The 115,343-nt window shown below is 66.6% G+C and carries 85 protein-coding genes and 2 pseudogenes (2 of these 87 running past the window's edge); 29 read left to right on the top strand and 58 right to left on the bottom strand.

What is annotated here, in order from left to right; genetic code table 11:
• From WJ542_RS20230 to WJ542_RS20255, 6 genes and pseudogenes are all read right to left on the bottom strand, one after another.
• Window positions 1–16, bottom strand: partial view of a LamG domain-containing protein gene (locus tag WJ542_RS20230; protein WP_411191229.1) — the start only. Its footprint begins 740 nt before the window's first position; the window shows 16 of its 756 coding nt (coding positions 1–16); its start codon is at window positions 14–16; its stop codon lies off the left edge, out of view.
• A gap of 24 nt (window positions 17–40) precedes the next feature.
• A complete protein-coding gene (locus WJ542_RS20235) occupies window positions 41–790 on the bottom strand; it encodes a hypothetical protein (RefSeq protein ID WP_411191230.1) in 750 nt (249 codons plus the stop codon).
• 172 nt (window positions 791–962) lie between these two features.
• On the bottom strand, window positions 963–1,169 hold the full coding sequence (locus tag WJ542_RS20240) for a hypothetical protein (protein WP_411191231.1): 207 nt from the start codon (window positions 1,167–1,169) through the stop codon (window positions 963–965).
• Window positions 1,166–1,624: an MCP four helix bundle domain-containing protein gene (locus WJ542_RS20245; RefSeq protein WP_411191232.1), complete on the bottom strand. Its 459-nt coding sequence runs from the start codon at window positions 1,622–1,624 to the stop codon at window positions 1,166–1,168. Before WJ542_RS20245 ends, WJ542_RS20240 begins: the two co-directional genes overlap by 4 nt.
• Window positions 1,625–1,852: 228 nt before the next feature.
• A complete protein-coding gene (locus tag WJ542_RS20250) occupies window positions 1,853–2,320 on the bottom strand; it encodes a hypothetical protein (protein ID WP_411192556.1) in 468 nt (155 codons plus the stop codon).
• A pseudogene (locus WJ542_RS20255) lies at window positions 2,287–2,790 on the bottom strand (fatty acid desaturase); the annotation flags it as partial. The pseudogene WJ542_RS20255 and the gene WJ542_RS20250, both read right to left, overlap by 34 nt.
• Before the next feature lie 210 nt (window positions 2,791–3,000).
• Between WJ542_RS20255 and WJ542_RS20260 the strand changes: the two are divergent.
• The 5 genes from WJ542_RS20260 to WJ542_RS20280 all read left to right on the top strand — a co-directional run bounded on the left by WJ542_RS20260 (window position 3,001) and on the right by WJ542_RS20280 (window position 6,152).
• A complete protein-coding gene (locus WJ542_RS20260) occupies window positions 3,001–3,828 on the top strand; it encodes a phosphate/phosphite/phosphonate ABC transporter substrate-binding protein (RefSeq protein WP_411191234.1) in 828 nt (275 codons plus the stop codon).
• 118 nt (window positions 3,829–3,946) lie between these two features.
• A complete protein-coding gene (locus WJ542_RS20265; protein ID WP_411191235.1) occupies window positions 3,947–4,156 on the top strand; it encodes a hypothetical protein in 210 nt (69 codons plus the stop codon).
• 254 nt (window positions 4,157–4,410) lie between these two features.
• Window positions 4,411–4,836 (top strand): organic hydroperoxide resistance protein, encoded by a 426-nt coding sequence (locus tag WJ542_RS20270; RefSeq protein ID WP_411191236.1) that lies wholly within the window; start codon window positions 4,411–4,413, stop codon window positions 4,834–4,836.
• 30 nt (window positions 4,837–4,866) lie between these two features.
• A complete protein-coding gene (locus WJ542_RS20275) occupies window positions 4,867–5,895 on the top strand; it encodes an alpha/beta hydrolase (protein WP_411191237.1) in 1,029 nt (342 codons plus the stop codon).
• Between the two features lie 113 nt (window positions 5,896–6,008).
• Window positions 6,009–6,152, top strand: a complete 144-nt coding sequence (locus WJ542_RS20280; RefSeq protein ID WP_411191238.1) for a hypothetical protein — start codon at window positions 6,009–6,011, stop codon at window positions 6,150–6,152.
• On the opposite strand, the gene WJ542_RS20285 is transcribed toward WJ542_RS20280, so the two are convergent.
• The 6 genes from WJ542_RS20285 to WJ542_RS20310 all read right to left on the bottom strand — a co-directional run bounded on the left by WJ542_RS20285 (window position 6,146) and on the right by WJ542_RS20310 (window position 12,512).
• Window positions 6,146–6,757 (bottom strand): thioredoxin fold domain-containing protein, encoded by a 612-nt coding sequence (locus WJ542_RS20285; protein WP_411191239.1) that lies wholly within the window; start codon window positions 6,755–6,757, stop codon window positions 6,146–6,148. The two genes, WJ542_RS20280 and WJ542_RS20285, sit on opposite strands and share 7 nt — an antisense overlap.
• Before the next feature lie 188 nt (window positions 6,758–6,945).
• Window positions 6,946–7,686, bottom strand: a complete 741-nt coding sequence (locus WJ542_RS20290) for an acetoacetate decarboxylase (protein WP_411191240.1) — start codon at window positions 7,684–7,686, stop codon at window positions 6,946–6,948.
• Between the two features lie 166 nt (window positions 7,687–7,852).
• Window positions 7,853–8,785, bottom strand: a complete 933-nt coding sequence (gene rbsK / locus WJ542_RS20295; RefSeq protein ID WP_411191241.1) for a ribokinase — start codon at window positions 8,783–8,785, stop codon at window positions 7,853–7,855.
• Between the two features lie 51 nt (window positions 8,786–8,836).
• The gene (locus WJ542_RS20300) at window positions 8,837–9,838 is read right to left on the bottom strand and encodes an ABC transporter permease (RefSeq protein WP_411191242.1); all 1,002 of its coding nucleotides are present in this window, start codon (window positions 9,836–9,838) and stop codon (window positions 8,837–8,839) included.
• A 2-nt stretch (window positions 9,839–9,840) separates the two neighbouring features.
• A complete protein-coding gene (locus WJ542_RS20305; RefSeq protein ID WP_411191243.1) occupies window positions 9,841–11,460 on the bottom strand; it encodes a sugar ABC transporter ATP-binding protein in 1,620 nt (539 codons plus the stop codon).
• 86 nt (window positions 11,461–11,546) lie between these two features.
• Window positions 11,547–12,512 (bottom strand): sugar ABC transporter substrate-binding protein, encoded by a 966-nt coding sequence (locus WJ542_RS20310; protein ID WP_411191244.1) that lies wholly within the window; start codon window positions 12,510–12,512, stop codon window positions 11,547–11,549.
• Window positions 12,513–12,743: 231 nt separating this feature from the next.
• Here WJ542_RS20310 and WJ542_RS20315 point away from each other — a divergent pair, with 231 nt between their 5' ends.
• Window positions 12,744–13,616 (top strand): LysR family transcriptional regulator, encoded by an 873-nt coding sequence (locus WJ542_RS20315; RefSeq protein ID WP_411191245.1) that lies wholly within the window; start codon window positions 12,744–12,746, stop codon window positions 13,614–13,616.
• A gap of 37 nt (window positions 13,617–13,653) precedes the next feature.
• On the opposite strand, the gene WJ542_RS20320 is transcribed toward WJ542_RS20315, so the two are convergent.
• From WJ542_RS20320 to WJ542_RS20330, 3 genes are all read right to left on the bottom strand, one after another.
• Window positions 13,654–15,036 (bottom strand): tripartite tricarboxylate transporter permease, encoded by a 1,383-nt coding sequence (locus WJ542_RS20320; protein WP_411191246.1) that lies wholly within the window; start codon window positions 15,034–15,036, stop codon window positions 13,654–13,656.
• Window positions 15,033–15,551, bottom strand: coding sequence for a hypothetical protein (locus WJ542_RS20325; protein ID WP_411191247.1), 519 nt, complete (start codon window positions 15,549–15,551; stop codon window positions 15,033–15,035). The genes WJ542_RS20320 and WJ542_RS20325 overlap by 4 nt, the downstream gene beginning before the upstream one ends.
• 75 nt (window positions 15,552–15,626) lie before the next feature.
• Window positions 15,627–16,913, bottom strand: a complete 1,287-nt coding sequence (locus WJ542_RS20330) for a hydroxymethylglutaryl-CoA reductase, degradative (RefSeq protein ID WP_411191248.1) — start codon at window positions 16,911–16,913, stop codon at window positions 15,627–15,629.
• Between the two features lie 181 nt (window positions 16,914–17,094).
• On the opposite strand from WJ542_RS20330, the gene WJ542_RS20335 reads away from it, so the two are divergent.
• Window positions 17,095–18,483 carry an aminotransferase-like domain-containing protein gene (locus tag WJ542_RS20335; RefSeq protein WP_411191250.1) on the top strand — a complete coding sequence of 463 codons (1,389 nt, stop codon included), beginning with the start codon at window positions 17,095–17,097 and terminating at the stop codon, window positions 18,481–18,483.
• A 239-nt stretch (window positions 18,484–18,722) separates the two neighbouring features.
• Window positions 18,723–19,934, top strand: coding sequence for a hypothetical protein (locus tag WJ542_RS20340; RefSeq protein WP_411191251.1), 1,212 nt, complete (start codon window positions 18,723–18,725; stop codon window positions 19,932–19,934).
• Between the two features lie 216 nt (window positions 19,935–20,150).
• On the opposite strand, the gene dld is transcribed toward WJ542_RS20340, so the two are convergent.
• Window positions 20,151–21,914, bottom strand: coding sequence for a D-lactate dehydrogenase (dld, locus tag WJ542_RS20345; protein ID WP_411191252.1), 1,764 nt, complete (start codon window positions 21,912–21,914; stop codon window positions 20,151–20,153).
• A gap of 153 nt (window positions 21,915–22,067) precedes the next feature.
• Here dld and WJ542_RS20350 point away from each other — a divergent pair.
• Window positions 22,068–22,966 (top strand): annotated as a pseudogene (locus tag WJ542_RS20350) (LysR family transcriptional regulator).
• A gap of 271 nt (window positions 22,967–23,237) precedes the next feature.
• Here WJ542_RS20350 and WJ542_RS20355 read toward each other — a convergent pair.
• Entirely contained in the window at window positions 23,238–24,374 is a 1,137-nt protein-coding gene (locus WJ542_RS20355) for a DUF1176 domain-containing protein (protein WP_411191253.1), read from the bottom strand.
• Window positions 24,375–24,387: 13 nt separating this feature from the next.
• Window positions 24,388–25,164 carry a substrate-binding domain-containing protein gene (locus WJ542_RS20360; protein ID WP_411191254.1) on the bottom strand — a complete coding sequence of 259 codons (777 nt, stop codon included), beginning with the start codon at window positions 25,162–25,164 and terminating at the stop codon, window positions 24,388–24,390.
• A gap of 367 nt (window positions 25,165–25,531) precedes the next feature.
• On the opposite strand from WJ542_RS20360, the gene WJ542_RS20365 reads away from it, so the two are divergent.
• From WJ542_RS20365 to WJ542_RS20385, 5 genes are read left to right on the top strand one after another with little or no spacing between them, the layout of a single operon-like run.
• Window positions 25,532–26,440: an NAD(P)-dependent oxidoreductase gene (locus WJ542_RS20365; protein ID WP_411191255.1), complete on the top strand. Its 909-nt coding sequence runs from the start codon at window positions 25,532–25,534 to the stop codon at window positions 26,438–26,440.
• A complete protein-coding gene (locus tag WJ542_RS20370; protein ID WP_411191256.1) occupies window positions 26,437–27,804 on the top strand; it encodes an MmgE/PrpD family protein in 1,368 nt (455 codons plus the stop codon). Before WJ542_RS20365 ends, WJ542_RS20370 begins: the two co-directional genes overlap by 4 nt.
• Window positions 27,805–27,853: 49 nt before the next feature.
• Window positions 27,854–29,245: an MFS transporter gene (locus WJ542_RS20375; protein WP_411191257.1), complete on the top strand. Its 1,392-nt coding sequence runs from the start codon at window positions 27,854–27,856 to the stop codon at window positions 29,243–29,245.
• A 55-nt stretch (window positions 29,246–29,300) separates the two neighbouring features.
• The gene (locus tag WJ542_RS20380; protein ID WP_411191258.1) at window positions 29,301–29,717 is read left to right on the top strand and encodes a carboxymuconolactone decarboxylase family protein; all 417 of its coding nucleotides are present in this window, start codon (window positions 29,301–29,303) and stop codon (window positions 29,715–29,717) included.
• A gap of 31 nt (window positions 29,718–29,748) precedes the next feature.
• Complete coding sequence (locus WJ542_RS20385) at window positions 29,749–30,546, top strand: N-acyl homoserine lactonase family protein (protein ID WP_411191259.1); 798 nt, start codon at window positions 29,749–29,751, stop codon at window positions 30,544–30,546.
• Window positions 30,547–30,548: 2 nt separating this feature from the next.
• Here WJ542_RS20385 and WJ542_RS20390 read toward each other — a convergent pair whose 3' ends face one another.
• The 5 genes from WJ542_RS20390 to WJ542_RS20410 form a co-directional block, all read right to left on the bottom strand.
• Window positions 30,549–31,475 (bottom strand): LysR family transcriptional regulator, encoded by a 927-nt coding sequence (locus WJ542_RS20390; protein WP_411191260.1) that lies wholly within the window; start codon window positions 31,473–31,475, stop codon window positions 30,549–30,551.
• A 49-nt stretch (window positions 31,476–31,524) separates the two neighbouring features.
• Window positions 31,525–31,926 carry a RidA family protein gene (locus WJ542_RS20395; RefSeq protein ID WP_411191261.1) on the bottom strand — a complete coding sequence of 134 codons (402 nt, stop codon included), beginning with the start codon at window positions 31,924–31,926 and terminating at the stop codon, window positions 31,525–31,527.
• Window positions 31,916–33,058, bottom strand: a complete 1,143-nt coding sequence (locus tag WJ542_RS20400) for a DSD1 family PLP-dependent enzyme (protein WP_411191262.1) — start codon at window positions 33,056–33,058, stop codon at window positions 31,916–31,918. The genes WJ542_RS20395 and WJ542_RS20400 overlap by 11 nt, the downstream gene beginning before the upstream one ends.
• 14 nt (window positions 33,059–33,072) lie before the next feature.
• Window positions 33,073–33,744 (bottom strand): HAD-IA family hydrolase, encoded by a 672-nt coding sequence (locus tag WJ542_RS20405; protein ID WP_411191264.1) that lies wholly within the window; start codon window positions 33,742–33,744, stop codon window positions 33,073–33,075.
• A 168-nt stretch (window positions 33,745–33,912) separates the two neighbouring features.
• Window positions 33,913–34,818: a LysR family transcriptional regulator gene (locus WJ542_RS20410; protein WP_411191265.1), complete on the bottom strand. Its 906-nt coding sequence runs from the start codon at window positions 34,816–34,818 to the stop codon at window positions 33,913–33,915.
• Between the two features lie 326 nt (window positions 34,819–35,144).
• Between WJ542_RS20410 and WJ542_RS20415 the strand changes: the two genes are divergently transcribed.
• Entirely contained in the window at window positions 35,145–35,315 is a 171-nt protein-coding gene (locus WJ542_RS20415; protein WP_411191266.1) for a hypothetical protein, read from the top strand.
• Window positions 35,316–35,388: 73 nt separating this feature from the next.
• Here the strand turns inward: WJ542_RS20415 and WJ542_RS20420 are convergent, their stop codons facing one another.
• Genes WJ542_RS20420 through WJ542_RS20455 form a run of 8 tightly spaced genes read right to left on the bottom strand, consistent with a single transcriptional unit; the run spans window position 35,389 to window position 42,023 of the window.
• Window positions 35,389–36,270, bottom strand: coding sequence for a Pnap_2097 family protein (locus WJ542_RS20420; protein ID WP_411191267.1), 882 nt, complete (start codon window positions 36,268–36,270; stop codon window positions 35,389–35,391).
• Window positions 36,254–37,522 carry an MSMEG_0569 family flavin-dependent oxidoreductase gene (locus WJ542_RS20425; RefSeq protein WP_411191268.1) on the bottom strand — a complete coding sequence of 423 codons (1,269 nt, stop codon included), beginning with the start codon at window positions 37,520–37,522 and terminating at the stop codon, window positions 36,254–36,256. Before WJ542_RS20425 ends, WJ542_RS20420 begins: the two co-directional genes overlap by 17 nt.
• 53 nt (window positions 37,523–37,575) lie before the next feature.
• Window positions 37,576–37,857: an MSMEG_0570 family nitrogen starvation response protein gene (locus tag WJ542_RS20430; protein WP_411191269.1), complete on the bottom strand. Its 282-nt coding sequence runs from the start codon at window positions 37,855–37,857 to the stop codon at window positions 37,576–37,578.
• 16 nt (window positions 37,858–37,873) lie between these two features.
• Complete coding sequence (locus tag WJ542_RS20435; RefSeq protein ID WP_411191270.1) at window positions 37,874–38,884, bottom strand: sll0787 family AIR synthase-like protein; 1,011 nt, start codon at window positions 38,882–38,884, stop codon at window positions 37,874–37,876.
• Entirely contained in the window at window positions 38,881–39,429 is a 549-nt protein-coding gene (locus WJ542_RS20440) for an MSMEG_0567/Sll0786 family nitrogen starvation N-acetyltransferase (protein ID WP_411191271.1), read from the bottom strand. The genes WJ542_RS20435 and WJ542_RS20440 overlap by 4 nt, the downstream gene beginning before the upstream one ends.
• Window positions 39,426–40,547, bottom strand: a complete 1,122-nt coding sequence (locus WJ542_RS20445; RefSeq protein ID WP_411191272.1) for an MSMEG_0568 family radical SAM protein — start codon at window positions 40,545–40,547, stop codon at window positions 39,426–39,428. The genes WJ542_RS20440 and WJ542_RS20445 overlap by 4 nt, the downstream gene beginning before the upstream one ends.
• Window positions 40,498–41,523 carry a Nit6803 family nitrilase gene (locus WJ542_RS20450; RefSeq protein ID WP_411191273.1) on the bottom strand — a complete coding sequence of 342 codons (1,026 nt, stop codon included), beginning with the start codon at window positions 41,521–41,523 and terminating at the stop codon, window positions 40,498–40,500. The genes WJ542_RS20445 and WJ542_RS20450 overlap by 50 nt, the downstream gene beginning before the upstream one ends.
• A 17-nt stretch (window positions 41,524–41,540) precedes the next feature.
• Window positions 41,541–42,023 (bottom strand): MSMEG_0572/Sll0783 family nitrogen starvation response protein, encoded by a 483-nt coding sequence (locus WJ542_RS20455; protein ID WP_322013731.1) that lies wholly within the window; start codon window positions 42,021–42,023, stop codon window positions 41,541–41,543.
• 357 nt (window positions 42,024–42,380) lie between these two features.
• Between WJ542_RS20455 and WJ542_RS20460 the strand changes: the two genes are divergently transcribed.
• The 6 genes from WJ542_RS20460 to WJ542_RS20485 all read left to right on the top strand — a co-directional run bounded on the left by WJ542_RS20460 (window position 42,381) and on the right by WJ542_RS20485 (window position 51,493).
• A complete protein-coding gene (locus WJ542_RS20460; RefSeq protein WP_411191274.1) occupies window positions 42,381–43,772 on the top strand; it encodes an aminotransferase-like domain-containing protein in 1,392 nt (463 codons plus the stop codon).
• 270 nt (window positions 43,773–44,042) lie between these two features.
• On the top strand, window positions 44,043–46,187 hold the full coding sequence (locus WJ542_RS20465; RefSeq protein WP_411191275.1) for a hydantoinase/oxoprolinase family protein: 2,145 nt from the start codon (window positions 44,043–44,045) through the stop codon (window positions 46,185–46,187).
• An 11-nt stretch (window positions 46,188–46,198) separates the two neighbouring features.
• Window positions 46,199–48,523 carry a hydantoinase B/oxoprolinase family protein gene (locus tag WJ542_RS20470; protein ID WP_411191276.1) on the top strand — a complete coding sequence of 775 codons (2,325 nt, stop codon included), beginning with the start codon at window positions 46,199–46,201 and terminating at the stop codon, window positions 48,521–48,523.
• Window positions 48,524–48,570: 47 nt separating this feature from the next.
• Complete coding sequence (locus WJ542_RS20475) at window positions 48,571–49,077, top strand: acetone carboxylase subunit gamma (RefSeq protein WP_411191277.1); 507 nt, start codon at window positions 48,571–48,573, stop codon at window positions 49,075–49,077.
• 4 nt (window positions 49,078–49,081) lie between these two features.
• Window positions 49,082–49,351 (top strand): hypothetical protein, encoded by a 270-nt coding sequence (locus WJ542_RS20480; protein ID WP_411191278.1) that lies wholly within the window; start codon window positions 49,082–49,084, stop codon window positions 49,349–49,351.
• A 108-nt stretch (window positions 49,352–49,459) separates the two neighbouring features.
• Window positions 49,460–51,493, top strand: coding sequence for a sigma-54-dependent Fis family transcriptional regulator (locus WJ542_RS20485; protein ID WP_411191279.1), 2,034 nt, complete (start codon window positions 49,460–49,462; stop codon window positions 51,491–51,493).
• A gap of 213 nt (window positions 51,494–51,706) precedes the next feature.
• Here WJ542_RS20485 and WJ542_RS20490 read toward each other — a convergent pair whose 3' ends face one another.
• The 14 genes from WJ542_RS20490 to WJ542_RS20555 all read right to left on the bottom strand — a co-directional run bounded on the left by WJ542_RS20490 (window position 51,707) and on the right by WJ542_RS20555 (window position 65,179).
• Window positions 51,707–52,387, bottom strand: a complete 681-nt coding sequence (locus WJ542_RS20490) for a GntR family transcriptional regulator (RefSeq protein ID WP_411191280.1) — start codon at window positions 52,385–52,387, stop codon at window positions 51,707–51,709.
• A 107-nt stretch (window positions 52,388–52,494) separates the two neighbouring features.
• The gene (locus WJ542_RS20495; RefSeq protein WP_411191281.1) at window positions 52,495–53,256 is read right to left on the bottom strand and encodes a carboxymuconolactone decarboxylase family protein; all 762 of its coding nucleotides are present in this window, start codon (window positions 53,254–53,256) and stop codon (window positions 52,495–52,497) included.
• 52 nt (window positions 53,257–53,308) lie between these two features.
• A complete protein-coding gene (locus WJ542_RS20500; RefSeq protein ID WP_411191282.1) occupies window positions 53,309–53,707 on the bottom strand; it encodes a cupin domain-containing protein in 399 nt (132 codons plus the stop codon).
• Window positions 53,708–53,746: 39 nt separating this feature from the next.
• Window positions 53,747–54,667 carry an NAD(P)-dependent oxidoreductase gene (locus tag WJ542_RS20505; RefSeq protein ID WP_411191283.1) on the bottom strand — a complete coding sequence of 307 codons (921 nt, stop codon included), beginning with the start codon at window positions 54,665–54,667 and terminating at the stop codon, window positions 53,747–53,749.
• A gap of 13 nt (window positions 54,668–54,680) precedes the next feature.
• Window positions 54,681–56,027, bottom strand: a complete 1,347-nt coding sequence (locus WJ542_RS20510) for an MFS transporter (RefSeq protein ID WP_411191285.1) — start codon at window positions 56,025–56,027, stop codon at window positions 54,681–54,683.
• Window positions 56,028–56,141: 114 nt separating this feature from the next.
• Complete coding sequence (locus tag WJ542_RS20515) at window positions 56,142–56,543, bottom strand: carboxymuconolactone decarboxylase family protein (protein WP_411191286.1); 402 nt, start codon at window positions 56,541–56,543, stop codon at window positions 56,142–56,144.
• A gap of 108 nt (window positions 56,544–56,651) precedes the next feature.
• Complete coding sequence (locus WJ542_RS20520; RefSeq protein WP_411191287.1) at window positions 56,652–58,118, bottom strand: aldehyde dehydrogenase family protein; 1,467 nt, start codon at window positions 58,116–58,118, stop codon at window positions 56,652–56,654.
• Window positions 58,119–58,150: 32 nt separating this feature from the next.
• On the bottom strand, window positions 58,151–58,477 hold the full coding sequence (locus tag WJ542_RS20525; RefSeq protein WP_411191288.1) for an NIPSNAP family protein: 327 nt from the start codon (window positions 58,475–58,477) through the stop codon (window positions 58,151–58,153).
• Window positions 58,474–59,376 (bottom strand): NAD(P)-dependent oxidoreductase, encoded by a 903-nt coding sequence (locus WJ542_RS20530; RefSeq protein WP_411191289.1) that lies wholly within the window; start codon window positions 59,374–59,376, stop codon window positions 58,474–58,476. The genes WJ542_RS20525 and WJ542_RS20530 overlap by 4 nt, the downstream gene beginning before the upstream one ends.
• A 29-nt stretch (window positions 59,377–59,405) precedes the next feature.
• Window positions 59,406–60,812 (bottom strand): MmgE/PrpD family protein, encoded by a 1,407-nt coding sequence (locus WJ542_RS20535; protein ID WP_411191290.1) that lies wholly within the window; start codon window positions 60,810–60,812, stop codon window positions 59,406–59,408.
• Complete coding sequence (locus tag WJ542_RS20540) at window positions 60,802–61,587, bottom strand: SDR family NAD(P)-dependent oxidoreductase (RefSeq protein WP_411191291.1); 786 nt, start codon at window positions 61,585–61,587, stop codon at window positions 60,802–60,804. The genes WJ542_RS20535 and WJ542_RS20540 overlap by 11 nt, the downstream gene beginning before the upstream one ends.
• A 12-nt stretch (window positions 61,588–61,599) precedes the next feature.
• Window positions 61,600–62,400: an N-acyl homoserine lactonase family protein gene (locus tag WJ542_RS20545; RefSeq protein WP_411191292.1), complete on the bottom strand. Its 801-nt coding sequence runs from the start codon at window positions 62,398–62,400 to the stop codon at window positions 61,600–61,602.
• A 63-nt stretch (window positions 62,401–62,463) separates the two neighbouring features.
• Window positions 62,464–63,903: an MFS transporter gene (locus WJ542_RS20550; protein WP_411191293.1), complete on the bottom strand. Its 1,440-nt coding sequence runs from the start codon at window positions 63,901–63,903 to the stop codon at window positions 62,464–62,466.
• A 328-nt stretch (window positions 63,904–64,231) separates the two neighbouring features.
• Window positions 64,232–65,179, bottom strand: a complete 948-nt coding sequence (locus WJ542_RS20555) for a LysR family transcriptional regulator (RefSeq protein WP_411191295.1) — start codon at window positions 65,177–65,179, stop codon at window positions 64,232–64,234.
• Window positions 65,180–65,426: 247 nt separating this feature from the next.
• On the opposite strand from WJ542_RS20555, the gene WJ542_RS20560 reads away from it, so the two are divergent.
• The 6 genes from WJ542_RS20560 (at window position 65,427) to WJ542_RS20585 (ending at window position 73,674) form a co-directional block, all read left to right on the top strand.
• Window positions 65,427–67,472: a hydantoinase/oxoprolinase family protein gene (locus WJ542_RS20560; RefSeq protein WP_411191296.1), complete on the top strand. Its 2,046-nt coding sequence runs from the start codon at window positions 65,427–65,429 to the stop codon at window positions 67,470–67,472.
• Between the two features lie 3 nt (window positions 67,473–67,475).
• A complete protein-coding gene (locus WJ542_RS20565; protein WP_411191297.1) occupies window positions 67,476–69,230 on the top strand; it encodes a hydantoinase B/oxoprolinase family protein in 1,755 nt (584 codons plus the stop codon).
• A gap of 14 nt (window positions 69,231–69,244) precedes the next feature.
• A complete protein-coding gene (locus WJ542_RS20570; protein WP_411186714.1) occupies window positions 69,245–70,396 on the top strand; it encodes a CaiB/BaiF CoA transferase family protein in 1,152 nt (383 codons plus the stop codon).
• Entirely contained in the window at window positions 70,393–71,208 is an 816-nt protein-coding gene (locus WJ542_RS20575) for an enoyl-CoA hydratase-related protein (protein ID WP_027796644.1), read from the top strand. The genes WJ542_RS20570 and WJ542_RS20575 overlap by 4 nt, the downstream gene beginning before the upstream one ends.
• Before the next feature lie 87 nt (window positions 71,209–71,295).
• Window positions 71,296–72,669, top strand: coding sequence for an MFS transporter (locus tag WJ542_RS20580; protein ID WP_411186718.1), 1,374 nt, complete (start codon window positions 71,296–71,298; stop codon window positions 72,667–72,669).
• A gap of 54 nt (window positions 72,670–72,723) precedes the next feature.
• Window positions 72,724–73,674, top strand: a complete 951-nt coding sequence (locus tag WJ542_RS20585; protein ID WP_411186720.1) for a hydroxymethylglutaryl-CoA lyase — start codon at window positions 72,724–72,726, stop codon at window positions 73,672–73,674.
• Between the two features lie 212 nt (window positions 73,675–73,886).
• On the opposite strand, the gene WJ542_RS20590 is transcribed toward WJ542_RS20585, so the two are convergent.
• On the bottom strand, window positions 73,887–74,666 hold the full coding sequence (locus tag WJ542_RS20590; RefSeq protein WP_411191298.1) for an alpha/beta fold hydrolase: 780 nt from the start codon (window positions 74,664–74,666) through the stop codon (window positions 73,887–73,889).
• Between the two features lie 528 nt (window positions 74,667–75,194).
• Here WJ542_RS20590 and WJ542_RS20595 point away from each other — a divergent pair.
• Window positions 75,195–75,863 carry a cation efflux transmembrane domain-containing protein gene (locus WJ542_RS20595; RefSeq protein WP_411191299.1) on the top strand — a complete coding sequence of 223 codons (669 nt, stop codon included), beginning with the start codon at window positions 75,195–75,197 and terminating at the stop codon, window positions 75,861–75,863.
• A gap of 14 nt (window positions 75,864–75,877) precedes the next feature.
• Here the strand turns inward: WJ542_RS20595 and WJ542_RS20600 are convergent, their stop codons facing one another.
• The 7 genes from WJ542_RS20600 to WJ542_RS20630 are packed head-to-tail and all read right to left on the bottom strand — an operon-like array spanning window position 75,878 to window position 94,036.
• Window positions 75,878–78,340, bottom strand: coding sequence for a penicillin acylase family protein (locus tag WJ542_RS20600; RefSeq protein ID WP_411191301.1), 2,463 nt, complete (start codon window positions 78,338–78,340; stop codon window positions 75,878–75,880).
• Between the two features lie 41 nt (window positions 78,341–78,381).
• Window positions 78,382–79,269 carry an ATP-binding cassette domain-containing protein gene (locus WJ542_RS20605; RefSeq protein ID WP_411191302.1) on the bottom strand — a complete coding sequence of 296 codons (888 nt, stop codon included), beginning with the start codon at window positions 79,267–79,269 and terminating at the stop codon, window positions 78,382–78,384.
• Between the two features lie 8 nt (window positions 79,270–79,277).
• Window positions 79,278–80,942 (bottom strand): cyclic peptide export ABC transporter, encoded by a 1,665-nt coding sequence (locus tag WJ542_RS20610; protein ID WP_411191303.1) that lies wholly within the window; start codon window positions 80,940–80,942, stop codon window positions 79,278–79,280.
• A gap of 21 nt (window positions 80,943–80,963) precedes the next feature.
• Window positions 80,964–82,994, bottom strand: a complete 2,031-nt coding sequence (gene fhuB / locus WJ542_RS20615) for a Fe(3+)-hydroxamate ABC transporter permease FhuB (protein ID WP_411191304.1) — start codon at window positions 82,992–82,994, stop codon at window positions 80,964–80,966.
• Complete coding sequence (locus WJ542_RS20620; protein ID WP_411191305.1) at window positions 82,991–83,902, bottom strand: iron-siderophore ABC transporter substrate-binding protein; 912 nt, start codon at window positions 83,900–83,902, stop codon at window positions 82,991–82,993. Before WJ542_RS20620 ends, fhuB begins: the two co-directional genes overlap by 4 nt.
• Window positions 83,899–91,824 carry an amino acid adenylation domain-containing protein gene (locus WJ542_RS20625; protein WP_411191306.1) on the bottom strand — a complete coding sequence of 2,642 codons (7,926 nt, stop codon included), beginning with the start codon at window positions 91,822–91,824 and terminating at the stop codon, window positions 83,899–83,901. Before WJ542_RS20625 ends, WJ542_RS20620 begins: the two co-directional genes overlap by 4 nt.
• 22 nt (window positions 91,825–91,846) lie before the next feature.
• Complete coding sequence (locus WJ542_RS20630) at window positions 91,847–94,036, bottom strand: TonB-dependent siderophore receptor (protein WP_411191307.1); 2,190 nt, start codon at window positions 94,034–94,036, stop codon at window positions 91,847–91,849.
• 226 nt (window positions 94,037–94,262) lie between these two features.
• On the opposite strand from WJ542_RS20630, the gene WJ542_RS20635 reads away from it, so the two are divergent.
• Window positions 94,263–95,075, top strand: a complete 813-nt coding sequence (locus WJ542_RS20635) for an AraC family transcriptional regulator (protein ID WP_411191308.1) — start codon at window positions 94,263–94,265, stop codon at window positions 95,073–95,075.
• A 57-nt stretch (window positions 95,076–95,132) separates the two neighbouring features.
• Here WJ542_RS20635 and WJ542_RS20640 read toward each other — a convergent pair whose 3' ends face one another.
• The 5 genes from WJ542_RS20640 to WJ542_RS20660 form a co-directional block, all read right to left on the bottom strand.
• The gene (locus tag WJ542_RS20640) at window positions 95,133–95,432 is read right to left on the bottom strand and encodes an acyl carrier protein (protein WP_411191309.1); all 300 of its coding nucleotides are present in this window, start codon (window positions 95,430–95,432) and stop codon (window positions 95,133–95,135) included.
• Window positions 95,433–95,469: 37 nt separating this feature from the next.
• Window positions 95,470–96,504, bottom strand: a complete 1,035-nt coding sequence (locus WJ542_RS20645; RefSeq protein WP_411191310.1) for a TauD/TfdA family dioxygenase — start codon at window positions 96,502–96,504, stop codon at window positions 95,470–95,472.
• A 17-nt stretch (window positions 96,505–96,521) separates the two neighbouring features.
• A complete protein-coding gene (locus WJ542_RS20650; RefSeq protein WP_411191311.1) occupies window positions 96,522–103,343 on the bottom strand; it encodes an amino acid adenylation domain-containing protein in 6,822 nt (2,273 codons plus the stop codon).
• Window positions 103,340–114,712, bottom strand: coding sequence for an amino acid adenylation domain-containing protein (locus WJ542_RS20655; protein WP_411191312.1), 11,373 nt, complete (start codon window positions 114,710–114,712; stop codon window positions 103,340–103,342). Before WJ542_RS20655 ends, WJ542_RS20650 begins: the two co-directional genes overlap by 4 nt.
• A gap of 197 nt (window positions 114,713–114,909) precedes the next feature.
• On the bottom strand, window positions 114,910–115,343 hold the 3' end of the coding sequence (locus tag WJ542_RS20660) for a cupin domain-containing protein (RefSeq protein ID WP_411191313.1). It continues 1,009 nt past the right edge of the window; the window shows 434 of its 1,443 coding nt (coding positions 1,010–1,443); the start codon falls outside the window, past its right edge; it ends in the stop codon at window positions 114,910–114,912.

Genomic DNA, 115,343 nt, shown 5'->3' on the forward strand with positions numbered 1-115,343 from the left:
TGGCAAGCCGGCTCATTGATTGAGTCCCGCGACAAAGCCCTCATACGTCACACCACCGTCCTGGGTGTACAGAACGAACGTATCGAGTTTCCCCTCGATAGCCGTGAGCGTGGGCGCGGCGCCCTGCGGCCAGCGGGTCGACGAAGGCCACGTCATGGAGGAACTGACGGCGTTCGTTACGATCAGCACAAATTCCGCCAGCACCCCGGCCGGGGGGCGGGTTCGTAATGCTCAGAGCCGCATCGACGCTCGCCGCGGCGAGATTGAAAACGATTTCTGGCGCACCCTGCGCGAGCGGCGTCAGGTCGAGCACTACGTTCGCCGAGCCCGCGAGATTGACAATCGCGGACCCCTGCACGCCCAGCGTGCCATCGTCGGCAATGGTCGTACCGGCCCCCGCGATGATGCCGCCCAGCGTCGTCGGGGTGGCCGGCGGCAATGTATAGCCAGGCGGTATCGGCGGCGTGTCTTTCAGGTCGTTATAGCTGCCGCTCGTGGCGACTTTCGCGAGATCCGGGCGGTTGAGGATCGCACCGGGACCGCTTGCCGCATTCCAGTCGGGGCTCATTGACGCCCACCCCTGCGCGCTGCCGTCCGTCGCGTCGGGGTCGGTGACGTTGTTCTCGACGGTGCTGATCCAGAAGCCGGTGAGCGCCGCGTTGACGAGCACCGCCCCCTGCGGATAACCGCCGACATTCGGGTCGTTCGCGAATGCGGCGTCATACGCGAACGAGCCACCGGCCTGCACCCAGAGCAGTGTCTGCGCAAAGAGGAACAGCACGCCGTTCATATCCTTGCCGAATGGCGGAGTGCCACCCTGCAGCGGGTTCGTCATCGTTGCGGGCGGAAAGCCGTCGTTCAGCGACGCAGCTCCCGGCGTCACGTCAATCTGCGATGCTTCCAGGATAACGTTGCGCAACCCGTTCGTTGCGAACGGCAACGGCACCAGCGTCGGGGGCTGGTCAGCCTGCATTCAGGACCTCGCTGGAAAACACGCCCTGGTTGAACGGCTGGAAATCCTCCTGCGGGTTGGAGAACCCGAATACATCATCTGTTGCGACGACGAGATTGCACAGGACGCCCGTCGGTCGCGGCAGTACGCCCGATTGCGTGAGGAACGCGACTTCGAGGATTGTCAGGTCGAACTCGAAGGTGTACTGCATTGTCATGGCGCCGGTATCGAGTACATAGCAGCGCCCGCGTCCTGATCGTTCGCGAGCGCCCAGTTCACCGCTTCTTTTTCGACGAGCGGCAAGGTATCGGCCTCTTCCTGGCGTAGTGCGGCGTAAAGCCGCCGCTCCTCGTCGGTCGTGAGCGGCGAGTCGTCGAAGAGGCGGCCCAGCTCGCGATAGTTCCCGGCATAGGCCGCTTCCTGCGCGCCGATCGTCGCCTTTTCGGCGCTCACGTCGCCGTCGTTGGTCATCACCGCCATGTTGCGGATCGCGATGGCAATGCCGCTCACGGCGTCGCGCAGATTGGTGGCGCGCATCGTTTCGGCGTTGTGGACGTTGACGATTTCGTCGAGCTTGTCGCGAATCCGGGTCATGCCGCTCATGCCCACCACGGAGAGCGCCACGAGCATCGCGAGCACGATGCCGAAGCCTAGCGCGAGCCGGGTCGTCACGCGGGTTTGCGTTCTGGTGGTCTTCGGTGTCGCGAATGGCCTGCTTGCTGCGCCGGTTCTCATCATTGCCCCGAGGTCGAAGGCGGCACGTCCTGGCGATGCCGCACCTGTGATTGTGCGGGCTATGCTAGAGCAGGCACGACAGTGAAAACTACTGTTTTTTTCAAGTTTTCAGTCATTAAATCGGGTTTCCCAGTTTCCTTTAGTAGTCGAAAGGAACCGATGAGGTCAGCGGCGCGCGAGCATGGCCAGCGCGCGGCGCGTGGCGAGTTCGGTCTCGTAGCCGCGAAGCACGCCGTCGAGGCGGCGAGTGACGGCGGGCGTCGCGACCTCGCCGGAAACCGCTTGCGACTGTGCGGGCGCAGGGTTTGACCCGGCGAGGCAGTAGCCCGGCAGCTTGCGCGAATTCAAACACTCGCGCAGCACTCCCTTGCCGACGAGTTCCGCCAGCGCGTGCGCCACGGCGTCGGCCTCGACACGATGGATGCGCGTGAGATTCGCGCTCGTATAGACGCGTCCTCGACGCATGTTGGCCAGCAGTCGGGTAGATAAAGGAGTCATGGTTCGTCGGTAAGCGGGTGGAACGAAAGGATGCCCGGGCGCATCGGTCGGCCGCCACGCGTAACGCCGGAGCAGCGCGCCGTAGCCGCCGATCACGAAGCCGCCGCACTTGCGCCGGTAGGCTTCGCGGCGCATCCGATAAGCGTGCGTCCGATGAAGCTCTTGCGCGCATACCACAATGCACGCTGCCAGCCCGGCAAATCCTCCCACTGCCGAGGCAGGACATAGTTGGTCTCGGGATCGACGCCCGGCACGGTCAGGTCTTCGTCGCGGTGATGTTCGAGATGACTCTCGCGGTACAGCGTATAGGGATACCAGACGGCCAGCGGCGGCCAGCCCAGCAGTGTGTTCAGCCACGCGTGACGCGTGGGATGGCCGTGCAGCAGTTCGTGCTGCAGCGACATGTGCCATGCGCACAGCAAGACGAGGAGCGGCGTGGCGAGCGCAAGCGGCAGACGGCCCTTCCCTACCAGCGAAAGCACGGCGACCCATCCGCCATAGATCGCGACGATCACGAGCCAGGTCGGCCATTCGGTACGCGCGGTGAAACGCGCCGCTAGCGAGGCGATTTCGCGGACATGATCGACGTCGAAATACTCAGCCATGTTCCTGTTGGTGGATGGACGGACGGGCGCATAAAACGGAGGACCGGGAAAACGCAGGAATACTGCGGATCTACCACGCGCAACCTGGGCCACTCACCATAACCAAAACAGGCCACCCGGCCAAACAATGGATTTGCATTTGCTTATCGTGCTGATCGAACTGATTGCGCCCCCTTCCGACCCGCTTTCCCGCCGTCGTAGAATGGCCGCATGAGCCCATGGATCGCTGCCTTGCCGATGTACAACGTGACGCCGCGACACGCGCAGTCGTGGCGCGCGCTGCTGCGCGATGCGCTCGACGCGTTCGCGCGCACCGGCGGCGATGCGGCGAACGCGACGATCCTCGACGAACCTTTCGGTGACCTGATGGTGCTCTGGCGTCGCGACAACCTGCTGCTCTCGCAGACCTGCGGCTTTCCGTATCGCGTGCTCGGCCTCGCCGATGCGGTCCATCTGATCGCGACCCCCATGTTCGACGCAAAAGGCTGCGAAGGGCCGCGCTATTGCAGCGCCATCGTGGTCGCCGCCACGGCGCGGGCGCGCGGCGCGACGAGCCTCGCCGCCTGCCGTGGGCTGCGCGCCGCCTGCAATGGCGAGGACTCGCAGAGCGGCATGAATGCACTGCGTCACGCCGTGGCGCCGCACGCGCGCGAAGGCCGCTTCTTCGCTTCGGTTGCGTGGACCGGCTCGCACCTCGCTTCGCTGCGGGCAATCGCCAGCGGCCAGGCGGACGTCGCCGCCATCGACTGCGTCACGCTCGCACTGCTGCGCGATGCAAGCCCCGACTTGCTCGCCGAGGTCGAGGTCATCGGCATGACGACATCCGCTCCCGGCCTGCCGTTCATTGCATCGCGCACGCTCGACGAACGGCAGGCCGCTCTGCTGCGCGACGCGCTCGACGCGGCCCACGCGGCCGACCCCGAGCGCGCCCGCCTCCTGCGCTTGCGCGGCTTCGCGCGGCTCGCGCGCAACGACTACGACGACATCGAAGCAATGGCGAAGGCGGCCCTATCGCTCGGTTATCCCAGGTTAAATTAATGGGTCGCTCTAACGCCCCGCTGGCACGCCTGGCCCACGCTATAATCGCGTCCGCCGCAGAGCACCGGCCCCTGGCTGGACTGAATGATCAACGCTCCTGACCGAAGAGCCGAATTCGATGGATTCACACAAGCAGGCCTTTATCGCCGCCTATGAAGCCTGGATGCTCGCAGGAGAAAAGCTGAACCGCGAGGTGCAGCCGTTGCTTTTCGACATGCCGGACGACGGTCGGATCATGGCGTTGATCCGCGAGCACAACGACGCCCACCGCTGCTACATGGCGGCGCTGGCGCGATATCGCGTGCAAGGTGGCGAGGTGCTGAGCTAAGCGTTCGCTTCGTGCCGGCCGGGTCGGGTGGCGGTTCGGCGATCCTTCAAAAAAGTGCTTGACATTCTATCTACCGATAGATAAAGTTCGAGCCATGGAAACGAGCACCGAAGGCAAGTTTCCGGATCACAATCTATCTATTGATAGATAAATAAACCAAAGCCGGGCGAAAGCCCGTTTTTTAGGCCCGCAAATCTATCACTTAGTAGATAGATTTGCGTAACCAACCCAGTCACCGAAGAAGGAGCCTCATCATGTCGATCGAAAACGTTCTCTACCGCGCTCATGCCCGTGCCACCGGCGGTCGCGACGGCCGCGCCGTCGTGCCCGAGAGCAACCTGGACGTCAAGCTGACCACCCCGCGCGAGCTGGGCGGTGCGGGCGGCGCCGGCGCCAATCCCGAGCAGTTGTTTGCTGCCGGCTACAGCGCCTGCTTCATCGGCGCGATGAAGTTCGTCGCTGCGCGCGACAAGATCGCGCTTCCCGCCGACGTGTCGATCGACGGCAGCGTGGGAATCGGCGCGATTCCGAACGGCTTCGGCATCGAAGTCGAGCTGAAGATCGCGCTGCCCGGCATGGCGCGCGACGCCGCGCAGGCCTTGATCGACAAGGCGCATGTCGTCTGCCCGTACTCGAACGCTACGCGCGGCAACATCGATGTGACGCTCACGCTCGCCTGACACTACGGACTACTTATCGAGGAACCGATCATGAAATCGCTCAAGCCCTTCACCCTCGCCGCATTGCTCGCCGTGCACACCGCGTTCGCCACGGCCGCTGCGCCCGCCGCCCCCGCTACCCCCGACAAGGTCACCTCGGCCTTCCTGCACGCGCTGAACAGCGGCACCGGACCCGCAATCAATACGCTGCCGCCCGTCAAGGCGCGCCAGGTGCTGACCGACGCGCAGAACGGCGTCAAGGTCGATCTCTCGGGTATCGACGTCTCGAACCGCACCATCGAGCAGGACGGCATCAGTGTGCCGATCACCATCGTTCGCCCGCAGGGCGCGAGCGGCACGCTGCCCGTGTTCATGTTCTTCCATGGCGGCGGCTGGATACTCGGCGACTTCCCGACCCACGAGCGTCTCGTGCGCGACCTCGTCGTGCAATCGGGTGCTGTCGCCGTGTTCGTGAACTACACGCCCTCGCCCGAGGCGCATTATCCGGTGGCCATCAACCAGGCCTACGCCGCGACGAAATGGGTCGCGCAGCATGGTGGAGAAATTGGCGTGGACGGCAGCCGGCTCGCCGTGGTCGGCAACAGCGTGGGCGGCAACATGGCGGCCGTCGTCAGCCTGATGGCGAAGGACAAGCAAGGGCCGGACATCCGCTTCCAGGGCCTGATGTGGCCCGTCACGGACGCGAACTTCAACGACGGCTCCTACCTCGCCTACCAGAACGGCCACTTCCTCACGCGCGACATGATGAAGTGGTTCTGGGACGCCTATACGAAGGATCCGGCGCAGCGCAGCCAGATTTATGCATCGCCGCTGCGCGCGTCGCAGGAAGAGCTCAAAGGCTTGCCGCCCGCGTTGATCCAGGTCGCCGACTTCGACGTGCTGCGCGACGAGGGCGAAGCCTACGGCAGAAAGCTCGATGCAGCCGGCGACGAGGTCACGACGACGCGCTACAACGGCACGATCCACGACTTCGGCCTGCTCAACGCGCTGGCCGACGACGCACCGACGAAGACCGCAATCAAGCAGCTCGCCGACCAGTTGAAGGCGCGCCTGCAGTAAGTCCCGGCGGACACTACCTGCCGTGCGGTGCAGCGACAAGCATCACACGGCAGGAGTCCGCTTTGCAATCCTTATTTTTTTGCCAGCCCCTGGCAACCGACGGAGCTCCAATCATGAAATCGAGAGCCTTGCCCCCGCTGCTCATCCTCGGCGCCAACCTGTTTGCCGTGGCGCTGGTGGCGGCCACGGCCGCGCTCAGTGCACCGGCCGTCGCAAGCAGCAACGGTCCGGCCGCCTCATACCGCGCGCATCACTGATACTGCTTCAGCTCCGGGTCCGTAACGGGCTGAGCCGGCAGGTTCAGCATGCCGGGCAGCGTGGCGAGCTTGGGCATGCCGCCATAGTCCGCCCAGCGGCCGCCCGAGCCCTGATAGATGATCGTCGGCGTGCCCTGGAACCCGAGGTCCTGGAAGAGTTTGGCGTTGCCGTCGAGCTTCGCCTGGGTCGCGCCGGGAACGGTCGGCAGCGGGGCAATGCCGCCGGACTCGTCCTTCTCGTTGTAGCCGAGTTCGAGCTTCTTGAGCAGTGCGGCGCTGTCCGGCGCCTGCAGCAGCGCGGCGGCCTTGCCCGCCGAGTCGGGCTTGAGAAATGCCAGCGGAATCCAGTGCACCTGAAGTCCCGCCGCCTCGTACGGCCGCAGGGCTTTCCAGACGAGATGGCAATAAATGCAGTTCGGGTCCATGAAGACGTAAATCGTCGACTTGACGTCGTTGCCCTGCGCACCCTCGACGATCGCCGGGGCGCTCTCGAACCCGGTTGCCGCCGTGGCCGGCAGCCATGCCGGTTCGGGGTTATCTCCGCGGCTCGATGCCGAAAACGCAATCAGGCCCGCCGCAAGCAGGGCACCTGCAATCTTGTTCATGCTCCACCTTGAATTCATTCCGTTGTCGCGCGCCTGGCCGGTCCACCCACATGGCAGACTGCGGCGGCAAGCGGATTATCCTACGAGGGTCCGCCGGACGGACAAATGGCGCGAAACTGGCAGGATCGACAGGGGCTGCGGCCAACCCCCGCCCGCACGAAGCGAGCGGGGCGCGTGCCCGCCAACCGTTATTGGGCGAGGTAATCGTGAACCACTTCGCCGAGGCCAAGCGTGAGGTCGGCCATCAGGTGGCGCGCCTCCACGATCTCGAGCACCGGCAGATCGGCGACGGGAGCGAGCGCATGCGGCGCAAGCTGAAGCGAGGCCGGTCCGGTCCAGGCCCCCTTCATCGTGATGTCTTCGAGGTAGTAGCGCACGAGTTCGCAAACGCGCGCGGTGCCATCGACGTGCGGAATGATCTTCAGCAGAAAATTCGCGCCGGCCAGGCGCCTGGCCTGGTCGACGATGTCGAGTTCCTTGTGCTTGTAGCCCATCGTTCCCGTCGCAACGCGCACGGGACCGTAGTCGAGCGTGCCGAGCAGCGTGTCGATATGCGTTTCGAGCGTAGGCGTCGCGAGCTTCTTGGGGAAGCCCCACAGCTCGCGGCCGCCCGCGATAGGCGGGTGATCGTTCAGATACATGGCGAGCGTGTAGCCGCCCTTCTCGCCGTTGAATTCCACCGGGATCACCTGGCCGCTCTCGGTATAGTCGCCGAAGCCGGTCGAGTCCGGCATGCGGATGAACTCGTAATGCACGTAAGGATCGGTCACCTTGAGCGGCTCGGGCACGATCTCGCGCAACCGGTCGATATCGGTGCGATACGTGATGATGAGGAATTCGCGATTGACGAAGCGGTAGGGTCCCATGGGGAACGCCGGGCTCGTCAACGGCATGGCAAACGCTTTCGATCTGACTTCACTGGACTTCATCCGTATTCCCCTTTTGCCTGGGTTGCATGCGACGCGGTTACAAGGATCGCCGTGCCGGCATAACCGGTACGGCGATCTGCGTTGACTTTACCTCATCGATAAAGTTGCATGCCCGCAGCACGGCAATTGACGGATGCCAGGAACGAGGGGCATATCGCCAGCCCGCTCAGGAGAAGCTGTCGACCTCGTCGCGCGTTGGAATGGACGGCTGGGCACCCGCGCGCGTGACCGAAATCGCCGCCGCCCGTTGCGCGAGCCCGATCGCCGCGTCGAGCGGCTGACGCGCCGCCAGTTGCGAAGCAAACACGCCGATGAAGGTATCGCCCGCGGCCGTCGTGTCGACGGCGCGCACTTCCGGCGCGGCGAAGTGCGCGCCCTCGCCGCCCTCGCGCAGCAGATACGCGCCCTGCGCTCCGAGTGTGACGATTACGTTACGCGCGCCGGCGCGCTGCAGTTCCGCCGCCGCGCGCCGCGCCCCGCTTTCGGACTCCACCGGTAAGCCGGCCAGAATCGCGGCCTCCACCTCGTTCGGCACGAGATAGTCGATGAGCGGCATCCACTCGGCCGGCAAGGGTTCGGTCGCCGGCGCCGGGTTCAGCACCGTGGTCTTGCCCAGACGCCGCGCGAGCGCAAGCGTTGCGTACACGGCATCCCACGGCGATTCGAGCTGACACACCACCACGTCGGCCGCGCGCAGCATCGCCTCATGGCGCTGCACCTGCGCGGGCGTGAGCTCGCCATTGCTGCCCGCCACGACGACGATCGTGTTCTGCCCTTCGTCGGAAACCGTGATCAGCGCAACGCCGGTGGGCTGCGTCTGGCTCACCTCGACGCCGGCGCAGTCGATGCCTTCGACCTCCAGGTCGTGCAGCCGCTGGCCGCCGTTCGCGTCGCTGCCGATACACCCCACCATCGAAACCTGCGCGCCGATGCGCGCGGCCGCGACCGCCTGGTTGGCGCCCTTGCCGCCCGCCACTTGCGAAAATTCATGCCCGCCGATGGTCTCGCCGGGGCGCGGCAGATGCGGCGCGCGCGCGACGAGATCGGTGTTGATGCTGCCGACGACTACGACCCGGCCCGCTTTTTCTGCTTTAGACACAATGAGGCTCCTGTCGATCCGGAGTTAGCGCCTTCGCGCCACACGATCCGATTATGCGGCACGACGCCGGCTGCGATAGGTATCCACCACCACCGCGATCACGATCACGGCGCCGGTGATGATGCGCTTGGTCGGCTCGCTCGCACCGATCTGCGCGAGACCCGCGGCCAGCACGGAAATGATCAGCACGCCGAAGAAGGTGCTCGTGACCGAACCGCGTCCACCCATCAGGCTGGTGCCGCCGATCACCACGGCGGCGATCACCTGCAGTTCGAGACCGTCGCCCGCGTTCGGGTCGGCGGCTTCGAGGCGCGAGATCTGGAACAGCGCGGCCAGCCCCGAAAGGAGGCCCATCAGCGCGAACACCGCGATCTTGTACGGACGCGTATCGACACCCGCCAGCCGCACCGCTTCTTCGTTGGTGCCGATGCCCACGAGATAGCGGCCGAACACGGTGCGCGTGAGCACCCACTGCGCGACGAGCATCACGGCGATGGCGATCAGGAAAGCCGGCGAAATGCCGAACGCGATCGGGTTCGAGAGAAAGTCGAGCGAATCGCCGATATAGGCCGTGCGCGAGTTCGTCAACTGGTACGCAAGCCCGCGCGCCGCTTCGAGCACGCCGAGCGAGACGATGAACGACGGAATGCGCCAGCCCACCGTGATCGTGCCCGTCACGCAGCCCGTGAGCGTCGCGCCCGCCATGCCGAACAGCGCGGCCGGAATCGCGGGCCAATGCCACTGCAGGGAAGCGACGCTCGTCACGGCAGCGCCAAGCGCGAGCACCGAGCCGACCGAGAGATCGATGCCCGCGATGATCAGCACGAACGTCATGCCCACCGACATCACGACGAGGTCGGGAATCTGGTTCGCAATCGTGCTGAACGTGTCGTAGGTGAGGAAGTGCGAGCTCAGCAGCGAGAACAGGATGATCATGCCCACCAGCGCGCCGATCAGGCCGAGGTAGTTCGAAAAACCGCTGCGCTCGCGCGCCGGCTTCGTTTTGCCGGGGGGCTCCGGCTGCGCGGTCGGCAGGCTCGTTTGCGTTGTCATGCTCAATGCTCCGTCAGGTTCTCGTCGGACGCCGCCGCGTTGGCCGCGCCCGCTTGCGTCGGGGATTCGTTGCTCGCGTAGCCCGCGAAAGCCGCGGCGAGCAGCGAGTCCTGGGTCCAGCCGCCGCGCTCGAAGATGCCGGTCAATCGTCCCGCCGACATCACGCCGATGCGGTCGCAGATCGCCATCAGCTCCCGCAGGTCGCTCGACACGACCACGAGCGCGCGGCCCTCGCGCGCAAGCGCGCCCAGCAGCGTATAGATGTCGAAACGCGCGCCGACGTCGATGCCGCGCGTGGGCTCGTCGAACAGCAGCACCGTGCAGTCGCGCGCGAGCCAGCGGCCGATCACGACCTTCTGCTGGTTGCCGCCCGACAGTTCCGCCACGGTTTGCGCGGGGCCCGACGTGCGGATGCGCATGGCGTCGATCATCTTTTGCGCGAGCGCCGCCTCGCGGCCGCTGTCGATCACACCGCGCTTCGCCACGGCGCCCACGTTGCCGAGCGACACGTTGGCCGCAATCGACTGCGGCAGCAGCAGCCCTTCGCCCTTGCGGTCCTCGGTGATCAACGCGATGCCGTGCTTCACCGCATCGACCGGCGAATTCAGCGTGACCGGCGCGAGCGGCGCACCGCCGTGCGCGATCGACACGGTGCCTGCGTCCGCGCGGTCCGCGCCGAAGATAAGACGCAGGAGTTCGGTACGACCGGCGCCGATCAGGCCGCTGATGCCGAAAATCTCGCCGGCCCGCACCTCGAACGACACGTCGCGCACCGCGTGGCCGCGCGTCATGTGCTCGACCTTGAGCGCGGCGCCGCCGAGGCGCCGCTCGCCCAGGTCGATCTCTTCGCCCACGTCGCGCCCCACCATCAGCGTGACGAGACGCTCGCTCGTAAGATCGCGCATCGCGCCCACATGCACGAGCCGCCCGTCGCGCAGCACCGCCGCACGCTCCGCAATGCGCTGCAGTTCTTCGAGACGGTGCGAGATATAGACCATCGCCACGCCGCGCGCCTTCAACTGCGCGATCTGCGCGAACAGCAGGTCGACCTCGCGCGCGGTCAGCATGGCCGTGGGCTCGTCGAGGATCAGCACGCGGCAGTCGCCGATCAGGTTGCGCGCGATCTCGACCATCTGCTGATGGCCAATGCCGAGCTCGCCGACGAGCGTGTCCGGATGGATCGCATCGAGCCCGACCTGCGCCATCGCGCGGCGCGCGTCCTCGCGCAGCTTCACGCGGTCGATGCGGCCGCCGAGGGAGCCCAGCAGGCCGCGGCGCGGCAGGCGGTTCAGAAACAGGTTTTCGGCAATCGTCAGCGTGGGCAGCAGGTTCAGCTCCTGCATCACCATGCGCACGCCGAGCGCCTCCGCTTCGCTGCGGCTGGCCGGCGCGTAGGCCTCACCGCCCAGCGTCATGGCGCCTTCGGTGGGCGTCACGAGGCCGCCGACGATCTTCGAAAGCGTGCTCTTGCCGGCGCCGTTCTCGCCGGTCAGCGCGAGCACTTCGCCCGCATGGAGTTGCAGCGATACGCCGGCCAGCACCGGCGCGGCATAGGTCTTGCCGACACCCTGCACGTTCAGCACGGGCACGGCATCCTGGGAAGGCTGGAGAGGAAGGGACATCGCGTAACCGCCGCGCAAGCATCGCGCTCAGACAGGGTCCGGACGGCGGCCACGGCGTGGCGGCGCGGCCCGGACCCAGGGGGATCTTACTTCGTCACGAGATCGACCGGCGTTTCCACCACGCCGGCGAGCTCCGACTGCTTCTTGTGATCGGCCAGCGCCTTGAGCGCCGTATCGATGCCGAACACGGCCTGCTTCGCCGCGTACTGGTCGGCCGTGGCGAGCACGCGGCCGTCCTTGAGCATGGGCTTGATGGCGTCGATGTCGTCATAGCCCACCACGTACACCTTGCCCTGCTTGCCTGCCGCGCGCACCGCCGACACGGCGCCGATCGCCATGTTGTCGTTGCCGCACAGGAGCGCCTTGATGTTCGGATACTCGTTGAGCATGGCGGACGCCACCGCATTGCCCTTGTCGATTTCCCACTCGCCCGACTGCACCGAGTCGATCTTCGCGCCTACCTTCTGCATGGCCGCCTTGAAGCCGGCCGTGCGCTGCTGCGCGTTGGTGGTGGTCGACACGCCTTCGACGATGCCCACTTCGTCGCCGGCCTTGAGCTTCTGCGCCAGGTAGTCGCCCACCTTCTCGGCGCCCTTGGCGTTGTCCGGGCCCACGAACGGCACGTTCAGGTCCTTCGACTTGAGCACGTCGGGATCGAGCCGGTTGTCGATGTTCACGACGATGATGCCGGCGTCCACCGCCTTCTTCACCACCGGCACGAGCGCCTTCGAATCCGCCGGCGCCAGCACGATCGCGTCCACCTTCGAGACGATCATCTGCTCGACGATCTGGATCTGCGCGGCCGTATCGGTCTCGTTCTTGATGCCGTTCGTCACGAGGTCGAACTTGCCGCTGTTGTGCGCCTGGTAGTCCTTCGCGCCGGTTTCCATCGTCAGGAAGAACTCGTTGGCGAGCGACTTCATGACGAGCGCGACTTTGGGCTTGTGGGGCGTCTGTGCGAGAGCCGGGGCCGCCGGCAGGACCGCGCAGGCGACGAGCGTTGCGGTGGCCACGATGGCGCGGCGGCGTGAGGCTTTGAAGGGTTGAGTCATGGTTGTCTCCGTGTCGCCCGTACGTCTCTACCCGAGGGTAGCCGACGAGTCGTCTGGCGGTTTTCGGTTTGTTGGCATCTGTTTCCGTTCACGGGCTTATCGCCTGCTGCCGGTGCGCCAACCCGCTCGAAAGCACGTGCGGCGGCAACGGCAAGAGGGCGCCCCGGACTGAATCCTATCGCCGCGGATCGGGTTATGCTATGCCAAATTTCAAAACTTGCCGTTACAAAAATGGAACACATCGACTGGGACGATCTGCGGCTGCTGGTGGCAATCGCCCGCGAAGGCACGATGCGCGCCGCCGCCCAGGCCTGCGACCTGAGCGCGCCCACCCTCTCGCGCCGCCTCACCGAACTCGAGCGGCGCCTGGGGGAACCCCTGATCGACCGCGTGCCCTCAGGGTGTACCCCTACGGCCTTCGGCGCGAAGGTGCTGGCCGCGGCCGAGCAGATGGAAGACCTCGCGAACCAGATTGCGCGCGCGGGCGACGTGACGGGCCACGCCGGGCCGCGCGGGACGGTGCGCATCAACGCGTCCGAATGGCCGTCGTACATGCTGCTCAAGCTGCTGGGCTCATTCCAGGACCGCCTGCCCGGCCTCGCGATCGAGGTGCTGACCTCGCGCCGTCGCTACAGCCTCGCGCGGCGCGAAGCGGACATCGCGCTGTGGACGGAATGCCCCGACGAAGGCGACCTCTACGTGCGGCGCATCGGCCGGATCCGTTTCGGGCTCTATGCGTCGCGCGACTACTACCTGCGGCACAAGCAGGCGATCGCGCGGCGGGAATGGGACAAGCTCTCGTTCGTCGGGCCCGACGACCGCCAGTCCGACCACCCGGTCGCGCAATGGCTGGGCAGCCTGCCGGGGGCGAGCGCGCCGTCGCTGCGCACGAGCTACGGGATGGGCGTGCTGGACGGCGTGCTGGGCGGCTCCGGGCTCGGCGTGCTCGCGCAACTCGCGGGCAGCACGACGAACGATCTCGTCTGCGTGGAGAAGCACATCCGGACGCTCGACCAGGACGTGTGGCTCGTGCAGCACCCGGCGCTGCGCGACAGCGACCGGATGCGCACGGTGGCGAACCTGCTCGCGGAGATTTTCCGCTAGCGGCGGGAAACGCACCGCCGGGCCGTGGCGCCCAGGCTCAGGTAAAGAGCTTTGTGAGAGCCGGCACGCTCAGCACGGCCGTGTAATAGCCCATGAACTGCACGCCCGTATTGAGCCCGAAGGCCCGCGACAGCAGGCCGCCCACGAGCCCGACCGTCACCACGACGAGCAGCCCGGCCAGTTGACCCTCCCAGAAGCCGATCACGACGATCAGACCGACGAAGGTCGCGATGATGGCCTCGTGGCTCAGGCGCCGCGCGACGAACGAAGCGGCCCGATGCGCGAAGTTCATCGAGAGCGGATAGGCGATCACCGCCGCCAGCACGATCGCCAGCAGGCCATAGCCGAGGAACGCGCCCGGCGTGAGCAGCGTGTGGAGGTTGTGGATCTGCCCGTCCGCGCCGCTCACGGTGAAGCGCGGCGGCGCATTGAACAGCGGCGCCGCCGGGCCCGCCGCCACCGGGCTCAGCGGCAGACCGAAGGCAATGAGCGGAATCAGCGCTTCGGCGATATAGGTGGCTTCGGTCACGCCATTGCGCACCGCGATGACCGTCGTGAGCCGGTGGTAGGCCTGGTGAATGCGCGAGGCCACCGCTTCGCCCAGCACGACCGTCATGGCGACGGGACTGAAGACGAAGGTCGCGCTCGAAACCGCGGCGGCGCCTACGGTCAAGCGAGCCTGGCGCGGGTCGAGCACCTTCAGCGGATTCGGGAAGTACCCGCTCCAGCCTTTGATGTCCGGCGCGAGCGAGAACGTGCGCGGCCCGTCGCGCCGCATCGCCGGGCGGCTCATGGGCGAGAGCAGTGCGAACAGGTCGGCGACGAGCGGCCCCACCGCGATGCCGAGGAAGTAGCTCACGCCAAGCTTCACGTGATAGTGCGCCGTGACGGCCTGCAGCCCCATGATGACGAACACGAACGGCACGAGCGCCGCCACCGCGGCCCAGCGCCCCGCCGAGAGATATGCGATAGCGACGGCGGCGATCAGGAACACCCACGGCACGATGGGCGTGATCTTCGCGCCGAACGGCGCGAGCAGCCACGCGAACGCGACGGCGAGCGGCACGGCGACGAAGGCCGCGACGATCGCGCCCGAGACCATCTTGCGCAGCGCGATATGCGGCACGCCGAGATTGCGCAAGGCGATGGCCTCGTCCATCAGCGGCACGGCCATCGTGTCGCCGGGAATGCCGAGCAGCGCGGTCGGAATGGCATGGGTCATGTGCTTCGACACGGCGCCCGCCATGAAGAACGTGAAAACGCCGGCGGGCGGCACGCCCAGCAGCGCGACGAGCAGCGTGAGCGGCGCGATCGTGGTGGTCTCGTCCGTGCCGGAAACGAGGCCGATCGCCGCGAACACGATGGCGCCGGTCACGCCCATCGCCACGGCGACCCAGATGTCCTGAATGAGCGGCGTCATCGTGCCACCTCGCCGGCGCGATTGGGTGCGGCTTCACGGGAAACCTGCGGGGACGCCTGCGGCCAGGCCGCCGCGCGGCGCGCCTCGACGCCGGCAAAGAGATCGTAGAGGCCCACTTCCTTCATCTCGGCCACCACGTAGGACGGCAAGGTCTCGATGGCGCCCTGCGGGCCCGATTCGGCGACGAGCCTCTCGATCAGCTCCGCGCGCCGGCCTTCGTCCGAGACCTGCTCGACCACGATGCGCTTCGGCTTGAAGAGCTTCGCGCAGACCGCTCCGGCCACGAGGCAGCCGCCGAGACCCGCGAGCATCGCATACGCCCGCGCCATCGCCGCCTCGGCGACCACCGGCTGCAGCAGCCGCAGCGCCAGCTCGAAGGCCCCGAAGCTGATGACGATGCCCAGCACCACCGACCAGCCGAGCTGCGCCGCATCGACCGTATCGCCCCATACCTCCACATAGCGCGGGCGCGCGCCCGCGGCGGCCTCGTGGCCGCGATCCCTTGCTGCTGTCATGTCTCCTCCATCGAGGGCGTTATTGTCTTCCCGGCGCGGGCCGGGGGTACTTCCTGTGCTGCCTGTCTTTCCTTTTTACGCGTCGCGCTGCTCCGCGAGCAGCCGTGCCGCAAAGTCGACGCGCACGTCTTTCGCCTCGACCATCCGGCGCACGATCCAGTCGACATCGGCACCCGTGGCGCCCACGGCAAGCGCGATATTGCGCGCATGCAGCGCCATGTGGCCGCGCTGGATGCCCTCGGTCGCCAGTGCGCGCAAGGCGCCGAGATTCTGTGCGAGCCCGACCGCGACGGCGATTTCGGCGAGGTCCTGGGCCGACTTCACGTCCATGATCTTCAACGCCAGCCGCGCGAGCGGATGCGTCTTCGTCGCGCCGCCGACGAGCCCCACGGGCATTGGCATCTCGATGGTGCCGACGAGGTCGCCGTTGGCCGCCGTCTCCCACGTGGTCAGCGACGTATAGCGGCCGCCGCGGCTCGCATAGGCATGAGCGCCCGCTTCCACGGCGCGCCAGTCGTTGCCGGTCGCCACGATGATCGGATCGATGCCGTTCATGATGCCCTTGTTATGGGTCGCGGCCCGGTACGGATCGATCGCCGCGAGGAGGTACGCGTCCATCACCCCGGCAATCACCTCTGCGCCGGAGTACTCGGCCGTGGCCAGGGTCGCGGGCGCGTAGCGCACCTGCGCGCGGGCGAGGCGCAGATCGGCGAGATTCGACAGGATGCGCAGGCGAACCTTGCCGCGCGTGATCTGTTCGATGCGTCCCGCGAGGGATTCGGCCATCGTGTTGACGGTGTTCGCGCCCATCGCGTCGCGCACGTCGACGATCAGATGCGCGATCACCATCGCGCCGCGCGGCGTGTCCGGAAACACATGCACCTCGATGTCCCGGCAGCCGCCGCCCAGATCGATCAGCACCTTGTCGCGGCTGTTCGCGAGCTCGATCAGCTCCTGCCGGTGGGCGAGAATGGACAGGCGCACGCCGTAGGGGTCGCTCACGTCGACGATCTGGATCTGCGCGCGCATCAACGGCCCGGTGCTCGACGTGCGGAAGCCGCCGCTCACGCGGGCGAGCTTCGCCATGAACGATGCGGCCGCAACGATCGACGGCTCTTCCACGGCCATCGGCACCAGCACGTCGCGGCCGTTGACCTGGAAATAGCCCGCCACGGCAAGCGGCAGTTCGAACGTGCCGATCACGTTCTCGATCATGCCGTCCGCCGTCTCGGACGGCAGCGCACCGGGGCGGGACAAAAGCAACCGGTCCGCTTCGGACAAGCCGGAGATGCCGGCAATGTGCTGCAGTCGCTGCGCGGGGGTGAGCTTGCGGAAATTGGGTAGCTTCGAATCGATGCCCATCGGGATCCTCTGACTGGATTGGCCGTCACCCTCGCGGCAGCGCTGCCAAAGGCCGCTTGCGGATGACATTGGAATGGGCGAATAATAGGCCGACTGTACCCATACGAAAGGTACACTTTCGACAAACAGTCGGGCAGGTGTACCCAGGACACCTGCCCCTTTGCGTAGCGAGGACACAGACATGGCACGCTCGGGACCGAGCCTCGTGCATTCGATCGCGGACAATCTGGCCAGACAGATCGAAGACGGACTTCTGAAGCCCGGCGACAAGCTGCCCTCAATCAGGGAATACGCTGAGGGAAACGGTTGCTCGAAGAACACGGTCATCAGCGCGTTCGACCTGCTGACGGCGAACGGCCTGATCGAGCCGCGGCGCGGCGCCGGCTTCTTCGTCGCCCGCGCGGCGCGCCCGCAGGCCGAGGACGTCGAATCGTCGACGCTCGATCACGCCATGGACATCGTGTGGCTCATGCGCGAGCAGTTGCAGAGCAAGACCGAGTACCTGAATCTCGGCGAAGGCTTTCCGCCCATCAAGTGGCTGGAGGAAACGCGGCTGGACCAGTTCCACCAGCGCGTGGTGCGGACCGGCGTGGGGTCGCTGTTCCGCTACGGCAGCCGCTACGGCTACCTGCCGCTGCGCCAGCATCTGCAGCACAAGCTGGCGGGCTACGAAATCCACGCCACGCCGCAGCAGATCGTCCTCACGCACGGCGCGAACCAGGCGATGGACCTCGTGCTGCGCTACTTCGTGCGGCCCGGCGATACCGTGCTGGTGGACGATCCCGGTTATTACCCGCTGTTCGGCAAGCTGAAGCTGAGCGGCGCCGTCATGCTGGGCGTACCGCGCATGATGGACGGCCCCGACATCGACACGCTCGCGGCGCTCGTCAGGCAACATCGGCCGAAGCTCTTTTTCACGCAGTCGGTGGGACACAACCCCACCGCGACCGACACGAGCGCTGCCAAAGCCCACCGCATCCTGCAACTGGCCGAGGCGCACGACCTCATCATCGTCGAGAACGACGCGCTCGCCGACTTCAAGCCGCGCCCCATGACGCGCATCGCCACGCTGGACCAGTTGCGCCGCACGATCTACATCGGGAGCTTTTCGAAGTCCGTCTCCGCCGCGCTCAGGGTGGGCTTTCTCGCCTGCGACGCGGAACTGGCCAGCGACCTGGCCGACGTGAAGATGCTCACGCACGTCAGCAGTTCGGAGTACTGCGAACGCACGCTGGAGGTGATTCTCAGCGAAGGGCATTTCCTGCGGCACACCAACCGCATGCAGGAGAAGCTGCGCCGCGCCACGGCGGCCGGCATCAAGGCGCTAGAAGACGTGGGCGCGGCCATCTATCGGCCGACCGAGCAAAGCCTGTATCTATGGGCGCGGCTGCCGGGGCACGACGATTCGATCGAACTCGCGCGCGCGATGCTCGACCGCAGCGTCATCCTCGCGCCGGGCACCGTGTTCTCCCCGCAGAGCGATCACCCCTCGCCGTGGTTTCGATTCAACGTCGCGTATCTGAACGACCCGCGCTTTGCCGCTGCGCTGAGAGCGATCGAATCGGCTTGAGCGTGCCGGATGCATGCCATTGCCGCGCCCGGGCAGGCAAAAATTTCCGGACCGACAACGTCGGGACTGCCAGGGTTGTTGGGCCTGGCCTCTTTCGCCTGGGTTATACCCGGAAATACTATGCCAAGCCCTTCAGGACGTGCTAGAAATAGTCGATATCGCGGAAGCACGACTGAAAGTCCGATCCGGCGATTGGAGAATCCTGGGCGAACGGTCGCACGGAATCCCGAGGTGAAAGTATGGAAAAGAAAAGGCTCGTCGCGGTAATCGCCGTGCTGATGTCTTCTTTCGGCGCCCTGCATCTCGAATCCGTCCGTGCCGCCGATGCTGGAGACTCAGCCTATGAGGACTCGAGCGTGGACGCGTCTCTCGATCCCGGCGAAGAACGCATCTCCGCCGATGTCGACAATCAGGCGCGCCTGAAAGAGCTGCGCTACGCGTATTTCATCGGCTACAACGCCCGCGCCAGAGAAGACTCGAAGTCCTATGCAAACCTGGCTGACGAGGTGAAGCATCCGCAGAAGCAGCTTGCCGCGGCGCCCTTGCCGGTATCGCCAAAGCCGGTTGCCGCGCGGGCTGCGCCGGCAAAGCGGGTCGCCGTGCAAGCGGCTGCGCCGAGACAAGTTTCCGCGCCGGTCGCACCGCCGAAGCGGGTTGCCGCGGCGCGGGCCACGCCGTCGAGGCAAGTCCTGGCACGGGCCGAACCTGTGCCGCTGAAGCGCGTTTCCATGCAAGTCGAAGCTGTGCCACCGAAACACGTCCTGGCGCCGGTTGCGTCGTCGAAGCCGGCTTCACCGCCTAAGCGGGCCGAGGTGCAACCTGTGCCTCTGAAGCAGGCTTCGACGCGGGCCAGGCCGTCGAAGCTGTTTGCCCCCGAATCCGAGCCGCCGATACTGGTTCCGACACAAGCCGTGGCGGCATTGCCGGAGTCCAGATCCGACCAGGACGATGCGCAGGTGACGCAGAACCACGATTTGCAGAATGCTCAGCGGGAGGTGCCGCAGTATCGGCAGGCCGATGAGGCACCGCAATATGGAGCGGAGCAGGAAACTCAACCGGCTCCAGCGGCGCAGAGCGGGCAACTTCGGCAATATCAGAATCGGCAGCCCCAGCAATATGTGGGGGCGCCCGCCTACAACCCGACGTCGGCAGAGTCCCGGGAGTCGGCGGAGGAGTCGGGGCAGGAATACGCGCCGCCGCCTCGAACCGTTCAGGCCAACCAGGACGTACCTGCGCAGTATCCGCCCGCCCGGTACCAACCGGCTTACGCGCAGCCCGCCTACATACCCAGGCCGCCCACACAAGCCGTAGCTCAGCGGGTTGTCGTCGTGGGCCCTCCGCCTGCCTGGCAGGAATATAACCAGATGTACACGCCGCCTGAACTGCGGCGGCCGTACCCCGCCGGTTACGGTAATTCGGCGCCGCCGGCCGGGTATCAGGAATGGGAGTAGGTGTGCGATGACCATGCCGTGGATCCGGGATGGTTGACGGGATGATGTGGTCGGCCGTAGACCGTAGACGACCCACAGGAGACTCGTGACCCATTTCAAGGTGTGTCCCTTAACCGACCAGGAGCAGCCCCTGACAGCATGTGTGCATGTACCTTGTCAACACGTTACTGTTTTCGTTGCGGTGGACCACAGGACAGACGTGGGTCGCGGGGAACTCTACCCGCCGGCAATGGACGTCACCTGGACTACGGTTTCCCGATACTTCGCGAACTTCGACGTCTGTCCAATCCCCGGATTGAAGCAGTTGCAAGGATCGAGCTGCTGATAGAACGCTGCGAGCTGGGGCTTCGCATGGTACAGATGGCCGACGTTGTGTTCCGCCGGATATTCGGCGCCGCGGCGGTCCAGCAACTTCCACATCTTATGTTCGACTTCAAGACAGTCGTTACCCTTCTTGACGATGTAATCCTGGTGGAACACGTGGCATAGGAAGTGGCCGTAGTACAACGTGATAGCGATGGTTTCTCCGATGTCGGGCGGCAGCGTCTCGATCCAGTCGCGGTCGTTGCGTCGCAATGCGATGTCCAGCGCGACGATATTCTCCACTTCCCGAGTATGTACCGCGCGATAGCGAACGGCCGCGCCGGCGGCAGCGAAACGATGCAGGAATGCTTTCCTGCCTTCTTCGTCCGTACATTCAAAATAACCACCGGTCGCATGGTCGAAATAGCGTGAAAGGAAGGCACGCGTTTCTTCCACACTTTCGGCCGAGACCTTCAGCATCAGATGGTGCTCGTACTTATCACGGTACTGTTTCATTCGGGCCGGCAGATGGCTCGGGAACAGTCGGCTCGCAGCTTGCATGACACGGTCGGTAAGATGCGAGGGGAGAAAACCGAAACGGTCGAACAGCGCATCGAAACGGCTCTTTAGTCCGAACAGCGCGGGCAGCCGGGAGGTGCCAAGATAATTGATTGCAAGGAAAGTGTCCTTGCCGTACTCCTCAGCAATGTCGAAAGCGTCGCGATGCAGATATTCGCCGGAGATCGGCAGATGTTTGAAGTCATGCAGCGCGTGACGGCGGATTTCAGTAAGCTCGTCGGGGCGATTCGTGCCGATATAGAACACCTTTGCATTCTGCTCGATCGGAAACGTATCGAGCCGTACCGCGAACACCATTACCTTGCCAGCCGAACCTGACGCTTCATGCAAGCGCTGCGGGTCTGCGTTGAAACGCGCGGGCGTATCGGCATCGATCTCACGAACATGCGTCGCGTAGCCGTGATCGGATCCGGCACCCGCATTGAGGCGAATATCGGTATCGCTGAACTGCCGGCGCTCCAGCCGGCCGAGGATATCCTCAGGCGAGTCGCCGAGTTCGATTCCCAGATGGTTGACGAGGTTGAGTTTTCCCGCTGCATCCACCTGCCCGAATACCGCCATTTCCGTATAGGCCGGGCCGCGCTGCACCAGCGCACCGCCCGAGTTATTGCACACCCCGCCGAATACCGACGCGCCGATGCAACTCGAGCCGATCACCGAATGCGGCTCGCGGCCAAGCGGCTTCAACGTCTTTTCCAGTTGATCGAGTGTTGCGCCCGGAAGGCAAACGACCTGCTTGCCACCGTCGATCACGTAGACCTTCCTCATGCGGCTCGTGCTGACGATCACAATGTCGCGATCGTAGTCGTTACCGTCCGGCGTCGATCCGCCGGTGAGGCCGGTGTTCGATGCCTGCGTGATGACAATCACATTCGCTGCAATGCACGCCTGCAGCACTTTCCATTGTTCGACGATCGTGCCGGGGCAAACCACCGCGAGCGCCTTGCCGGCACCAAACCGGAAGCCGGTGCGATAGCGGCGGGTCGCGCCATCGTCAGTCATGGTGTACTTGTTGCCCACGATGTTGCGTAGTTCCGCAATCAACGCGGAGGCCTTGCTGTCCAGCCCTTCTGCCGACGGTGCGCGCGTCACTGACATCGAATTCTCCTGAAGAAACGTTGAGTTTGACGCGCATCGGCTTCAACCAACCGGTGGGGTGTGATCGTTGGGCGCGTCGGGTTGACACAAGGTTAAAATCAGGCCACCCATTAGTCCAATATCTCGAAGTCACTTTTTGGAGACGAAAAAGATATGGAATTTCGTCAGTTACGCTACTTCCTCGCGGTGGCCGAGCATCTGCATTTCACGGACGCTGCGACGCACCTGGGCATCGCCCAGCCGCCCTTAAGCCAGCAGATCCTCAAGCTCGAGCGGGAAATCGGCACGCCCTTGTTCGTCCGGCATCCGCGCCGCGTCGAATTGACCGAAGCAGGACGGCTCTTTCGCGAGAGCGCGCGACGCATCGTCGAGGACGCGCAACAGGCTTTCGTCGAAGTACGGAACGCGGGACGTGGGGAGACAGGCCGGCTTTCGCTGGGTTTTGCAGGTTCGACGGTGTTTCATCCGATGGTGGCGACGACGATGCAGCAGTACCGGCATGCGTATGAGCGCGTGTCGATCAGTTGCGAGGAGAGCAACAGTTCGGCGCTGCTGGACAAGGTCGCGGAGCGCCAGCTCGATGCGGCGCTGGTGCGCATGCCGCTAAATTGCAGGGATCTGATCGTCGAGCCGCTCGTCGACGAAAGCATGTTGGCGGTGCTGCCGGCAAACCATCGCCTGAGCCGGCGACGACGAATCGATCTGGCAGATCTTGAGGACGATCCGTTCATCCTCTTTCCGCGGCCGATCGGCCCGGATCTGCATGATTCGATCATCGCCGCGTGCCGCGAGGCCGGCTTCGCACCCTCGATCGGCATGAATCGCCGCAGATCTCGTCGGCGGCGAACCTCGTAGCGGCCGGATTCGGCGTCGCGATGGTTCCGGCATCGATCCGGCAGGTTCAGGTCGAAAGCGTGTCTTATCACGAACTGAAGGGTAGCCCACTTTCGACAGGCATCGCGCTAGTCCATCGGCAACGCGAAAAATCGCCTACTGTGCTGAATTTTGTACGGATTTTGCGGCTGCAGCGAGGCGCCGCCCGTTCGGCATGATGTTTCGTGAGTTAGCCATGACGAAGTGGGTCCAGGCGTCGGCTGTCAACACGGACCTGTGATTTTTTGGCCTGGCACTGCCCTGCGGGATCGAAGATCGCCAGTTGGCTATGGCGTGTCTGGATCCCGTTGCGACCGTGGTCTGTCGCAAACGAACGGCAGCAATAGACCGGGTACCAGCCGTTCTGCGCAACCATATGGACGTCTGCAATTGGCTAAACTCCGCCCACGCATTCAAACTGCATGCGAACGCAAGCAGCAATCGGCAGCCTCACTGCCTCTTTGTGCGATACACCCACGGCCAGTCATCCATCAGAAGACCAACACACGCGCCCTCGAAGCGGTCTCCCGCCAGCACGAAATTCGCGCCGTCGAAAACCCATGTCATCGAATCGCCGCAATCGCCCACGCTGCGAGCCCGATCGAAGCTGATGAGGCCGCCCTCGTCCGTGTTGTAGAACGCGCCCGTCAACTGGTTTCGCGGCACGGAATCGCCGTCGTCGCCGGTCCCTGTGTTGCCGGGCAAGGCCAGCGGCTTCACGGCAAACGGCGCCGTGCGGTGCACGCGGTACCAGAGGCTCGCATTGTTATAGGCCGAGCCGTCCCCGCAGGCGAGCGAGACCAGGGCTTCGTTCGCCGAAAGGGCGACGGCACGGCTGCCATCATGGGGGCCCTTCGTGTCGTCCGTTGCGCCGTTGTCCGCGTCGCACTGCTCGACCTCGGCATGCACGCTCGCGAACGTGACATCGATCAGCCGGCGTTGCTCGGCCGCGGAGAGATCCGGCACGGGCGGCGCCCCCTTGACGACGGGCAGCGGCTTCGCGGCCGGCACCGACGAAGCGGGCGCAGCACCCGCGCGACGCCACGCGGTCACGGTCCCCACACGGCCTTGCATGTCATCGACGGCCAGCAGCGCCGCGCTCAAGCCGGCCAGCGAAATGCCCGGCGTGACCGACGCAGCCGGATCGCCAAAGCTCATCGTGTGCGCGTCGCGAGCCGCCTCGATCCAGGCCGAGACGGTGGCAGTGTCTTCCGTGGCGAACCGGTAGGCATACGTCTGAGCCGTCTTGTCCTGCCATGCCTTCGTTTTCGACGCGTCGATACGGAATGCGCGACCGTCGAAGCGCAGTTGATCCGCACGCAGCGGCTTGTCGGCCGCGAGCTGCAGTTTCATCGCCCCATCCGGGCCCGCATCGCGCCACAGCCACACGACAAGACTGGGGTTGTCCTCATCGGCCCCCACGGCCGCACAGCGTTTCACGTTGTCGCAAACAACCTCCCAGCCCTTGAAATCGCGGACGGATGCAGTGCTTTTAGCGGTGGTGGCGGCAGCCGCCGCCGTTGTCGCCAAGGCACACGATGCCCCTGCCAACACGATAAGAACGAGCCACCGGCGAAAGACGCTCATGTCGGCGCCCCGGTTAATGGACGACAGGGTCGAGGCCCGTCGACTTGACCACGGTCTGGGCGTCAGCCGAAGAAAGAAAGTCGAGCAGCTTTTTGGCCTCGGCCGGATGCGGCGCGTTGACGGGAATGCCCGCCGCGAAGCGCGTCACCGACTGTACCGACTCGGGAATCCGTCCGACGAAGGTCACGCCGGGAATGGGCAGCAACTCGCTCACCTGTTGCAGACCCAACTGATACTCTCCTTTCGCAACCACGCTGGCGACGGGAATCCGCGGGATCATCGTGGCCTTCCCTTTCATCTGGTCTGCAATGCCGAGCTTGCTGAAAAGCTGCTGCTGGACGTAGACGCCGCTCGCGCTGTCCGAATACGCAACGGATTGCGCGTCGAGCAACACCTTCTTGAGGCCCTCGACCGTACTGATGTCGGGCACGGGCGCCCCGCTCTTGACCACCATTCCGATGCGCGAATCCGCCAGTTCCACGCGCGACGACGGAACGACCTTGCCGCGCTTGACGAGATCGTCGAGCGCATAGCCCACCATGATCACCACGTCGGCCGACTCGCCCCGGTCGAGCCGGTTCGGAATGGCCTGGGGCGTCTTGCCCATCGAGGGACCGCGGATCGTATCGAGCGTGTCGCCGGTGGCCGCCGTGAATTTCGGACCCAGCAGTTCGTAAGCCGCCGTGAAGCCGCCGGACGTCATGACGCGCAATTCCTCCGCATGAGCGGCATGAGACAGCAAAGCGGCAGCGTAGAGCAGCGCGGCAAAACTCTTTAGCAAAGTTTTCATGTTCGAGGCAAATGAAGAAATGGAAAGGCGGTTCCTGCAAGACGCTCCGCAAAGCCAACCGGATCACGTCTGTTTCGCGGCAATTCTAGCGCCAAGCCGGATCGACGGGTGCGGCATCCGCCCGGCCCGAGCTATGCCCTAACTGGCGAGTCTGATATGCCGAAAATGATCATCCTCGCGATGAGGGCGAAGACTATGATTGTTTCCGAACACCAGCTCGATGACCGTCGGGCCGATGCCCCCAGGAGACCGCGAGGTGCAACTCACGGAGTGCCGTCGCGACGGGCCGGTCATGGAGCGGTGAAGTGCGGAATCTGGAACCTCCGCTGTTTTTATGAAGCAATGCTAAGTAAAAAGGGATTACTCCATGAATGAGCAGACCCGGCCGTTGATCGGATTCATCGGACTCGGCGCCATGGGCTGGCCCATGGCCTCGTGCCTGATCAAAGCAGGCTACCAGGTGGTGCCGTACGACGTGCGCGCCCCGCATCGCGCGAAATTTCTCGACGAAGTCGGCGGCGTGGAGCTCGCGTCGCTCGCGCAGATCGGCGAACGTTGCGACGTCGTGATCGATATTCTGCCGAACAGCTCGGTCGTCGAGCAGGTGCTGTTCGCCGACGATGGCGTGGCCGCGACGATGCGGCCCGGCACGACGGTCATCGACATGACCTCGGGCCGTCCCGACGCGACGATCGCGTTCGCCAGGCGCCTTGCGGAAAACGACATCCGCCTTTTCGACGCGCCGGTGTCCGGCGGCGTGCCGCGCGCAACGAGCGGCGAGCTGACGATCATGGCCGGCGGCGAGCGCGCGGTGATCGACGACATGATGCCCATTCTCGGTGCGATGGGATCGGTGATGCGCACCGGGCCGATCGGCTCGGGCCATGCGATGAAGTCGCTGAACAATCTCGTTTCGGCGGGCGGCTTCCTGATCGGCATCGAGGCGCTGCTGATCGGCACGAAGTTCGGCATCGACCCGGAAAATATGGTCGATATCCTCAATGCCTCCACCGGCGTCAATAACAGCACGCAGAAGAAGTTCAAGCAGTACGTGATCTCGCGCGGCTTCAACTCCGGCTTCTCTATCGAGCTGATGGTGAAGGATCTCGTGATCGCGCTCGATATCGCGCAGCAGCGCGGCATCAACGTTCCGTTCGCTTCGCTGTGCCGCGAGCTGTGGGGCGGCGCGTCGTCGCTGCTGGGACCGCAGACCGATCATACGGCCGTTGCGTTGATGAGCGAGCGCCTGGGCGGCGTGGAGATCCGTCGATCATGAACGCGAGAACCCAACCTGCCGTCGCCAGCGACGTCACCGCGCAACTGGCGGCCTGCGTGGCGGAAAGTACGCCTGACGCGATTCCTGCTGCCACCGTCGCGGAAGCGAAGCGCGCCCTGCTCAACATCACCGGCTGCGCGCTGGGCGGCTGCACGCATCCGGCCATGGACATCGCCATCGGCGCTCTGGGCGCCTACGCGGGGGCCCCCACGGCCAGCGTGCTCGGCCGCACCGAACGCTTCGATCCGCTGTTCGCCTCCTTGCTGAACGGCATCAGCACGCATGTGCACGACTACGACGATACGACGCCGCGCAACTACATTCACAACAGCTCGCCGGTGGCGTCCGCGCTGTTCGCCTATGCGAGCGTCAACCCGGTGAGCGGGCGCGACTTTCTGCACGCGTTCATTCTCGGCTTCGAAGTCAGCTCGCGAATCGGCAACGCGACGTATCCGGCGCATTACGAGGCCGGCTGGCATAGCACAGGCTCGATCGGCGTGTTCGGCGCGGCAGTGGCGATCGGGCGTCTGCTCGGTCTATCGAAACAGCAGATGATCCATGCGATCGGCCTCGCGGCAACGCAATCCTCAGGACTGCGCGAGATGTTCGGCTCCATGGCGAAATCGTTTCATCCCGGGCGTGCGGCGCAGAGCGGCTATATGGCGGCGCTGCTCGCGCAGCGCGACTTCACGGCAGGCCTGCACGGGCTGGAAGGGCCGCGCGGTTTCGCGGCGGTCGAGGCCAGCGCGTACGATCTTGCCAAAGTGACAGACGGCTTCGGTACGGAGTTCGACCTGTCGTACAACGCATACAAGCCGTTTCCGTGCGGCATCGTGATCCATCCGACCATCGACGCGTGCATTCAGCTACATCGCGAGCATGCGCTGAAAGCAGACGACGTCGCCGCGATCCGGTTGCGCGTCGCCCCGCTCGTGAAGGATCTGTGCAACAAGCAGCACATCACCTGCGGGCTCGAAGGGAAGTTCTCGATCTATCACGCGGCCGCCATCGGTCTTGCGCGCGGCAAAGCGGGGCTCGACGAATTCACCGACGACGTCGCGACCGACCCGGTGCTCACGCGGCTGCGCAATCTGACCGAAGCCACCGCCGACGCGCGCGTGAGCGAGGACGCTGTGGAAGTCGAAGTGCAATTGACGGATGGCCGCGTGCTGCACAAGACGCTGGAGCAGTCGATCGGCAATCTGGCGCGCCCGATGAGCAACGCCGATCTCGAAGCCAAGTTCTACGACCAGACCCGCGTGATTCCTCGCGACGTCGCCAGCCGCGTGATCGAGCACTGCTGGCAGATCGACCGGCTGGCCGACGTGCGCGAGTTGATCCGGTTGACCGTGCCGCCGCATTGAATGCGCCGCCCGCCGGCGCCCGCATAACTATTCATATCAAGGAGACATCATGTACACGAGGCAACCTGGCGTCGGGCAGCGGCTGGACGCGCTCGCGATCGGACCTTTCCACCGGCATCTGCTGGCGCTGATCGCGGGCGGCATGTTCTTCGACGCATTCGACAACTATCTGTCCGGTGGCGTCCTGGGGGCGCTCGTCAACGCCGGCGTCTCGGACATCCATCTCAACGCGCTGTTCATTTCGATGGGCTTCGTCGGCCTGACGATCGGCGCATGGATGGCGGGCATACTCGGCGACCGCTTCGGCCGCCGGTTTTCCTACCAGTTCAACCTGATGGTGTTCGGCATCGGCTCGATTGCGGCGGCCCTTTCCCCTTCGATGGGCTGGCTCGTGTTCTTCCGCTTCGTGATGGGCCTCGGGCTGGGCGCCGAAATCGTGGTGGGCTACAGCACCCTGATCGAATTCATTCCCGCCCATTCGCGCGGGCGCTATGCGGCAATCCTGAATCTGATCACGAACCTCTCGCTGTTCCTCTCGGCCATGGCGAGCTACGTCGTGATCCCGCACTTCGGCTGGCGCTGGATGTTCGTGATCCCAGGCGTTGGCGCCCTCGTCGTCTGGTATCTGCGCAAGGCGCTGCCGGAGTCGCCGCGCTGGCTGGCGTCGGTCGGGCGCACCGAAGAGGCCGACGCGATCGTGCGCGACATCGAAAGCCGCAGCGCTCGCGCCGGCGACCCGGAGCTGATCGCGCAGGCCAGTCCCGACCGCGGCCAGCTCGGCGAGCTGTTCGCACGCGGCCAGTTGAGCCGCACGATCGTCGGCATTGCGGTCGTCGTGATCGGCTTTTCGGTGATGTACGCGTTCGTCTCGTGGGTGCCCACGCTGCTCGTGAAGCGCGGCTTCGACATCGCGCATTCGCTGCTGATGACGTCCGTGATGTTCGCCGGCGGTCCGGTCGGTTCGCTCATTTCGTTCGCCATCGCCGACCGGCTGGGCCGCAAATGGGGCCTCGTGCTGTTCTCCGTGCTCGGCGCGGTGTTCGGCATCGTGTATCCGTTCGCGACCAGCATGGCAACCATCGCTGCATTCGGCTTCGCCGTCACGGTCTGCATCTACGTGCTCTCGGCGCTCGGCCTCGCGACCTACACGCCCGAACTGTTTCCCACCCGGTTGCGCCTGCGCGGCATGGGGTTGTGCAACGCGCTCGGGCGGCTCGCCAACGTCGGCGTTCCGTATGCGGTGGTAACGGTCTTCTCGATAGCGGGCCTGTTCGGCGTGGTGTGCTTCATGGCCGGTATGTTCGTACTGCTGGCCGTCGTGCTGCTCGCGCTTGGCGTGGAAACGCGGCTGCGCTCGCTCGAAGAGGTGCATGCCGAAATGCCGGTATCCGGCGACGTGCCCGCGGAATCGATTCCTCCGGCGGTTCGGGCTACCCGCTAGTTCCGCCATCCCTGGTTTTACGAAACATTCACTCACTGTCCTGGAGCACACCAGCATGAACGCACGCAATACCCGCACCGAATTTTCCGGCGACGACGCCCTGTTCGAACGCGGCATGGAAATCCGCAAGGCGATTCTGGGCAACGCCTACGTCGAGAAGGCGATGAATTCCGCCGACGACTTCAACATGCCGATGCAGCGGCTGACCACGGAGTACTGCTGGGGCGGCGTATGGGGTCGCGACGACATTCCGCGCAAGGTACGCAGCCTGCTCAATCTCGCGATGATCAGCGCGCTGAACCGGCCGCACGAGCTGAAGATGCACATTGCGGGCGCGCTGCGCAACGGCGTCACGCGCGAAGAGATCCGCGAGGTGTTCCTGCAGGTGGCGATCTACTGCGGCGTGCCGGCCGGCGTCGATTCGTTCCGGCTTGCGCGCGAAGTGTTCGCGGAACAGGCGGCCAGCGCCTGAACCGGCTCGACCGCCACCGATGGAGCGCACGATGCCCCCTTCCCCTTATCGCGTCTATGCGATCCGGTATGCGTCGCTCGCGCGGCGCTCGCCGGACAACTTCATCGGCGGCGACGAGCACGACACCAATATGCCGCTCGCCTACTACGTGTGGGCGATCGTCGGCGGCGGGCGCACGATCGTCGTCGATACCGGGTTCGACCGCGAAGTCGGCGCGCGGCGAGGACGCGAGATGCTGCATCCGGTCGAAGCGGGACTGCTCGCGCTCGACATCGCGCCGGATACCGTGCGCGACGTGATCATCACGCACATGCACTACGACCACGCGGGCAATCACGCCCTGCTGCCGCAAGCGCGCTTCCATCTTCAGGATAGCGAAATGGCGTTCGCGACCGGGCGGTGCATGTGCCACCGCATGCTGCGCGGCGCGTACGAAGCCGACGACGTCGCCCGGATGGTCCAGCGCGTGTTTGCGGATCGCGTGCAGTTCCACGACGGAGCGGGCGAAGTCGCGCCCGGCGTCGAAGTGCATCATATCGGCGGGCATACGCGCGGGCTGCAGGTCGTGCGCGTCTTCACAGAACGCGGCTGGGTCGTGCTCGCCTCCGACGCGAGCCATTTCTACACGCACATGGACGAAGGGCGCGTGTTTCCGATCGTCTACCAGGTCGACGCATTGCTCGATGGCTACGCGACGCTACGCCGCCTCGCCAGTTCGCCGGCCCATATCGTGCCGGGCCACGATCCGCTGGTGCTTCAGCGCTACCCGGCCGCCCGGCCGGGCACCGAAGGCTGGATCGTGCGGCTCGACGTCGATCCGGCGAGCTGAATTCAGATTCCCGCCGGCGACCAATGACCGTCGTCGATCAGCCGCTCGATCTGCCGGTGCGCCATGCGCATCAGCATGCGCGCCACGCGCGTCACCGGCCGCTGCGTCGAAGTCGCCATCACGAGCGAGCGCGTCATCGTCGGCTGCACGATCCGCCAGCAGCGAATGCGCCCGTCCACCACGAGCTGATGCACGCACGAATACGAGAGAATCGTATAGCCAAACCCTGCCTCGACCAGATGCAGCGTGGAAGGCATCGCGTTGATTTCGAGCCTGGGGTTGGCCGCGAGGTCGGCTTTCGCGAGTACGCGGTCGAGCATCACGCGCAAACTATGCGGGCGGCTCGGCAGGATCATCGGCAGGTCGGCAAGACGCTTCGCGGCCACCGCGCCCTCGCCGACCCCGGCGGGATCCGACGCCGGGCCCAGCAGGAAGATTTCGTCGGTAAGCAGCGGATCGGTGGCTAGCGCGCGCAAGCGGGGTGCGTTGTACAGGATGGCCACATCGATCGCGCCGGTCATCAGCCAGTCGAGCACATGGCCGCTGAAGCCCTCGACGATGCCGAGCGCGGCGTCCGGCAGTTCGTGGCGGAACTGCTGGACGAGCGGCGTGGTCAGCACGGCCGCCACCGAAGGCGGCATGCCGATCACCACGCGCCCGGCAGGCGACACGCGCAGCATCCTGATCTCGACTTCCGTGTCGTGAAGCGTGTCGACGACACGGCGCGCCTGCTGCTCCAGAATGCGCCCGGCTTCGGTGAGCGTGACGCCGCGCCCGGTGCGATGAAGCAGTGGCGTCCCCATCTCCTCTTCGAGCGCCTTGATCTGCCGGGTCAGAACCGGCTGGCCGATCGCCAGCAGGATCGCCGCCCGCGACAGCGTGCCGGCTTCCGCGATCTTGAGGAAATACTGCAACTGCCGAAGCTCCATCGAAAAGGCTCCTGGGATGGGTGGGTCGTCGGGCATTGACGTACCGCATTTACAGAACCGCTACCGCCTCTACCTCGACCTTCAAACCGAAATGCAGCGGACCAGAAGGAACAACGGCTCGGGAAGGACGCGACTCACCGGCCCAACCTGTATAGATACGGTTGAATTCAGGCCAGTTGGCGATGTCGTCGACATAGACGCGAACCTGCACCAGACGGTCGATGGCGCTGCCCGCGGCCAGCAGCGCCTGTTCCACGTTGTCGAGTACCTGTTGAGCCTGCTCGGCGAAGGAACGGTCGGTCAGCCTGGTTCCGGTGGCGGTAACCGGCAGTTGGCCCGAAACGAAAACGAAGCCGTTTGCGACCGTCACATGGCTGTAGTGACCGCCAGGTGTTGCCAGACCCGGCGTAGCGGGATGAACGGGTTCCTGCGGACGATTTTCACCAGCCATGAAAGCGCCTCCATACGGTAAGTTCCCCGGTCGGTTCCAGGGCATGGTATTCGGGGAACTGCGCACCTGTGGCGCAAGCGTGATTCGGCAGGATGCGCAGTCGGGTGCCAACCGGAAAGCAGGCTTCGAGATCGCCTTCGTCAGGTGCATGATCGGCATGCACTCGCGCCAGAATACCGTGTTCCTGGTTGGCGCCAATCAGCAGGTAGCCGTCGAGCGGGGCGCCGTCCAGCGTGCAGGCCAACCCGTAGCCGAAATCGCGGGATTGTTTCGACGTGCCGCGATCACGACTCATGGCCATCCAGCCCGCGTCCACGATGATCCATCCCTTGTCCAGTTGATGGCCGATGACGGTGGTGACCACGCTGAGCGCGATGTCGTCGATCGCACATACGCCGACGTTGTGCATCACGAGATCGAAAAATGCGTAAACGCCGGCACGGACTTCGGTGACGCCATCCAGGCGGCTTGCGGCCAGCGCGGTCGGCGTCGAGCCGACGCTAACGGTCGCGCAAGGCATGCCGGCGGCGCGCAGGCGTTCTGCGGCGCGCACGCAGCCGGCGCGCTCCTGCTCGGCGAGCGCCGCCAGGGCCTCCTGCGTGTTCAGTTCGTAGCTCGAGCCGGCATGCGTCATGACGCCGCCGACCTCGACGCCGCCCGCCTGCAGAATGCGGCCGGTTTCCAGCAGCGCATCGTCTTCGGGCGCGATGCCGGAGCGATGCCCGTCGGTATCGACTTCGATCCACACTTCGAGCGGTGCATCCGTGTCGCGGTAGAACGCGACGATACCCGCGGCGGCGCTGGCATTGTCGACGATGATCTTCAGATCGCAGCCCTGTTTCCTGAGCGTCATGACTCGGGAAAGTTTGGAGGGAACGATGCTGACGGCGTAGAGAATGTCCACAATACCCGCCGCGAAGAAGATTTCCGCCTCCTTCAGGGTGGAAACCGTAATGCCTTGTGCGCCGGCGGATAGCTGCGCCTGGACGACGTCGAGGCATTTCGACGTCTTCACGTGCGGCCGGAACTTCACGCCCAGGGCGTTCGTTCGCGCCTGCATCGAGGCGATGTTCTTGCTCATCCGGCGGACGTCGATGACGGCCGCGGGGGTATCGAGTGAATCGAGCGTCATGATGTGATCGGGTGTCAGGGTTGAGTCGCCGGCCCAAAGTGGCTGGCCCACGGGACGAGTGCATCGAGTGCCGGCGACTCGATCTCCGGCGCCCGCGCGCCGGGTACGAGCGGCAAGCCAATCCGGTTGTGCCAGTACGTCCGCAGTCCGACGACAGCCGTACCGAACATGTCGTAACTGGAGCCGGCGACGAACGCCGCTTCGTGGGGCGCGACGTTGAGCTTGTCGAGCGCAAGCCGATAAGGACGGGGATCGGGTTTGTAGGTGCCGGCTTCTTCCGCCGTCACCACCGCATCCCATCGCACGGGCAGAATCGCCGCGGCTCGCCGACCGAGCCGATAGGAGCAATTCGTCACGACGGCAAGCTTGCAGCGAGGCCGCAGTTGCTGCAACGCCGCCACGGCCCCCTGCCATGGAGCCAGTTCGAGCCAGTTATCCTCGAGCGCTTGCGGCGCGGATGCGGAAAGGCCCACGTGTTGCGCCGCCTGTCTGACCAGCGCTTCATATTCGACGTATTGCCCGCAGCCGTAGGTGAGGCGCAGGTACTCGGCACGCCAGGCCCGGCCCGCCTGTTCCGATCCGGCGGAACGATTCCAGAGTGTCCAGGAATCGAGCAATGCGGTTAGAAGGTCGAACAGGACGGCTTTCGGATAGCGGGGATGAAGCGAGGCGTCTTCCACGGACATAGCCCTTGATAATCGGAATCCCGAAGTGAGTCCAATTATAGGTTTCGACGTCCCGTTGAGAGTTAAGTTGAATTAACTCAATGGTTCATATGTATTGAATGGCCAGCAGGTCGTCCAGAGGCAAATCGCCCGCGGCCGAAGCGGGATCCGCGGCAAGGAGTGGCGTTTTCAAACCCGCCATGGCGGCAGCGGCCTGAAGCGTGCCTGCAGATATTGCATGAAATCCCGGGTTCTTCTCGGCAAGCCGGACCGGTTGTGTGTCAGGGCAGTGACGTTGGCATCCGGCGCCTTCCACGCGGGCAGCAGCCTCACCAGCCTTCCTTGCCGGATATCGTCCGCGACGTCCCATTCGGACCGCAGGATGATGCCTCGCCCCTCGCAGGCCCAGCGGCGAATCACGTCGCCATCGTTACAGCTCAGTTTCGATGCGACCCTGACGCTGCGGCTGGTTTTGCCTTTGCTGAAATGCCATAGCGAGACGTCCTCGTTGTTCTCGCGAAGGACGATGCACAGCAATCGCGCGAGATCGTCAGGCGCGTCCGGATTGCCAAACCGTTTGAGGAAGGCAGCGGAGGCGCAAACCCATCTCGCGTTGGGCGCAATGGCATGGCCAACAAGATTGGAGGCGCGCAGTTCGCCGATGTGCACCACGACATCGAAACGGTCGGCCGCTTCGGTCAATGGCTGGTCGGATAGCGTCAATGCCACGTCGACGTCGGGATTGGCTTGCTGGAAGTCGGCGATGACGGGAGCGAGATACCGGCGGCCGAAGCCGAGCGGTGCGTTGACCTTCAATGTTCCGACCAATCCCCCCTGGCGAATGCGCAGATCTTCCAGCAGCGTATCGAATTGCTGGATCAATTCCGATCCGCGCTGGCACAGCAGCGCGCCCTCCTCGGTGAAGATCAGCTTGCGCGCGGTTCTGTCGATCAGCCTCGCGCCGAGTTTCTTTTCGAGTTGCTGCAGGCGCTGAGTAACCGCGGAAGGCGTGAGCCCAAGCTTTCGCGCAGTAGCAATCAGGCTCCCGTTCTGCTGGATCGCAAGGAGGAAACGGATATCGGCAGAATCGGTCATGTGAGTGCCGCCAGGTTCACGAATTGAGGAATTGAACGGCCCCGTTGGTGCAACCAGGGACCTTCGCGACATCCTGGAGACTATACAGACATTCGCCCGTTTTTCTCGCTTACACAGTCTTTCAATGCACGGCATCCCCCCGGTGGCCGCGCACCGCCGTGAGTTGTATCGGCGGTCACAACACGTTACACGTGTAATCGTGTGCGAAACCCAATACCGGTGTTCGCACACTAAACTTCAGTCGTCTTGTTGAATAGCGGTCCGGTGTCTTTCGTGTGACAACCACGGCCGTCTTCTCCTACCCCACGCCACGCGGACACCAGTCGATGACCCGAACGCTCCTCATCCTCACCCTGATCAGCGGCCTGAGCGGTTGCATCGTCGCGCCGCCTTATGGCTACGCCCCCGCGCCGGGCTACTACTATGGGTATGCGCCGGGATACTATGCGGCACCGCCGGTTAGCGTGGGGATTGGCGGAGTCTTTCACATACATTGAGCAGCCGTCGCCGCTATCACGTCACCGGCGTTGTCGTCCGGCTCATTAAGACATGCGTGCCGCGCACGAGGCATCATTCGTGCGACCACCGTTTGTGCGTGACGACATCGGCAATACGCACGCCATCGGCGGCGCGCGTGATCGAACACCAATGCGAAAGGCCGTCGTGGCCCGCATGCCGCGCGCCGAACGACAGGATCAGGCGATCGCCCACGTTGGCGTTGCCGTAGAAGGCCATATCGCGTTCGACGAGACACGGCGGCGCGGAATGCGGCGCCGAGCGCCAGTGCCATTCGGCGCGCTCGACCATCGACTGAAAGCTCGCGAAGTAAAGCAGATGCGCGCCGTTGAAATCGAGCGACGGGCACGGCAGGTACTCCACGACGTGCCGTACCGCATGCGCAGTCCGATCGAGACGGCCGTGGCGCGTCCAGTCGTCGGCGCGCAGGCGCCTTGCCTGCGCGGCCAGTTCGACGGCCGCGGCGGGCATCGCACGAAGCGGCGCGCCGCCAAACATCGCGCGGCACACGGACCGGTTATCGCCGCTGCGCTCGCGGCGCACGAACGTCGACATCATCTCGACACCGGCAACGGCGCTCTCGGGCGTGAAAACGCGAAACCGGCCGAAGTGTCGTGCGCCCGCAATGCGCTGCACCTGAGCCTCGATCGCGAAGCGCTGGTGCTCGCCGACGTCCTCTAGCCTCGCCTCGCGCACGCGCACCGCCATAAATGCCGCATACGACTTCTGCCCTTCGTCGTCGTAGAAGTCCGGCGATGCGAGGCCCCTCTGTTCCGCGAGCGCGTTCCGGTGCAATTGCCCGCACGTGCGCAACAACCATTGCTCCGAGAGTCCCGCGAACGCCAGCTCGGGCATACCGGCAACGTATTGCGTGCGCGACGCAGTCTGCGCACGCGCTTTACCCTGGGCGGCCGATGCGTCACGCCGCGCGCGCATCGGGGCGTGCCTGCGCGACGATCCGGTCGGCAAGATACGCGGCATCGCGCGCAATGCCCGAAAAGCGCCCCGAGCCCCAGGTGTGCAGCCACGGCAGCCCCAGAAAATAGAGGCCTGCGTGGTTCGTGACGCCGCGCACGTGTCCCGGATATCCACGGCCGTTGAATACCGGCAGGTCGATCCAACTGAAATCCGGCCGAAATCCGATGCACCAGACAATGCTGCCGATCCCGCTCGCCGCAAGATCGAGCGCCGTGCGCTCTTCGGACGGCTCCCACACGGAACGATAGGGCCCGCCCGCGGGCGCCTCGATGCCTTTCTGCGCGATGAACCGGTCGATCGACGCGTTGATGCGGTTGTACGTTTCATCGGCGCTGTCGAGATTGGCGCGCAGGCTGCCCGCAAATCGCAGGGCGCCGTCCACGTAGTCTTCGAGCGCGCCGTAAAGCTCCATGCCTTCGCGCGCGAAACGGCGCAGGTCGATGTCGCGCCCGCCGTCGCGTCCCGTCACGTAGTGATTGGTGTTGTCGCGCACGCCCTCGCGCAACGGATGCTCCTCGACGGGCATGTCGTAGTACTTCATATCGGCAAGCCAGTCGACCACGTCGCGACCGCGATAGAACCGCGCGCAGCGCGGCGCCTCGCCGACGGCCAGAATCACCTTGCGGCCCGCCAGATGCAGATCCTCGGCAATCTGCGCGCCCGATTGTCCGGAGCCGACCACGAGCACGGCACCCTCAGGCAAAGCGGACGGATTGCGATACGCGGACGACTGAAGCTGCACGATATGCGCGGGCAGGCGCTCCGCCATGCGCGGCACGATCGGCGTGTGATAGCCACCCGAGGCAACCACGACCTGATCGGCGCTTAGCGCGCCGGCCGAAGTCTCGACAAGATAGCCGCCTTGCGGCCGGCGTGCAACGCGCGTTACGGACACGCCCTCGCGCACGGGCGCATCGACGTGACGCACGAAGCCATCGAGCCATTCGACGATCTCGTCTTTCTTCATGAAGCCATGCGGATCGTCGCCGCGATACGGATAGTCGGGCAGCGCGCATTGCCAGTTCGGCGTGACGAGACAGAACGCGTCCCAGCGCTGCTCGCGCCACGTGTGCGTGACGGTACGCTTCTCCAGCACGACGTGATCGATGCCGGATAGCTTGAGATACCAGCTCATCGAAAGACCCGCCTGGCCGCCGCCGATGACGACGACGCCGAAATGATCTTCTGGACTGCTTGCTTGTGTAGACATGGGAATCTCCTTATGCGACGCTCGCGGCGCCTCTACCGCCGCGACGCCATGATTCAATCGACGCTCACGACGGTCACGCGTGCCGTCGGCTGCGAATGGTATTGCCGGGCGGTACGCTCGATGACGTCCCACTGGTCGAGCGCCGACGAGCACGCATAGCCGAATTTTTCGCGCACGCGCTCGGACGCGGCGCGAAGCGCGTCATGGGCGGCGTCGAGAAAGTCGTCCAGCGGATAGTCGCCGGGGTGCAGATAGTCGCGCACGACAGTCGAAGGCGAATAGCAGCGTGCTTCGGTGCCATCCGGCCAGCGCACCACGAAATGGGTGACGGGCATGTCTTCTCTCCTTCGCTCAATCGGTATGACAAAGGGCGCCACGAGGCGCGAACGGGCGCGTCGCGCGGCGATCCGAAGGTACGATGAAAGCCTGTTCGTCGAGCCGCCAGACGCTGCGCGCTTCGCCTTGCCAGCGCAGGTCGATCGACGGCTCGCCCTGCATTTCACCGATCGCCGCGCAGGCGATGTCGCGTGCCTTGAAACGCGCAATCGCTTCGTCGACATGCTCTTCGCGCACGCTCAGCAGATAGCCGAAACTCGGGAATATCTGCAGCCAGCGCGCAAGCGGCACGTCGGCGGGCTTCGGCACGCATTCGAGATCGATCGCCACGCCCACGCGCGAGCATTCGGCGAGCATCATCGCAGTGCCGACGATGCCCGCCATGCTGATATCCTTCGCCGCCGCGCACAGGCCATCGTCGGCGAGTTGCGATAGCAATGCGAGGTCGCCGCGCAGGCGTTCGGCGGGCGCCTCGGTGGCCGCGTTCCAGTAGGGATAGGGCTCGACGAACGCACCGCGCAAATCGACCGCCATGAGCAGCTTGTCGCCGGCCTTCGCCTCGAAGCTCGACAACAGGCGCTTTGCGCGGCCGAGTATGGCCACCGCGAGCTGCGTGCGATCGCTGCGCGCATTGCTGTGGCCGCCGACCACGGGCACGCCCAGTTGACGCGACGCCGCCGCCATGCCTTCGAGCACCTGTGCCGCGGGCTCGACGCCCTGGCTCCAGATCACGTCGACCACGGCAATGGGACGTCCGCCCATCGCGCAGACGTCGCTCACGTTCACGAGGACCGAGCAATACCCTGCGAACCACGGCATCGCTTCGATCAGATCGCTCACCATCCCTTCGGCAGCGAAGAGCAGATAGCCGTCGCCATCGGGAATCGCGGCGCAATCGTCGCCGGCGGCCATCACCGCCGAGACCTCGTGCCCCGCGTCGAGCGCCGCAAGCATCGGCGCGATATCGGTCTTGTGCGCGACGCCGCGGCTCGCGCGCACCGCCGCGACGATTTCGTCGAGCGTCATGCCGCCCTCCGCTGATCGACGACGAAGCCGACATAAGGTGTCGCGCACGGCGGATAGTGGGCGAGATCGGCCCGCATGACGTGATGCAACCGGCCAAAGGTCATCACTTCGTCGAGCGTGTGCCAGTGCAGACGCTGAAACAGCGGCGCATTCTGCGCCTGCACCTGCGCAAGGAACGTCGAACAGCCGAGCGCATGGGCGCTGCTCACGGCCAGACGGATCAGTGTCGCGCCGATGTGGCGGTGGTGCCGGAATGCCTCGCTGACGGCGAGCCGCGAGCCGTACCACGTCGAAGCCTTCGCCGGGTCGCGATGAATACGCACGGTGCCGACCACGCACGGCTGCGCGCCGCCCGCGCCTTGCACCGCGACGAGCAGTTGCGCATGGCTGTCGATGTCATCGCGGTCGTCGCCTTCGAAAATACCCTGCTCTTCGCAGAACACCGCACGACGAATCGCAAAAGCCGCATCGCGCTCCCAGGGCTCGCTGGCCCAGCGCACGACGATTTCCTCGTCGTTGGCGCGTGGCAAACCGGTCGTGCTCATGCCGCCTCCTTTTCATATGAGGACAACGAAGAACATGCGCCGCACTTCCCGCAGCCCGCCTTGATGTCGGCGGCGCGCAGGCCTGCTTCGCGGACCATCGCACCGAGCGGCGCGAGTATCGCCTGCATGAATTCGGGCGCGGGCGGCGCGAGGTCTTCGAGCGGTGTGCCCGAGATCGGCACGAACGGCACGACGAACGGATAGACGCCGATCGCAAGCAGCCGCTGCGCCATGTCGAGGATCGTCTGCGGCGTATCGCCGAGGCCCGCGAGGATATACGTGCTCACCTGGCCGCGCCCGAACACGCGCACCGCCGCTTCGAACGCCTCCATGTAGCGGCTCACGGGCACCGTTGCCTTGCCCGGCATGATGCGCGCCCGCTCGCTTTCGCCCACCACTTCCAGATGCATGCCGAGCGTATCGATGCCGGCCTCGCGCATGCGCGCGAACCAGCCATCGTCGTCGGGCGGTTCGCACTGGGCCTGGATCGGCAGGTCGACGGCGCGGCGAATCGCACGCGCGCTGTCGCAGAGGATGGCGGCACCGCGGTCGGGCGTGGCCGGCGTGCCCGTGGTGAGCACCATGTGCTTCACCTTGTCCAGCAGGACCGCTGCGCGTGCTACTTCCGCGAGTTGCTCCGGCGTCTTGCGCGCAATCGTGCGTCCCGCCGCGAGCGACTGTCCGATCGCGCAGAACTTGCATGCCTTCTTGCGGCTTTCGTAGCGTATGCAGGTTTGCAGCACCGTCGTCGCGAGAACGTCGGTCCCGTGCAAGGTCGCGATATGCGAATACGGCACGCCATCGAGCGTCTGCAATGCATAGAAGCGCGGCGTTTTCGCAAACGCGATCTGCGCGACGGGAATGGTGCCGCGCTTGAGCGTGCTGACACCCGACCCATCCGGTGTCCCCGCAACAAACGCCGACCGATGCGCGCCGTGCGTGTGGACCGGCACCATCAGCGTGACGCCGTCGATCACCACGGCCTGGTGGTCCGAAGGCCCCGCACCGCCGCGACGCGACAGGCCCGGCAACTGGGGCTCGGCGAGCCGCAAACCGCTCGACTGAAGCTCAGTCAAGAGTTGCAGATTCGATTCCGGCAGGTTGAGGCTGGCATTCATCGTGAGCACTCCAGGTGGGAACGACGGGGGCGTCGTCGAGGGAAAACACGGGCGTGGCCGGCCGCTCGTTGATCGCGAGGCTCAGCAATTCGGGGCGCGCGTAATGGCCGACCGAATCCATCATGCGCTTGCGTTTGGTAATGAGCGCCATGTCGAGGTCGGCGATCACCATGCCCTCGCCTTCGCGCAGCGGCTCGGCGAGATGCTGGCCTTCGGGCGAAACGATCGCGGCGTTGCAGCCGCCGCGCAGCGCCTTCTGCAGCTTCGGATCGCTCGTGACCGAGGCGATCTGCGCCTCGCTGAGCCAGCCCGTTGCATTGACAACGAAGCAGCCCGATTCGAGCGCGTGATGGCGGATCGTCACTTCGATCTGCTCGGCGAAGATGGGGCCCACGAGCGAGCCCGGAAACTGGCTGCAATGGATCTCTTCGTGCTGCGTCATGAGCGCGTAGCGGGCAAGCGGGTTGTAGTGCTCCCAGCATGCGAGCGCGCCCACGCGCCCCGCCGCCGTTTCTACGACCTTCAGGCCGGCCGCGTCGCCTTGCCCCCAGATCATGCGTTCGTGGAACGTCGGCGTGATCTTGCGGCGCTTCAGCTTCATCGCGCCGTCCGCGTCGAAAATCAGTTGCGTGTTGTAAAGGCTGCCGTGATCGCGCTCGTTCACGCCGAGCACGACGACCATGCCGTGCTGGCGCGCGAGCGATGCGATCGTGTCCGTGACGGGACCGGGTATCGCCACCGCTTCTTCGTAGAGCCGCAGATGTTCCGCACCCGATTGCACCGGCGGCAGCACGAACGAGAAGTACGGGTAATACGGCAGGAAGGTTTCGGGAAACACGGCAAGCTGCACGCCTTCGCGCGCGGCGGCGACCATGGCGTCGGCCACGCGCGCAAGCGTCGCCGCGCACGATTCGAGATCCGGTGCGATCTGCACGGCCGCGGCGCGCACGACACGCTTTGTGGAGGAAGTTGACATAGCGATGCCCGCTCCGCTCAGACCGTCCAGGTGTCGATGACGAGCGCGTTCGACTTGCGATGCAGCAGCTTGAGATCGAGCACGTCGAGCGGATTGATCGGCCGCACGCCTTCGATCAGCGACGCCTCGCCGTGACCATAGAGTGCCTGCAGCGCGAAGCGGCACGCGTAGACCTTGCCGCCTTCGGCCATGAACTTCATGAGCTGGTTGTTGAAGTTCAAATGGCCCGGGAACGCTTCGGCGCCGAGCGTGGGAAAGCCGCGCTGCACGCCGAGCATTACGCCAGGACCATAGAGGAGGATCGATGTCTCGAAGCCCTTGCGCTGCAGGCGCGTAGCCTGCAGCATGTTGACGAAACCGATCGACCCTTCGAAGGCGACGGTATGGAACGTGACGAGCGCTTTCTCGCCCGGTTCCGCTTTGACGTCCTCGAACACCTTCTCTTCGTAGTCGACGAGGAAGTCGCCGGTCTTGTGGGCGGGCGTGGTAATGGCGGGCATTGCATGACTCCGTTCATGGATTGAGAACCGTGGCCGACCGGTAGCCGGCACCTCTCTTTTTGCAACGGCCATGCCATCAAGCGGCACAGGTCATGCGATCAAGTTCCAATCAAACTTCCGTGACGGGAATGATCACCCCCAAAATTTCTTGATCGCGGCGCGCGAGCATGGGCTGAGCGCCGGCATACGCCGACAATGCGAGTTGCGTCGCGCCCCTGCATAGGGCAAGCCGCAATCGCTTCGGTGCGCACATGCATCAATACGGATCATTCGGCGCAATCACACACGATCAATTGTTTATTTTCCAGCGGTCGCCCGCACTAGAATGAACTTCATCGCCTTCTGCCCGGTACGCCCATGTCGAACGTCGCCGCCCACTGGCTGAAGCGGCTCGCCGAGAGCGGCAAGCCCGTCTACCAGACCATTCCCGACCTGATCGAAGAGGACGTCGCGAGCGGACGCCTCAGGCCGCACGATCGCCTCCCCGCGCTGCGGGACCTGTCCGAGGCGCTCAAGGTGAACTACACCACGCTCGCGCGCGGCTATGCCGAAGCGCGCAAGCGCGGACTCATCGATTCGCGCGCGGGCAGCGGCTCGTATGTGCGCGGGCGTCCGCCTGCCGTGCCGCTACGTGCGGGCACCGCGCTCGAAATGACGATGAACATGCCGCCCGAGCCGCCGCAGATGCGCGAACGCATTGCGGAGTCGGCCGCGCGGATCGTCGGTGCGGCCGATCCGTGGTCGCTGCTGCGCTATCAGGACTTCGGCGGCACGCAGTTCGAGCGCACGATGGCGAGCCAATGGCTGCGCCACACCGTACCCGACCATCGCGCCGACGCGCTTCTCGTGTGTCCCGGCATTCACAATGCGCTCGTTGCGCTGCTGCTGCGGCTCGTGAAACCGGGCGAGGCGATCTGCGTCGACGCGCTTGCCTATCCGGGGCTGAAGGTCATCGCGAACCAGCTCGGCATGCCGCTAGCGCCGTTGCCGTACGATGACGATGGGCTCAACGCGACCGCGTTCGAAGCGCTCTGCAAGACCCGCAAGCCCGGCGTGCTCTACTGCAACGCAACGCTGCAGAATCCGACCACGCGCACGCTTTCGCTGAACCGGCGCGAGCACATCGCCGATATCGCACTGCGCTACGACGTGCCGATCATCGAAGACGACGCCTACGGCATGCTGAGCGAAAAACCGCCGGTCGCACTGGCCACGCTCGCGCCCGAGCTCACCTACTATGTGACGGGGATGTCGAAGTGCTTCGGCGCGGGGCTGCGCGTGGCCTTCGTGATTGCGCCGGGCACGCGCCACGCGCAGCGGCTGGCCGGCGCCATGCGTGCGACGACGGTCATGGCGAGTCCCTACATGTCGCATCTGGCCGCACGCTGGATCGAAAGCGGGGCCGCTCAGGAGATGCTCGAAGCGATTCGCGCCGAATGTGCGGTCCGCCAGCATATTGCTGCCCAGGTGTTCAGGGGACGCGAATTCGAGGCGTCGGAGGAATGCTTTCATCTGTGGCTCACCGTGCCGGCCAGTACTGGCTGGAGCGCGTCCGAACTCGCGTCGCATCTGCGGAGCAAACAGATCGGCGTGGTCTCGGGCGCGGCATTCAGCACCGACGGCAATCCGCCCAACGCGGTGCGCATCTGCCTCGGCGGCCCTTGCAGTCCGCTCGAAATGGAAGAGTCGTTTCAGCTCGTCGCCGACATGCTCGATCATCCCGACCATCTGCACTCGCCGATGCTCTGAGCGAGCCCCGGCGACGACCGACCGTCCGGCGATCGAACGCCGCGGCAGTCTGAAATCCGGCCGCAGCGCACCCACTTAGATCCGCCACTTCGTTCGCACATTCTTCGCGCCTGCCGCGCCAGCCAAGGCTGCGCGGGCAGGCGCCCGTTTTCTCCCGCCAATGGCATGACAGTTGCAATTTAGAAGGCGAGCCGCGGTTTCTGGCGCGGCGCGTTCGGACAAGTGCGCGCCTCGCGGCTCATGACTACTTCAACCATTGGAGACGAAACCATGGAAGGACTTTCGCAAGTCCAGGTGTTGGGCATCGATGCCGGCGGCACGATGACCGATACGTTCTTCGTGCGTGCCGACGGGCGATTCGTCGTGGGCAAGGCGCAGAGCAATCCCGACGACGAGTCGCTCGCGATCTTCAACTCGTCGCAGGACGCGCTCTCGCATTGGCAGCGGGGCGTCGACGACGTCTATCCCGAACTCGTGACCTGCGTGTATTCGGGCACGGCCATGCTCAACCGCGTCGTGCAGCGCAAGGGGCTCGACGTCGGGCTGCTCGTCAACAAGGGCTTCGAGCACGTGCACTCGATGGGCCGCGCGATTCAGAGCTACCTCGGCTACGCACTGGAAGAGCGGATCCACCTGAACACCCACCGTTACGATGAACCGCTCGTGCCGCTGTCGCGCACCCGAGGCGTCACCGAGCGCACCGACGTGCAGGGCGAAATCGTCATTCCGCTGCGCGAGAACGAAGTCCGGCAGGCAACGCGCGAACTGGCGGCGGCAGGCGCGAAGGCCATCGTGATCTGTTTCCTGCAGTCGCACAAGAACGCAACGAGCGAACGGCAGGCGCGCGACATCGTGCGCGATGAACTGAAGAAGACCGGCATGGACATCCCTGTGTTCGCCTCGGTCGACTACTATCCGCAGCGCAAGGAAAGCCACCGGATGAACACCACGGTGCTCGAAGCCTACGCGGCAGAACCGTCCCGCCAGACACTCAAGAAAGTCAGCGACCGCTTCCGCAAGCACGGGGCGAAGTTCGATCTGCGCGTGATGGCCACGCACGGAGGCACGATTAGCTGGAAAGCGAAGGAACTCGCGCGCACGATCGTTTCGGGGCCGATAGGCGGCGTGATCGGCTCGAAGCTTCTGGGCGAGACGCTCGGCTACGACAACATCGCGTGCTCCGACATCGGCGGCACGTCGTTCGACATGGCGCTCATCACGAAAGGCAACTTCGCGATCGCGTCGGACCCGAACATGGCGCGCCTCGTGCTGTCGCTGCCGCTCGTCACGATGGATTCGGTGGGCGCCGGCGCAGGTAGCTTCGTGCGCCTCGACCCCTATAGCGGCTCCATCAAGCTCGGGCCGGACAGCGCCGGCTATCGCGTGGGCACCTGCTGGCCGGACAGCGGGCTCACCACCGTCTCCGTGTCCGACTGCCACGTGGTGCTGGGCTACCTGAACCCCGACAACTTCCTGGGCGGCCAGATCAAGCTCGACGTGAACCGCGCGCGCGAGCACATCAAGGCGCAGATCGCCGACCCGCTCGGGCTTTCCGTCGAAGACGCGGCCGCCGGCGTGATCGAACTGCTCGACCTCCAGTTGCGCGAGTACCTGCGCTCGAACGTCAGCGCGAAAGGCTACAACCCCACCGAGTTCGTCTGCTTCTCGTATGGCGGCGCGGGGCCGGTCCACACCTATGGCTACACCGAAGGACTCGGCTTCAAGGACGTCGTCGTGCCCGCGTGGGCCGCCGGCTTCTCGGCATTCGGCTGCGCGTGCGCGGATTTCGAGTATCGCTACGACAAGAGCGTCGATCTGGCGCTCCCCCAACTCGCCACTGACGACGAAAAAGCACTTGCCGCACAAACCATCCAGAAAGCGTGGTCGGAGCTCGCCGCCAAGGTGGTCGAGGAATTCCGCATCAACGGCTTCGGCGAACGCGACGTGATCCTGCGCCCGGGTTTCCGCATGCAGTACATGGGACAACTCAACGATCTGGAGATCGAATCGCCGATCACGAGCGCTTCGGAAGCCGAAGACTGGAACCGCATCGTCACGGCATTCGAGGACACCTATGGCCGCGTCTACGCGAGTTCGGCGCGTTCGCCCGAACTCGGCTTCTCGGTGACGGGCGCCATCATGCGCGGCATGGTGATCACGCAAAAGCCCGTGCTTCCGGAAGATCCCGAAGGCGGCCCGACACCGCCGGACACGGCGCGCATCGGCGTTCGCAGGCTCTATCGCCACAAGCAATGGCACGACGCGGTCCTGTGGAGGATGGAGGCGCTCAAGCCCGGCAACGTAATTGCCGGACCGGCGATCATCGAGTCCGACGCGACCACCTTCGTGGTCCCGAAGGGCTTCGCCACCACGCTCGACAAGCACCGCCTCTTCCATCTCAGAGAAGTCAAGTAAGGAGACATGCGATGAACATGATATCCAGCCGCGAAGTCGGCTTTGCCGATCTGCTCAAGAACGGCCAGACCCTGAAGCAGTTCCGCGACGGCATCCTCGCGCGCACCGCGGAAAACGGCCACTACAACGGCCTCGAACGGCTCGACCTGCGAGAGAGCGATCCGATCCGTTACGAGAAGATGTTCTCGAAGCTGCGCGGCGGTCTCGTGCATGCGCGCGAGACCGCAAAAAAGATCGCCGCGAGCCCGATCGTCGAGCAGGAAGGCGAACTGTGCTTCACGCTCTACAACGCCGCGGGCGACTGCGTGCTCACTTCCACCGGCATCATCATCCACGTCGGCACGATGGGCGCGGCGATCAAGTACATGATCGAAAATAACTGGGAAGCCAACCCCGGCATCCATCCCGGCGACATGTTCACCAACAACGACTGCTCGATCGGCAACGTCCATCCTTGCGACATCGCGACGATCGTGCCGATCTTCTCGCAGGGCAAACTCGTGGGCTGGGTGGGCGGCGTCACGCACGTGATCGACACGGGGGCGGTGACGCCGGGCTCGATGTCGACGGGCCAGGTGCAGCGCTTCGGCGACGGCTACATGATCACGTGCCGCAAGACCGGCGTGAACGACACGCCGCTGCGCGACTGGCTGCACGAGAGCCAGCGCTCTGTTCGCACGCCGAAATACTGGATTCTCGACGAGCGCACGCGCATTGCCGGCTGCCACATGATTCGCAACCTGATCGAGGAGGTGATCGAAGAAGAAGGGCTCGACGCCTACGAGAAGTTCGCCTACGAGGTGATCGAGGAAGGACGCCGCGGCCTGCAGACCCGCATCAAGGCGATGACGCTGCCGGGCAAGTATCGCAAGGTCGCCTTCGTGGACGTGCCGTACAACCATCCCGACGTGCAGACCTCCTCTGCATTCGCGAAGCTCGACTCGATCATGCACTCGCCCGTGGAAATGGAGATCCGCAAGGACGGCACGTGGCGGCTCGATTTCGAAGGCGCGAGCCGCTGGGGCTGGCACTCGTACAACGCGCACCAGGTGGCGTTCACGAGCGGCATCTGGGTGATGATGACGCAAACGCTCGTGCCGACCCAGCGGATCAACGACGGTGCGTATTTCGGCACGGAATTCCACCTGCCCAAAGGCGCCTGGATGAATCCGGACGACCGCCGCACAGGGCACGCCTACGCATGGCACTTCCTCGTTTCGGGCTGGAGCGCGCTGTGGCGCGGTCTGTCGCAAGCCTACTTCAGCCGGGGCTATCTCGAGGAAGTCAACTCGGGTAACGCCAATACGTCGAACTGGCTGCAGGGTGGCGGCATCAACCAGGACGGCGACATCCACGCCGTCAACAGCTTCGAGGCATCGTCGTGCGGCACGGGCGCCTGCGCGATCAAGGACGGCCTCAGTCATGCCGCCGCCATCTGGAACCCCGAAGGCGACATGGGCGACATCGAGATCTGGGAGATGGCGGAGCCCCTGCTCTACCTCGGCCGCAACGTCAAGACGAACTCCGGCGGCTACGGCAAGTACCGCGGCGGTTGCGGCTTCGAAACGCTGCGGATGGTCTGGAAAGCACAGGACTGGACCATGTTCTTCATGGGCAACGGCTACATGAACAGCGACTGGGGGCTCATGGGCGGGTATCCGAGCGCGACGGGATACCGGTTCGAAGCGCACCGCACCGGCCTGAAGGAGCGCATCGCGCTGAGCGAAAGCCTGCCGCTCGGCGGCGACGCCAACCCGGATGTCCCCGACTACGAAAATCACCTGAACGCCGGGGCCGTCGTCAAACGCGACCACCAATGCATGACCACGGAGGACTGCTACAGCAACTATGACCTCTACCTCAACTATCTGCGCGGCGGCCCCGGCTTCGGCGATCCGCTCGATCGCGATCCCGACGCCATCGAACAGGACCTGAACAATGCCCTGCTGCTGCCCGAATACGCCCAGAAGGTGTACGGCGCCGTCGCGACAAAGAACGCCAACGGCATCTGGACGGTGGATGCGAAGGCGACCGCGCTGTCGCGCGTCGAGATCCGCAATCAGCGCCTCGCGCGTTCGCAGCCCACGCGGGAATGGATGAAGGGCGAGCGCGAGCGGATTCTGCTCAAGCACGCCGCGCCCCAGGTGCAGCACATGTTCGCGACGAGCTTCGGGCTGTCGACGAAGTTCGAGCAGCAGTTCCGCACGTTCTGGGAACTGCCGGATTCGTGGACGCTCACCGAAGACGAGCTCGACGTGCCCACCTACGGCTCGAAGTTCCGCATGGACCTCTCGAAAATGCCCGACGTCAACACCGTCGTGCTGGTCGAAGAGTAAGTCCGCCGGCATTCGCGCAACCCTCAGGAAATCAAGGAGCAAACGGAATGTCCACCTACACCAGGGAACAAATCCGCAATCTGGTCGACGGCAAGCTCGACTGGGACACGACGCTGCGCATGCTGTCGATGCCCAAGGACGGCGAGCGCTTCCAGATGTACATCGACGCGCTGCAGCAAAAGCTCGGCTGGAAGGAACGCATCGTGCTGCCGCTCGGGCCGCATCTGTACATCGTGCAGCAGCCGGCCACGAAGAAATGGGTCACGCAGTGCGACTGCGGCCACGTGTTCGGCGACTACCGGGAAAACTGGAAGCTGCACGCGAACATCTTCGTGCGCGATACGGAAGAGGCGATGGACGAGGTGTATCCGCGGCTGATGGCGCCCGACACGCAATGGCAGGTGTACCGCGAGTACTACTGTCCCACGTGCGGCACGATGCACGACGTGGAGGCCCCGACGCCGTGGTACCCCGTCGTGCACGACTTCGAGCCCGACATCGACGCGTTCTACTCGGAATGGGTCAAGCTGCCGGTGCCGGAACGGGTCGATTAGTCCGATGTTTGAAGCCGCCGGCGCGCTTCGCCGCCGGCAGCCGACTTTCGTAAAACGCGAAGCGGACCGTTCGAATTCCGGCCGTTCGATTTCCGGACGGCCGGCCTGTTTTCATGCGCGCTTTTCAGCGCTTTTCCAGGTGCTTTCCCTGATATTTCCAGGCCAGCGCTGCGGTGCAAAGCGGCGCGCTCTCTCGCGGGGCCGATTGGCGCGCGCATTGCTTGTCTTCTATCGATTTCGCACCGATGGCGGCATCGGATCGGAGTTACGATAGCCGGAAACGAGACCTGGTCGAGCCAGCCAGGCGAAACCGGACCTAAAAGAGGGGCCGCACCAGCCGGCCTCGCGGTTCACGGCAAGCGCGAGCCGACAGGAGACATGCATGCAACAGACAGGCACGCCTATGGACTGGTTTTCCAGTCCGCAACACGATGCCAGCATCATGGCGGCGTGGGAACATCTGGTGGGCGGCAGCGAATGGCACTCGGCCGAGGTGCGCGGCGGCGTCGACGATTCGTGGCATCGCTGCCTCGTCGGCCGCGTCGATCCGGCCGTGGATCGCGCCCCGCCGCCGGTCGGCGAAGACCAGTTGATGCAATGGCAGACCACGAATACCCAGCTCATCAACGCCAGCCTGCCGCTGATGCAGCAGACCCGCGAACTGCTGGCTCAAACCGGCACGGTCATGCTGCTCGCCGATCCCGACGGGATGGTCCTGAAGCACGAAGGCGACATGCGGATCATCGAGCCCGCACGCGAAGTCGGGCTCGTCCCGGGCTGCAACTGGACCGAGCTCAACTGCGGCACCAACGCGATCGGGACCGCGCTCGCACTGGAACAACCCGTGCAGATTCACGGTGCCGAGCACTTCTGCGCCGGCATCAAACGCTGGACCTGTTCGGCAACGGTCATCCGCGATCCGCTGGACGGCCACGTGCTCGGCGTGATCGACGTGTCGGGTCTTGCGGATACGTACAACCGTTACAGCCTCGCGCTGACCGTGTCGCTGGCCGGGCGCATCGAGAGCCGCCTCGCCAGGGATGCCATGCAGCGCCGTCTGCGCATGCTGGACCGCTGCGCCTCTCGCCTCGGCGCCAATGTATCGGATGGAGTCCTTATCGTCGACGAGCGGGGACGCCTCGTCAAGGCGAACTCGCAGGTCGTGCCCGCGCTGCGGCGCCTCGGGTTCGACGTACAGCTCGACGCCGGCTTCGTGCTGCCCGGACTGGATGCCATGGCGGGCACCGCAGCGTCGGCGGCCGCGCCGGCCTGGCTGCGCCACGTCCACGTCGAAGCGCTGCGCGAAGACAACGTCGTACTGGGCTTCATGATCGTGATACCGGGCACCGCGACGGCTCGCGGCGCAACCCCGCTGACCCGCGAGCGGGACCGGCAACCTGGCGCGCCTCGCGCGTTTGGGCGCATCGTCGGAGACAGCCGCGTCCTGCGCACGGCCGTCGACAAGGCACGCCAGCTCGCTCCTTCGAAAGTGCCGGTGCTGCTGCTGGGCGAGACCGGCGTGGGCAAGGAACTCTTCGCGCAGGGCATCCACCAGGCCAGCGAACGGACAGATGGACCGTTCGTAGCACTAAACTGCGGTGGACTGTCGAGAGATCTCCTCGCAAGCGAGCTATTCGGTTATGCCGAGGGTGCGTTTACCGGAGCTCGCAAATCGGGAGCGGCCGGCAAGATCGAAGCGGCGAACGGAGGCACCCTGTTTCTCGACGAAATCGGCGAAATGCCGCTCGATATTCAACCTCATCTGCTTCGCGTTCTGGAAGAAAACGAAATTTACCGGCTTGGCGAGAATACGCCGCGCAAGGTGAATTTTCGGCTGGTCGCGGCGACGCATCGCGATCTCAAGGCGGCCATTGCGATGGGCGCGTTTCGCATGGACCTGTTCTATCGCATTGCCGTGACGACCGTGTCGATTCCGAGTCTGCGCGAACGCAGCGAGGACCTCCCGTCCCTCATCGCCTACTGGCTGGCGCATATCAGCGAGGCATATGGCTTGCCGCGCCGATCGTTCGACGACGAAGCGTATGCCTGCCTGCTGAATTATGCGTGGCCCGGTAATGTGCGAGAGCTGCGTAACGCCATCGAAGGCTCCCTTCTGCTTGCCGATGGCCCTGAGATTACCGCGGACAAACTGCCCGCCGAAGTCCGGGACCCCGGCGAGGTCTCCGTGTGTGCCGTACCGTCCATAGCGGGAGCTACGCAGCAGCACAAAGAGGAATCGCTCAGAACGACCGAAGCCGAAACCATTCGTCGCGCCCTGGCCCGCCATGCGGGAAATCTCACGCGGACCGCGAATCAATTGGGCATTGCGAAGAGTACGCTCTACGAAAAGATCCGGCGATACGATCTCCTCGTGGCCGTGGATAACGTGCGCCGGCGCGGGAGTGCAGGAAGTTGACGGCAATGGGCGCTTCGGGTCCGTTAGCGGACCGTCGTCCATATCACCGAATGGAACGAGTTCATCGCGAACGGCAGAGGTTCCGCGCGGCCGGTGTAGAGGAACTCGATTGGCTTCCGGAAAATTATCTGGACTACTGTAATGAGGTTGAACAGGCCCACTAACGGCTGCAGGCACGCCTCCCAGATGCGACAGCAGACGCACTGGGGACTCTCAGCTCTCCGCTTCGCTGGTCTGCTCCAGCATCCGCATCGCGGCCTTTTCCGCATTGGAGACATGCAGGCTCGCCGCTTCGCGCGCGGCGTCGCTATCGCGCGCCTTGAGCGCTTTATACAGCCTGTCGATTTCGCGCAGGCTAGTGGGCAGACGGTCGGGATGCATCAGCGACGTGGCACGTAACAGGTTCACGCGCGAATAGAGGCTCGTCAGGATTTCCTTGACCAGCGAATTGCCGCAGTTGTCGAGCAGCACGTCGTACAGTTGGGTCTTGGCCTGCAGCACGCCGGTCTGGCTCTGGGCCGTGGCTTCCGCACGCAGCTTCTTCGCCGCCCGGCCGAACTGCTCGATTGCGGCGGCGCTCGCAACGCGCGCGAATTCCTGTGCCGCAAAGCCCTCCAGCAGACCGCGCAGCGCATACAGTTCATGCGCTTCGTCCACTGACATGATGGCGACCACCGGCCCCCTGTGCGGCACGTTGCGCACGAGCTTTTCCGCTTCGAGCCGCCGCAGCGCTTCGCGCACCGACGTGCGGCTCACACCCAGTGTTTCACACAGTTCACGTTCGACGAGCCGCGCGCCCGGCGCATAGCGGCCGTTCATGATGGCTTGCCGCAGCACGTTCTCCACCCGATGGCGCAGCGTTTCCGGCCGTACGAGACCCAGATCTTCAAGCATTATTGTATTCCCGTCAGACAATAACTCACGCCCAATGATACAAGAAAGCGTCCGCGCTGACGACCGGAACACGGGTAGCGCGCGTCAAAGTGTCGTCGTCGAGCCCGTCATCCGTCGTGGCGCCGCGCAAGCGCCGCTTCGACGATCGGCGCCGCTTCAATCGCGCCGTGAATGCCGATCGTGCTGACGATCTCCAGCACCTCCATCAGCTCCTGTGCGGTTGCGCCGTAACGCAGCGCGTTGCGGAAATGCAGCTTGAGGCCCGGCACGTACAGATGCGTGGCGGCCGCATCGAACGCGCAGTACATCATCTCCTTCACCTTCGGCTCCAGCACCCCTTTGCGCCACGGCACCGACGAAAACTCGACGTACCCGTCGAAAAGCTCCGGGTCCAGCTCAAGCAGCCCCTCCCACGACGCATGCCAGTAGCCGCGGTTCTCGATGAACTGCTGCTTCGAGGCCTCGCGCCGCGCATCGAGCGGCGCAGCCTGCGAACGGTACCCTTCTTCCTGCAGCACCTCCAGCAGCACGGGCACGCCGACGTTCGACGCGTGAATGCCGATCGTACTCGCCAGTTCGAGCACCTCGACGAGTTCCTCGCGCGTAGCGCCATGCACGAGCGCGGCCTCGACGTGCTGGCGAATGCCGGGTAGATAGAGATGCGTCGCCGCGGTGCATGCGGTCAGCGCGACGAACGCCTGCACTTTCGGCGCTAGATGCCGCTGCCGCACCGCCACGCTGGAAAAGCGCAGATAGCCATCGACGAACTCCGCGTCGAGCCGCAACAGACTTTCCCAGCGCGCATCCCACGTGCGATGCGTGCGGATGAACGCGTCCTTCACCTGCTGTTGCCGTTGCGTCAGGCTCATCGCACTCCTCGTTGCGGATGAGCACCCGCTGGTGTGCAGCGGATGCTTCGATTCAGGCCGTTACGCCGGTCATCTGGCGGTACGCTTCGTCGGACAGTTCCTCCTCCCACATCGTTTTGCCGAGCGAGGTCGCGGTGTGAACCATGTAGCTGTCGCTGGCCGCGCCGTGCCAGTGCCGTTCGTTCGCGCCGATCCACACCACGTCGCCCTGGCGGATCATCTGCGGCTCGCCGCCTTCGACGCAGATCCAGCCGCAGCCCGACGTGACCTGCAGCACCTGCCCCTGCTCGTGGTGATGCCAGTAGGTGCGCGCCGCCGGCGAAAAGAACACGTTGGCGATGGTGACCTTGTCCGTGGTCGGCATGATCGGGTCGGCGTAAACGACGCCGCTGAACGTGCTCGACCGCTGCTCCGAGGCGGCGCCCTGCTGGCGCCCGTGGAAGACCTTCATGCGTTGCTCCTTGTCCTGATCCTGAATGTACGGTGGGGCTTACTGCTTTGGCTCGTGCAGGCGCACGCCGCCGGACACGTCGCCGATCGCATCGACCACGCGGTTGCTGATCACGTCGCCGTAACCGAGCGCTGTCGCGAGTCCGAAGCTCGCGAGCGGACCCGCCGCGTTCAGCGACGCGACGCCCAGTTCGCGCGCCCGGTCGATGTACAGCACCACGTCTTTCGTCATCAGCTTGCTGGTGAGGCCGCCTTCCAGATAATCGCCGTCGACGATCTTCGGGAAGCGGTTCTGCGTCGCGAAGTTCACGCCGCTGCTGCTGTTCAGCACGTCCAGCAGACGATGCAGATCGAGCCCCGCGTGCTTGCCGGCCACCATCACCTCGGCGGTGGCGGCGAGGCTCACCGCGTTCAGGAAGTTGTTCAGCAGCTTCGTGGTGTGGCCCGCGCCGCTCTCGCCCATCGTGACGACCTTGGATGCGAACGGCTTGAACGCCCACTGGATCGACTCGATCGCCGCCGCGTCGCCGCCCACCATCAGCGTCAGCGTGCCCTTTTCCGCAGCCGCCGCGCCGCCCGAGATGCCGGCATCGATGTAGTGCAGGCCTAGCGTCTGCGCGCACGCATTGAGCCGGATGGTCGAACTCGCCGCCGCGGTGCTCAGATCGACCACCGTCTGGCCGCGCCGCGAGTGCGCGAACACGCCGTCTTTGCCTTCGACCACCGCTTCCACCACCTTGCTGTCCGGCAGCGACAGCAGGATCACGTCGGCGAAACCCATCACCTCCGCGACCGAGCGCGCGGCTTTCGCGCCCGCCGCCTCGGCACGTCCTTGCGCCGGGTCGTAACCCAGCACTTCGAAGCCGGTATCGACGAGCCGCCGCGTCATGCGGCCGCCCATGTTGCCGAGTCCGATGAAGCCAATCCGTTCCTTGTTCATGGTGTGTCCTGTGTTGTGCAACCCTGCATCCCGCTCAGAAGTCGACGTCCTTCGTTTCTGGTCCCATCAACGCGCCGACCATGCCGATCAACCCACCGATCGTCAGCAGTACTACTGGCGTGAGCCGCATGGGCATCAGCGCGCCCAGCCAGTTCATGTAGAACGCGTAGAACGACGGCAGAATGACGGACAGGCTGAAGCCCACGCCGAAACCCGTCGCACGCACGTCGGTCACGAAGCGCTCATTGATGTACGTGACGATCACGCCCCACGGCGACGTCACCAGCACCGCCAGCACGCAAACGAGCGCGATCACGGCCGGCAGGCCCAAACCATCGATCGCGGTGAGCGCGTACATCAGCCCCGCGCCGACCGTCGCGATCAGCGGACCGACGATCGCAAAGAAGCGCCGCCTCCCGATGCGCTGACCGATCAGGCCGGACGCGATGTAGCTGAAAAACAGCACGAAATACGTGATCATCAACGCGAGCGTCATCTCGAAGCCGGTGAGGTGCAGCGTGCGCAGCAGCAGGCCCGTCGGCAGGAAGATCGTGATGATGTTCTGGGTGAGCCAGAAACCCGTCATCAGCAGCAGCACCTGGACCAGGTTGCGCCCGCTCCCGCCGCGCAGCAGGTCGGAGAGCGGCAGCTTCTCGACCGGGCCTTTATCCGCGGCTTCGCTCTGCCACACTTCGGATTCCGCCACCTTGTGCACGTAGTAGAGCGCGAGCACACCGGCGAGCAGCGAACCGGTCACGAACGGCACGCGCCAGCCCCACTGCGCATACGGCGAATGAAGCCCGTTCAGCGGCGTGATCATGAACATCAGCATCGCAAGCAGGTTGATGGTCACGTACGCGGCCGGAAAGCCCGCGATGATGAAGCCGCCCACGAAGCCGCGCTGCTCCTTGCGCGAATACTCGATGGCGAGCGGCATCGCACCCGTATAACCGCCGCCGAGGAAAATGCCGTCGACGAACCTCAGCAGCACGAGCGCCCAGTAGGAAGCAATGCCGATGCTCTCGTAGCCCGGCAACAGCGCGATCAGCAAGGTCACCACGCCGAAGCCCGACACCGAATAGATCGACGCCTTGCGCCGCCCGATGCGGTCCGCGACGATGCCGAACAGCAGCGCGCCGACCGGACGCCCGAGCAGCGCCGTGACGAACACGAGCGACGCGAGAATCGCCTCCATGCCGCCCGTCAGATGCGGCGGCTGGAAGAAGAACAGCACGGGCGAAAGCACCACCACCGGCAGATAAATGTCGAACATGTCGATGAACTCGGAGAAGAACGCACCCTTGATGGCGCTGCGTCTCTTCTCGTCCATCGACCTCGAGGCGTCGCTCTCGTCTACTTCGTCCGCAGTCAATGCCTTCATGGGCGTCTCCTGATTCGTTGTCCCGCGCCGCTCGTGCTGCGCGTGGTCCACCAATGCGGTCTCGTGTCGCTGCGTTGACGATCTCCGTGAACTGCCGGTTCGGGCTGCCAGGTGTTATTCGGCCGGCTTGCCCGTTTCCGTCTCGTACGCCTTGATCGCGTCCGTCGCGACGCGAAACGCCGCGAGCGCGAGCGGTGCGCCGCAGTAAACCGCCGCCTGCATCAGCACGGCGCGAATCTCCTCGCGCGTCACCCCATTGCGCAGCGCGCCCTTCACGTGCACCGAAAGTTCGTGGTGCTGACTCATCGCGGTCAGCATCGCCAGATTGAGCATGCTGCGCGTCTTGAACGACAGCGTACGGTCGCCCCAGATATCGCCCCAGCAGCTCTCGGTGACGAACTTCTGCATCGGCCGGTTGAAGTCGTCGGCATTCGCCCACGACTTCTCGACGTGCGCCGCACCCAGCACTTCCTTGCGGTTCTCGAAACCGCGTTCGAAACGTTCGTTGTCTTCCATCTGCGCTATCTCCATCGTGGGTGCTGCCATCGTGACGTCGAACTTCGGCGAATCTGTCTGCTCACCGGATTGTCAGACAATGATTCGGAGAAAATTTTTTTGGCCCGGTCAATCCACGCCGTAGCCCACCATGGACTTGATCTCGAGGTACTCGCGCAGACCCGCTTCGCCCCACTCGCGGCCATTTCCCGAGCGCTTCACTCCACCGAACGGCGCATGAAAATCCGCGGCCGGATAGTTCAGGTGCACGCCGCCCGCCCGCAGTTGCCGCCCGATCTGGCGCGCACGCTGCAGATCGCGCGACTGCACGTAGGCAGCCAGCCCGTAATCCGTGCCGTTGGCGATCTCGACCGCTTCGGCCTCGGTGTCGTACGGCATCATCGACAACACCGGGCCGAAGATTTCCTCGCGCGCGATGGTCATGTCCGGCGTCACGTCGGCAAACACGGTCGGCCGCACGAACCAGCCGCTGGTGAAGCCGTCGGGACGCCCGGTGCCGCCCGTGACGAGGCGTGCGCCTTCGTCGATGCCCTTCGCGATCAGCGCCTGCACGCGCTCGAACTGATTGCCGTTCACTAGCGGTCCAAGCTGCGTCGCCGGGTCCATGGGCGGCCCGACGCGATACGCCTCGGCAGCGCGCTTTGCGATCTGCGCAGCGTCGTTCATCAGATGCCGCGGCACCAGCATGCGCGTCGGAATCGAGCAGGATTGCCCGGAGTTCGTGAAGCAACCGGCCACGCCGCGCGTCACGGCTGCCTCCAGATCCACGTCGTCGAGCAGGATGTTGGCCGACTTGCCGCCCAGTTCCTGAGCGACCCGCTTGACGCTTTCCGCGGCCAGCTTCGCAACCAGCACGCCCGCGCGTGTGGAGCCGGTGAACGACACCATGTCGATGCCGGGATGCGCGGCGATGGCGGCGCCCACTTCCGGGCCGTCGCCGTTGACGAGATTGAACACGCCCGGCGGTACGCCCGCTTCGTGCAGCACCTGAGCAAACAGCAGCGCGGAGAGCGGCGAATACTCGCTCGGCTTCAGCACCATCGTGCAGCCCGCCGCGAGCGCGGGGGCGATCTTCACGACGATCTGGTTGACTGGCCAGTTCCAGGGCGTGATGAGCCCGCATACGCCCATCGGCTCCAGCCGCAGCCTCGTCGTGCCGTGCTGCGTTTCGAATTCGAAACGTTCAAGCACCTCGATCAGCGCATTCAGATGCGCGGGGCCGCGCGCCGCCTGGCCGGCGCGCGCGAACGCGATCGGCGCGCCCATTTCCACGGTCATCGCTTCCGCGAATGCGTCGGTGCGCTGGGTGTACAGCTCGACGATGCGCCTGAGCAGCGCGATGCGATCCGCCACGCTCCATGCCGCGTAGCCCGGCCACGCGCGCCGCGCCGCGTCGACTGCACGGTCGACGTCCCTCGCATTGCCGAGCGCAAGCTGTCCGTAGACGGATTCGCTCGCCGGGTCCACCAGATCGAATCCGCGCGAGGCATCCGGCTCGACCCATTTGCCATCGATGAAACAATGGCCCGCGTGCGCGAGCAACGCGGCATGCGGTCCGTTTGCCCTCGTGTTCATGACGCCTCCTTCGGCAACAGCCGGTACGTGGATCAGCGCAGCGCCGAGAACGCGGTCGGCACGAGAAACTGGTTCTCGATGCGCTCGACGATCGGCCGCTCGGCTTCCGTTGCGCTGCGTTTCGCGATCCAGTCGGCGTCCGCCTGGAACGCGTTCCACTTCTGCTCGCGCTCGGCGAGGCTCTCCCATTGCAGCAGATACGTGAGCGAGTGATTGCTCGGGCCGGCGAGCGTGGTCCAGAAACCGATCTGCCTGATGCCGTACTTGTCGAAAAAACCCAGCGTGATGGTGTTGAAACGGTCGAGCAGCGCCGGCAGACGGGTCGGCGCGCAATGGTAGATACGCATTTCTACGATCATGTTCTGTTCTCTTCCTCGTCGCCGGACCATTTCCGCACGAAGCGCACGAGTTCCGTCATGTCGCTCGCGCGGCCACCCTGGGATGCCGCAACGTTCCACATCTGGCGCGCCGAATTGCCGAGCCACATCGGCACGCCGAGTGCCTGGCATTCGTCGACGGCAAGGCCGATGTCCTTGCACACGCTGCCGATCGGAAAACCGAAATCGAAGGTTCCGGTCAGCACGTGCTTCGGGAACTTGTCGAGCGTCGCACCGTTCTTGCCGCTACCCGCGTTGATCACGTTCATCATCACTTCCGGATCGAGACCGCCGCGCACTCCCGCGACAAACGCTTCGGACGTAATCGCGAGCGCCGTCGAAGACAGCATGTTGTTCAGCAGCTTCAGCAGTTGCGCCTGCCCTGCCTCGGTGCCGACGACGAACAGCTTGCCGAGCGCGTCGAACAGCGGACGCACTTCGTCGACGGCCTCGCGCCTGCCCGCCACCATGATCGCGAGCGTGCCCTTCTGTGCGCCGGCCGCGCCGCCGCTCACCGGGGCATCGACGGTATCGATGCCCTTTGCGAGCAGCCCTTGCGCGACTTCCTGCTCCATCCGCGAACCGACCGTGGACAGGTCCACCAGCACCTTCACCGTTTCGCCGCTGCCGATGCCGTCTTCGCCCAGCGCAACCTCGCGGAATACCGCCGGCGTTGGCAGGCTCGTGAACACCACTCGCGCCGTGTCGGCCACTTCCCGCACGCTGGCCGCGGCACGCGCACCGGCCTGCTTCAACGCGTCGAGCGCGGCAGGGTCGCGGTCGTACACGATCAGCGAATGCCCCGCGGCAATCAGGCGCTTCGCCATCGGCTGGCCCATCACGCCGATACCGATAAATCCGATCCACTTCTGTTCTGGCATGTCCGTTCCTTGAGAGTTTGAACGAGGGTTTAACGGAAGGCTGGCCGCCGCGCGGCCAGCATCGGCGCCGCTGCATCGTTCGCACGATCGAGCGACCAGAGCGCCTCCACGAGCGGCGTCACATCGACCCGCGCGCCGCCATAGGCGGCCAGCGCCGTCAGCTTCGCTTCGAGCTCGCGATCCGAAAGCGGCGACGCGAGGCTGCCGTGCGCCGAGTCGATCCGGCGCGTCAACGTCTGCCCCGATACGAGCTGCACGGTGACCTGTGCCGCCTCGACGGCAAAGCGCGCATCGTCGACGAACACCACCCGCGCGCCGAACTCGCGCCAGGCCGGCTGCGCGGCTGCCGCGTCGCTGAATTCGGCAAGGCCCGCGCGGCCGGTGGCGAGTGTCGCGGCAACGGCATGCTGGCCGCTCACCTGCGCTTCGCGTCCGCTGCGCGGCAACGGGCGATCCGTGCGCGCACGCAGCAGCGGATGACCGGTCAGCTCCACGCGCGTCACGTGCTCGAGACTCAGCGCGTGCTCACGCGACAGCGCGAGGCACGCCTCGATCACGGGATTCAGCACGACGCCGCACGGGTACGGCTTGAACGTGTTCGACTGCAATGCCCACTCGCTGCCCAGTTGCGCGGTGATCGCGGAAAGCTTCGGCTCGTCGCACGTCACGCGCAAAAAGCCGCGCTCGCCTTCGAGCGGCCGCGCCGGTCCGCTGCAGTCCTCCGCCGCCAGCAACGCGGACAGCATGCCGTTGCGCGCCGCATTGCCGACGCTCACGCTCTTTGACAGGCTGCCAAGCGTCTCCACCAGCCCGCCCGCCTGCGCCGAAGCATGGCCCAACGCCCAGCCGATCCGCGCGGCATCGAGGCCGCACGCCTGCGCGACAGCCGCGGCCGCGCCGAACACGCCGCACGTCGACGTGATGTGCCAGCCGCGCTGGTAGTGCTGCGGTGAGACGGCATTGCCGATCCGGCATTCCACCTCGACGCCGAGCACGAACGCGTGCAGCAGCGCAACGCCTGACATCGGCGCGCCCCGTGCGCGCCGCTCTTCCGCCAGCGCGAAAAGCGCGGCGGCAACCGGCGCGGTTGGATGGATGATGGTCGGCAGATGGGTGTCGTCGAAGTCGTGAACGTTCGCGCTCATCGCATTGAGCGCGGCGGCGGTCAGCGGATCGGCAGGGGTACGGCAACCGATCACGCTTGCACTGTCGCCGCTGCTGAAACGCTGGTACACGCGGCGCGCGCGTTCGATCTCGGCCTCGTTGCAGCCCGCCAGTGCCACCGCGAAGTAGTTGACGAGCGAGCGCTTCGCTTCGTGCCGGACGGCATCCGGCACGGCCTGCCACGGCGTGTTCGCGACGAACGCCGCGAGCGCCGCGGTCGCGCCGGGTTCGGTGTCCGCGCGATTCGATGGTTTCAGTGCATCACGCTGCAAGCCAGCCTCCTTCGATCGGCATCATCGCGCCGGTGATCTGCGCGCCGGCCGCGCCGCTCAGGAACACCACCATCGCACCGACATGCGCGGCGTCCACGAGCTCGCCCGTCGGCTGCTTGCCCTTCAGGAACTCGCGCACGGCATCGGCGCGTTCGAGCCCGCGTTCGTCCATCAGCGCGGCGATGCGGCCGTCGATGTTCGGTGTCAGCACCGAGCCCGGACAGATGGCGTTACAGGTAATGCCGGCGTTGACCGTCTCGATCGCGACCGAACGCGTGAGACCGAGCAGCGCGGTTTTGGTCGTGACGTAGTCGACGCGGTTCGCAACCGCCCTTGCCCCGTACACCGACGTCATGTTGAAAATGCGGCCGAAACCGCGTGCGCGCATCGTTGGCAGCGCCAGTTGGATCGCCCGGAACGCGGCGCTCAGATTGACCGCGAGCGCGGCATGCCAGTGCGCGGCGGGAAACGTGTCGAGCGGCGCGAAATGACGCACCACGGCATTGTTGACGAGAATGTCGAGGCCGTCGGTTCTCTGCTGCGCGGCGTGCATCAGCGTGTCGGCGCCGTCCGCGAGCGAGAGATCCGCGCGAACGTAGTGCGCGTCGATGCCGTACCGTTCGCTCAGCGTCTCAGCCGCGCGCAGGCCATCGGAGACCGGTTCGAGGCCATGCAGCACCACCCGGCAGCCTGCCTGCGCAAGCGCATCCGCGATGGCGAAGCCCAGTCCGGCGGTCGAACCGGTAACGAGCGCGGCCTTACCCTGAAGTTCCATTGCGGGCTCCATTCAGCGCGGCGCCACATCGAGCCGCGCGATCCAGCCCTCGGTCTCGCGGTCGTGCGCAGCATAGCGCTCGAGCACCTGCGGATCGTGGCCCGGCACCACGTGCGCGGGCGAATCCGCGAGACGGTGCACCGCGCGGAATCCTTCCATCATGTCGCCGACGTTGTAGACCGCCGGGAAGGGTCGGCCCTCGTCCATGTTCGCGTACAGATGCGACGCGTCCGAAGCGAGCACGACCCAACCTCGCGCGGTATGCACGCGCACCACCTGGAGCCCGTCCGTATGGCCGCCGACGCGATGCAGGCTCAGGCCGCGCGCGAGCTGCGATTCGCCGTCATGGAACTCGACCCGCCCTTCGAACACGCGCCCGACCATCGACTTCACGTCTTCCGGCTCGAACGGGTGACTCAGCACGCGATGGCACATGCAGCGCCCGGTGCAGTACGCCATCTCGCGGTCCTGCACGTGATAGCGGGCGCGCGGAAACATCGCACGGTTGCCGGCGTGGTCGTAGTGCATGTGCGTGACGATCACGTCTTCGACTGCGTCGGGCTGCACGCCGACTTGCCGCAGGCCTGCGTCGACTGCATGCGTGATCGTGCGGCCGCGCTGCTTCGCGCCGACCTCGTCGAAGCCGGTATCCACGAGCCATACGCGCGATTCGTCCTTGATCGCCCACACGAAGTAGTCGAGCGGCATCGACACGTCGTGCGGATCGCCGCCGATGAAGTTGTCACGCGCCGGGCGATCGTGAAACGCGTACTTGATTGCATAGATCTGGTATTGCGGAAGTGCCGATGTCATGCCTGTCTTCCTCCGTTACCTGTTCATGCCGCCGCACGCCATGCATGCCGGAGGCTTCGAATCTCATCGCGGTGCGGCACCCGCCTGCGCTTCGCCGCGGCCGCCACTGCCCCCCTCGTCGCCGACCGTTGCCGCGAGATCGGCGCCGCCGGCTTCGCGCGTCTCGACGGCGATCGCTTCGAGCGAGCGGTTTTTCGTTTCGGGGCCGAGCACGGCGACGATCGCGGCCTGCACGAGCAGCGTCCCGACGATCAGCGCGAGCACGCCCGCGATGCCGAGGCCCATATAGGCCGACGCCACGGCGTACGGCACCGCGATGCTGACGCCGCGCCCCACGGTATTCGCGAGACCCGCGCCGCGCAGCCTCAGCGAGGTCGGGAACAGTTCGGGCACGTAGCTCGCCACGCTGAACGACGACAGCACGTAGATGCAGGCGGTGATCGCGAAGCCGAGCGCCGTGATCGCCACCGCGGACTGCGCGAACGGATAAGCAATGCCGAATGCCGCGCACACCAGCGAGAACATCACCGTGCCCCACTTGCGGCCGAGCCGCTCCGCCAGCACGAACGCGATCAGCGAACCGACCGGGCCGCCCGCGAACATCACCGCCGTCAGGCCGAGCGAACTCGACACGCTGTGGCCCTGCTTCACGAGGAAGGTCGGAATCCAGCTAACGAACGCGTAGTTCACGATGAAAAGCCCAACCAGCACCGTGATCGCCGTCACCGTGCGGGACAGCATGCCGCGGCCAAACAGATCGCGGATGCGGCTTTGCGGCTGGCCGGCCAGCGCGGCGGCGGGAATCGACACCGTATCGGGCGCCGCCGTCACGCCGCATTCGCGTTCGATCTGCTGCACGATCGCGTCCGCTTCGTCCTCGCGCGCTTTCGATGCGAGCCAGCGCGGCGATTCGGGCATCGACTTGCGCAGGAACCACACGACGAGCGCGCCGCAACCGGCGATCGCGAACATCCATCGCCAGCCGAAGTGCGGCACGATCAGCCAGCCGAGGAACGTCGAGAGGAACAGCGACGTGTTGATGATGAGATTGAGAATGGTGCCGAAGCGGCCACGCCACGCGGGCGGAATGAATTCGCTGAGGGTGCCGTAGCCGACGACGATTTCAGCGCCCATGCCGAGGCCCATCACGAGGCGGAAGAAGATCAGCCAGTAAATGGACGGCGCGAGCGCGGCCGCGATCGACGCAAAGCCGTAGATGCCGAGATTGAACTGATAGCAGAAGCGCCGGCCGAAGCGGTCGCCGAGCACGCCCGAAAGCCACGCGCCCGCCATCATGCCGATGAAGGTGACCGACACGAACGTCGCGTTCAGGCGCAGCGTCGACTCGCCGCTATGGATCATCGCGGCCAGCACCGTGCCGGCGATGTAGATATCGAAGGAGTCGAAATACATGCCCGCCGCGATCAGCGCGAGCAGCCGCCAGTGAAAACGCGACAGCGGAACACTGTCGAGGCGTAACCCGATTCGAGCTTCAGCAAGCATGACGCGTCTCCGTCCACGGTGATGGCGTGCCCGTCGTCGGATCACGCTCTAATTTTGCATGATTATATTCCTGTCATACAATCCGTCAACTCGGAATGCGTCGTCTCTGGCGGCGTCCCGTCATTGTCCGGCTGGCGAACAGACAGCGTCTGCTCAAGTGCATCCAGGCCGAAGTCCGTAGTCATCGACGAGTTGACGCGCCAGTTGACGATATCGACTTCTTCCCGTTGATCGCATCTCGAATGCACCCGGTCCGATATCGGGCAACGCGATCAACCACACTCATATATTCTGCCGCGCTGTTCTCGCCCTCTCGCAGCCGCCTGGGTCAGAGATGGCCGGTATCGCCGTCCCGCTTCATCTTGCATAGATCGATGAACCGCTGCACGGGCTGCGATAAGGTCGCGCCTCGCCGTGTCGCGATGCCATAAGGCGCACCGCGTCGCTCGATCTGCAACGGCAGGATCCCAACAAGGCCGAACTCCGCAAAGTATTGCGCGACCTTGAGCGGCATCAGACCGACTGTGCCGGCTCCTGACCGTAGCAGCGAGACGGTTGCGAAGGTCGACGAAGTCTCGATCGCATAACGAGGAAACGGTAGTTGCGCATCGTCGAAGAGTTGCTCGAGCAGCGAGCGCATCGGCAGCGTTGCCTGCGGAACGATCCAGGGGTTGTCCGCGAGATCGGCGAGCTTCGTCGGTGGCTTACGCATGAGCGGATCCCGACCTTCAACGATGAGACAGACCTCTTCGATTTCGAGCGGTACGAAATCATAGGCGTCCGGATGCACGCTAACGCTCGGCCTCCCGATCACCAGATCGAGCAAACGCTGATCGAGCATCGACAGAAGCCTCGCGCTGTTGTCCTCCCACACCTCGACGGAAACGTCGGGCTGCACCTCGCGCAGGCTCTTGAGGACCGGCGTGAGCCACACCGGCATCGACCCCATCACGGCGCCGATCGCCAGCGTGCCGCCGCCGCCGCGCATGATCGCGGCGAGTTCGTCGCGCAAGGCGCTGATCTCCGAACGCAGCGCCCGCGCGTGACGGATCACACAGCGCCCCAGTTCGTTCGCTACGATCCCGCGCGGCGAGCGCGAGAAAAGTTCGGCACCGAACAGCGCTTCGATTTCACGCAACGACTTCGTCGTCGCGGGTTGCGACAGCGACACCTGTTGCGCCGCCTTGCGCAGCGAACCGTGATCGTCGAGGGCGATCAGCAGCGCGATGTGGTTCCCCCGTAGTCTTCTCAGAATCGCATCGATACTGGTTATCACCGATATAACTCCAGCGTCTCACCTGATCCGAAGGTTTCATTATCTGCGCGCCTGGGCCCACATCTACACTCGACGTGTCGTACCCGCCATGCCTACGGCGCGGTCATGACCCGAAGCGCGCGTCGATCATAGCCAAAACCGCGTGATCGTGTCCGTCGCGGCACATCGGTAGCCGGGCGCGAATGTTCGCCCGGCGTATCCAACGCGTATGACATGCGCTGACATCCCGAACATGGAGACAGGCTAATTGAAAAGAATCGGTATCAACGTCGGCGGCACGTTCACCGACGTCGTGATGGTGGATGACGAAACCGGCCGCATCTGGTCGACCAAAGTGCCGACCACCCCGCAGGACCGGGTGATCGGCACGATCGAAGGCTTCAGCCGGATCGTCCAGCTTTCCGGCACGCACGCCGCAGAGGTGGGGTTTCTCGGTCACGGCACGACGATGGCGACCAACATGGTTGTCGAGGGCACGGGCGCGAAGACGGCGCTCGTCACCACGCGCGGCTTTCGCGACATCCTGGAGCTGCGGCGCGTATCGCGCCACGATCGCGCCGACCTCTACGACCTGCTGTTCGACAATCCTCGACCGCTCGTCGAGCGCCGCTGGCGGCTCGAGATAACCGAGCGCATGCGTCATGACGGCGTGGCAGAGACTGCGCCCGAGCAGGCGGAAATCGCGCGCATCGCCGCGCAGATCCGCGACTCCGACGTCGAAGCCGTGGCGGTGTGCCTGTTGCACGCGCACGTGAACCCGCGACACGAGCGCGAAGTCGCGGACGCATTGCGCCGACTGCTGCCGGACCGCTTCATTTGCGCGTCGCACGAAGTCAACCCGGAAGCGATGGAGTACGAGCGCACCAGTTCCACCGTGATCAATGCGATGCTGGGCCCGGTGTGCGGCCGCTATATCGGCCGCCTCGTGGAGGCGCTGGCGCAACGCGGCTTTGCGGGCAAGTTCCTGTTCATGCAGTCCAACGGCGGTCTGGCCAGTCCCGCGATGGTCGCGGACCGGCCGATCGTACTGCTCGAATCCGGTCCCGCCGGCGGCGTGAGCGCGGCGATCCGCAACTGCGAGAAGAGCCAGTTGCGCAATGCGATTCTCGGCGACATGGGCGGCACGACCTTCGATGTCTCGCTGATCCGAGAATTCCGACCGGAGTTGCGCAACAAGAGCTTGCTGCACACCTATACGGTGCGTTCGCCGAGCATCGATATCGACTCGGTGGGCGCGGGCGGCGGCTCGATCGTCTGGATCGATGCGGGCGGCGGCGTGCGCATCGGGCCGGAGAGCGCGGGCGCCGACCCCGGACCCGCGTGCTATGGCCGGGGCGGTACGCGGCCGACGGTCACCGACTGCAATCTCGTGCTCGGCTATATCGACCCGGATAACTTCCTCGGCGGCGAATTCCGTCTCGATGCGAAGGCCGCATGGCGGGTCGTCGAGGAATCGATCGCGAAGCCGCTCGGCCTCTCCGTGCCCGATGCGGCCCAGGTGGTGCGTTCGGTCGCGAATGCGCTGATGGCGCAGGCGATCCGCATCATGACCGTCGAGCGCGGCTACGACCCGCGCGAGTTCTCCTATATCTGTTATGGCGGCGCGGGGCCCGTGCACGCGGTCGATCTCGCGCAGGAAATGGGCATCCGCCGCGTCGTGATTCCACCGCTGCCGGGGCTGTTCAGCGCGTTCGGCATGACGGTCGCGGATCAGCAGTACGACTACCAGAGTCCGCTCGAAACCGATCTCGCGAACATCGACGACGCGACCCTGGCGCAGGCGCTGGACGACCTGCTGGAACAGGGCAACGACGAGCTGCGGCGTCATGGTGCCGAACTGGGCAACGTCAAGGTCGTGCGTCTCGCGGACTGCCGCTACGCGGGGCAGCCCGACGTGATCACGATCGAGGTGCAGGACGCGCGCGACGGTTGCCGCGCGGCACTCGCCACGGCCTTCGAGGCGGCGCACCGCCGGCAATGGAATTTCATCAGCGAGGACAAGCCGATCATCGTCGCCAACGTGCGTCTCCAACTGATAGCGACGACCGGCTGGCGCGGCGGCGTCGCCGGCACCGACGCTCTCGATACGCCGAAATCTTCCCATACGCGCACCGTGTACATCGACGGCAGCATGCGCACGCTGCCGGTCTTCGCCCGCACCGCCATTCCGGTCGGCGCAGCGATCGAAGGGCCGGCCGTGATCGAAGAACATAGCAGTTGCGCGGTGCTAAAGGATTCGCACATCGCGCGCGTCGACTCCGACCTGAACCTCGTCATCGAACTGGCGGCCTGAGTTATGGACATCGTTACCTACGAAATCATTCGCAGCAGTCTCTTCGCGATCGCGCGGGAAATGAAGATCGCCATGATGCGCACCGCGGGCAGCCCATTGATGCATGCCAGCGGCGACTCGTCGGCCGCGATCTTCGATGCCGACATGCAGCTCATCGCACAGGGCAACGACATCCCGACCATGCTCGGCTCCGCGGTCATCTCGACGCGCGTCTCGGTCGAGGCAGTCGGCCGGGAGAACCTGCGCCCCGGCGACGTGATCGTCAGCAACGACGCTTACGTGGGCGGAGGCAATCACCAACCCGACGTGCAGTTCACCCGGCCGGTGTTCGTCGACGGCCAGATTGTCGCCTTCGTGATGACGCGCGGCCACTGGACCGACATCGGCGGGCAGTCGCCCGGCAGCTATACCGTCACCACCTGGGACGTGTTCGCGGAAGGCATCCGCATCCCGCCGGTGCTGCTCTATCGCAACGACGAGCCGGTGCGCGACATGCTCGAACTGTTGACACGCAACAGCCGCAACGCCCACGAGCTGCGGCTCGACATCCAGGCGCAGTATGCCGGCACGTATGTCGGTGACCGGCGCATTGCGGATCTCGTCGCGAAGCACGGCGCACAAGCGCTGCGCGACGTGATGAGCCAGAGCCTGGATCATTCGGAGAAGCTGATCCGCGCGGAAATCGCCCGCATTCCGGACGGCATCTACGAGGCCGAAGAGTATCTCGATCCGATCGAGGCACCGGGCTGGAAGCAGGAGCGGCCGCTGCTGAAGGTGAAGATCACCGTCGAGGGCGACCACATCACCTTCGATTACACCGGCACCGGTGCGCAGGTGCGCGGCGGCATCAACTGCCCGTTGTCCGTCACCTGCAACAGCACGTGGTTCACAGTGAAAGCGCTGACCGATCCGGGCATCCCGATCAATCAGGGCTGCTATCGGCCCGTGACAATCATCGCGCCCGAAGGCAGCGTGCTCAACTGCCGCTATCCGGCTTCGGTCGTGTCCGGCAACACCGAGACCTCGCCGCGCGTAATCGACCTGCTGCTGAAGGCACTCGCCCCCGCGGTGCCCGAGCGCATCACCGGGCAAAGCAATTGCGCGTCGTGCGCCGGTATCTTCAGTGGCCGCGACACCGATGCGCGACGTGTCGAAGCGACCGGGCAGGAGTTCGTGACGATGCACGACGTGCACGCGGGCGGGATGGGCGCGCGAGCCGACAAGGACGGCGTGAGCGGCATCCGCGTATATGTCGGCAACGCCGGCAGCCAGTCGATCGAGATGATCGAGCGGACCTCGCCGTTGCTCGTCGAGGAGTGGTCGCTCGTCACCGACAGCGGCGGCGCAGGACGGCGACGGGGCGGCCTGACCTCTCGCCGCGTGTACCGCATCGAATATGACGAAGCGACCTTCACCGTATCGGGCGAACGTGGCCGCTCGGCGCCCGAAGGCCAGTTGGGCGGACTGCCGGGCTCACGCTTTCTGTGCAGCGTGCGCCGTGCTGACGGCAGCGAGCAGAGCGTCGCCGCCAAGGGCGGCCAGACCGTCGTGTATCGCGGCGACCGGGTCGTCGTGCAGCCGGCCGGCAGCGGCGGCTATGGCGATCCGCGCAAGCGCGAGCCGGAGCGGGTGGCGGCGGACGTCGTCGACGGCTACGTCAGCGAGGATGCCGCGCGACGCCTGTACGGTCACGGCGCGCACGAGGTCGCCGGGCACGAAGCGCCCGCCGATGCTGCTATCGCGCTGGCAGCCGAATGAACGGAAACGAACCGATGACGAACCCTCTACCGCTCGATGGCGTGTGCGTCGTCGAGATCGGCCACAGTCTGGCGGCACCCTATGCCGGCATGATCCTGGGATCGCTCGGCGCCGACGTGATCAAGATCGAGAGCACCGGCGGCGGCGACTATGCGCGCGACTGGGGGCCCCCCTTCATCGACGGCGCTGCTGCGCTGTTCCATGCAGTCAATCACGGCAAGTCGAGCATCGCGATGTCGTTGTCGAATCCCGAGGAGGCGGCGCTGCTGCGCGAGCTGATAGAGCGACGGGCCGACGTCGTGCTGCAGAACCTGAAGGCGGGTGGCGTCGACAAATACGGACTCGGCGCGCAACGGATGCGCGAGTTGAAGCCGTCGCTCGTCTATTGCGATCTCGGCGCATTCGGCACAAGCGGCCCGTGGCGAGAGAAGCCGGGCTACGATCCGCTCGCCCAGGCGCTGGCCGGACTGATGAGTTTCCTCGGCACCCCGGGCGAGCCTTTGAGCCGCATTCCGGTCTCGGTGAACGACATGGGTACCGGGCTGTGGGCTGCGATCGGCGTACTGGCCGCGCTGTTCAGGCGGCAGGCGACCGGCGTCGGCGAAACCGTGTCCGTGTCGCTCTACGAAACCGCGCTGAGCTGGGCCGGCATGCAGATCGCCGACTATCTCGCGTCCGGCGAGCTGCCCGGCCGCTGGGGCTCGGGGACCGCCGCGATCGTGCCGCATCAGGCGTTCGCCTGCGCGGACAGCACGATCATGGTGGCCGCGGGCAACGACCGGCTGTTCCGGCGCCTGTGCGAGGTCCTCGAATTGCGCGCGCTTGCGGACGACCCCCGCTTCGCGACCAACGGCGCGCGCGTGGCAAATCGCGTCGCGCTGATCGAACGGCTGCAGGATGCGTTCGGACAACGCGACAGCGCAAGCTGGCTCGCCGTGCTGGATCAGGCCGGCATCCCGTGCGGACCGATCCAGACCATCGATCAGGTGGTCGCGCACCCGCAAACCCAGGCGCTCGACATCCTGCGCACGACGGAAGACCACGCCGCCAGCTTCGTCGGCCTGCCGGTGTCGTTCGGCGGCGTGCGGCCGGCACGCGCCGGCCGCACGCCGAAGCTCGGCGAACACAATCATCTGCTGACGAAAGCCCCTCTGGAGACATCTTGAAGCTCGCAACCTGTCTGGATTCTGCCCCGCTCACCACACTGCAACTCGAAGAGATCGATGGACAGATTCTCGTCGTCACGCTGAATCGACCCGACGTCTCGAATGCGATCAGCACGACCACCGGCCACGAACTGATCCGTGTGTTCGGCTCGCTCGAAGCAGAGCCGTCCGCTTATCGCTGCGTGATTCTCACCGGCGCGGGCCAGCGCGCTTTCTGCGGCGGCGCCGATCTCAAGCAGCGCGAAGGCATGACCGACGAGCAGTTCGGCGAGCAGCACTACCTGTTCGAGCGAATGAATCGCGCGCTCACCTTCTGCCCGGTCCCGTTGATTTGCGCAGCCAACGGCTCGGCCGTCGCGGGTGGACTCGAATTGCTGCTGGCCTGCGATTTCGCGTATGCGTCGAAGCAGGCGGTATTCGGCTTTACCGAGGTGAAGCGCGGCATCATGCCAGGCGGCGGCGGCACCCAGCAGTTGCCCCGCACGATCGGCGTGCGCCGCGCCAAGGAATTGATTTTCCGCGGCGCCCGCTTCAGCGCCGAGGAAGCGCTCGCGTGGGGCGTCGTCAACCGGCTGTGCGAACCGGGGCGAGTGCTCGCCGATGCGATCGAGGCGGCACGCGACATCTGCAACAGCGCGCCGTTGTCGGTCAGCCAGGCGAAGAAAGCGATCGACCTCGGCATGCAGGGCGATCTGCGTACTGGGCTCTACGTGGAAATCGAAGCATATAACCGCCTGATCCCGACCGCCGACCGGCTGGAAGGAATCAGCGCGTATAACGAAAAGCGTCAACCGGTATTCAAGGGCCGTTAGCGCGGCGGTCTTCGCAATCCGCGCAGCACAGGACCGGCAGGCACGAACCTGCCGGCTTGACCACCGGCATACCCGGAGGAGACAGGCATGACACCCACGACCGGCAGTTCGCAACACGCTCACGGGGACCAGACCTACGGCAAGATTACCCGACGTCTGATCCCGTTTCTGTTCCTGTGCTATGTCTTCGCGTTTCTCGACCGGATCAACATCGGCATCGCGCAACTCGACATGAAGCACGATGTCGGCTTCAACGATCTCACCTACAGCATCGGCGCCGGCATCTTCTTCCTCGGCTACGTGCTGATGGAAGTGCCGAGCAATCTATTGCTCGCGCGCATCGGCGTGAAGCGCACGTTCTCGCGGATCATGATCCTGTGGGGCATCGTCGCCGCGGCGACCGCCTTCGTGAAGCTGCCGGCTCACCTCTACGCGGTGCGATTCCTGCTCGGACTCGCGGAAGCCGGCCTGTACCCGGGGGTGATCTTCTATCTGACGCGCTGGTACCCCGTCGAGCGGCGCGCCAAGGTCATCGCACTCTTTACGTGCGCGACCGGCATTGCGGGGCTGTTCGGCGGTCCGCTGTCCGGCGCGTTGATGACGTATGCCAATGGTTCGTTCGGACTGCACGGCTGGCAATGGATGTTCATTGCGCAGGGGCTGCCCGCGAGCGTGCTCGGCATCGTCGCGTTCTTCTATCTGGATGACGGTCCGCAGCAGGCGGCGTGGCTGAACGACAGCGAAAAGGCGGTAGTGCTGAACGATCTGCAGCGCAGTTCGAGCGTCAGCGCCACGCATGCGGAACACACCTTCGGCCGTGCACTCGTCGACTTTCGCGTGTACGTGATGGGCTTCGTCTGGTTCACGCAGATCGCGGGCGTGTTCGCAATCGGCTTCTGGCTGCCGACATTGATCAAGGAATCGGGCGTCAACAGCCCGTTGTATGTCGGGTGCTACTCGGCGATCCCGTACTTCGTGAGCTGGGTCGCACTCGTGATGCTCAACCGCAATTCCGACCGCACGATGGAGCGCCGCTGGCACTGCGCGATTGCAATGCTGTTCGGCGCCGCCGGCCTCGTGGCGGCGGGCTTTACCGGCGGCAATCTGGCGCTGTCGCTGGTAGCGTTGTCGATCGCGACAGCCGGCATTCTCGCGCCCAATCCGCTGATCTGGGCCATCTCCACCGATTACATCCGCGGCAGCGGCGCGGCCGGCGGCGTGGCGATCGTTAACTGCATCGGACTGCTCGGCGGCTTCTTCAGCCCGATGATCATCGGCTCGATCAAGACGCTGACGCACAGCATGTCCGGCGGCCTCGCCGCCATCGCCGTGCTGATGACGCTCGGCGCTGTCGCGGCGATCGTCTTCGCGCCGCAGACCTCGGCGGCCACCGACGCGCATCGTCAGGCGGACGAAAGCCAGCCCGAGGGTGGGCAGCCGGTGGCCGATGCGACGCCGTGAAGAACGCCATGCAGCGTGACGTCACGCAAACCCGCCTTTAAGGAGCAAAGGACCATGGATAACAGGGAAACGGCGCAGGTTCGGGAAGTCGGCCTGCGCGATGGGCTGCAGATGGTCGGCACGATCCTCAGCACCGCCCGCAAGCTGGATTGGTGCGCGCGCATGGTGGATGCCGGCGTGACCGAGATCGAAGTCACCTCGTTCGTGCCGCCGAAAGTCGTGCCGCAGTTCGCGGATGCGGTCGAGGTCGCGACAGGCGCGCTTGCCATCGACGGCCTGCATGCGGCCGCGCTGGTGCCGAATATGAAGGGTGCGCAACGTGCCTTCGACGTTGGTCTGCGCAAGGTGCACTACGTGCTCTCGGCGAGCAACGAACACAATCTGAAAAACGTGCGGCGCAGCACCACGGAATCGGTTGACGATTTCGCGCGGATCGTCGCGGAGCGCGATGCCAGCCCGCTGCCCGGGGTGCGCGACGTCGTGCTCGGCGCGGGTGTCGCGACCGCTTTTGGCTGCACGATCGCCGGCAAGGTGGACGAAGCCACCGTGCTCGGTCTCGTCGATACGTTGCTCGAAGCCGGTGCCGACGAGATCACGATCGCGGATACGGTCGGCTACGCGAATCCTGGACAGGTGCGTGCGCTGTTGCGCAAGGTCTGCGCGCTGGCGGGCACAGTGCCGGTGGCGTGCCACTTCCACGATACACGCGGGCTGGGTCTGGCCAACGTGATCGCCGCACTCGATGCCGGCGTGCGCCGCTTCGACGCGTCGCTCGGCGGTCTTGGCGGCTGTCCGTTTGCGCCTAATGCGACGGGCAACATCAATAGCGAAGACACCGTATTCCTGCTCGAATCCGAAGGGTTCGATACCGGCATCGACATCGGCCGGCTGCTGGCGATCCGGGAAACGATCGCCGCGTGGCTGCCGGGCGAGCCATTCACCGGCGCGATCGCACGGGCTGGTTTGCCGAAAACCTTCGTACCTTCGCAAGCCGTGACGGCATGAGGCTTCACCCAGGTTGGCCGTCATTCACCGGATGACATGAATCGACCTGCCGTCACCTCGCGCTATCGTGGCGTCTTTCCCGTCGTCACGCCATCCTTCACCTGTCGGGCACGTCAATGGTCATGGTGATGCCCGCCGCGCTGCTGGCCCGCGCGGCGACGGAAGTCGGCCATATCGTACTTCGAGAGCCCTGCCGGGGCCGCTGACGCCGCTCAAGCGGCCCGGCCAGCCAGCCGTTCGAGCAGATCGACGAGCAGGTCGGGGGCCAGCACCATCGCATCGTGTCCCGTGTCGAGCGTTTCCCAGCCCCAGCCGTCGCTGGCGCGAATCCGTTCGCGTACCAGCGCGAGCGTGTCGTACGACGGGTTCGCGCAATGCACATAGGTGCGCGGCAGACCGTTGCCCAACGCATGGCGCAACGTGAGCCGCGACTGATACGTCGCGAGCGGATGCGGCGTCAAACGGCGGCGCACCCACGCGGCGAGCGGATGGTCGTCGGGAATGCCAGTACCGGCAAGACCGTTCACCGGCATTCCAAGCCTTTGCCCGCTTCCCTCGACCGCCGCGAGGCGTTCGGCGACGACGCTGCCCGGCAACACGTCCATAGCCGATTCGCCGCTTTCGACCAGCAGGCTGTCAAGACACACCAGAGCACGAATGGATTCGCGCCGCCGGTCCGCAACGCCGGAGGCCACGAGGCCGCCGAAGCTATGCCCGACCAGCACCACGTCTTCCAGTTCTTCCGCCTCGAAAAGGCGTTCGATGTCGGAGATCGATACGTCGAGCGACGTCACCGCTTCCAGCAGGTGGCGCCGCTCGCCGAGCCCGGTGAGCGTCGGTGCGAAGGCACGGTGCCCTCGCGCAAGCAGGCGCTCCATCACGAACCGCCAGCACCAGCCGCCGTGCCAGGCGCCATGGACCAGAACGAACGTATACCCCTGCTGGTGCCCCGCCTGGTTGCCAGCCGATACGGTTGATGTTGCTTGATGCATGTGAGTGCCTCCATCGGCAACCCTGATATAGTGGATCTATAGCTGGCGCTTCGAACGACCACCATTAATCCTTCGCTGGCGCACCGGACTTCGTGGCAAGAAAACGCCGGTTGTCAGCACGCCTCCTGAAGACCGCAATGATGCACCCGCTCTGGTGCGAAGCGCACTATTGCTTCGGTGCCGAGGTTCGCCTCGTTCTTTGAGGTGCTCGCCGGACGGCGACACCAGCATACACTCTTGCACGTACAACTGCGCCCTCGCGTCGGACTTCTCCGCCGTAGAGCAAGCAGCAATTCGCAGGCACGATGTACCGGGTCAGCAGGAATCGAACCCGTCGCTCCGCACACTTACGCGACGTCGCCCAGACGAAGCCACGCACCGACGAGGCACAAGCTGTCCGTGCCGCGAGCTTCAGTTGGCCTGCCCGGAAGACCGACTCCCCTCTTGTGCATGACACGGTGAAGCCGGTTGTCATCGCCATGCCATCTGGCGTCCCTACCCTGCCGGAAAACAATTTCCTCGCAAGGCATGCCGTCAGCCCATTCACCCTCCGAGCAGGCTTCGCTGCGGGCCACCCGCAACACCGCCATTGCCAACACCGTCATGATGACCCTGCAGATCGCAACGGGCTGGCTGACCGGCTCGCATGCCATCGTTGCCGACGGCATTCATACGCTGGTGGATCTGGTCGTCGACGCCCTCCTCTTCCTGCCGCTACATCCGGGCCGCGGGCCGCTCGCGGCATGGCTCGCAGGCCGAGCCGCCTGGTTGCCGGCCGTTGCGGCGGCAGCGCTGCCGATCCTGGCCGGCAGCGAACTGATCTGGCACAGCCTGGCGAACGCGGAGAGTAGCGGCACCAAGGCGGCTTCCGCGCAGACCATTGCGCTTTGCGTGGCCCTACTCGTCGTCGCGACACGCGGATATGCCGCGCGCCACCTGAGCGCCGCGGCCGCCCGGATCGATGCCGTGCATGCTCGCATCGTCGACGCGCTGCGAGCCGGCGCCACGCACGCGCTGGCCGACGCGATATCGGCCGCCGCGGCGGCGGTCGGCGCGGTTGGCACGATGACAGGCATCGCACATCTGGACCGGATGGCCGCGCTGCTGATCGGCGCCATGATGCTCGGCATGGGACTCCTGCAGGAGGACGGACTCGTCAGGCGCTATTGCCGGCGCGTCCGGGCGCGCCCCGCCTGAACGACACTCGCCGGTCAGGGCGATATTTTTCCCGTCAGGCCGGAAGGCATGCCCTCCAGCGTCGTCGTCACGCGTGCCGGATCGGCGTCGATCTCGCGCTCCGTGAAGCGGAAACGTTGCCATTCGCCCCGCGCGAATTCGCGCGTCGCGTCCGCGAAATGCGGCGATGCGGGATCGTCCGATAGCGAGTGCGCGAGCATCGTGTCCGCGTCCACTCCGTCCTCGCCGAAGCTCACCACCTGGAGATAGCTGTCGCCGTGGCCGTTGCGATCCATCGCGTAGCCGCCCGGGTCGAGCGGGTGCTGCGGGCACACCACCGTGAAATAGCCCGCCTCGCCGCAACCGCCGTAGAGCGGGACACGCCCGGCGCCGCGCTGCGTGTAGAGCAGCTCGCCGCGTGCCGAGTCGGGTGCGAAACCATACCGGCGCAGCGCGCGCACGGCGTCGCCCAGCGCTTTGCGAAGCGCCGCGACGGTCTCCTCATCGTCCGTCTTCAGGCCGCGCGGCGTATCGAGCGGCGCCGCGGGATCGAACGGTATGCGGTAGAGCTGCTGCGGCGGCAACGTGCTAGCGCGCAACCAGAACTCGTCCCAGAGATTGGCGCCGCGCGCGCCGGTGCGCGCCGTGCCGTCCCAGGCTTCGAGCACGCTGCACGCCGTGGCGATATCGGCGGTGTCAGGCGCCCCCGCCGGCGTGGCACCCTTGCAGAGCGCTTCGATCAAGGGCTGCCGGAACAATGCCGCCGACATCGATCGGCTGTCGAGCACGCCCGCTTCCAGCGCGGCGCGCGTCACTCCACCCGGCGTGCGCTGCAGTTGCGCGGCCAATTCATGGCCGAGGCGCGTGCGCAGCGTCTGGACCGTGCCCGTCTCCCCCGCGACGCGGGGAAAGCCCATGAGCGGCGCCGCCGGATTCGTCAGCCAGTAGCTGCCGTTGAAATTGCCGACATAGTCCTCGCGCGCCATGCCTGGCATCTGCGCGACGGGCAGCGTGCCGCCTTGCGGGGCGCCGGGTTCGCTGCGCCAGGCGCAGGCGCTTCTCGATCCGTCGAGAAACGGCACACCCGGCGCCTTCGCGTCGAATGCGCGTCCAGGCGGCGGCGTGCACGCCGTCGCCAGCGCATCCGGTACGCCCGGCATCGCGCCGATATCCGCGAACCAGACGCGCGGATCGTTGCGGCCGATCGCGAACGTGTTGACCCACGGCGTCGCCACGAAGCGCTTCTGGATCGCGATGAAATCGTCGAGCGACTGCGCGCCGTCCCACGCGAGGAAATTTTCGAACACGCGCGTGTTGTCCGCGTTCACGTCGCGCAGCGCGAAAGCGTGCTGCGCGTTCCACGCGAGCGCGGGCGACATCGACGAGAGATCGATCAACGGACCGAAGCGCGAGCGGTACAGCGTGCGCGTGACCGGCGCGAGCGAGCCATCGGGGTTGCGTGCCTTCACGGTGAGCGACACCGCCGTCATCGCTTCGGGGCGGCCGTCGTAGAGGTAGTGCGTGGGCTCGCCGGGCACGAGCGTCAACTGGAAAATGCCGAAGCGTCGCGCCGACGACACGGTGTGCGTCCACGCAACGTTCTGGTTGAAGCCGAGCATCACGACCGGCACGCCGAGGAACGACACGCCCGCGACATCGAGCTGGCCGGGTATGGTCAACTGTGCCTCGTAGAAGCGGTCGGGGCCGCGCCAGAACCAGTGAGGATTGCCAAACAGCAGGCTCGCGCCGTCGCGCGTCTTCCCCGCACCGAACGCCAGCGCGTTGCTGCCAATGCCTTCGTGCCCGCCCACCTCCAGTTGCGCGGGCGCGAGGGCAATTGCCGGCGCTGCGTCGTTCGCCGCGCGCGGTACGGGCAAGGCCGAAGGCGCAGCCGTCGGCGGCTGCGCCTTCGCGATCGGCTCGACGAAGCGCGCGGCTCCGCCCGCGAGCGTCGCCGCGATCAGGCGGCGGTACACGTCGTCGGCGTCGACAGGCCGCAGCCAGGCCGCGTTGGCGCACGCGGCGTGCGCGCCCGGAAAGTCTCCCCGGCGCAGATCGTCCAGATAGCGGTCATAGCCCGCCGCGAAACCCTCCACGAGCGCGCGCGTGCGCGGCGTCTGCGCGGCGCGGAAGCGCGCGACGGCGTCGGCGTCGTCGACGAGGCGAAAAAAGAAGTCGGCATCGAGGTTGCGCGGCTGCCCGAACGTCGCCGCAGCAACGGGCCGCGCATCCGGGCCGAAGTAGGCAGAACGCTCGCCGCGGAACGTCACGAACGCGTCGGCAAGCGTGCAGAGGTTGTCCTGTGCCTGCACGTAGCCATAGCCGTAGCCGAGGCTGCCCCAGTCGCGCGCCAGCACGTGCGGGATGCCGTCCGCGGTACGGCGGATCTCGGCGTGGTAGGGCTCGGTGCGCACGGTGTCGGGCCGCGCGCAGCCGGCCAGCAGGACGGCCCCGGCAAAGCCGGCCGCCAGGGCGATTGCAACGGCGAATCGTTTCATCGGGAAAACCTGAAAAGCAGAAAATTTCGGCATGCCTGGATTCAATGCGCGAAGCTGATGGGCATGCCGCCATCCGGGTGCGGCACCGTGCCCATCGGGATACCGTAGATCGCGCTGAGCGTCTCGGCGCGCATCAGCTCGGCGGCGGGACCGCTCGCGAGCAGGCTGCCGCCCTTGAGCGCGATGAGGTCGTCGCAGAAGCGGCCAGCCATGTTGATGTCGTGCAGCACCACGACTACGCCGATGCCGCGCTCCTCGCAAAGGTGCCGCACGAGCGCGAGCACTTCGATCTGATGCGCGATGTCGAGCGCGGAGATCGGTTCGTCGAGCAGCAGGCAGTCGCTGTCCTGCGCGACCAGCATGGCGAGCCATACGCGCTGGCGCTCGCCGCCCGAAAGGCTGTCGACGGCGCGATCGGCAAAGCGTAGCACGTCGGTTTGCTCCATCGCTTCGAGCACTTTCTGCGCGTCGGTGCGCGAGAAGCGGCCGAGCGCGCCATGCCACGGATAGCGCCCGAGCGCGACGAGCTCGCGCACCGTCATGCCGTCGGCGGCGGGCAGTTGCTGTGGCAGATACGCGACCTTGCGCGCGAACGCGCGGCTCTCCCACTCGGCGAGCGGCCGGCCCGCGAAGCTCAGTGTGCCCGTGCTGGGCCGCTGCTGGCGCGCGAGCAGCTTCACGAGCGTCGACTTGCCCGAGCCGTTGTGGCCGATCAGGCCAACCATGCGATGCTTCGAAAGGGTTAGCGACAAGGGCTTGAGCAACGTGCGGCCACCGGCGTCGAACGACACGTTGTCGAGCGCGAACAGCGTTTCGGCGGCGGACCGCGACGCACCTGCCGGAGCGTCATCGACACGGCGCACCTGCACGGCTTGATCGACCGGCGCTTCGACGCCGAGGTCCGGCGCGACCGGAGCATTCACGTTCATGAGGCGGCTCATTGGATTGCGAGTGCGGCATGCGGCGCGCCGCTGTAGCGCGCGAGCAGGTCGTCGCCGGCGCCGGCTTCGACTAGCTGGCCGTATTCGAGCTTGATGTAGCGGTCGGCCAGATGGAAATAGCGATCGTCGTGCGTGATCACGAGCACCGTCTTGCCCTTCGCTTTCAGCTCGGGCAATAGCTCGCGGTAAAACACGTCCTTGAAGAGCGGGTCCTGGTCCGCGGCCCATTCGTCGAACACGTAGAACGGCCGGTCCTCCAGATAGGCGACGAGCAGCGCGAGCCGCTTGCGCTGGCCTTGCGAGAGTTCGAGCGTGGAAAACGCACCGTTCTGGATGCTGACCTTGTGATCGAGCTGCAGGTGCACGAGCAACTGCTGCGCCGAAGCCTCGAGCCCGTCGAAACGCAGGCCGAGCAGGCTGTCGAACAGGAAGAAGTCGCTGAACACCACGGAGAACAACTGGCGATAGCTGTCACGCCCGTCTTCGCCCACCGGCGCGCCGTTCAGCAGAATGCGGCCGCTTTCGGGCGGATACAGGCCCACCAGCATCTTCGCGAGCGTGGTCTTGCCGCTGCCATTGCCGCCGATCAGGTACACGAGTTCGCCCGGCCGGAACGTCAGGTCGATCGGCCCGAGCGTGAACACTTCGTTCTCCTTCTCGCGAAAATAGCGGTGCGTGACGCCGTCGAGCACGATGCTCTCGAAGCCCACTGCGGTCGGCGCGCCCAGCCCGCTTTCCACGGGCAGTTCGGCATTGACCTGCTCGATGCGTTCGAGCGCCACGCGCGCCGTGCCGATGTTCGGAATGGCGGAAAGCAGCGACTCGATCGGCATGATCATGTAGAGAAACACCATCGCATAGCCGGACATCACGTGCGTGTCGACCGGAAAGAGCCGCGCGACCACGAACAACGTAATGCCGATGAAGACGAACAGGATGAAGCTGCCCCAGCTCGCGGCGGCGGCGTACAGCACGTAGCCGCGCGTGCGCTGCACGCGCACCGCTTCGACGTTGGTCGAGAGCGTGTCTTCGATGAAGGCGCTGCGGCGCTGGCGGTGCAGCTTCAGTTCCTTCGCGCCGTCGAACAGCGCGCGGAAATGCCTGACGAGATCGTCCTCGCGCTGGCGCGAGGCGCGCAGGTGAAAGAGCGCGCGGCCGTTGGCCACGCGAAAGCCCGCTGCGCCAATGCCGATGGTGAGGATCGCCACGAGCAGGATCTGCCACGACAGCACGCTCAGATAGGCGAGGCAGCCCACGATCACCGCGCTTTGCATGGCGAGCGCCGGCATTCTTACGAACAGCATCACGATTGAATCGAGATCCTGCGTGAGCACGGCGAGCGAGCGCGCCGCGCCCTGCTGTTCGAGATGGCGGAACGAGGCGTCGCCGAGCCGGCGTATCGTCTGCATGCGCAGGTTGGCCTTGGCGCGCTGGCCGAGGTCCATGAAGAGCGTCTGCGAGACCGTGCGCGTGGCCAGCACGATTACGCCGAGCACGAGGAACTGCCAGCCGAGGCGTGCGAGCTGCGCGCTCGACGCGGAGAGCGCCTGGTTGATCAGCGCAACGAGCCCGGCATTGCCGAACCCGCTGACGAGACTGGCGACGAGCGCGACGAACAAGGTCCAGCGCGAATTGCGTGCGAGCTTCAAGAGCAGAGACATGTCACTCCTTGTGACGGTGCATCAGGAACCGGGCCCGCTCTGTGGCGGGCGCCGGAACATCGTGAGGATCAGGTAGAGTCCGCCGAGCAGCGTGGCCATCACGCCGGCCGGCATTTCCTGCGGGAACAGCATCCAGCGGCCGAGCCAGTCCGACGCGATCATGAGCGTCGCGCCGAGCACGGCCGAGATGAGCAGCAGCGGCATGGCGCGGCTCACACCGAGCATGCGCGTCATGTGCGGCGCCATCAGGCCGATGAACGACAGCGGCCCGATCACGAGCGTCGCCACGGCGCTCATCACCGCACTCAGCATCAGCAGGCCGAAGCGCGCGACGGCGAGATCGACGCCGAGGGCCTTCGGCACGGCATCGCCGAGCGGCAGGATTTCCAGCCAGCGCCGGCACAGCGGCACGGCGGCGAGCGCGGCGAGCGCCGCCGCCGCGACGAGCGCGGCCATCCACGGGCCGACGTTGTAGGTCGACCCGGCCAGCAGGTTGTAAAGAATGATCACGCGTGGATCGCCGCTCGACACGGCAATGACGGAGATCGCCTGGAACGCGGCGGAGAGCGTCATGCCCGCCAGAATCAGCGTGTCGGGCGCGAACGACGAAGCGCGCGCGAACACCACGAGCGCGCACAGCGTGAGCACAGCGCCGCCCGCGCACCAGATCAGGTAGGTCGGCAAACCGGGCTGCGCGGTGAGGAACAGCGCACCGGTCAGGCCGAGCGCGCCGCCCGCCGAAATGCCGAGCAGATCGGGGCTCGCCATGGGATTGCCGGTCATGCGCTGCACGATGCCGCCGGAGAGCGCCAGCAGCACGCCCACGCCGAGCGCCGCCACGACGTGCGGCAGGCGCAGGAACAGGAGCGCCGCGGCTTCGTGAGGACTGCTCAGATGCCAGCCGTGGAGCCCGCGCCCGAGTGTGAGCGACACTGCGATCACGAGCACGAGCAGCGCCGCGCAGGCGAGCGCCGTGATCCGCAGCCCGCGCGCCGACAAAGGCGCCGGGCGCTCGGCGGGAGTCTGGGCGAGGTCCGGCCGCCCGCGCAGGCGCCGCAGCATGATCAGCAGAAGCGGCGCACCGAGCAGCGTCGTGATCGCACCGGTTGGAATCGCCATGCCAAAACGCGCGACGCACAACTGCGCGAACTGGTCCGCGAGCCACAACAGCGCGGCGCCAAGAAGCGGCGACCAGACGATGCGCTCGCGCAGGCGCCGAGCGCCGGCGAGGCGCGCGAGCGACGGCGCGGCAAGACCGACGAAGCCGACCACGCCCACCGCGCTGACCACGAAGGCCGCGATCAGCAGCGCGAGGAACAGCGCGAAGCCGCGCGTCGTGCGCAGCGATACGCCGAGGCTCGACGCCACCGTGTCGCCGAGGTCGAACACCGCCATCGGCCGCAGGCACAGCAGCAACAGGGCCACGCACGGCACGAAGCGCGCGCAAAGTGCCGCCGCCACGTGCCAGTCGTTCTGCGCGAACGAGCCGCCGCCCCACACCAGCAGGCCGCTCAGCAGATCGTAGTGGGAAATGGCCAGCGCGAGGCAGAACGCCCCGCCGCACAGGTTGACGATCATCCCGGCGAGGATCAGCGCGAGCGGCGACATTCCGCGCCGCGCCGCCAGCGCGAACACGGCGGCCAGGGCCACCGCGCCGCCGGCCAGCGCAACCGCGTCGCGGCCGCCGGCGAGCAGGAACGGCGCATAGACGGTGGCAAGCGCCAGCGCAAGCCAGGCGCCGGAAAACATCCCGAGCGTCATGGGTTCGGCAAGCGGATTGCGCAGCACCTGCTGGGTCGCGACGCCGGCGAACCCGAGCGCGGCGCCGCACAGCAGCGTGACCGCGACGCGCGGCAAGTCGCTGTAGTGGACGAGCAACTGCGGCACGTCGCCGGGCGACGGCGCCACGAGGGCCTGCCACCACAGCGCGGCAGGCAGGCGCGCGTCGAGGCGCAGCAGGAACAGCAGCGCCGCCAGCGCGAGGAGCCCGCAAACGGGCAAAAGCGGCGTGCGCCGCATCGGCACTAGGGAGAGGGTCGCGGCGCTCTTCATGTGGGCTCCGCGGTGGATGTCCGCGCATCGAGGCGGGCCTCGCCCAAAGCGTTGGCCAGTGCGTTGGCGAAATACTGCGCGCTCAGGATGCCGCCTTCGGGCGGCACGGACGCCATGCCGATCATGCGGCCCTCGCCGGCGAACGGCATGGCCTGCCAGACGCGGCTCGTCTTCATCATGGATGCCGTCGGCGCGGGCAGCGGCTTCACATAGACGAGCGTCGCGCGGGGATCGGCGTCGAGCGCGTCGAAACCGATCGTCGCGTAGGCCGCGGCGTGGTTCGCCTTGCGCCAGCCGTTCTGCAACCCGAGCTTTGCCAGCAGCTCACCGAACAGGCTGTGCGCGCCGAACACGCGCACGTGCGACTCGTCGATGAAACGCACCATATAGACCGACGCGCCAGCCGCGGCCGGCAGCGCATCGAGCCGCGCACGGGCGGCATCGATTGAACGCTGCGTCTGCGCGACGGCCGCCTCGCCGCGTGCCTCGCAACCCAGGAGGCGTGCCAGCCGCAGCGTTTCGGCGCACGCCGCCGTATAGGGCGCCGGGCTGGCGCGGAACATGCCGAGCGTCACTGTGGGCGCGATACGTTCGAGCGACGCGCGCATCGCCGCGTGCGCGGGCGTGATGACGATCAGATCGGGCTTGAGCGCCAGCATCAGCTCCATGTTCGGCTGGAACATCAGACCGAGATCGACGACCGAAGCGGGCACCGGGCAGGCCGTGAAGTTGCGCCGGAATCCCGGCGTGTTCGCCATGCCGACCGGCACGACGCCGATCGCCAGCATGAGCTCGGCGAGCCCCCAGTCGAGGACGATCACGCGGCGCGGCACGGCCGCGCGCGCTCTAGCACCGGCGGTCAGCAGCGCGCCACCCAGGAGCGCGGTGAGCAAGGTCCTGCGGTTCATTGCATGAGATCGGAAAGAAGGGATTGCATCGTATCGGCCATTGCAGCAGGGCCGCTCGCGGTACGCGCGCGCGCCTCGTCCACGGCGCGCGCGAAGGCGTCGAGCGTCGGCGCCGCGAATAGCGCGGCGAGCTCCACGTCCGCCGCGAGCTCGCGTGCCACGCGCCGCTGCACCTTGAGACTCAGAATCGAGTCGCCGCCCAGCTCGAAGAAATGGTCGTGCCGCCCGATGCGCTCGACGCCCAGCACCTCGCTCCAGATTCGCGCGACCGCAGCTTCCGTCTCGCCTTGCGGAGCAACGTAATCTTGCGTCCTTGCGGACTGCGGCACCGGCAAGGCGCGCCGGTCCACCTTGCCGTTCGGCGTGAGCGGCAAGCGCTCGAGCACGACGATCGCAGCCGGCACCATGTAGTCGGGCAGCGTGCGCGCGAGTGCGTGCTTCAGCGCATGAGGGTCGAGCGCAGCGGTGGGGGCCGGCGTGACGTTGGGAGTCACGCCGGGAGTGACATATGCAATGAGCCGCGCGCCACCCGCCGTTCCGTCCACCAGCGCGACGGCCTCGCGCACGCCCGGCTGCGCGAGCAATGCCGCCTCCACCTCGCCCAGTTCGATGCGGAAGCCGCGCAGCTTCACTTGCTGGTCGAGACGGCCGAGATAGTCGAGCGCGCCGTCGTCGCGCCAGCGCACGAGGTCGCCGGTGCGATAGAGGCGGCCGCCCTGCGCGTCGAACGGATCGGGCACGAAGCGCTCGGCGGTGAGCGCGGCGCGGTGCTGATAGCCGCGTGCGAGACTCGCGCCGCCCAGATAGAGCTCGCCGGCCACGCCGCGCGGCGCGAGGTTCATCGCGGCGTCGAGCACATAGGCCACGCGCTCGCCGATCTGCCGGCCGATGGGCGCCCAGGCGCCGTCGAACGACGCATCGACATCCCACGCCGTCGGCGCGATCACGGTTTCCGTCGGCCCGTAAGCGTTGATCAGGCGGCAGTCCGGCAGTGCCCGGCAGGCCGCCTGCATCGCCGCCGCGGCCCACGCCTCGCCGCCGACGATGCAAAGCCTCAACGCCAGCGCCGCTGCGTCGAGCGCCGGATCGGACACGAGATTGTTGAGATACGACGGCGTGAGGAACACGACCGAGACGCGCTCGCGGCGCATCTCGTCGAGAAGGCGCGCCGTCGACCAGCGCGCCGCATCGGCGATCACGAGCGCCCCGCCCGCGCAGAGCGGCACAATCCAGCGCTCGTGTGCGATGTCGAAATTGATCGACGCGAAGTGCAGCTCGCGGTCGGCGGCGCGCATACCGTAGCGCGCCGCGATCGCGTCGCAATGCATCGTGAGGGCGCCGTGCGCAACGCCCACGCCCTTCGGCCGCCCTGTCGAGCCCGACGTGTAGATCACATAGGCGAGGTTTTCCGCATGCACGGGGCACGCGGGATCGTGCGCCGGCTCGCCGGTGAGGTCGAGCGTGTCGAGATCGAGCACGGGCAGTGCAAGCGGCGTCGGCAGCGCAGCGCGCGCACCGGACTCGGCGATCACGAGGCGAATGCCGCTGTCTTCGATCATGTACGCGAGGCGCTCCGCCGGGTAGGCGGGATCGAGCGGCACATAAACGCCGCCCGCCTTGAGCACCGCGAGCATGCCGACGATCATCGCGGCCGAGCGTCCGGCCGCGATGCCCACCCGCACTTCCGGCCCGACGCCTTCGCGCCTCAGCCGATGCGCGAGCCGGTTGGCGTGCGCGTTCAGTTCGCCGTAGGAGAGACGCGTGGCGCCCGCGACCAGCGCCGGCGCCTCGGGTTGCTCTGCGGCTCGGGCTGCGATCCGTTCGTGCACCGGCACGCGCGCGGACGAAGCATGACCCGCATGTTCGGCGCGGCCGAGTGCGAGGAGCACCTCGCGCTCAGTGTCATCGAGCAGATCGAAGGTACCGGGCGCGCGGTCGGCCGCGTCCGGCGTGAGCGCCACCTCGCGCAGCAGCCTCGCCATGTGTTGTGCGATGCGCGCGATGTCGCCATCGCCGAACGCGTCGCGCGCATAGCGAAAGCCGAGCCGCAGCGTCTCTCCCTGGATCGCACCCAGTGTCAATGCGTAGCTGGTTTCGTCACGCGCCGCTACGTTGTCGATCGACAGGCCGCCCGGAGAAGACTCCTTGAGCACCGCGTCGACGGGATAGTTCTCGAACACGACGAGGCTGTCGAACAGTCCCTGCCCGCTCGCGCCGGCCCAGCGCTGGATCTCGTACAAGGGCGTATGCGCATGCTCCTGCGCGGCCATGCCCTCGGCCTGCAACTCGCGCAACCAGTCGCCCAGGCGCGCCTGCGCGCGCGGCGCCGCGATCACGGGCAGCGTGTTGATGAAGAGCCCGAGCAGTTGTGCGGCACCCGGCAGATCGGCGGGACGGCCCGCGAGCGTCGCGCCGAACACCACGGCGGGCTGGTTCGTATGTCGCTGCAACAGCAGCGCCCACGCACCCTGCAGCAGCGTATTGACGGTCACGCGCGCCTCGCGCACGAAAGCGACGAGACGCGCGGTCGTGGGCGCGTCCAGTTCCACCGTGTGCAGTCCGTAGCCGCGCGCCTGCGTCTCGCGCTTGCCGAATGCTTCCGCGAGCCGTGTGGGTCCGTGAAGACGCGCGAGCTGCGCCTGCCAGTGCGCGGCGCTCGCCGCTCCGTCATGGTCGCGCAGCCAGCCGATGTAGTCGCGATAGCGGCCGCCGTGCGCGGGCAGGGGTTGCCCGCTGTAGTGGCGCAGCACCTCGCCTAGTAGCTGCGAGACGCTCCAGCCGTCCAGCAGCACGTGATGATGGGTCCACACGAAGTGATAGCGCCGTTCGCCCGTGCGCACGAGCGCGAGCCGATAGAGCGGCGCGCGCGTGAGATCGAAGCCCTGTTCGAGCTGCTGCGCCGCGAGCGCATCGAGCGCCGCAGCGCAATCGGTACGGGAGCGCCAGTCGTACTCGACGAGCGGCAGGTCCACGACGCGCGCGACCCATTGCAGCCAGCCCTCGCCGTGTGCCACGAAGGCGGTGCGCAGGATGTCGTGACGCTGCGTGAGCGCCGTCCACGCGGCGCGAAAACGCGCGGCGTCGAGACCGTCCAGATCCACGCGCAACTGGTTCAGATACGCGCTGCCGCCGCGCGCGTATAGCGAGTGAAACAGCATGCCGGCCTGCATCGGCGTAAGCGGATACAGGTCGGCCACTTCGTTCATCGCGAGCGGCAGGCGGTCGAGCTCGTCCTGCGTGAGCGCGGCCAGTTCGAAGTCCGAAGGGGTCGCAGCGGCGCTGCGGCTGGTGCAATGCGCGATCAGTTCGCGCAGCGCGTCGTGCAGCGCGTCGACGAGCCGGCCGATGGTCGTGTCGTGATAGCGCGCACCGCTGTAGGCAAGCGTTAGCGTCAACGCGCCGTCGAGCACCTTGCCGCTCACCGAAAGCGCGTGCGCAAGCGGTGCGTCGGCGGCCTGCGAGGCGCCCGGCGTCTCGCGCGCCGGCTGCCACGCCTCGCCGCCGTCGAAGCTCTGGTCGAACTGGCCCAGGTAGTTGAACACGACCTGCGAGGGCGCAATGGCCGCGAGCGCGGCGCGATCCGCATCGGCGCCGAGGTAGCGCAGTACGCCGAAGCCCAGGCCGCGTTCGGGCACGGCGCGCAGCATCTCCTTCACGCGCCGCAACGCCGCGCCCGGCTCGCCGCACGGTTCGAGCACGACGGGATAGAGGCTCGTCAACCAGCCAACCACGCCGCTCAAGTCGATATCGTCGAACAGGTCTTCACGGCCATGCCCTTCCACGTCGATGCGAATGCGTTCCGTGCCGGCCCACGCGCACAACGCGCGGCCCAGCGCGGTCAGCAGCAGGTCGTTGACCTGCGTGCGCCACGCGGCCGGCGCCTCGTGCAGAAGCTGGTGCGTCTCGATGGGATCGAGCGCGAGCGTTGCGTGGCGCCGATGCGCCACGGTATTCGCGCCATCCGGCAGATCGCACGGCAGCGCCGCGATCGCACTGCCCCTCTCCTGCCAATAGCGCACCTGCGCGCGCAGCGCGGGCGTTTGCGCATGCGCTGCGAGGCGCGCGGCCCAGGCATCGGTCGAAGCGGCGGCGGGCAACGCAAGCGGATGCCCGCTTTGCAAAGCGGCATACGCGCTGCGTAGTTGCGCGAGCAACAGTCGCCACGACACTCCGTCCACCGCCAGGTGATGGATCGCCAGCAACAAGCGCCAACTGCCGTCGGCAATCTCGATGGCAAGCGCGCGCAGCAGCGCCCCGCCGTTCAGGTCGAGGCTGCACTGGGCTTCGTCGCACAGCGCGGCGATCTCGTCTTGCGTCGCGGCCTTGCGCACCCACAGCAGCGTCTCGGGCGGCGGCGCCTCGCCGTGGCGCGCGCGCCATACGCCCCCTGCACTCGCCGTGTCCTGCGCGAAACGCAGGCGCAGCGCGGTGTGATGCTGGACGAGCGCATGCAATGCGCGCGCAAGCAGCGCCGTATCGAGCGGCTCGCGGCTCGTGAGCAGGACGGCTTGGTTCCAGTGATGCCGCTGCGCATGCGGCAAGTCGAAGAACCACGCCTGCATCGGCAGCAGCGCCGCCTCGGTACCGGCGGGCGCGGCCGTGACCGCAGCCGGCGCGACCGTGCCGAGCGGCTGCGCCACCGCGGCGAGCTCCGCCACCGACTGACGCTCGAACAGTTGACGTGGCGTCAGCTTCCAGCCGGCCAGCCGCGCGCGCTCGACGATCTGCAGGCTCAGGATCGAATCGCCACCCAGCTCGAAGAAGTTGTCATGGCGCCCTACCCGCGCCACGCCCAGCAGTGGCTGCCAGATCGCCGCCAGCGCGCTTTCGGCTTCGCCTTGCGGCGCTTCCCACGCACGTCCGGGCGCCTGGGGCGGAGGCAGCGCGCGCCGGTCGAGCTTGCCGTTCGGCGAGAGCGGGAAGCGTTCGAGTTCGACCCACGCCGCCGGCACCATGTAATCGGGCAACGCCGCCGCGAGCCTTGCCGCGAGCGTGTCGCGATCGAGGCGATATCCGTCGCGCGCGCTCACATACGCGACAAGCCGCTTGCCGTTCGGCCCATCCTGCGCCGCGACGACCGCCGTCTCCACCCCTTCCTGGCGCTGCAGCACCGCTTCGATTTCGCCGAGCTCGATCCGCAGGCCGCGAATCTTGACCTGATGATCGAGTCGGCCCAAATAGTCGAGCGCGCCGTCGGCGCGCCAGCGCGCGAGATCGCCGGTGCGGTAGAGCCGCGCGCCGGGCTCGAACGGATCGGGCACGAAACGCTCGGCCGTGAGTGCGGGGCGGTCGAGGTAGCCGCGCGCGAGCCCCGCGCCGCCCAGATAGAGTTCGCCCGCCACACCAACGGGCAGCGGATTCAGCGCGGCGTCGAGCACATGCGTGCTGACGTTCGCGATCGGCCGCCCGATCGGCACGACCGGATCGCCCGCGCGGCAGGTCCAGTGCGTGACGTCGATGGCGGCTTCGGTCGGACCGTAGAGGTTGTGCACCTGCACGTGCGGGAGGCGTGCGAGCGCGCGGTCCTGCAACGCAGCGGGCAGCGCCTCGCCGCTGCAGATCACATGGCGCAGGCTTGTGCAGACCGGCGCCTCGCCGTCGAGCGCGGCGACGAAAGCCTGCAGCATCGGCGGCACGAAGTGCAGCGTCGTGACGCGATGGCGATCGATGAGCTCGACGAGACGCGCCGGGTCGCGATGATCGCCGGGCCGCGCGAGCGCGAGCCGGGCGCCCGTCATGAGCGGCCAGAAGAACTCCCACACGGATACGTCGAAGCTGAACGGCGTCTTCTGCAACACGGTGTCGCGCGCATCGAGCCGATACGCCGCCTGCATCCAGACGAGCCGGTTGAAAAGCGCGCCATGGCGGTTCGCCGCGCCCTTCGGCCGCCCGGTCGAGCCCGAGGTGTAGATCACGTAGGCGAGGTTGTCGGGATCGAGCGGTGTATCGGGACACACCGGGGAACACACCGCGGGACGCTCGGCGCACTCGCCCGAAAGATCGAGTGTGTCCAGTTCGAGCACCGTACACGCGGTTTCGGGCGTGCACTGCGCGGCGAAGCGTTCGCGCAACGCGCGCTGGATAAGCAGCAGGCCGATGCCGCTGTCCTCGATCATGTAGGCGAGGCGTTCGGCCGGATAATCGGGGTCGAGCGGCACGTATGCGCCGCCCGCCTTGAGAATCGCCAGGAGGCCGACGACCATCTCCAGGGAACGCTCGACGCCGATGCCCACCTTCACATCCGGGCCGATACCGAGCCGCCGCAGCCGCTGGGCCAGCCGGTTCGCGCGCGCGTCGAGCTCGCCGTAGGTCAGCGTCGTGTCGTCGAACAGCAGCGCGCCCGCATCGGGCGTAGCTGCGGCCTGGCGCTCGAACAGCCGGTGCACGGGCACGGGCACGCCGTAATCGGCGCGCTGCGTACTCCACGCCGAGAGACACGCGCGCTCGTCATCGTCGAGCCAGGGCAGCTCCGCCACCGCCCGGTCCGGCTCGCGGCACAACGCAACGAGCAGCGCCTCGTAGTGGCCGAACAGCCGCTCGATGGTTTGCTGGCGATACAGCGTGCCGTCGTAGCGCGCGGTCACGCGCACTGCCTCGGCGCTCACGCGCACGTCCACGCTCAGATCGAAGCGCGCAAGCGGACTTTCCGCATCCACGATCTCGACTTCGAGCCCGTCTAGCGACAGCTTGCCCGCCGCCGCGGGGCCCTGCACATTGAAGAGCGTCTGGAATAGCGGATGGCGATCCGCCTCGCGGCGCACGCCGAGCGCATCGACGAGCATCGGCAAGGTCACGTCGCCGTGATCGAGCGCCGCACGCGAGTCGTGCCGCACGCTTTCGAGCAAGGCGCGCGCGCTCATGGACGGCTCGATGCGCGCGCGATGCACACGCGTGTCGACGAACAGGCCAATCAGATCCTCGCACTCCACGAGTGTGCGGCCGCTCGTCGGCACGCCGATGCAGAAGTCGGCGCTCCCCGCGTGACGCCAGAGCACGAGCTGGTACGCGGCCATCAGCACGACGAACGGCGTGCAGCGTTCGGCCTTGCAGCGTGCGCGCAGCGCGTCGAGCGTCGCCTCGCTCAACGCAAACGTATGCGTGCGCGCGACGCGCTTCGCCTGCGGCGCGCGCGGGAAATCGCCCGGCAGCTCGAAGCCGTCGTCGGACGCACCGATGTACTGCTTCCACCATGCGAGGTCGGCGCTCGCCTTCTCGCCGGCGAGCTGTGTGCGCTGCCATGCGGCAAAGTCGGCGTACTGCCACGCGAGCGCATGCCCTTCGCCTTGCCCGGCGCCGTTCGCCACGCTTCCTGCATCGAGATCGGCGTGATCGGCGCGATCGGCGGTCACGCCCTGCACGGCATCGCGATACGCCCGCGCCAGCTCGCGCGCGAAGATCGCATTGGAGCCGCCATCCGAAATCAGGTGATGCACCACCACCGAAAGCACGTGCCGCTGCGCCGAGAGCTTCACGAGCCGAAAGCGCGCGGCGCCCTCACGCGCGAAATCGAACGGGCGCGCCGCCTCGCCGGTCAGTACCGCGTCCAGTGCCGCCGCGAGGGCTGCGTCGGGCTCGCTTCCATCGGCAGCGGCGGCATCGGCGGCGTCAGCGGCCGGCGCCGCCAGATCGAGCACGTCGAGCGGTGCGTCGGCGGGCAGGTCGGCGATCTGGTACGGCGTGCCGTCACGCTCGGCAAAACGCGTACGCAACACCGCCTGGCGCTGGCGCACGCGCGCCAGCGCGAGACCGAGCGCGGCGGTATCGAGCGGCCCGCGCAAATGAAACGCGCGGGCGAGATGCCAGGCCGTGGACTGCGGCGCAAGCCGCTGCATGAACCACATGCCCTCCTGCAAGGCAGACAGCGGCTGCCAGGCGTGGGCAATGCCGGACGGGCTCATCGATCGATACGCGTGAAACTGCATGGCAGCGCCGCCTCCTCATGAATTACCACTGATACTTCGCTCCCGCCAGGAACAGACGCCCTTCACCCCAGTAGCAATAGTCCGCGCTCGTGCACGAAGCGAGGTACTGGCGGTTGAGCAGATTGGTCACGTTGAACGTGGCGGTCCAGCCCTGGAGGTTCGTGAAACGGCGTCCCAGGTCGTAGCGCAGCGCCAGATCGACGAGCGTGGCCGAGGACGTCACGAACGTGTTCGCGGTGTCGCCGTACGAACCGCCGATATAGCGCACGCCGCCGCCGAACAGCAGGCCCGCGAGCGGCCCGCCGGTCCACGTGTAGTCGGCCCACAGCGAAGCCGTGTTACGCGGAATGCCGACCGGCACCTTGTCGAGGCTCGACGTCGTGCTCTCCGTATTGAGCAGGTTCGTGTAGGTGTAGCTCGCGATAAGCTGCAGGTTGTCGCTGAGGCTCGCGTGGCCCTCCACCTCGAAGCCCTGCGAGCGCACCTGGCCCGTGAGCACGCTGAAGCCGGCATGCAGCGGGTCGGTGGTCGCCACGTTGTTCTGGTCGATATGGAACGCCGACACCGTGACGAAGCTGTTGTAGCCCTTGGGCTGCAGCTTCACGCCCACCTCGTACTGCTCACCGGTGAGCGGCGCGAACGCCTGGCCGCCATACGTCGTGCCCACTTGCGGCTGGAACGAGCGCGAGTAGCTGAAGTACGGCGCCACACCGTCCACGATCTGGTAGACCGCGCCGGCGCGCCACGTGAACGCGCGGTTGAACTGCTGGCTCGATGCGCCGCCCTTGTACGAGGTCTGGTCCTCGTTGGCCCAGTCCTCGCGCACGCCGAACAGGAAGGACCACTTACCGATGTCGATCTGGTCCTGCGCGTACAGGCCGAGCTGCTTGATCGACTGCGCCACCGAGGTCGCGTACATGAACGTGGGGTACGGGATCGCCTGGCCGTAGACCGGATCGTTCACGTTCAGCCCCGGCGTGTTCGCGAGGCTCCCGTAGAAGTGGTGGTCGAACTGGATGTTCTGGTAATCGAGCCCCAGCGTGACATTGTGCTTCGCAGCCCCGGTGTCGAACGTCGCGTCGAGCTGGTTGTCCACCGTGTGCGAGTTCACCATGCCGTAGTTCAGGTACGGCGTGCGGGCAAGCGTCTCGCCGTCCGACTCGAAACCGTTGTTGCCCACGTACTTCACGGTCTGGCTGTTGTGCAGATAGCGATAGTTCTGCTTGAACGACCAGACGTCGTTGAAGCGGTGCTCGAACGCATAGCCGATCGACTCCTGGGTCTTGCGGAAGCTGTCGAAGTCCGGCTCGCCCGGATACAGGCTGCGGCTCGGATAGCCATACGGCACGGAGTTGTAGATGCCCGCTTCCGGGTCCGCCTGATAGTTCGCGAATATAGTGAGCGTGGTGTCCTTCGTCGGGCGCCACGTGATGGTGGGCGCGATCGCCACGCGCTGCTGGTTCACGTAGTCGGTCTGCGTGCCCGTATTGAAGCCGTCGGCGGTCAGGCGGTAGAGCACCTTGCCGTCCTGGTCGAGCGGACCGCTGAAATCGAAGTAGCCTTGTACCCGGCCGTAGCTGCCCGTCGTGAAGCCCACTTCGTGCAGCGGCGTGTCGGTCGGCATCTTGCTGACCAGATTGACGGTGCCCCCGGGCGACCCCTGGCCGTACAGCACCGAAGCCGGGCCGTGCAGCAGTTCGATACGCTCGAACATGTACGGGTCGAAGCTCGTCACGTTGTAGCCGAAACCGCCGGCCGGCCCGGGCGTGCGCAGCCCGTTCCAGAACTCGTCGACGAGGAAGCCGCGCGCGTAGAGATATTCGAGCGAATCCGTGTTCGTGCCGCGCTGCTCCGGGTTGATACCCGAGGTGTAGCGCAGCGCCTGCGCCACGCTCTGCACGTCCTGCACGTCCATCTGGTCGCGCGTGACCACGGAGATCGCCTGCGGCGTCTTGATGATCGGCGTGTCGGTCTTGGTGCCCGCCGTGCTGACTTTCGCGACGTAGCCGACCACCGGCCCGGTGCCGGTCTCGGCAGCCTGCTGGCCCTTGATGACCACGGCGGGCAACTGCTGGCCCGCGGCGGTATCCGACGCCGCAGCGGGCGGCGCCGCGGTCTGCGCGCTGGCGATCTTCGCGATCGCCAGCGCCACCACCGCCGTCATTGTGCGGACCTTGATCCGCCCGGTGTTGCCCGCTGCTTTGCTCCCCACCCTGGTGTAACCCTCGCCAACCCAGCCCCGATTCATCCCGTCCATCCCGTTGAAAAATTTAATTTAGATAACTAAAGGTAGTAATAAGAATCATTACTATTGTGATTCGTAAAATTGTGTAAGAGCGATAGAATACGGCCTGAGCTTCGCCGACGTCCTGTCAAATTGCTGTGCGAAGCCGTCTAAATTTGACGGTTGCGCACCACTTTTAACGGCAATTCACAAAATGACCGAGATCTGGCAACGTCTGACCGGTATGCAGCGCCGCTATCTGAAGCGCCCTGTCATAGCAAAAAGGTATGATTTCGAAAGCGGTGATAGCGAGAGCTGGCACTCGCACTCGCAGCCGCAATTCGTCTACACGACGCGCGGCGTGCTACGCGTCATCACGCCGGACGGCGCCTGGACACTCGGGCCGTACCGGGGCCTGTGGATCGCGCCGCTCGTCGCGCACGAACTTCAGGCGGCCAGCCCGGCGGTGATGTACACGGTCTATTTCGAAACCGATCTCGCCCCGCGCGACGACCCGCACTGCCATGTCTTGATGATTTCGTCGCTGCTGCACGAACTCGTGGCCGCGCTCGTCGTCGATCTGGAGAACGACCAGCCCGAGCGTCGCTCGGCGTTGATCGACCCGCTTCTGCTGCAGGAGCTACGCGAAGCGCAGTTGGCCACCGAGGGCCTGTTGCCGCTGCCGAAGGACCGCCGCCTGCAGCAGATCTGCGGGCAGCTCATGGATGCGCCGTCCGACAACACGCCGCTCAACGACTGGGGCATGCGCGTGGGCGCGAGCGAGAGCACGCTCGAGCGTGCGTTCAAGGAAGAAACCGGCCTCACGTTCGGCCAGTGGCGCCAGCGGCTGCGCCTCGTGGAATCGATCTCGCGCCTCGCCAAGGGCATGCCGGTCGCCACGATCGCCACCGAGCTCGGCTACCGCAACTCCAGCGCCTTCATCACGATGTTCCGGCGCGCCATGGGGGAAACACCGCAGCGTTTTCTGCGCAGCCGCAACGGGCAGGACCTCGGCGCGGCGCAGTGAGCGCCGGGCAGGACCGCGGACGCATGTGAGCGGTCCCTGGCAGTCCCTGGCGATCCCTTATGCCGCCTGCCGGCTCGCGAGCAAGGCGCCGAGCGACGCCACGCTCGGGTGGTCGAAGACGTCGCCCGGCGTCAGCTCCATGTTCAGCTTGCGGCGAATGCGCGCGACCAGCTTGATGACGAGCAGCGAATCGGCTCCGAGCTCGAAGAAGTCCTGGTCGTCGCCAATGCTGGCCTCGTCGAGATCGAGCAGCGCCGCAAAGAGGCTGCGCACTTCGGCCTCGATCGATTCAGCAGACTGGACCGCCGGGTCCGGCTGGGTCGCCTGTACGGCCTGGGAAGGCGCGAGATGTTCCATGAAAGGGTTCCTGAAGCGTTGAAGTAGAAATCGGGTGTCAGGCGCTCGCTAGTTGCGCGAGGGCCGAGGGTAAAGAGGGCGCGGCGATCTGGGCGCGCTCGACCAGCTCGCTCATGGCAACGACGATCTTGCGCGGACCGCTGAACGGATCGCGCGCATGCGCGACCAGCATATTGTCGAGCATCAGCACGTCGCCCTTGCGCCAGGCGAAGCGCACGGCGCAACGCGCGTAGGCCGCGCCGATAGTCGCCATCGCCTCGTCGCCGATCTCGCTGCCGTCGCCGAAATACGCCTGGCGCGGCATGCGTCCCGGTCCCGCCAGATCGAGCAGATCGAGCCGCACGTCGGCGTCGAGACAGCTCACGTGATGCAGTTGCACCTGATTGAAGAACGCGCGCTCGCCCGTGCGCGGATGCGCGATCACGGCCGGGCATACGGTGCGCGTCTGCAGCTCGTCGTTCGCCAGCCATTCGTACTGCACCCCTTCGGCCTCGCAGCGCGCCTCGACCTCGCGCCGGTCGTCGGTGCGGAAAAATTCGCGCCACGGCACATCGAGCCCGCGCGTGAAAGTGCGTACATACATGATCTGCTTGCGCTCGAAGGCCTCGACGAGCGGCGCGGGCAGCGCGCGCAGCATCGCCCGGCAATCGACGATGGGTGTGGCGCCCCCCACCGGCGAAGGCAACGCGCAGAAGAAGAATTGCCGCCGCGGCCAGCGCGACTGATGCGCGCTCTCGTTGTGGAACAGGATCATCTGCTTCTCGGGATACGGCGTGGAGCGATAGGTGTTGCGGCCGCCGTCCTGCTTCGGCAGATCGCCGTACTCGCCGTAGAGCCCTGGCGAAATCGCTTCCGCGAATGCCTCGAAAGCGGCCGCATCGTCCAGCGCGAAACCGCGGAACAGCACGGCGCCATGGCGTAGCAGCGCCGCTTCCAGGGCACCGCGCCGCGCTTCGACCCAGCCGGGCAGATCGCCGATGGGCCCACTCGGTGTAAGCACGAGCGGCAGGCCGCCGGCCTCGTCGAAAAAGGATGCCTCGACATGGGCGTCGGGAAAGAGCGTTGGGTTCATGATGGAAAGACTCTCGTTCATTGCAGAAGGGCCGCGTCGGCAGCGCCGGCGGTCCGGGGCAGATCGAGCGGTGCGTGCGGAGCTGCGATCGCCGCATCGAGCAGCGCGCGCCACGCGCCGAACCAGCGCTCGATCGTCGCGGCGTCGAACAGTGCGCTCGCATAGACCCATTCGACTTCGTAGCCCGCATCCGCCGCTTCGACGAACAGCGCCATGTCGAATTTCGATTGCGTCGTGCGCGCGCGCATCAGTTCGATAGCGAGTCCCGGCACGCCGGTGTTCTCGCGCGGCAGGTCGCGCTGCACAAACAGCAGTTGCAGCAGCGGATTCACATCGCGCCGGCGCTTGACCGCGAGCGCATCGACGATACGGTCGAACGGCAACGCACGATGGTCAAGCGCGTCCCATGCGGCCGCTTTCGCGGCGTCGAGCCAGGCGTCGAAGCTCGCGAGGTTGGCGCGGTCCGGCGCGACACGCGAGCGCAACGGTATGACGTTGACGAAGAAGCCGATCAGCGCTTCGAATTCGCTGCGGTCGCGACCCGCCACGTCGGTGCCGATCAGGAGGTCGGGCTGGCCGGTCAGGCGGTGCAGAAAGAGCTGGAAGCTCGCGAGCAGTACGGCGAACGGCGTCATGCCATGCGCCTGCGCGAGCGCGCACACGCGCTTGCCGATCGCGGCGGACAGCGTGAAGTGCAGCGCCTCCCCGGCGTGCGATGCCTGCGCGGGGCGCGGACGGTCGGCGGGCAGCGCGAGGACGTGCGGCGCACCGGCCAGATAGCCGCGCCAGAACGCCTGCAGCGCGCGCATGGCGGCCGGCGCGAGCTGCGCGCGCTGCCACACGGCGTAATCGGCGTACTGAACAGGGAGCGGGAGCCGATCCGGCGTTGCGCCGTCGCGGCGCGCGCGATAGCCGGCGCATAGCTCGTCCAGCAGGATGCGCACCGACGTGCCATCCGCGACGATGTGATGCACCGCGACGATCAGCACGTGATGCTGCGCGTCGAAGCGCAGCAGCGACGCGCGCAGGAGCGGCGCGGCGGCCAGATCGAACGGCGTGCGCGCGGCTTCGTCGAGCGCACACGCGACCGTGCGGGCGCGCTCAGGCGCGGAGAGCGCCCCGGGGTGCCCTCCGGCCGAAGAGGTGCAATCGATCACGGGCATCGGCACGTCCAACCGCTCCGCGATCGTCATCACCGGATCGCCGTCGTGGTCGCTCGCAAACGAGGCACGCAGCACTTCGTGGCGCACGATCACGGCGGCGAGGCTGGCCTGCAGCAGGCCGGCGTCGAGCGGACCGCGCAGGTCGAGTCCCGCAGCCATGTTGTACGACACGAGCCCCTTGCCGGCGAGTTGATCGACCACCCAGATACGCTGCTGCATCAGCGACAGGGGGAGGCCCGCACGCCGCTCGACGGCGGGTAGCGCCGCGGCAGACTCACGCACCCCGATCGCCTCGATCGCTTCGACCGGCGGACACCCGGCGCGCAGTGCGTCGATGCGCGCGGCAAGCGCCTGCAGGGTCGGCGTGGCGAAGATGTCGCGCAGCGGCAGCTCGACGGCCCACGCCGAGCGCACGCGCGAGACGAGGCGCATCGCCGCGAGCGAGTGACCTCCGAGCGCGAAGAAACCGTCGTCGCGCGCGATTGTTGGCGCTTTCGCGGGCAGTTCCAGCAGCGCGGCCCAGATGTGCGCGAGTGCGATCTCGGTCGCGCCTTGCGGCGCGGCGCGCTTCGCATCGTGGCAGGCGTCGCGCGGCACCGCGGCGCGGCTCGCGAGGCCTGCCAGCGCCTCGCGGTCGAGCTTGCCGTTGCGGTTCAGCGGCAGCGCATCGATCACGCGCAGCACCGCCGGGACCATGTAGTCGGGCAGCACGGCCGCGAGCTGCTGCTTGAGCAGCGCGGCCTCGGGCGCGCGGCCGTGCGCGGGCGTCGCGAATGCGGCGAGGCGCGCGGGCGGCACCACGATCACGGCGGCGTCGCGCACGCCCTCAAGCGCGCGCAAGCGCGCCGCGATTTCGCCCGGTTCCACGCGATACCCGCGAATCTTGACCTGATCGTCGATACGGCCCAGATACTCCACCGTGCCGTCGGCAAGACGCCGCCCGCGGTCGCCACTGCGATAGAGCCGCGCGCCCGGCGTGAACGGATCGGGCACGAAACGCTCGGCCGTCAGGCCCGGACGGTTCAGATAGCCGCACGCCACGCCCGCGCCGCCCAGATAAAGCTCGCCGGTTTCGCCCGCTCCGACCGGGTTCATGTGCTCGTCGAGCACCCACACGTCGCAGTTGTCGAGCGGCCGGCCGAGCGGCAGGGTCGCCGCTTCGCGGCTGGCGCGCGCCGCCGCTTGCGTGAGGATGCCGACGGTCGTCTCCGTCGGACCATAGTGGTTGACGACGCGGCAGTCCGGCCGCAGGGCCTCGATCGTGTCTAGCAGCGGCCACGACGACGCCTCGCCGCCGAGCACGAGCGTGTGCGCGGGCAACACGTCGGCGGCATGCTCCGCCTGCAGCAAGGCCTGCAAATGGCCCGGCACGATCTTCAGGACATCGATACGATGCGTCGCCATATAGCGCGCGAAGCGGTCGGCGTCGAGCGTCGTGTCGCGATCCACGAGATGAAGCGCGCCGCCAATCGCGAGCGTGCCGAACAGCACCGTGTGGCCAAGATCCGCAGCCACGGTCGAAACCATCGCGGAACGCGCGCCAGGCGGCAACGCGAGGCGTGCCAGCACCGCGTCGACATAGTTGGCGAGCGCCGCGTGCGAGATCACGACGCCCTTGGGGGTGCCGCTCGAACCGGACGTGTAGATCACATACGCGGCTGCCCGCAGATCGACGGCGGGCAGGCCGGCAAGCGCCGCGCGGCCCGTGTGCGTCTGCGCATGGCGCTGTGCTTCGTCGATGGACGCGTGCTGTGTGCCCCCGAGGTCCAGCCCTGCCACGGAGCCCTCGTGCAGCACGAAGCGCGCTCCGCAGTCCCGCAGCGTCTGCGCGAGCCGTTGCGGCGGATTACCCGCGTCGAGCGCCACGTAGGCACCGCCCGCCTTGAGCGCGCCGAGCATCGCAATGACGAAGGCCGCCGAACGATGCGCGACGACCGCCACCGGCTCGCCCGCCTCCAGACCGCGATCGTGCAGCCAGCGCGCGACGCGCGCTGCGCGCGCTTCGAGCTCGCCGTAGCTGAGGCTGAGCGCGCCGTCGATCACGGCGGGCGCGTCGGGTTGCGCTGCGGCGTGACGCGCGATGCGCACATGCACCGGCTCGCCTGCCACGGTGCGGGCACCGCGGCTGTGCACTTCCGCCTGGGCCCTTGCCTCGCCGCCGAGCAGATCGAGATCGGCGAGCGTCGCGGTGCTCGCCGCTGCGTCGCTGGAAAGCGCCGCGACCAGCGCCTCGACGGCACGCAAATACTGCGCCGCCATACGCTCGACGCTCGCCGCGCGAAAACGCGCACGCGCGTAGGTGAAATAGCCGCACATCCGGCCGTCACGCGTCTCGCGCACGTCGAGCGCAAGCGGCACCTTGACGTGCGCCTCGGCGATCTCGTAGCGCGACGCCCGCAGTCCGGGCCAGCGTTCGAGCGCCGGGTAGTCGTCGCTCAGATAATTGAAGGTGGTTTCGAAGAGGGGCCCGTGCTGCGCGTCGCGCGACGGATGCAGATGCTCGACCAGCACGTCGAACGGCAGCGCCTGATGTGCCTGGCCGTCGAGCGTCCGGCGCCGCAACTGCGCGAACAGACCGCCGGGCGTGAGCGCAGCTTCGCAGTCGCTGTGCAGCACGATCGTGTTGACGAAGAAACCGACCACGCCATGCGTCTCGGGCCGCTGCCGGTTGGCGACCGGCACGCCGGTGCGGATCGTGCCCTGCCCCGTCACGCGGAACAGCCACGCGTGATACGCGGCGAGCAGCACGACGAACGGCGTCGCGCGGTGGCGGCTCGCCACCGCGCGAACCGCCTGCGAGAGCGGCGCAGGCAGCGCGAACGAGACGCGGGCCGCATCGCGTGCATCGTCGCCCGGAGTCGCCGCTCGATCGTAGGGCAAGGCCAGCGGCAGCGCATGGGCAGCCAGTGCGCCACGCCAGTAATCGAGATCGCGCGCGGCCTGTGCGCTTTTCAGCCAGCGGCGCTGCCACGCGGCGTAATCCGCGTAAGTGACCGGGGGCGCCGCGAGCCGTGCCGGTGCGCCCTGCAGCGCGGCGCGATAGCCTTCGACAAGCTCCTCGACGAAGATCTGCATCGACCAGCCGTCGGTCGCGACGTGATGTAGCGCGAACATGAGCAGATGCGCGTCGTCGCCATAACGTGCGAGCCCGACGCGCAAGAGCGGTCCGCGCAGCAGGTCGAACGGTTCGGCGGCGAAGCGCTGCGCACAGGCTGCGAGCGCGCGCTCAATGGCGGCGCCCCCTTCGCCCGTATCGCCCGCACCGCCAGGGCCGGCCGATGTGCGCAGATCGAAGTCGCCCCACGCCAGCGGCGCCGGCACCGCAACGCGTGGCGCGTACATCAGCGCATCGTCGGGCGCCTCGGCAAAATACGTGCGCAACGCGGCATGACGCTCGCTCAGTTGATCGAAGCTGCGCCGCAACGCGTCGATGTCGAGCACACCGTGCAGACGGATGGCCGCCGCGACGTGATATGCGCGGCTCTCGGGATCGAGCCGCCATGCGAACAACTGCCGCTGCTGCGCATGCGAGACGAGCGCCTCTCCGGTGGCTTCAATAGGCGCGTCCTGCCCGATATCGGCGTTCAAGGATGCGGGCTGCGCGAGTTGCGCGGCGAGCGCCTCGGCCATCTCGCCGAGTGTCGGCGTTTCGAATACCAGAGCGATTTCGCAGCGCCGTCCGTAGCATTCGCCGATCCGCGCCACTAGCCGCGCGGCGCTCAACGAACTGCCGCCGCACGCGAAAAAGTGCGAGTCGGGCGTCAGCGCAATGTCGTCGCCCAGCACTTCGCGCCACAGCGCGCCCAGTTCTCGCTCCCGCTTCGGGAGCGCGGCATCCTCGCGCAAAGCACGCTCTGCCGAAACCTCGCCTGGGCCGATCAGGAAAGCACCCTCTTCCCACAGCGCGTACTGATCCAGCGAGCGCTGCTGCCAGCCCTCGCGCGTCGCGGCACGCTGCAGCTTGCCGCTCGACGTCTTCGGCAACGCGCCGGGCTGGAGCAGCACGATCACGGCGGGCGTCTCCCCGCACGCGTCGAACGCCGTGCGGCACAACGCATCGACGATCGCGTCCGGCGCGAAACGTTTCCTCATGCGCGGCGCGATCTCGAGCGCGAGCGCCAGGCCCTCGCCGCTCTCCCGCTGCGCGCCGAACGCAATGACGCGCCCCTTGCGCGCAAATTCGCACTGCGCCTCGACGGGCTGCTCGACATCCTGCGGATACAGATTGCGCCCGCGCACGATGATCAGATCCTTCGCCCGCCCCGCAATATAGAGCTGCCCGTCGTGCACGAACCCCAGGTCGCCGGTGCGCAGCCAACGCGTCGCGCCGCCGTCTTCGAGCTCGTGGCGAAATGCCTGCGCGCTCGCATCGGCACGCTGCCAGTAGCCGTGCGCAACACTCGGGCCGCCAACGTGGATCTCGCCGATCCGGCCGTCGCCGAGGGTCTCCCCGCTGGACGGCTCGACAATGGCCACGCGATGCGCGGCCTGTACGGCACCGCAGCCGACGAGCACGGTGGCCGCCTCGCGCTCGCCCGCCACGAGGGCGTGCCCCGCCGAGAGCGAGGCGCTGCTGAAGGCGTGCGAGACGAGTCCCGCGCCGCGCACGCTGCCGGTCACGAACAGCGTGGCTTCCGCGAGGCCGTAGCACGGATAGAGCGCGGCGGCATCGAAGCCTGCCGGAGCGAAACGCGCGACGAACATGTCCAGCGTATCGCGCCGCACTGGCTCGGAGCCCGAGAACGCGAGCCGCCAGCTCGACAGATCGAGCCGCGCCCGCGCTTCGTCGCCGACACGCTCGACGCACAGGCGATAGGCGAAGTCCGGCGCGCCTGAAATCGTCCCGCGATGGCGCGCAATGGCATCGAGCCAGCGCAGCGGACGCTCGAGAAAGTACTGCGGCGACATCAGCACGAGCGGAATGCCGCTGAAGACCGGCTGCAACAGACTGCCGATCAGGCCCATGTCGTGATAGAGCGGCAGCCAGCTCACGAAGACGTCGTCGTCGCGCACACCGAGGCCGGCCTTGATCGCGATTTCGTTTGCGAGCAGATTGCCGTGGCTGACCATCACGCCCTTGGGCGTGCCGGTGGAGCCCGAGGTGTACTGCAGAAAAGCGACATCGTCCGCGCGCACCGGATGTAGCGGGCAAACGGTGTCGCTCGCACCCGCGATATTCGTTGCCCGCGCATCTTCTTGGCGGGCGGCGGCAAGCGTATCGACGGCCACGGCCGCCGAGCCGGGTGCGAGCGCCGCGTATTCGCCGGCATAGCGTTCGTGCAGCGGCGCGGTCGTCAGCACGTAGCGCACGCCCGCGTCGTGAGCGATGCCGGAAAGACGTGCGAGATGCTGCTCGCGTTTCGACTCGGGTGGATAGACCGGCACCGCAACGACGCCCGCATACAGGCAGCCAAAAAACGCGCTCACGTAGTCGACGCCGCTGTCCATCAACAACAGCGCGCGTTCGCCCGCGGCACGGTCGCGGGCGAACCGCGCGGCGAGCAGGCTCGCGCGGCGGTCGAGCTCGGCGTAGTCGTAACGCGTCTCGCCGCTCGCGTCGATCGTGATCAGTGCGGTGCCGGAAGGCCGCCGCGATGCGAGCGAACGCAGTCGCGCGGCCAGGCCGGTTTCACTCATCGCGCCCGACCCCCGGTTGTCGCGTTGTCGCGCATTCATCGCAGTGCCTCCTTTCGTGCATTCCGTGCGTCGAGCGCGGCGCTCGCTTCGATTTCGCGTGCGAGCGCGTCGAACAGGTCACGGTGCCGCACGATGTGCTTGTGGTCCGCGTCGATCGCCTCGCCCTGCCGGATACGGCCGCTTACGCGCGCCTGCCATGACCCGGCCGCCGCATGCGCCGGACGATGGGGGCGTTGCTGCGCCCACCAGAGCTTGAGATCGACGGGTGCCGGCGCGCGCTCGGCGCCCCGCACGATATGGCCAAGGTGGCGCTGGAACAGCAGGGCCCGGCCGAGCAGCGCCCGTGTGTCGGCGTCGGAGAGGCCATCCGGCAGCACCCATTGCCTGCCCGTATCGCCGAGCAGCGCCTGCATCTCGGCGTCGGTCGCCCGGTAAGTTCGCGCGACGTCGTGGCCGATGAAGGCGTCGCTGCGAGCTTCGTCGGCCGCCTCGGGCACGTACGCATCGATCAGGCCGACGAACGCCACTTCGGCGCCGTCGTGCGCAAGCGCACGCGCCACTTCGACGGCGATCATCCCGCCCACGGACCAGCCGATCAGCCGGTACGGGCCGTGCGGCTGCACGCTACGGATGCGCGCCGCGTAGTCGGCGGCAAGCTGCGCGAGATCGCCGGGCCACCAGGACTCCGTATAGAACGGCGCCTGCACGCCGTACACGCTTGCCACGCCTTCGAGCGCCGCGGCAAGCGGCCGGTAGTCGGACACGAGCCCCGACGCGGCGTGCAGCGCGAACACGCGTGGCAGATCGCTGCGCACCGTCATCGCCACGATGTTCGAGGCGCTCACGGCGGCCGGTTGCGCCTGCGACTCCAGATGAGCCGCCAGCGCGCGAATCGTCGCGTGCTGGAACAGCGCTTCGAGCGTGAGCGCGGGCAGGCCTAGCTCCCTCGCCCGCGCGAGCACCTTCAGCGCCAGCAGCGAATGTCCGCCCGCTTCGAAGAAGTTGTCGGTCACGCCGAATTCGCCGTGCGGCAGCACCGCTTGCCAGATGCCGAGCAGTTCGGCTTCGAGGGGCGTTTGCGGCACCGCTTTCCGCGCGGCGTCACGTGCCCCGGACGCCTCGGGCACGGGCAGCGCGGCGCGGTCGAGCTTGCCGTTGTGCATCAGCGGCAGGCGGTCGAGCCGCACGAGCGCGGCCGGCACCATATAGCCCGGCAGGCGGCTTTCGAGCGCGCGGCGCAGCGCGCGCTCGTCGGCATTGCCGACCACGTAGCCCACCAGCCGCTTCGCGTCGCCCTCGCCATGCAGCGCCGCCACGCTCCCCTCGACGCCGGGCGCTTCGCGCAGCACGGCTTCGATCTCGCCGAGCTCGATGCGAAAGCCGCGCAGCTTGACCTGCTGATCGAATCGTCCCCGGAAGTCGATGCTGCCATCGGCGCGGCGGCGGCACAGATCGCCGCTGCGATAGAGGCGCGCGCCCGGCACCCGCGGATCGGGAATGAAGCTCGCGGCCGTGAGCCCCGGCCGCCGCAGATAGCCGCGCGCGAGCGTGAGCCCGCCGATGCACAGCTCGCCGAGCGCACCCGGAGGCAGTTCGTTGCCGTCGCGGTCCATCACGTAGACGCAGCGCGAACCATAGGGCTCGCCGATCGACACGATGGTCTGCGCGCAATCGGCCGCGCGCGTCTCGCGATACATGCACGCGACCGTCGTCTCCGTCGGCCCGTAGAGGTTGTCGAGGCGGATGTGCGCGAGCGGGCCGGCGCGCCATTGCGCGAGCGCGCCGCCGGGCAGCCCCTCGCCGCCCACGGTGATCTGGCGCAGCGACGCGAGGTCCGCCGCGGCCGGGGGCGTGCGCAGCCATTGCTGCCAGTAGGCGGTGGGGATACGCGCGAACGTGACCTTTTGCTCGATCAGATGACGGCTCGTGGTCTCCACGTCCCACAACTGCGCGCCGCGCATTTCGACCCGGCCGCCCTGGATCAGCGCGGGCAGCATCTCGTGCAGCGCGACGTCGAAGTTGATCGTCGACGATTGCAACTGGGTGTCGTTCGCGCCGATGCCATAGGCCGCGATGAAATCGTCGAGGTGGCGGCAGAGCGCCTGCTGGCTCACGGCAACGCCCTTCGGCCGCCCCGCCGACCCCGACGTGTAGATCACATACGCGAGCTGCTCCGGATGGATCGATGCGTGCACCTCGGGTGCCGCGTCTCCCGGTGCACCGCGCAGGGTTGCGATGTCGAACGTGTTGCGGCCAGCGAAAAGCGGTGCGCACGACGCGAGCGTTTGCGTATCGGCAAGCACGCAGCCCGGCTCGGCTTCATCCATCATGGCGCGCAGGCGCTCGGCCGGATAGGCGGGATCGAGCGGCACGAAGGCCGCCCCCGAACGCAGCACGCCAACGAGTGCCGCGACGAGTCCCGGCCCGCGCGTGAGGGACAGGCCGACGCGACTCTCCGCGCCCGCGCCGCATGCCTGCAAGGCGCGCGCGATATGCGCCGACCACGCGTCGAGCTCGCCGTAGTTCAGGCTGACGCCTTCGCAATGGAGTGCATTCACGTGCGGCGTGCGGCGCGCCTGGGCGGCGATGCGCTCGCCCACCGGCGCGAAAGGATGCCTGCACAACGGATCTGCGCCACGCATGGCAAGCACGGGCGCGAGCTGCAGCGCGGCCAGCGGCGTGTGCTCGCCACGGACCATCTGTTCGAGCACCGAAACGTATTCGCCAAGCATGCGCCCGATCGTGGCGGCGTCGAAGACATCGCGCGCATAGGCCAGCGAAAGCGCCGTGCCGGACGCCTCCTCGCGCGCCGAAAGCACGAGATCGAAGCGTGCCGTTCCCGTAGACGTTTCGACGCGCGACGCCCGCAGGCCCGGCAGCCGCAGGCCCTCGCCCGCCGTGCCGTGGTCGTAGTTGAACATCACGCTGAAGAGCGGCGTTTGCGTGAGGCTGCGATCGGGGCTCAGTGCATCGACCACGCGCGCGAACGGCACGTGCTGATGCGCCTGGGCTTCGCGCAGCCGCCCGCCCACGTGCGCGACGAGCGCGGCGACATCGGGAAGGCCATCCAGTTCGCTGCGCACGACCAGCGTGTTGACGAAGAAGCCGATCATGCGCTGCGTTTCGAGCCGGTCGCGGCCCGTTGCCGGCATCCCCACGCGAATATCGTACTGGCCGCTGTAGCGCGCGAGCAGCACGTTGAAGGCCGCCAGCAGCACCGTCACGCTCGTCGTGTCATGGCTGCGCGCGAACGCGCGCACAGCTTCGACGGTGGACGAGCCGAGCGTCACGCCCGACCGCGCTCCCGCCGGGCTGCGCGTGGCGCCCGGGCGGCGGTCGAAGGGCAGTTCGAGCCCACCCTGACCGCCTGCAAGACGCATGCGCCAGAAGTCGAGATCGGCATGGGCACGCGCGGTTTGTGCGTCCGCTTGCTGCCACAGCGCGTAATCGGCGTACTGGAGCGGCAGCGGCGCCGCATCGGCGGCGCCACCCTCGCACAGTGCCGCATAAGCGCGCGAGAATTCCTCCAGCACGAGCTGGTTCGACCAGGCGTCCGAGACAATGTGATGCGTGACGACGTGCAGCACGTGATCCTCGTCGCCAAGGCGCAGGAGTGTCACGCGCAGGAGCGGTCCGGTTTCGAGATCGAACGGCGCGCGCGAGATCGCCTGGAGCGTGTCGGCAACGCGTTGCGCCTGCCCGGCGCGCGGCACGTCTTCGAAATCGAGCACGGAAAGCGATGGCGCGGGCGCATCGAAGCGCTGCATCGCGGTGCCATCGATCTCGACGAAACGCGTGCGCAGGCTCTCGTGCCGGGCCACCAGCGCCGCAAGCGCGCCGCGCAGCGCGGCACGGTCGAGCGCGCCTTCCAGCCGTACCGCACCCGGCAGGTTGTATGCCGCGCTCTGCGGATGCAGGCGCGAGAAGAACCACAGACGCTCCTGCTCGGGCGAAAGCGGCACCGTGTTCATGCCCGCCGGGCGCGCGGAGATGGGGCTGGCCAACTGTGCGGCAAGGCCGCTACCGTCCTTCGCTTCGATCCGCTCGACAAGGACGCGCGCAAGATCGGCAAGCACCGGCGCAGCAAAGACGAGCCGCACCGGCACCTCGACGCGAAGCGCCTCGCGCAACGCGGCCGTCATGCGCAGCGCCAGCAGCGACTGCCCGCCCAGCTCGAAGAAGTGATCGTGGCGCCCCACCCGCCCGAGGCGCAGCAACGGCTGCCAGACCCCGGCAACGAGCGTCTCCATTTCGCCTTGCGGCGGCGCCCACCGGCTGTGCGCCGCGGCGGGTGCGGGCAGCGCGTGCCGGTCCACCTTGCCGTTCGGATTCAGCGGCAGGCGTTCGAGCACGACCACCGCCGCGGGCACCATGTAGTCCGGCAGCGCGCGGGCCAGCCGCTCGCGCAGCGTGTCGCCGAAAGTCCCGGCATCGATATCGAGCCCGTCGCGCGGCACGGCATACGCGACGAGGCACGCTCCCAGCGCCCCATCCCGCGCAACGACCATGGCCTCGCGCACGTCCTCGTGTGCCAGCAGTTGCGCTTCGATTTCGCCGGGCTCGATACGAAAGCCGCGGATCTTCACCTGATGATCGACCCGGCCAAGATATTCGAGTCGACCGTCGCTGCGCCACTTCGCCAGATCGCCCGTGCGATACAGGCGCGCGCCGCCGGCCTCGAACGGATTGGCGACGAACTGGGCCGCCGTGAGATCGCAGCGGCCCAGATAGCCGCGTGCGAGTCCCACGCCGCCGATATAGAGCTCGCCCGCCACGTTCGCCGGCGCGAGATCGAGATTCGCGTCGAGCACGTAGAGCTGCGTGCCCGCGATCGGGCCGCCGAGCACCGGCGCCGCGTCGGTTACGCGGCCCGCCGCCGACCAGATCGTCGTTTCGGTGGGACCATAGAGATTCCAGAGTTCGACGCCGAGGCCGAGCAGATCCCGCGCGAGATCGGCCTGCAACGCCTCGCCGCCGCATAGCGCCTTAAAGCGCCGCGGCGCGCCCGACGGCCAGCCGCCCGCGCGCAGCAGGCGCCAGCCCGCGGGCGTCGATTGCAGCGCGGTCGCGCCCGAGCTCTCGACGAGCCGCGCAAGCGCCGCACCGTCGCGCACCGTCTGGCGCGGCGCAATCACCACGCGCGCACCCACCGTCAGCGGCAGGTAGAGTTCGAGCGCGGCGATATCGAATGACAAGGACGTCACGGCCAGCAGCACGTCGTCGGCCGCGAGACCTGGCGCCTCTTGCATGGCGAGCATGAAATGGCCCAGCGCGTGATGCGTCACCATCACGCCCTTCGGTTTGCCCGTCGATCCCGAGGTGTAGATCACGTAGGCGAGCTGTTCGCCGCTCACCTCGACTAGCGGACGATGCTCGGATTCGCCGTTCAGATCGAGGCTGTCGAGTTCCAGCAGCGGTACCGGCGTTGGCAGGCCGGAAACATCCTGCGCGGGATGGCGGTGCGTGATGACGAGGCGCACGCCGCTGTCGGCGGCCATATAGGCGCGCCGCGCCGACGGTATCGCCGGATCGAGCGGCACATAGGCGCCGCCCGACTTCATCACGGCGAGCAACGCGATCAGTGTATCCAGCGAGCGCTCCATGCCGATGCCCACTCTCACATCGGGCCCAACGCCGAGCTTCATGAGCCGGTGCGCGAGCCGGTTGGCGCGCGCGTCGAGTTCGCGATAGGTCAATGTCTCTTCGCCGAACTGCGCCGCGAGCGCATACGGCGTAGCCGCGGCCTGGCGCTCGATGAGCCGGTGCACCGGCGCCGCCTGCGCGTAGCGCCGCGGATTGCGGCCCCACGCGAGGAGCCGCTCGCGCCCGGATGCGTCCAGCAGCGCGAGGTTGCGCGCGTGGCGATCCTGCACGATCTGTCGCAACACGTCGACGTAGCTGTCGAAGAGACGAACAGCCGTCTCGCGCTCGAAAATATCGGTGGCGTAAGTGAGCGAGAGCTTGAGCCCGTCCTGCTCCGCCGTCACGTCGAGCGACAGGTCGACCTGAGCCGCCGACGCGGTGCCCGCGAGCGTGCGCACGGCAATGCCTGGCAGTGCAAACGGATCCGTACCCGCTTCGCCATAGTTGAACATCGCCTGGAACAACGGCGTATGCGCAACGCTGCGCTGCGGCTGCAGCCGCTCGACCAGCGTCGCGAACGGTACGTCCGCATGAGCGTGCGCGCCCACCATGCGTTCGCGCACTTCGTCCAGCAACGCGCTGAAGGGCGCGCTGCGCGCCGTCGTCATGCGGATCACGAGCGTATTGACGAAGAAGCCGAGCAGCGACTCCGTTTCGAGCCGGTCGCGGCCCGCCACGGGCACGCCGACGCGCACGTCCTGCTGGCCGCTGTAGCCTTGCAGCAGCGTGCCGAACGCCGCCAGCAGCGTCATGAAACGCGTCGCGCCCTGCTCGCGCGCGTGCGCATCGAGCGACTGCACAAGAGAGGCATCGAGCGTTCGGCGCAGCGTGGCGCCCGCGCTGCTGCGGGCACCCTGGCGCGGCCGGTCGGCCGGCAGGGCGAGCAGCGGCTGCTCGTCGCCGAGCTCGCATTCCCAGTACGCCAATTGCGCTTCGAGCGCCTGCGGATCGCGTTGCGCGCGCTGCCAGAGCGCGTAGTCGCCGTACTGGATCGGCAGCGGCGGCAGCGCGGGCGCGTTGCCGCGCAGCGCGGCCTCGTAGCCCTGCGCGAACTCGCGCAGCAAGATCGCCTGCGACCACGCATCGGAGACGATGTGCGGCATCGCGAAGTGCAGCACGGTTTCGTTTGGCGCCTCGGGATACGTCAGCAGCGCGATACGCAGCATCGGGCCGCGCTCGAGGTCGAACGGCAGACGCGTGAGTGTCTTGAGGCGCGCGTCGAGTTCGTCCGCGCCGCCCAGGTCCTCTTCGCGCCAGTCGTACGAGCCCGCGGCGTCCACCACCTGCCACGGCTGGCCGTCCGCTTCCACGAAACGCGTGCGCAGCGTCTCGTGACGCGCGACGAGCGCGTCGAGCGCACGCCGCACGGCCGCGCGGTCGAGAGCGCCGCTCAGGCCCACGGCGCCCGAGATCGTGTACGCGGCACTTTCGGGTTCGAGTTTCCAGAGAAACCACAGGCGCTCTTGCCCGTCGGTGAGCGGAATGCGCACGCCGGGTTGACGCGGCGCGATGACATCGGCCTCGTGCGGAGCCTCAGCGTCGAGCTCGGCCGCCAGATCGGCGAGCACCGGATTGAGGAACAGCGTGCGCAGCGTCACCTCGCGTCCCAGCGTCTGGCGCACGCGCGAAGCCACACGCATCAGCAGCAGCGAATGGCCGCCCACGTCGAAGAAGTTGTCGGTCACGCCCAGGTCGTCGCGCCCGAGCACCGCCTGCCAGATCTCCAGCAGCGACGCTTCGAGCACGGTGCGCGGCGCGGTGCGGCGGCGCGCGGCATCGTTGCCGGGGGCAGGCAACGCCGCGCGATCCAGCTTGCCGTTCTGCATCGTCGGCAGCCGGTCGAGCCACACCAGTGCCGCCGGCACCATGTAGCCCGGCAAGCGGCTTTGCAGCAGACGGCGCACAGCCATGTCGTCGGCGTCGCCCACCACGTAGCCCACCAGCCGCTGCGCCTCGCCTTCGCCGTGCAAGGCGGCCGCGGCCGCTTCCACGCCGGGCGCTTCGCGCAGCACGGCCTCGATTTCGCCGAGTTCGATCCGATGCCCGCGCAGCTTGACCTGCTGATCGAGGCGACCGAGAAAGTCCATGCTGCCGTCGAGCCGCCGGCGGCACAGATCTCCCGTGCGGTACAGGCGGCTGCCGGCCGGGCCGTGCGGGTCCGGAACGAAGCGCTCCGCGGTGAGCGCCGCGCGGCCCAGATAGCCGCGCGCCAGCGTATGCCCGCCCACGCATAGCTCGCCGATCGCGCCCGCCGGCGCTTCGTTCCCGTCCGCGTCGCACACGCACACCGTGCGCGACGGGTACGGGCCGCCGATCGAGACAATCGCCTGTTCCGCGTCCTCGTCGCACGTTTCGCGGTACATGCAGGCGATCGTGGTCTCGGTCGGGCCATAGAGATTGTCGAGCCGGATATGACCGAGCGGGCCGCAGCGCCAGCGGCGCAGCGCGTCGCCGGGCAACCCCTCGCCGCCCACCGTGATCTGCCGTAGCGCCGCGAGCGATGCGGCGGGGGGCGGCTCGCGCAGCCATTGCTGCCAGTAGGCGGTGGGAATGCGCGCAAACGTGACCTTCTCTTCGATCAGATGGCGGCTCGTAGTTTCCGGGTCCCATAGCTGCGGCCCGCGCATTTCGACCTGGCCGCCCATCAGCAGCGCGGGCAGCAACTCGTGCAGCGCGACGTCGAAATTGATCGTGGAGGATTGCAGTTGCCTGTCGTCCGCGCCGATCCCGTACGTGCCGATGAAATCGTCCAGATGCCGGGCCAGCGTGCCGTGTGTGATGGCCACGCCCTTCGGACGCCCCGTCGAGCCCGACGTGTAGATCACGTAGGCCAGTTGTTCCGGGTGAATCTCAATCGGCAATTCGTGCGCTTCGTGCGCTTCGTCTGTTTCGCTGCCCGCGGAACCGTGGGCAGCGTCGGCCGCGTGCGCGAGCGCCGCGACGTCGATCGGCTCGCGCCCCTGCAGCAAGGCGCCGAGCCGTTGCACGCCCGTGCTGTCGGCCAGCACGCAGGCAATGCCCGCGTCGTCGAGCATCGACTCGAGACGCTCGAGCGGATAAGCGGGATCGAGCGGCACGAACGCCGCGCCCGATTTCAGCACGCCGAGCACGCCCGCCGCAAGCGCCGCCGAGCGCTCGATGCACAGGCCGATGCGCTGGTCAGCCTGCACGCCGAGCCGCCGCAGCCGCGCAGCAATACGGTCGCTCCAGCGCGCAAGCTCGCCGTAGGTCAACCGATCGCCTTCGCAATGCAGGGCCGGCGCGTGCGGCTGCGTAGCGGCACGGCGGTCGAAGCGCGCGCCCACCGCGTCGAAGGCGGCGAGCCGCCGCTCCGCCCGTTCGGCCCGCGGTTCTTCCAGCGCGATGCGCTCAAGCGGCGCTCGGGCGACGCTACCCGCCTGCGCGAGGATGGCGGCGAAATGGTCGAGCATGCGCCCGACGATCGCCGCGTCGAACAGGTCGGCCGCGTAGTTGAACGACAGCCGCACGGTGTCGTCGCGTTCGACCACATTAAGCACGAGATCGAAGCGAGCGGTCGGGAGGTCGGTCGAGAGTTCGGTCACGCGCAGACCCGCGACATCGAGCTCGACGCGCTGCGCTCGTGTGTGATTGAACATCACCTGGAAAAGTGGCGTTTGCCCGGCGCTGCGCTCGGGCTGCAGCGCCTCGACGAGCTGCGCGAACGGCAAGCCGTCGTGACGATGCGCGTCGAGCACACAGCCATGCAAACGCTCGAGCAGCGCGCCGAAGGTCGGCACGCCGGCCAGGTCGGCGCGGATCACGAGCGTGTTGACGAAAAAGCCGATCAGCCGCTCCGTCTCCAGACGATTGCGGCCCGATACCGGCACGCCGATGCGCAAGTCTTTCTGGCCCGTGTAGCGCGCGAGCAGCACCGCGTAAGCGCCCAGCAGCAGCGTGGAGAACGTGGTGCGATGCTCCGCCGCAAGCTGTTTGAGCGCGCGCGTCTGCTGCGCATCGAGTTCGATGCTCACGCGCGCGCCCGGCACGTTGCGAATGCCGCCGCGCCTTTTCGTGGCCGGCAGATCGAGCGCGGCGGGCGCATCGCCAAGCTGCTGCTTCCAGTACTGCAGATCGGCTTCGCGTTCGCCGTCGTCGGCCCATTCCTGCTGCCACGCGGCGAAGTCGCCGTACTGCACCGGCAACGGCGCGGCCGCCGGCGAGCGACCGGCGCACAGCTCGCCGTAGGCCGCGACGAATTCGTCGAGCAGCAGCTTCACCGAGCCGTGATCCGCGATGATGTGATGCAGCGCGACGTGCAGCACGTACGACGCGGGCGGATGTGCGGGTGGATAGTCGGCCCCGGACGCCTCGCGCAGCAGCGCGACGCGCAGGAGCGGTCCGCGCACGAGATCGAACGGCGCGAGCGAGAGCGCCTGCAGGCGCTGTTCGAGCGCGCCACGCGTATCGCCCGACTCGGTCGCGCGCTCCCCATGCGCCGTGCCCAGGTCGATTTCCGACCACGTGTAGCTGACGCCGCCGACGACTTGCGCCACCTGGCCGTCGCTTTCATCGAAGCGCGTGCGCAACACCTCGTGGCGCGCCACCACATGATCGAGCGCCGCACGCAGGCATTCGATGTCGAGCGCGCCCGCCAGCCGCAGCGCACCCGCGACGTTGTAGCCCGCATCGTCCGGGTTCAGTTGCCAGAGAAACCACAAACGCTCCTGCGCGGGCGAGAGCGGAAAACGCTGCGCGCGGCCTTCGGGCGGCACGATTGGCACGATCGGCAGTTGCCGGCCAGACAGGCCGCGCTCGCGCAGGCGCGCGCGGAAGGTCGTGCGCTTCTCCGCCGGCAGACCGGCATAGGTGAGCGCGACCGTGGCGAGATCGGTTTGCGTCTGCGCGCCATGCGGCGACGGCAAGCCGGGCTGCGTTTCGGTTTCCGGTTGAGGCTCGCGCTGCGCCGCGAGCGGCCGGATGCCCGCTTCGCGCGCCTTGCGCTTCAGGAAAGGACAAACGTCGGCGGCACGCACATTGTGATCGTCGAGGAAGTACTGCTTCCACTCGAGATTGCCGGGGTCGCCATAAAAGCCGAGATCCGGATGCGCGGGCGTATCGTCCCACGTCTCCAGCCGCTTGCGGACCTGGTTGCGCGCCTCACGGCCGATCACCTTGTTGGTGATCGTATCGACGAAAACGCTGCGCGGCTGGAACAGCAGCACCATGCCGGGGCCGAGATTGCGGCTGTGGCGCAGCACGAACGAGGGGCACGCGCACACCACGAACATCTGCACGCCGGCGAAGGAGAACTCCCACGCTTCGTCCGAAGGCTCGGGCTGCTGGTCGGCGGCCGGGTCCGGGTCGACGTTGTGCAGTTGCTGCAGCGTTTGCCAGAAGAGCGCGTGATACGCGTCATGCGTGAGCGGTTCTGCGTCGGGCTCGAAGAACACCGCGATGTTGTTCTTGCGGTATTGCGGTAGCGTTGCGAGTTCCGCGAACGTCTGCATGGTCGCGGGCAGATCGCCGATGTCCTTGCCGTTGACGAACGAATAGAACATCTCGCCGCGCCGCTCGGCCATCGTGCCGAAGAAGCACGGATACGCCGGATGCATCACCTGCTCGCGCAAGGTCCCGTATGAAGCGTCGAGCCATGCCGGCGGCTGCGCTGCCGCGCCGCACCGGCGCCCGGCGATGATCCGGCTTTTCCAGTCGGCCGCACTAAAACCGCTCGTGGCCGGGTTCTCTTCGATCGGGGTGAGCGACGGCGTCGCGTCGTGCTGCGTCATTTCGTCATTCGGTCGCATCTTCGTTCCTCTGGTTGCGCCCTCAACCACAGGCAGGCTGTCCGCGCGCGGCGCCTCATGGCGGCGGCGCACGCTAGCCGCCCCGCGAGAAGGGCGCTTCATGAATTTTTTGTGGGGAACGTCCGCACCTGCTGGCGAGGTGTCTGGAGAACGGTGTGCGCGGCACCCGTTGGTATGGCGCTGCGTTGAGCGCTATGTCAGGCGGCGGCCCGCGTGGCGTCCGGCGCTTCGAGTTCGCGCAGGAAGACCTGTACCCAGTCGTCGGGAATGATGGGCTGGTGATACGTGCATTCGCCCGACACCACGGTCGAGCCGTGCAGCCGGCCGTCCGGAATCAGCACCCTGTCTCCCTCGAACATCTGGAGCTGCATGCCGAGATTGCCCCAGAACAGCATCTCGCCCTCCTGGATCGTGACGAGGCGATGGTCGTTGTGCACGTGCGTGGTCGAGCACATCTCGTGGGGCTCGACGAAGGTCTCGCGGTCGATGTCCGGGCACTCGGCGTCGATGCGCGTGCTGATACGCCGCGCGAACTCGCAGAAGCGCGGGATGGCCGAGAGCCATTTGAGCTGTTCGCCGAGATCCCAGCGCGCGCGCTCCGCGAGGCGATCGAACGCCGCGATGCCCTGCA

Source organism: Paraburkholderia yinzeri (assembly GCF_046581065.1).
In the GTDB taxonomy this organism is placed as follows: domain Bacteria; phylum Pseudomonadota; class Gammaproteobacteria; order Burkholderiales; family Burkholderiaceae; genus Paraburkholderia.

Coding starts and splice junctions, on each gene's coding strand:
- WJ542_RS20510 (WP_411191285.1), bottom strand. CDS start 56,027: ATGAAGGCATTGACTGCGGACGAAGTAGACGAGAGCGACGCCTCGAGG.
- WJ542_RS20430 (WP_411191269.1), bottom strand. CDS start 37,857: ATGCCCGTCACCCATTTCGTGGTGCGCTGGCCGGATGGCACCGAAGCA.
- WJ542_RS20585 (WP_411186720.1), top strand. CDS start 72,724: ATGGATAACAGGGAAACGGCGCAGGTTCGGGAAGTCGGCCTGCGCGAT.
- WJ542_RS20250 (WP_411192556.1), bottom strand. CDS start 2,320: ATGCGCCGCGAAGCCTACCGGCGCAAGTGCGGCGGCTTCGTGATCGGC.
- dld (WP_411191252.1), bottom strand. CDS start 21,914: ATGTCAGTGACGCGCGCACCGTCGGCAGAAGGGCTGGACAGCAAGGCC.
- WJ542_RS20520 (WP_411191287.1), bottom strand. CDS start 58,118: ATGAACACGAGGGCAAACGGACCGCATGCCGCGTTGCTCGCGCACGCG.
- WJ542_RS20335 (WP_411191250.1), top strand. CDS start 17,095: ATGGCACGCTCGGGACCGAGCCTCGTGCATTCGATCGCGGACAATCTG.
- WJ542_RS20280 (WP_411191238.1), top strand. CDS start 6,009: ATGAAATCGAGAGCCTTGCCCCCGCTGCTCATCCTCGGCGCCAACCTG.
- WJ542_RS20460 (WP_411191274.1), top strand. CDS start 42,381: ATGTCGAACGTCGCCGCCCACTGGCTGAAGCGGCTCGCCGAGAGCGGC.
- WJ542_RS20600 (WP_411191301.1), bottom strand. CDS start 78,340: ATGAAACGATTCGCCGTTGCAATCGCCCTGGCGGCCGGCTTTGCCGGG.
- WJ542_RS20545 (WP_411191292.1), bottom strand. CDS start 62,400: ATGACATCGGCACTTCCGCAATACCAGATCTATGCAATCAAGTACGCG.
- WJ542_RS20500 (WP_411191282.1), bottom strand. CDS start 53,707: ATGAAGGTCTTCCACGGGCGCCAGCAGGGCGCCGCCTCGGAGCAGCGG.
- WJ542_RS20635 (WP_411191308.1), top strand. CDS start 94,263: ATGACCGAGATCTGGCAACGTCTGACCGGTATGCAGCGCCGCTATCTG.
- WJ542_RS20490 (WP_411191280.1), bottom strand. CDS start 52,387: ATGCTTGAAGATCTGGGTCTCGTACGGCCGGAAACGCTGCGCCATCGG.
- WJ542_RS20495 (WP_411191281.1), bottom strand. CDS start 53,256: ATGAGCCTGACGCAACGGCAACAGCAGGTGAAGGACGCGTTCATCCGC.
- WJ542_RS20440 (WP_411191271.1), bottom strand. CDS start 39,429: ATGAGCACGACCGGTTTGCCACGCGCCAACGACGAGGAAATCGTCGTG.
- WJ542_RS20515 (WP_411191286.1), bottom strand. CDS start 56,543: ATGGAAGACAACGAACGTTTCGAACGCGGTTTCGAGAACCGCAAGGAA.
- WJ542_RS20365 (WP_411191255.1), top strand. CDS start 25,532: ATGAATGAGCAGACCCGGCCGTTGATCGGATTCATCGGACTCGGCGCC.
- WJ542_RS20310 (WP_411191244.1), bottom strand. CDS start 12,512: ATGACTCAACCCTTCAAAGCCTCACGCCGCCGCGCCATCGTGGCCACC.
- WJ542_RS20380 (WP_411191258.1), top strand. CDS start 29,301: ATGAACGCACGCAATACCCGCACCGAATTTTCCGGCGACGACGCCCTG.
- WJ542_RS20485 (WP_411191279.1), top strand. CDS start 49,460: ATGCAACAGACAGGCACGCCTATGGACTGGTTTTCCAGTCCGCAACAC.
- WJ542_RS20415 (WP_411191266.1), top strand. CDS start 35,145: ATGACCCGAACGCTCCTCATCCTCACCCTGATCAGCGGCCTGAGCGGT.
- WJ542_RS20370 (WP_411191256.1), top strand. CDS start 26,437: ATGAACGCGAGAACCCAACCTGCCGTCGCCAGCGACGTCACCGCGCAA.
- WJ542_RS20625 (WP_411191306.1), bottom strand. CDS start 91,824: ATGCAGTTTCACGCGTATCGATCGATGAGCCCGTCCGGCATTGCCCAC.
- WJ542_RS20265 (WP_411191235.1), top strand. CDS start 3,947: ATGGATTCACACAAGCAGGCCTTTATCGCCGCCTATGAAGCCTGGATG.
- WJ542_RS20240 (WP_411191231.1), bottom strand. CDS start 1,169: ATGACAATGCAGTACACCTTCGAGTTCGACCTGACAATCCTCGAAGTC.
- WJ542_RS20270 (WP_411191236.1), top strand. CDS start 4,411: ATGTCGATCGAAAACGTTCTCTACCGCGCTCATGCCCGTGCCACCGGC.
- WJ542_RS20480 (WP_411191278.1), top strand. CDS start 49,082: ATGTTTGAAGCCGCCGGCGCGCTTCGCCGCCGGCAGCCGACTTTCGTA.
- WJ542_RS20450 (WP_411191273.1), bottom strand. CDS start 41,523: ATGTCAACTTCCTCCACAAAGCGTGTCGTGCGCGCCGCGGCCGTGCAG.
- WJ542_RS20570 (WP_411186714.1), top strand. CDS start 69,245: ATGACGAACCCTCTACCGCTCGATGGCGTGTGCGTCGTCGAGATCGGC.
- WJ542_RS20475 (WP_411191277.1), top strand. CDS start 48,571: ATGTCCACCTACACCAGGGAACAAATCCGCAATCTGGTCGACGGCAAG.
- WJ542_RS20620 (WP_411191305.1), bottom strand. CDS start 83,902: ATGAACCGCAGGACCTTGCTCACCGCGCTCCTGGGTGGCGCGCTGCTG.
- WJ542_RS20275 (WP_411191237.1), top strand. CDS start 4,867: ATGAAATCGCTCAAGCCCTTCACCCTCGCCGCATTGCTCGCCGTGCAC.
- WJ542_RS20260 (WP_411191234.1), top strand. CDS start 3,001: ATGAGCCCATGGATCGCTGCCTTGCCGATGTACAACGTGACGCCGCGA.
- WJ542_RS20580 (WP_411186718.1), top strand. CDS start 71,296: ATGACACCCACGACCGGCAGTTCGCAACACGCTCACGGGGACCAGACC.
- WJ542_RS20650 (WP_411191311.1), bottom strand. CDS start 103,343: ATGAATGCGCGACAACGCGACAACCGGGGGTCGGGCGCGATGAGTGAA.
- WJ542_RS20425 (WP_411191268.1), bottom strand. CDS start 37,522: ATGTCTACACAAGCAAGCAGTCCAGAAGATCATTTCGGCGTCGTCGTC.
- WJ542_RS20320 (WP_411191246.1), bottom strand. CDS start 15,036: ATGACGCCGCTCATTCAGGACATCTGGGTCGCCGTGGCGATGGGCGTG.
- WJ542_RS20285 (WP_411191239.1), bottom strand. CDS start 6,757: ATGAACAAGATTGCAGGTGCCCTGCTTGCGGCGGGCCTGATTGCGTTT.
- WJ542_RS20390 (WP_411191260.1), bottom strand. CDS start 31,475: ATGGAGCTTCGGCAGTTGCAGTATTTCCTCAAGATCGCGGAAGCCGGC.
- fhuB (WP_411191304.1), bottom strand. CDS start 82,994: ATGAAGAGCGCCGCGACCCTCTCCCTAGTGCCGATGCGGCGCACGCCG.
- WJ542_RS20305 (WP_411191243.1), bottom strand. CDS start 11,460: ATGTCCCTTCCTCTCCAGCCTTCCCAGGATGCCGTGCCCGTGCTGAAC.
- WJ542_RS20290 (WP_411191240.1), bottom strand. CDS start 7,686: ATGAAGTCCAGTGAAGTCAGATCGAAAGCGTTTGCCATGCCGTTGACG.
- WJ542_RS20445 (WP_411191272.1), bottom strand. CDS start 40,547: ATGAATGCCAGCCTCAACCTGCCGGAATCGAATCTGCAACTCTTGACT.
- WJ542_RS20410 (WP_411191265.1), bottom strand. CDS start 34,818: ATGACCGATTCTGCCGATATCCGTTTCCTCCTTGCGATCCAGCAGAAC.
- WJ542_RS20315 (WP_411191245.1), top strand. CDS start 12,744: ATGGAACACATCGACTGGGACGATCTGCGGCTGCTGGTGGCAATCGCC.
- WJ542_RS20355 (WP_411191253.1), bottom strand. CDS start 24,374: ATGAGCGTCTTTCGCCGGTGGCTCGTTCTTATCGTGTTGGCAGGGGCA.
- WJ542_RS20605 (WP_411191302.1), bottom strand. CDS start 79,269: ATGAACGTGAATGCTCCGGTCGCGCCGGACCTCGGCGTCGAAGCGCCG.
- WJ542_RS20395 (WP_411191261.1), bottom strand. CDS start 31,926: ATGGCTGGTGAAAATCGTCCGCAGGAACCCGTTCATCCCGCTACGCCG.
- WJ542_RS20325 (WP_411191247.1), bottom strand. CDS start 15,551: ATGACAGCAGCAAGGGATCGCGGCCACGAGGCCGCCGCGGGCGCGCGC.
- WJ542_RS20465 (WP_411191275.1), top strand. CDS start 44,043: ATGGAAGGACTTTCGCAAGTCCAGGTGTTGGGCATCGATGCCGGCGGC.
- WJ542_RS20470 (WP_411191276.1), top strand. CDS start 46,199: ATGAACATGATATCCAGCCGCGAAGTCGGCTTTGCCGATCTGCTCAAG.
- WJ542_RS20235 (WP_411191230.1), bottom strand. CDS start 790: ATGAACGGCGTGCTGTTCCTCTTTGCGCAGACACTGCTCTGGGTGCAG.
- WJ542_RS20525 (WP_411191288.1), bottom strand. CDS start 58,477: ATGATCGTAGAAATGCGTATCTACCATTGCGCGCCGACCCGTCTGCCG.
- WJ542_RS20420 (WP_411191267.1), bottom strand. CDS start 36,270: ATGCGCGCGCGGCGTGACGCATCGGCCGCCCAGGGTAAAGCGCGTGCG.
- WJ542_RS20565 (WP_411191297.1), top strand. CDS start 67,476: ATGGACATCGTTACCTACGAAATCATTCGCAGCAGTCTCTTCGCGATC.
- WJ542_RS20340 (WP_411191251.1), top strand. CDS start 18,723: ATGGAAAAGAAAAGGCTCGTCGCGGTAATCGCCGTGCTGATGTCTTCT.
- WJ542_RS20455 (WP_322013731.1), bottom strand. CDS start 42,023: ATGCCCGCCATTACCACGCCCGCCCACAAGACCGGCGACTTCCTCGTC.
- WJ542_RS20550 (WP_411191293.1), bottom strand. CDS start 63,903: ATGCTTGCTGAAGCTCGAATCGGGTTACGCCTCGACAGTGTTCCGCTG.
- WJ542_RS20360 (WP_411191254.1), bottom strand. CDS start 25,164: ATGAAAACTTTGCTAAAGAGTTTTGCCGCGCTGCTCTACGCTGCCGCT.
- WJ542_RS20610 (WP_411191303.1), bottom strand. CDS start 80,942: ATGTCTCTGCTCTTGAAGCTCGCACGCAATTCGCGCTGGACCTTGTTC.
- WJ542_RS20590 (WP_411191298.1), bottom strand. CDS start 74,666: ATGCATCAAGCAACATCAACCGTATCGGCTGGCAACCAGGCGGGGCAC.
- WJ542_RS20385 (WP_411191259.1), top strand. CDS start 29,749: ATGCCCCCTTCCCCTTATCGCGTCTATGCGATCCGGTATGCGTCGCTC.
- WJ542_RS20655 (WP_411191312.1), bottom strand. CDS start 114,712: ATGCGACCGAATGACGAAATGACGCAGCACGACGCGACGCCGTCGCTC.
- WJ542_RS20540 (WP_411191291.1), bottom strand. CDS start 61,587: ATGGAACTTCAGGGTAAGGCCGCGCTCGTTACCGGTTCGACCGCCGGA.
- WJ542_RS20300 (WP_411191242.1), bottom strand. CDS start 9,838: ATGACAACGCAAACGAGCCTGCCGACCGCGCAGCCGGAGCCCCCCGGC.
- WJ542_RS20435 (WP_411191270.1), bottom strand. CDS start 38,884: ATGACGCTCGACGAAATCGTCGCGGCGGTGCGCGCGAGCCGCGGCGTC.
- WJ542_RS20400 (WP_411191262.1), bottom strand. CDS start 33,058: ATGACGCTCGATTCACTCGATACCCCCGCGGCCGTCATCGACGTCCGC.
- WJ542_RS20640 (WP_411191309.1), bottom strand. CDS start 95,432: ATGGAACATCTCGCGCCTTCCCAGGCCGTACAGGCGACCCAGCCGGAC.
- WJ542_RS20595 (WP_411191299.1), top strand. CDS start 75,195: ATGCCGTCAGCCCATTCACCCTCCGAGCAGGCTTCGCTGCGGGCCACC.
- WJ542_RS20375 (WP_411191257.1), top strand. CDS start 27,854: ATGTACACGAGGCAACCTGGCGTCGGGCAGCGGCTGGACGCGCTCGCG.
- WJ542_RS20645 (WP_411191310.1), bottom strand. CDS start 96,504: ATGAACCCAACGCTCTTTCCCGACGCCCATGTCGAGGCATCCTTTTTC.
- WJ542_RS20330 (WP_411191248.1), bottom strand. CDS start 16,913: ATGGGCATCGATTCGAAGCTACCCAATTTCCGCAAGCTCACCCCCGCG.
- WJ542_RS20405 (WP_411191264.1), bottom strand. CDS start 33,744: ATGTCCGTGGAAGACGCCTCGCTTCATCCCCGCTATCCGAAAGCCGTC.
- WJ542_RS20530 (WP_411191289.1), bottom strand. CDS start 59,376: ATGCCAGAACAGAAGTGGATCGGATTTATCGGTATCGGCGTGATGGGC.